Here is a 112650-nt window from a genome sequence, read left to right as displayed (position 1 = left end):
CGCCTACTTCCTCGCGCGGCGGCTGCGCGGACTGGGCTACGGGCTGTACATCCTGTTCCTGCTGGGCATCGTGCTGCCCTTCCAGCTCGGCATGATCCCCCTGTACAAGCTGGTCGACAGCCTCGGCTGGCTCGGCACGTACCAGGGCATGGTGCTCTTCTACACCGGCATCCAGCTCCCGTTCACCGTGTTCCTCTACACCGGGTTCATCCGCGCCCTGCCGCCCGACTACGCGCAGGCGGCCCTCATCGACGGCTGCGACCACCGGCAGGCGTTCACCCGGGTCGTCTTCCCGCTGCTGCGTCCGATCACCGGCACGGTGATCATCCTCAACGCGGTGTTCATCTGGAACGACTTCTTCACACCGCTGCTCTATCTGGGCGGCTCGGGCAAGGAGACCGTCCCGGTCGGGGTGTTCTCCTTCGTCGGCCAGTACGTCTCCGACTACGGTCTCGTCTTCGCCGGTCTCGTCCTGGCGGCCCTGCCGATCCTCCTGGTGTTCCTGCTGCTCCAGCGCTATGTGATCAAGGGCTTCGCGGGCGGCCTCAAGGGCTGAGGCGAAGGGGCCCGCCGCTCCGGGCGGGCGGCGGCCGGGCCCCGCCACCGGGCCCGCGCACCGGAGACCCGCGACAGATAGTCCGCGTAGGCCCGTTCGTAGAAGACGACCCCGGCGGGATCGGGGTCCACCACCGCCTCGGGAGCCGTCCACGCGGCGATGTCCGGCCCGGGGCCCAGAGCCAGTTCCTCGCCCCGGGCCGCGAACGCCGCCAGTACGGCGCCCCGCGCGCCCGGTTCCGGACCGCGCGCCACCCGCAGCGGCCGGCCCAGCACATCGGCGAACAGCCGCAGCCAGGCGAGGCTGCGCATCCCGCCGCCGCACACCGCCAGTTCACCGGTGAGCCCGGCGGCCTCCAGACAGTGCCGGGCCGCGAACGCGATGGCCTCGCACATCGCCCGGACCAGATCGGCACGCGACGCCCGCAGATCGAGCCCGGTGAACTCGGCGCGCGCGGTGGGCGCGACAAACGGCGCGCGCTCCCCGGAGGGCGAGAGATACGGCAGCGCGGCGACGCCCCGGGCGCCCCTCGGGGACTCCTCCAGCATGCCGGAGACCTGGTCGTGGGCGGTGCCGGTGATACCGAGCACCCAGTCCAGCGCCACCGTGCCGGTCATCGCGGGCAGCGCGCGCATATGGCGGTCCCGCCGGGCCGTGGCCAGATGGAACCCGACGGGATCGGCGTCGAACGCGACGCTCTCCACCACGACCTGGCACGCCAGGGTCGTACCGACGATCAGCAGCCCGTCACCCGGCTCGGTCACCCCCGCGCCGATCGCGCTCGCCGGGAGGTCGTACGGGCCCGAGGTGACCGGTGTCCCGTCGGGCAGCCCCGGCAGATGTCCGCGGGCGCGCCCGCAGGGCAGCGACGCCGCGACGGGCGGCAGCAGCCCCGCCCGGTGCCCGACGCCCAGCGCGTCGAGCGCCTCGGGGGAGTAGGCGCGGGTGCGCGGGTCGAGGAAGGGGACGGAGGCGTCGGACAGATCGGTGGAGCGCTCGCCGGTCAGCCGCAGCTGTACGACGTCCTTGCAGCAGGCGGCCGTCGTGGCGGCGTCCAGGGACCGTGGCTCGTTGCGGTCGAGCCAGGCCAGCAGCGGCCCGGGGGAGCCGGGGAAGAGTACGTTCCCGGTACGGCGGTACATCAGCTCCGCGGTGCCGTCGGCCATCCAGTCACCGACCAGCCCCCCGGCCCGGCCGTCCATCCACGACAGCGCGGGGCGCACCGCCCGGCCCGCCGCGTCGACCAGCCACAGGCCGTCGCCCTGCCCGGTGACGGCGACCAGCGCGGGCGTCCGGCCGTCCCCCACCGCCGCGAGGACCTCGGCCGCGGCGCGGACCACCTCCTCGACATCCTGCTCGACGTGGTCACCGCGCCCGCCCAGCGAGATCGGTGTGGAGCGCGTCCCCAGGGCCGAACCGTCCTCGGCGAACGCCACCGCCTTGACGATCGAGGTTCCCATGTCCAGTCCGACGAACACCCTGTCTCCTCCTGCTGTCGAGAGCCGAACCCGCTGTGTGTGACGGAGCGTCAGGCGACCTGGTGGGCGAGTGGTTCGCCGCGCAGGTACCGCCCGACCTCGGCCGCCGCGATCCGGGCCGCGTTGTGCGCGACGGAGGTGTTGGCGCCCGCCAGATGGGGCGTCATGACGAGCCGGGGAGCGGTACGCAGCCGGGAGCCGGGCGGCGGCGGTTCGACGGCGAACACGTCGAGCCCGGCCGCCGCGAGCCGGCCCGACTCCAGCGCGTCGCACAGCGCGTCCTCGTCCAGGAGCGCGCCGCGCGCGCAGTTGACGACGACCGCGCCCTCGGGCAGCAGGGCCAGTTCACGGGCGCCGAGCAGGCCGCGGGTCTCGGGGGTCAGCCGGGCGTGCAGCGAGACGATGTCCGAGCGCCGCAGCAGTTCGTCCAGGTCGGCCACGGGCGTGCCCGCCGCGCGCAGGGTGCCGGGGTCCGCGTAGGGGTCGTACAGACAGACCCGCGCCCCCAGCGCGGTCAGGGCCCGGGCCACCCGGCTGCCGACCGCTCCGCAGCCGATCAGCCCGACGGTCGCCCCGTCCACTCCGGGGCCGCAGTTGTCGTACGTGTAGAACTCGCCCGCCCAGCGGCCCGAGGCGAGCGCGGCCGAGGTCTCGGGGATACGGCGCATCGTGGCCAGAAGCAGCCCGACCGTGTACTCGGCGGTGGCCGCGGCGTTGCGGCCCGGGGTGTTGCACACCCGGACGCCGTGCTCGCGCGCCGCGTCGAGGCTGACATTGACGGGCCCGCCCCGGCCGACGACCACCAGCCGCAGACCGGGGGAGCCTTCGATGACCTTCCGGGTGACGGGGGCCATCTGGGTGACGCAGACCTCCGCTCCGGCGAGCGCTTCGAGGACGGTCCGCTCGTCACCGGACGCCTCGTCCACCTCGGCGACCGGTCCGAACGGCGTCAGTGGCCACGGCAGACAGAGCCGGTCGATCGTATGACCGGCGCCGATCTCGGCCGTCAGCTCGCGGGCGAACAGTCCGGGGGCGACGAAGTGGTCGCCCGCGGCGAGGATTCTCATCGGCGGGGGTCTCCTTGGCGGTGGAGGGGTGTGCCTCGTCAGGTCGGAGCGAGCCGGTAGGGGACACCGCACTCGTCCAGGGAGCGCAGGGTGTCCGGTGGAGTGCGGTCGTCGATCAGTATCAGATCGAAGGCGGACAGCGGGGTCAGACGGTGCAGCGCGGTGCGGTCGAGTTTGGAGTGGTCGATCATCAGGACGCTGCGGTCCGCCGCCTTGAGCATGGCCCGTTTGACCGCGACTATGCGCTGTTCCTGGTGGAAGGCGAAGCCGCCGGACACCGACGACACGGACACGAAGCACAGATCGACCCGCAGCGCCTCGACGGCCTCCACGCAGGGCACCCCGAGGAACGAGTCGTGCAGCGGATCGTAGTCGCCGCCGAGGGCCATCAGATGCAGACCGCGCTCGACCGCGAGCAGATTCAGCGCCTCCAGGAAATTCGTCACCACGGTCAGCGGCTCGATGCCCGGCAGCAGCCGCGCCAGCTCCAGCGCGGTCGTGGAGTCGTCGATCATCACGGACATGCCCGGTTCGATCAGGGTGACCGCCTCGGCGGCGATCGCCTCCTTCTCGCGTCGCATGGAGGTCTTGCGGTAGGCGACGTTGCTCTCGAACACCCCGGAGGGCTGCGCGGTCACCCCACCGCGGAACTTGCGCAGGACGCCTTCGCGTTCGAGCTCGTCGATGTCGCGGTAGATCGTCATCACACTCACGCCGAAGCGCTCCGCCAGATCCGACGCCGACGCCGATCCCTCCGCCAGCACATGATCGGAGATCTCCCGACGCCGTCGCAGCGGGCCTCGCGGGCTCTCGTCCTGGGGCATTCGTCGGTCTGACATTCCTCGGTCCCGTTCCCACCTCAGTAACATCAAGTTCTGAGGATATAACATGGTTTTCTGATGTGCCGTCCGCAGTGTTCACCACCGAGGCGCACCGGTCAACCCTCCGGCCGATGCGCCGAAGGAGCCGGAACCACCTTTCCCACCAGGGGCGACAGGCCGGCCCGCCGCTCCGTGACGGTGGCCGGCGCGCCCGGCCGAACGCGTGGCCGCGGGTGTGAAATGCCGCGCGGGTGAAAGACATGAGGGGACGGGGAACGCGGCGCGTGCCGAGCACGGCGGGGAGCGCCGGACGACGAGAAGGCGGACCAGTGACGGATCTCGGGACCGACCAGGCGACGGCGGACACGCGCCACCAGGACGTGTGGATGGGCGTCGACCTCGGGACCCAGAGCGTGCGCGCCCTGGCCGTCACCGACGACGGCCGGGTCCTCGGACGCGGTTCCGCCCCGCTCACCGGCCACCGCGACGGCGACCGGCACGAACAGCACCCGTCCGACTGGTGGGAGGGCACCGTCACCGCGCTCTCCCGGGCCCTGCGCGGTCTCCCCGCCGGCCGGGTACGCGGCGTGGCGGTGTGCTCGACGTCCGGCACCGTCCTGCTGACCGACCCCGCTGGCGAGCCGCTGACACCCGCCCTGATGTACGACGACGGCCGGGCGGCGGCGCAGGCCCGGCGCGCCCAGGAGGCCGGCGCCGAGGTGTGGCGCGCGCTCGGCCACCGGATCCAGCCGACCTGGGCCCTCGCCAAACTGCTCTGGCTCACCGGCGATCCCGCCGAGGGACACCCGCCGGGCCGGCCCGGCGCCCGCGTCTGCCACCAGGCGGACTTCGTCACCACCCGGCTGGTGGGACACCCCGTGCCGACCGACACCAGCCACGCCCTCAAGACCGGCTACGACCTGATCACCGGCGCCTGGCCCGACGCCGTCCACGACCGGCTGGGACTCTCCGGCCTCGACTTCCCGGCCGTCGTCACGCCGGGCACCGCCCTCGGAACGGTGTGCGGCGCCGCGGCCGACCGCACCGGGCTCGCCGAGGGCACCCCCGTCGTCGCGGGCATGACCGACGGCTGCGCGGCACAACTCGGCTCGGGCGCCTGGGACGTCGGGCAGTGGAACACCGTCCTCGGCACCACCCTCGTCCTCAAGGGCGTCACCGCGACCCCGCTGCACGACCCCGCCGGAGTGCTCTACAACCATCTCTCGCCCGACGGCGACTGGCTCCCCGGCGGCGCCTCCAGCGTGGGCGCGGGCGCGCTGACCCTGGCCTTCCCCGGCGCCGACCTGGGGCACCTCGACCGGCTCGCCGCACACCGCGAGCCGGCGGGCGCCGTGTCCTACCCGCTGGTCTCGCGCGGCGAACGCTTCCCCTTCCTGGCCGCCGACGCGGAAGCCTTCACCCTCGGCAGGCCCGCCGACGACGCCGACCGCTACGCCGCGCTGCTCCAGGGCGTCGCGCTCGTCGAACGGCTCGCGCTGTCCTACGTCCGCCAGTTGGGCGCGCCCGTCGACGGCCCCGTCACCTTCACCGGCGGGGCCACCCGCAGCGGCTACTGGAACCAGCTGCGCGCCGACATCCTGGGCAGGAACGCCAGGGTCCCGGCGCAGACCGACTCCGCCCTGGGCATGGCGGTCCTCGCCGCCCGCGGCGTACGGGGCGAGGCCCCGCCCCGTGGCATGGTACGTATCCGTACGGTCCTGGAACACCGGCCACGGGTCGGGGCGCGGTTCGCCGAGCCCTTCGTCACGCTGGTCGACGCACTGGAACAACGCGGCTGGCTGCCTCCGGAGACGGCCGCCCACGCACGGGAGCACGGATGACACACCCACCACGCACCACGCTCCTCCTGACGCGGCACGGCGAGACCGTCTGGCACGAGGAGAACCGCTACGCGGGTGTCAGCGACATCGACCTGACCCCGCGCGGAGCCCAACAGGCCGAGGATCTCGGCGCGTGGGCGGCCGACGCCGCTCTGGACGCGATCGTGACCTCGCCCCTCGCGCGGGCCCGGCGCACGGCGGCGCCCGCCGTCCTGGCGACGGGGCTGGAGGCCCGCGTGGAGCCGGATCTGGCCGAACTCGGCTTCGGGCTCGCCGAGGGCAGAACCTTCGCCGAGGTCCGGGCGGCGCATCCGGAGCGCTGCGCCGCGTTCCTCCGCGACCCGGCCGCCCACCCGCTGCCGGGCGGGGAGGATCCCGGTGCCGGGGCGGCCCGGGGCGCCGCCGTCCTGCTCCGGCAGGCGGAGCGTCACCCGGGCGGCCGGGTGCTGGTGGTCGCGCACAGCACACTGCTGCGGCTGGTGCTGTGCCGGCTGCTCTCCATCCCGCCGAGCGAGTACCGCAGGGTGTTCCCGCTGATGCTGAACTGCGCCGTCACCGAACTGCGGGTGTCGGGCGGCCAGGTCTCCCTGATGTCCTACAACGTGCCCACCGCCCGGGCCCCGATCGGCGGCAGCACACCCGAACAGGGCCGGCGGCGTGCCCTCGGGCGCTCCCGCTCGTTGTATGAATCATGAACGTGCAACGCATTCTCACCGCCGCCGCTGCCGGCTCCGCGCTCCTCGCCGCCGTCGCCCCCGTCGCCCAGGCCGCCCCGGGCGACCTCGGGTCCACCCTGAACAGCACCGCGCAGACCGCCGTCGCCATCGGCACGGAGGCGAAGCCGGTGATCGACGGGGTCGCCGGGAACAAGGTCAACAAGAAGGTCGGTGCCGTCAAGAGCGCCGTCCAGGCGGGGACCGACGCGGTGAAGGCCGGCAACGACCTCCTCAGCTAGCCCGGCCGTAGCCTGCCCTTCCCGATCTGTTCGACCTTCTCGTACCGCTCGACAGAGCGGGACACCGGGAGCGCGATCCACGCGATCCGCCCCCGGTGTCCCGCTCTTCGTGTGTGCCGAGGCGTGGTTGCCCCCTGACGCACATGAGTCAACAATGCTCAATGCTCATGACAAAACACCGGAAGATCTTCGGTCACAGAGGGGACCCACATTGAGAAAGCCTCTCCTCGGCGCGCTCCTCGCCGTCCTGCTCATCGGAACAGGCGCCGCACCCGCTCTGGCCACCAGCCATGACACGGTCGCGGCCACCAGAACCACCCATTCCGCGACCCCGGCCCAGGAAGCCGTCGCGGCGGTCGACTTCGCCGGAACGGTGGCACTCAGCAACTGTTCCGGCTCCGTCGTCCGTACCCCCGGATCACTGTCCACCGACCCCGCCCTCGTCCTGTCCAACGGCCACTGCCTGGAGACCGGATTCCCCGCCGCCGGCCAGGTCATCGTCAACCGGGCGTCCACCCGTACCTTCACCCTGCTGAACTCCGCCGGCACCGGAGTCGCGACGCTGCGCGCCAGCAAGATCGCGTACGCGACGATGACCGACACGGACGTCTCGCTGTACCAGCTCACCAGCACCTACGCGCAGATACAGAGCGCGTACGGGATATCGGCGCTGGAGCTGAATTCCGTACGTCCCACCCAGGGCTCCGCCATCAAGGTGGTCTCCGGCTACTGGAAGCGCATCTACAGCTGCTCCGTCGACGGCTTCGCCTACCAGCTGAAGGAGGGCAGCTGGACCTGGAAGGACTCGGTCCGCTACACCTCCTCCTGCGACACGATCGGCGGCACCTCGGGCTCGCCCGTGATCGACAACGCCACCGGCAAGGTCGTCGCCGTCAACAACACCGGCAACGAGGACGGCGCGCGCTGCACCGTCAACAACCCCTGCGAGGTGGCCGAGAACGGTACGGTCACGGTGCGCCAGGGGATCAACTACGCCCAGCAGACCTACGGAATCGTGGCCTGCGTCGGCTCGGGCAGTCAGATCGACCTGAGCCGTACGGGATGCACGCTGCCCAAGCCGTGACCTGCTGACGCGGCACACCCGCACGGAGACACGACAGCGCCGCCGGGGTCCCGGCGGCGCTGTCCACGCGTCCCGCACCACTCACGAGGGGTGCGGGTCCACGGGAGGTGCGGCCCCGCTACGTCAGGTCGGTGACTCTCCAGCGCTGGTTCGTACCGGAGTTGGGCTTCCAGACTGAGACCCGGGCGCCCTCCGCCGTCGACTGCCCCGGCACCTCCAGCAGTTCACCGCTCGCGGCATTGACGAAGGTGTACGTGCCGTCGCCGGTGGTGGACAGGATCCACTGGGCGTGACGGCCCGGCTTGCCCTGGTCCCTCTCCAGCACCGCCGTACCGTCGCTGAGCGCCAGCCGGCTGCCGCCCGCCCGGTTGCGCAGCACATAGCGTTCCCGGTCGCCGCTGCCCTTCGAGACCTTCTCGACGCGCCAGCGCTGTCCGGCGTCGGTGGTGTCGCCGGTACGGATCACCGTGGAGGCGGCGTCGTCGGAGACGGCGAGCGACTTGCCGCTGCCCACTCCGGTGAGCCCGTAGGTGTGGCCCCGCCGGATCGGCGCGGCGTCCTTCGCGGCACCCGACACGCCGGTCACCCGCAGGGTGGTCACCGACCCCGCCGGTACGGTGACGGTCGCACCGCGCTTCGACACGGCGACCGGTGCCTTCCTGACGAGCGCGCCCGCCGAATCCGTGACGAACGGTGTCACCTGCGCGCCCTTGGCCACCTCGGCGAAGCCGGAGAGATCGAGGGTGACCTCGCGGGCGCTGTCGGTGTCGTTGACGTGCACGACGGTGGCCTCGCGCCCGGAGGCGGAGACGGCGGCCGCGCTCGCGGTGTCGTCCACCCGTACCAGCCGGTCGCCGGGGCGGATGAAGTGGGTGAAGTTCCGTGCCGTGTCGAACTTGGTGTTCGTCCGGACGGGACAGCTCTTGAGCGTGTCCTTCGCCGTGCAGCTGAACGGCACCTGGACGGCACCCCAGTTGCCGCCCTTCGCGGACTCACCGCCCGGCCTCATGTTGTCGTAGTCCTCCACCGGCTGCCAGAACAGCCAGGCGGTGGGCTCCAGTTCGCGCAGGTCGTCCACGATGTGCCGGGCGAGTCCCAGACCCGGCTTCATGCTGGTGAAGTCCTGGCCGTCGCCCCAGTCGCCGTCGACCTCACTCATCCACAGCGGCTTGTCCGCCGCCTTGGCGATGTCCCGGACGGTGGTCCTGCCGCCCGTTCCGTAGGTGTGCACATTGAGCTGCGCGACCAGATCCCGTACGTCCGGCGGGTACGACTCCCAGTTGCGGGCGAACGTCGTCGGGTTGGTCTCGTCCATGGCGGAGATCACCGCGTCGGTCTTCGACCTGCCCAACTTCCCGGCCAGCGCCTCGATGACCTGCCGCTGTCGCTCGGGACCGATGTGCGCTCCCTCCTGCCGACCGCCCACCGGCTCGCCGTCCGGGCCGAGCGTGGTGCCCCAGTAGGAGGTGTTGGGCTCGTTGAACGGGTCGATGGTGTCGACCTTGATCCGGCTCGACTTCTCCAGCCGCTCCACCGCGCCGGTCAGATAGGCCGCGAAGTCGTCCACCGCGTCGGACCGCAACTGGTCCTCGTCCGCACGGAAGTTCCCCGAGACGTACCCGCTCTCCGTCATGAAGTAGGGCGGCGAGTTGGAGAACGCCTCCCAGTGGGTCACGTCCTTCTTGATCCGGTTCACCCACCAGCGCTGGGTGGCGTCGGCTTCCGTGTTCCAGTGGGCGGGGTCGCGCGCCGACCACCAGTCGCGGTCCTCGCGGGTGGTGCCCTCGGGCGCCTGCCACCAGCCCTCGACCGCGCCGCCCGCGCGCAGGTAGTCCTCGACGTCGGGGGCGTTGCCGCCGCCGATGTTGTACCGGGCGATGTTCAGGGCCAGTCCTTCGTCGCCGAAGACCAGCTCGGCGAGGCGTTCGCGGATCTCCGCCGGATAGCCGCCGGTCGCGTTGGCGAACCAGACGAGGCTGGTGCCCCAGCCCTCGAACGCGTCCCCCCGGTAGGAGGGGTCGGGCCGTACGGTGACGGTGGAGGCGGCCGGGACCGCCGTGGCGGTCCCGGCCTGCGGGCCGCCGGCCAGCACACCACCGGCGGAGAGCACGACGGCCAGGGCCGCCGCCGGATACCGCGAGGTACGTGGTCTCTTCATCGTGAGGTAACCCCTTGTCCGTGTCGCGTCATCGGGACAGAACCACCGACATGTCGGTGCCGGTGTGGTGCCTGGTGCCGAACCTCCCGGGGGAATCTCCCGCGCCGGTCCGGCGCGGATCTCAGCGTCGGACCACCGCCACGCCACGTGGTCCGAGGACGATCGGGCCTTCGGCGCCACGGCGTTCGGATCCGGCCGTGGCGGCGATCAACCCGCCCGTCACGTCCGGGAGTTCCACGGTCTCGTCGGTGCGGTTGACCAGGAACCAGTACGTGGTGTCGCCCGCGCCCCGGACCACCAGCTCCACCCGGCCGCGCGCGGCCCCGGGCAGCTCACCGGCCACCCCGGCCTGTGCCAGCAACTGCCCGAGCACACCCCGCAGTCCCTCGGCGCCGAGCCGGGTGGAGACGTACGCGGCGGACCCGCCGCCCACCGGGCGACGGGTGATCGCGGGCCGGCCCGACTGGTCGCCCGTACGGTACGAGGCGAGCACCTCCACGGCGTCGTCCGTCACGGTGATCCGGTCGGTCCACAGCGTGCCCGTGGTGCCGTCGTCGAGCGCGACCCGCTCCCCGTCCAGCAGCGGCCCGAACTCCTCGATCCTGATACCGAGCAGCTCCCGCAGCGCACCGGGGTAGCCGCCGAGCCACGCGTGGTCGTTCTCGTCCACCACGCCCGAGAAGTACGTGGTGACCAGATGGCCCCCGCCCTCGACATAGCCGGTCAGCTCCTTGGCGAGATCGCGCGGCACCACATGCAGCACCGGCGCCACCACCAGGTCGTAGCCGTCCAGCGGCGCCCCCCGGTGGATCACGTCGGCCCGTACCCCCAGGGCCAGGAAGGCCGAGTACCAGTCCAGTGCCTCCTGGCGGTAGCGCAGCAGGGAGGTCGGGTGGGAGTCCTGCTCACTGGCCCACCACGACTCCCAGTCGAAGAGGACGGCCGCGCGCGCGGGCCGGGAGTGGGAACCGGCGACCTCGGACAGCTCTCCCAGCAGGGCGCCGAGCGAGGCCACCGAGCGGAACACCTCGCTGTCCGGGCCGGCGTGCGGGACCATCGCCGAGTGGTACTTCTCGGCGCCGGCCGCCGACTGGCGCCACTGGAAGAAGCACACGGCGTCCGCGCCGTGCGCCACATGGAGCAGCGCGTCGCGGGCCAGCTCACCCGGTCGTTTGGCCACATTGACCGGCTGCCAGTTGACCGCGCTGGTGGAGTGCTCCATCAGGAACCAGGGGCGCCCGCCGGAGAGCGACCCGGTGAGGTTCGCGGAGAACGACAGCTCGTCGAGCCGCTGCGGACCGGGCAGGGCGTAGTGGTCGTTGGAGACGAAGTCCACCTCCCGGGCCCAGTCCGCGTAGTGCATCCCCTTGGTCTCGCCCATCACCATGAAGTTGGTGGTCACCGGGGTGTCGGGAGTCAGCCGGTACAGCAGGTCGCGCTCGGCCCGCAGATAGTCCTTGAGCGCGTCCGAGGAGAACCGCTTGAAGTCGAGCTGCTGGGTCGGGTTGGGGTGCGAGGCGGCCAGCCGGGGCGGCAGAATCTGGTCCCACTCCGTGTAGCGCTGCGACCAGAAGGCCGTGCCCCAGGCGTGGTTGAGGGATTCGACCGTGCCGTAGCGGTCGCTCAGCCAGCCGCGGAAGGCGCGGGCGGCGTCGTCGGAGTAGTCGTAGATGTTGTGGCAGCCCAGCTCGTTGGAGATGTGCCAGGCCGTGAGCGCGGGGTGGTCGCCGTACCGCTCACCCATTTTCTCCACGAGCCGCAGCGCGTGGGCACGGAAGACCGGAGACGTGGGCCGCCAGTGCTGCCGGGCGCCGGGCCACACCGTCTCGCCGGACCGGGTGACCGGCAGGATCTCCGGGTGGAGCGTGGTCAGCCATGGCGGCGGGGAGGCGGTCGCGGTCGCCAGATCCACCGCGATGCCGCCCTCGTGCAGCAGGTCCATGATCTCGTCCAGCCAGCCGAAGTCCCATACGTCGGGGGCGGGTTGGATGCGGGCCCAGGAGAAGATGGCGAGGGAGACGATGTTCACCCCGGCCTCGCGCATCAGCCGGACGTCCTCGGACCACACCTCGCGCGGCCACTGCTCCGGGTTGTAGTCGGCGCCGTACGCGAACCGCGGTGTGCGGTCGTCGTGGGGCCGGCGCAGCCAGCGGGGCGACGGGACGCGGGTCATCTTGCTCCTCGGGGGATAGGTCGTGCCGGTGGAAACGCGGCCCTGGCGGACCTCGGGCACCGGGCGGTGACGGGCGGCGAGCTCGCCGCCACCCGTCATCGCCCGGACGACCGGCGTCACTTGACGGTGAAGCCCTGCTCCGAGCCGTAGGCGCGGGACTGCTTCTGCCAGGCGGCGAGACCGTCGCTCAGCGTCGTGCCGGAGACGTACGCCTTGCCGACGGTGTCGTTGAAGATCGAGTTGGCGTACACCTGGAAGGGCAGGTACGACCAGTCGGACGCGACCTGCGACGCCGACTGCGCGAAGACCTTGTTGATCTCCTGACCGCCGAAGTAGTCGAACTTCGTGTCCAGGAAAGCCTTGGACGTCATATCGGCGGTGGTCGCGGGGTAGGCGCCTTCCTTCACCCGGGACTTGACCCCCGCGCCGGCCGCGGCGTACTCGGTGAACGCGTAGGCCAGCGCCTTGTTCCTGCCCGCGGCGGGGACGGCCAGGGAGCTGCCGCCGCTCTCCGCGCTCGACTTCCCGCCCGCCGTCCACTGCGGCAGCGGGGCCACCCGCCAGTCGCCGGCCGCGCCGGGGGCGCCGGTCGTCAGGTTGGTGGGCATCCAGGCGCCGGTGGCCAGCGTGGCGATGGTGCCGTCGCCCAGCCCCTTGAACCACTCGTCGGTCCACGAGGTGACGGGCGCCAGCAGCTTGCCGTCCAGCAGCTTCTGCCAGGTCCTGGCGAAGGTGGCGCTTCCGGTGTCGGTGAAGTCGATGCCCACCGTGGTGCCGTCCACCTTGTACGGGCGGCCGCCGGCCTGCCAGATCAGGCTGGTCGCGAAGCCCGCCTCACCCGTGTCGGCGGTGATGTAGGTCTTCGGGTCGGCCTTGTGCAGCTTCTCGGCCGCCGTCACGTACTCGTCCCAGGTGGTCGGGACCGCGATCTTGTGCTGGTCGAAGACCTTCTTGTTGTAGTAGAGCGCCATCGGGCCGGAGTCCACCGGCAGCCCGTAGACCGCGTCGCCGGATGTGACCGCGTTCCAGGGGCCGGGCGAGTAGGTGCCGTCCAGCTTGTCCGCGCCGTACCCGGAGAGGTCGGCGACCGACTTGGCGAGGGAGAACTGGCCCAGCGCGAAGTACTCGATCTGCGCGACGTCGGGCACGCCCTTGCCCGCCGCGATCGCGTTCTGGAGGGCGGTGTACTCCTCCTTCGAGGTGCCCGCGTTGACGACCTTCACCTTCACCTTGGGGTGCGCGGCCTCGAAGTCCTTCGCGACCTTGGTCATGGTGGAGTCCCAGGTCCAGACCGTGAGGCTGCCGCCCTTGTCGAGAGCCGCCTTGACGTCGTCGGCGCTCCCCGAGCCGGTGTCGCTGTCGTCGGAGGACCCGCCGCAGGCCGTCAGGGTGAGGGCGAGGGCGAGTACGGAGGCGAGGCCGGCGCCGCGCACGCCGCGCCGGCGCGCTGTGTTGTACATCAGAGTCATCTCACTTCGTTGTCAGAGAACTACCGAACAGCTGGGAGGTCAGCGGGAGATCATCCGGATCCGGCGGTGCGCCGGCGGTTCACTCCTTGACGCTTCCGGCGGCGAGTCCGGACTGCCAGTACCGCTGGAGCAGCAGGAACGCGACGATCAGAGGAACGATGGTGAGCAGCGAACCGGTGATCACCAGGTTGAAGATGGCCTCGCCGCCGTTGGTCTGTGCCTGGGCGTTCCACGAGTTGAGGCCGAGGGTGAGCGGGTACCAGTCCGGGTTCTTCAGCATGATCAGCGGCAGGAAGTAGTTGTTCCAGGTCGCGACCATGGTGAACAGCAGTACCGTCACGATGCCGGGGGCCAGCAGCGGCAGGCTGACCGTGAAGAAGGTACGGATCTCGCCCGCGCCGTCGATCCTGGCGGCCTCCAGCAGCTCGGCCGGGACCGCCTCGGCGGCGAAGACCCACATCAGATAGAGACCGAACGGCGAGATCAGCGAGGGGATGATCACCGCCCACGGGGTGTCGGTCAGTCCCATCTTGCTGAACATCAGGAAGGTGGGGACCGCCAGCGCCGTACCGGGAACGGCGACGGCGCCGATCACCACCGCGAAGACGCCGCGCTTGCCGGGGAACTGGAATTTGGCGAGCGCGTAGCCGCCGAGCACCGCGAGGAGTGTCGCGCCACCGGCCCCCACCACCACGTAGAGCAGTGTGTTCAGCAGCCAGCGGACGAACACACCGTCGTTGTAGGTGAGGGTGTCCCCGATGTTGCGGAAGAACGCGAAGTCGCTGTCGAACCGGAGTCCGGCGGAACCGAGCAGGCCGCTCTGGGTCTTCGTCGAGTTGATGACGAGCCAGACGAGCGGCACCAGGGCATAGACCAGCACCAGACCGGTCAGCACGGTCAGCAGCACACTGCGGCGGGGGCGGTCGACACTGTGCCGTCGACCGGGTCGCGTCGCGCGCAGCCCGGTGCCGGGGCGTGGCGCGCGCTCCTTGCCCGGGGTGGCGGTGGCCGGGGCGGTGGCTCCCATCGTCACGCTTCCTTTCGCATGCCGCGGAGCTGGACGGCGTAAGCGATGATCATGGTGAAGACGCCCATGATGATCGCGACCGTGGCCGCGTAGTTGTGCTGCTGGCCGGAGAAGGCCAGCGAGTAGGTGTAGAAGTTCGGCGTGAAGTCCGTGGTGATGGTGTTGGGCGCCAGGTTCTTGAGGATGTTCGGCTCGTTGAACAGCTGGAAGCTGCCGATGATCGAGAAGATGGTGGCGATGACCAGCGCGCCCCGGATGGCCGGGAGCTTGATGACGCCGATGACCCGCCACTGCCCGGCGCCGTCGATCTCCGCCGCCTCGTAGAGCGAGCGGGGGACGACCCGGAGCGCCGAGTAGAAGATCAGCATGTTGTAGCCGACGAACTCCCAGGTCACGATGTTGCCGATGGAGGCGAGCACCAGGCCGGAGGAGAGCGGGTCGGGCAGCGACACCCCGAAGGCTCTGTCGATGTCGCCGACGAGGCCGAAGCGGGTGCCGTACATGAAGCCCCACATCAGGGCCGCGACCACGGCGGGCACGGCGTACGGCAGGAAGATCGCGATGCGGAAGAAGTTCCGGCCGTACAGCCGGCCGCTGTCGATGGCCAGCGCGACCAGCAGCGCGATCCCGAGCATCACCGGTACCTGCACGGCCAGGAAGAGCGTCACCCGGCCCAGCGCCGACCAGAAGCTCGGGTCCTCCAGGGCCCGTTGGTAGTTCTCGAACCCGACGAACGAGGTGCCGCCGACCAGTTGGGTCCGGAAGAGGCTCAGATAGACCGAGTAACAGATCGGGGCCAGGAAGACGAGGGCGAAGACTGCCATGAACGGTCCGATGAAGCCCCAGCCGATCAAGGCCCGCCTACGCCGAGGGCCCCGTGGCGGGGCGGGACGTCCCGTGGTGGAGGGCGGTGACAATGCCGTCATGACTGGTTCCTCGCTGGTCGTCCTCGGGGCACCCGGCACCCGGCAGCCGGATGGGAAAAGTACGTGAACAGGCCACGCCCCGATCTGGCCGCGGGCGACATGTTTACGTAAACATCTGTTGACGGGATGCTTACATTGGCTCCCGGAGGGCGTCAAGATTCACGGCGGGGTCAGTTTCGCCCCGCAGTGGCGCCGACTGCGGAGCGTGAGAGTGCGGGTGGAGGACATCATGGACAGCGCGGAGCCGGACCAACGGTCGTCGCAGGCCGGGGCGGCCGGGCCCGGCACCGCCGGGGCCGACCGCCGGGCGGACGCGGCGCCGCGCCGTCGCAGAGTGTCCATGGCGGACGTCGCCCGGCGGGCCGGCGTCTCCTCGCAGACGGTCTCGCGGGTGTCCAACGGCCATCAGGGCGTGGTGGAGACGACCCGTGAGCAGGTTCTGGCCGCGATGAAGGAGTTGGGCTACCGGCCCAACAGCGCGGCCCGCGCGCTCAAACGCGGTGAGTTCCGCACCATCGGCATCATCCTGTTCACGCTCTCGACCACCGGCAACGTCCGCACACTGGAGGCGATCGCCACCTCGGCGGCGCAACAGGGCTACGCCACCACACTGCTGCCGGTCGCCATCCCCACCCAGGACCAAGTACGCGGCGCCTTCACGCGGTTGGGCGAACTGGCCGTCGATGCCATCATTGTGATCATGGAGGTTCATCTGCTGGACGCCGCCACGGTCTCCCTGCCGCCCGACGTCGGCGTCGTGGTCGTCGACTCCAACGCGGGCGACCGCTACAGCGTGGTCGACACCGACCAGGCGGGCGGCGCCCGGGAGGCGGTGCGGCACCTGCTGGAGCTGGGGCACAGCACGGTCTGGCATCTGGCCGGTCCCGAGGAGTCGTTCGCCGCGCAGCACCGCGCCGACGCCTGGCGGGCCACGCTGCGCGCGGCCGGCCGCGAGGTGCCGCCGCCGCTGCGCGGCGACTGGTCGGCCGAGTCGGGATACCGCGCCGGGCTGAGACTGGCGCGGGAGCCGGGCTGCACGGCGGTGTTCGCCGCCAACGACCAGATGGCCCTCGGCCTGCTGCGGGCACTGCACGAGTCGGGCCGTGCGGTCCCCGGTCAGGTCAGTGTGGTCGGCTTCGACGACATCCCGGACGCGGGCTCGTACCTGCCGCCGCTGACCACCGTCCACCAGGACTTCGCCGAGGTGGGACGGCGGTGTGTCGAGGGCGCGCTGCGCCAGATCCGGGAACACACCGAGGAGCGCGGCACCACGCTCGTACCCACCCGGATGGTGATCCGGGAGAGCACGGCGCCGCCGCCCGAACGGACTCAGCCGACCGGCTGAACGGCCCCCGCACGCCGTGCCGGTTGCGTGGCTGCCGGTGCGTGGCTGCCGCCCCCCCCTGACCCCGCCCCCGCTCGCGAGAGGACTCCGCGTGACCGTATCCGTATCACCGCTCGACCCCGAGACCCGGGCGAGGCTGGCCGCGCTCCCCGTCGCCGACCTCGGCGACGCGATGGACCGTCTCAATGTCGTGGAATCCGCGATCGGGCCGGTGTGGACCGGCGCCCGGCTGGTGGGGACCGCCTGCACGGTGCTCACCACCGGCGGCGACAACAAGCTGGTCCGCGACGCCCTCGCCGTCGTCGGCGAGGGCGACGTCCTGGTGGTCAACGGCCAGGGACACACCGAGCACGCCCTCGTCGGCGAGGTGCTCGCGGAGCGGGCGCGCGCCCGGGGCGCGGTCGGGTTCGTGGTCGACGGCGCGGTCCGCGACGTGGACGAGCTGCGCGCCATGGGTTTCCCCGTCTTCGCCCGCGCCGTCACCCCGGCCGGCCCGTCCGCGCACGGACCCGGCAGGCTCGGGGTGCCCGTCGCGATCGGGCGCGTGGTGGTGACCCCCGGGGATGTGCTGGTGGCCGACTCCGACGGGGTGGCGGTGATCCCGCGCGCCGAGGTCGACGCCGTGCTGGCCAGGGCCGAGGACAAGCACGCGCGGGACGCCGAGCTGCGCGCGTCCTTCGCGTAGGGCGCGGGCCGGGTTTCCGGTACGGGGGGCCGGGGAGGGCCAGGAGCGTACGGCATCTCGCGGCAGCGTCCCGAGGCCCGCGCCCCAAGCCCTCCCTCGGGGCTCCCCGGCCGGGACGGGCATCGCGAAGCCGTACCGCCGGACCTGTGCCGGCAGCCCGCTCAAGAAAGCGTGATGGGCCCCCGACGAACTTCTGCGGGCAGCACTAGCATGCGGTGATCGTCGATGTGGTTTCTGCGAGAGGGGCGGGCATGCGCGCGGAGAACTGGACCGGAGTCGTCACCCATCACGGCGAGGGGCCGGGCTGGGATCCCCACACGGGACAGCTGAGAATCGTCGACATGCTGGCCGGGGACCTCCTCGCCTTCGACTCCGAGGGCACTTGTGTACGGCAGCACCTCGGTGACGTAGCCGCCGCCTGGCGGCCCCGAGCGTCGGGCGGTGTCGTGGCGGCCGTCGAGCGGGGCTTCGCCCTGATCGCCGCGGACGGCACGGTGAGCGCCGGGGAGGAGCTGTGGAGCGACGGCTCGATCCGGATGAACGAGGGCGGCTGCGACCCCGCCGGCAACTTCTACTGCGGCACGATGGCCTACGACACCCGGCCCGGCGCCGGCTCCGTGTACCGGCTGACGCCGGGCGGCGCCGTCTCCGTCGTCCACACCGGGGTGACCATCTCCAACGGCCTCGCCTGGGCTCCGGACGGCACCTTCGCGTACTACGTCGACACCCCCACCCAGTCCATCGCCCGCATCACCGTCGACCCGGTGACCGGCCGGTTCTCCACCCCCGAGCCCTGGGTCACCATCGACCCGGCCGACGGCGCCCCGGACGGCATCACCCTCGACGCGCGCGGCGGGGTCTGGGTCGCGCTGTGGGGCGGTTCCGCGGTCCGCAGGTACGCCGAGGACGGCACGCTGGACGAGGTGGTCGAGGTCGGCGCCCGCCAGGTCAGCGCCTGCGCGTTCGGCGGTGACGGCTACCGGCGGCTGTTCATCACGACCTCCCGCCAGGACGTGCCGGACGGCGAGGACCCGGCGGCGGGCGCGGTCTTCACCGTGGAGCCGGGGGTCGGCGGGGTCGCGCCGCTGATGTTCGCCGGCTGAACCCGGCCGTGGGGCGGTCCGGACGGGGGCCCGTGAGGGACCCAGGTCAGAGCCCGGGCGCGCCCCAGACGGGGAACCAGCGGGCGAGGTCGGGTTCGATCCGCAGATCGTCCCCCAGTACCGCCCTGACCTGGAGTTCCCGTGGGCTGTCGCGCTTCTCGGCGCCGCCGGGCACCGGTGCGAAGAGGTAGAAGCTGCCCCGCTTGTACAGGTAGACGAGCGCCAGCGGTCGCGCTTCCGCGTCCTGGAAGCCGAGCAGCGAGCAGAGCAGGTGCGGTCCGAAGCCGCCGTCCTGGAGCAGGGTGTTGACCGCGTGCAGGTCGTTGACCAGGGCCGCCGTGTCGTCCGGTGCCCGCTGGGCGAGCAGCCAGGTGTAGCCGTACGCGTCCTGGCTGAACGTCACAGGCGGCCCCGAGCGGTCCTTGTCCGCGTCGAGCAGCTCTTGCACGTCCTGCTTGATCCGGGCGAATCCGCCGCCCTCGACACCCGCGAAACACACGGACCCCAGACCGGTGGGGGTGTAACCGGCCCCGGCCTGGAGGGTGAGGGCGGCGGAGGGCAGGGAGAACAGCTGGTCGAGGTCGGGACGGACCGGCTTGCTCCGGCCGAGGATGGTGTCGAGAAGGCCCACAGGGCCGGCTCCTCACTGTGCGGGAATGGCGGGATGTGGAGCTGCGGGAGGGGAGGACGTCGCGTAAGGCTATGGGCGGTGACGCGCGGTTTCGGGCGCCGGGCGGGTGCGGGGCGTCAGGGGCGGGCGAGATCGGCGGATATCCGGGCGAGCTGGTCCAGCCGCTGTTCGAGCGTCGGGTGCGAGGAGAGCAGCCGGCCCAGGCTCTCCTTCGAGGAGAAGGCCGGGACGAAGAAGAAGGCGTTGTACGGCTCGGCCTTGCGCAGGTCCTCCGTGGGGATCCGGGACATCTGCCCGCTGACCTTCGTCAGGGCCGAGGCCAGCGCCGAGGGTCGGCCGGTCAGCAGGGCGGCGGCGCGGTCGGCGGACAGCTCGCGGTACCGGGAGAGCAGCCGCGTCAGCAGGAAGCCGACCGCGTACACCACCGCGCTGACCAGCGGTATGAGCATGATCGCGATACCGGCGGGGCCCGCGTTCCTGCTGCCGCGCGCCAGTCCGCTGTAGAGCGCGAACCGGGTGATCAGACCCGCCAGCACGCCCAGGAACGAGGCGATGGTCATCACCGCGACATCGCGGTGCGCGACATGGGACATCTCGTGCGCGAGGACGCCTTCCAGCTCCTCCGGCTCCAGTCGGCGCAGCAGCCCGGTGGTGGCGCAGACGAGAGAGCTGCGCTCGCTCCTGCCGGTGGCGAACGCGTTGGGAATATCGCTCCGGGCGATGGCCACCTTGGGCTTGGGCATGTCGGCCAGGGCGCAGATGCGGTCCACGGCGCCGTGCAGCTCGGGCGCCTCCTCGGGGGTGACCTCCCGCGCGCCCATGCTGAAGGCCGCGATCTTGTCGCTGAACCAGAACTGCGCGATGAACAGACCACCCGCGACGATCAGGATGATCGGCCACGCGTGGTTCAGCACCGCCAGCAGAACCCCGACCAGGACCACGTACAGCAGGCCGATCAGAAACATGGTGGTCACCATGCGCGTGGTCAGACCTCGGTCCGGGGTGTAGCGGTTCTTCGTCGTCATCGTCCGCCTCCTGTCGCTCTCACTGTTGCCATTTTCCTCTCTTTCCGGCGAAACGGAGTAAACGGAGGATATGGAAGGGCGGCCGAGGCCCGGTGAGGTGCCGCTCCCGCCGGTCCCGCCGGGGCGGACGTGAGCCACCTGACACGTCGGCCACGGACTTTCGCGGTGGTCATCGACTGCTCGGCACTGTTCGGCCGGAAGCTTCGGACGCCACGAGGACGCCTCTCGGCCTGCCAGGTCAGGGGGAGGCATGCCAGGTCAGGGGAGGCATGCCAGGTCAGGGGAGGATCTCGACGTACCCCTCGGTTCCGTGCACGCGGATCCGCTGCCCGTCCCGGATCAGCCGGGTGGCCCGCTCCACGCCCACGACGGCGGGCAGGCCGTACTCCCGGGCGATCACCGCGCCATGGGTCATCTGGCCGCCCACCTCTGTCACCAGGCCAGTGATTCCGACGAACAGCGGCGACCAGCTGGGGTCCGTGAAGGTGGTGACCAGGATGTCGCCCGCTTCGAGATCGGCCTCCGCCATGTCGAGGACGACACGGGCCCGTCCCTCGACGGTCCCGGCGGAAACCGGCAGGCCGACCAGGGCGCCGACCGGTGCGTCGTCGCGCCGGTAGGCCCCGGTGACGGCCTCGCCGTCCGAGGTGAGGACCCGGGGCGGTGTGAGCGCGTGGTACGACCGGAACGCCTCCTTGCGCCGCCGGATGAGCCGGTCGTCCACCCGCTGCGAGCGCGCCACGTCGTGGAGTTCCTCGAACGTGAGGTGGAAGATGTCCTCCTTCTCGGAAAGCACATCGGCCCGCACGAGGCGCTCGGCCTCCTCCAGCAGGGCCTGTTTGTAGACGAAATAGCGGCTGACGATGCCGTACTTCGGGTACTCCCGGTACCCGATGAAGGTTCTGACCCGGTCGATCATCCGCGCGGTCTCGTCGGCCTTCCGGTCCCCGTCCGGCAGGGCCCGCAAGCGGGACAGCACGTCCTGTTCCTTCTTCCGCGCCTGCTGCCGCCCTTGCTCGAAGCGTCGCTCCGCGGCGCCCGGCTCGAAGATCCTCACGTTGTCGAGGATCACGGGCAGGAGCGTGGAAGGGCGCTCGCGCCACCGTGGCCTCGTGAGGTCGATCTCGCCGGCGCAGCGCATGCCGTACCGGTCGAGGTAAGCCTCGATGGCGTCGCGTGCCTCGGCCCCGCCCGCGAGCTTCGCCAGCTCGTCCAGGAAACCCTCGTCCTCGACGTCCCGCAGGAACGCCACCACCTCCGGCCACGGCCGGATCACGTCCGCGACGTCGAGCAGCGCCAGACCCATCTCCGACGTGATGTTGCCGGGGGCGGACAGGGTGAGTGTGTCAGCCGCGTTCTTCTCGCCCAGCCACTCCGACAGCTTGTCGTTGAGCCACCACGTGGCCTCCATCCCCGCCATGATCGCCTGAAGGCTCAGCGGATCACCCAGGGCTCGTTTGTGCTCCTCGAAGGCGTCCAGCAGGAAATCGAACAGCTCCGGTCCGCTCTTCGTCCGGATATCGCGCTCCAGGGCGGCGACGGACGCCCGGCTGCGCTCGATCAGCTCGGTGACGACGGCCGGATCGGTCTCGACCGGGGCGGGCGCACCGCCGGCCGGCGGCCCGCCCGGACCCGCGTCCGGGAGCGACGGGACGAAACCGTCGTGGTCGAGGACGGTCTCCAACGCGTCCCTCATCAGCGGATCGCCTCTCCCCATGGTGTCCAGGAGGCCGGCGCGGCTCGCGGGCGAGGCCAGCCGCCGGGTGACATCCACGAACAGCCTCCCGCCGGCCGTGTGCATCGGAGCCATCGCCGTCAGCTGCCACACGGAGAGCCCCAGGGACTTCATGGGGTCGGTCATCATCTGCCCATGGCCGACGGAGACGTAGACGTGATTCTCCTGGTCGTCGCGCTCGGGGACGGGGAACAGCGTCGTGATCGGCCGGCTCTGCACGATCTGGAAGTCCTCGTCGGCCAGGCACCATTCGATGTCCTGCGGGCTGCCGAAGTGCGCTTCGATCCGCCGGCCGAGTTCCACGAGCCGTAGCACCTGCGCGTCCGTCAGCACCGGCTGCTCCCGCCGCCGGCCGGATACCGATTCCCGCGTACCGCCATCCGGCAGGGCCCGCACGGCACGCCGTTCGACGGCGACCGACCTGGCGACGATCTCACCCTGCCGCACCTGGTGGACGTCCGGGTTCACCAGACCGGAGACCAGGGCCTCGCCGAGGCCGAAACCGGCCTCCACAGTGGCGGTCTTCCGGTTGCCCGTGACGGGGTCGGCCGTGAACAGGACGCCGGACGCGTGCGGGAGGACCATCCGCTGCACGACCACGGCCATCCGGACCGTACGGTCGTCGATGCCGTTGCGCCGCCGGTAGGTCACGGCCCGCTCGGTGAACAGCGAGGCCCAGCACCGGCTGATGTGCCGGAGCACCGCCTCCGGCCCCACGACGTTCAGGTACGAGTCCTGCTGGCCGGCGAAGGATGCCGTCGGCAGGTCCTCGGCCGTCGCGCTGGAACGGACGGCGTAGGCGGCCTGCCGGCCGAACCGGGCGAGCGCGCGGGTGATCGCCGCCGCGAGATCGTCCGGCAGGGCGATCCCCTCGATGGTCCGGCGGATCCGCGCGCTGAGCGCGCGGATCGCCTCCCGGTCGTCCGGGGCCAGGCGCGACAGCTGATCGAGCCGATCGCCGATCGACGGCGCTTCCGCCATGATCCGCCGAAAGGCGTCCGTCGTCACACAGAAGCCGCCCGGGACGCGGACGCCCTCGATCCGCGAAAGCCCGCCCAGGTGCGCGCCCTTGCCGCCGACGACCGCGACCTGCGTCTCGTCAGCCTCTTGCAGATCCCACACGTACTGCTCGATCACGGCGTCACCTTCGAGACAGCCGTGCTCCGTCGCACCGCGGTGGCCGGTCCGGTCATCGGTGCTTCCCACTCCGCCGAACCTGCCGGGCTCGACATCACCGCTTCGCCCATACGTCGACACCAACACACACTCGTGCCCTTCATTTCCGCAGGTTGTGGCCTCGGCCGACGATTCTGCGCCCCCACCGGGGCCTTGCCGCAAGCCCCCCGGTGCGCTATATCTTGGTAGTGGCAGGGAGAGATCTCCCTGCCTTTGTCTTTTTTGCGCCCGCCGGAACCGACAGGCTTCTCCCGAAGCGGTGGCGCGCCGGGTACGGGTACGGATGCGGACGCGGGTACCCCGAGTCGGCCCGGGCGGACGCCCATCGGCCACGGACGCGGCCGCGGCGGGAGCCGGGCCGGGAGCCCGGACGGCCGCTCTGCCAGGGGCGCACAGTGGCGCACGGCTGTACGTGGGGGCTCGCGAGGTGGCGCGAAATCCCTCCCGTGCTGCCGATGTTGCCTTCCTCACCTTACGAGTAGGGCATTGTGCTAGGCGCGAGCACAGGTAAATGACCACTATGTCGTGTGGGTAGACGACGGCGATAAGGAGGTGCCGCATGATCAGAGTTCTTGTGGTGCACAGACTGGGTCTGTTGCGTTCGGCCCTGGTGGCGTTACTCCGTTCCGAGACGACGCTCGATGTGGCGTCGGCCTCTGGGCGTACCGCATTTCGCGGGGCCTACGGTGTTCCCCCGCATGTCTATGTAGCCGACATCGACTGTCTCGACTCTCCGGGCTATGGGAAGGAGGCGGTCTTCACCCGCGATGACCTGGGCTACGATCCGGCTCTGCTGGTCCTGGCAAGCTCACGGAAACCGGGAGCTTTGCGCAAAGCTTTTGACGCGGGTGCGCTCGGATACGTCAGCAAGGACGGGGAGCCGGGAAGATTAGTGGAAGGCATCCACAAAGTCGCCCGAGGCGAGCGTTTCGTCGATGAAGCACTCGCTTGCGATTTTCTCCAGGCGGCGCAGATGCCGCTCACCCCGAGAGAACTCAGCGTCCTCGCGCTGGCCGCGGAAGGGGCCCCGATCGATGAAATCGCGAGATCACTGCATCTGTCCAACGGGACGATACGCAACTATCTCGCCGCCGCGATACGGAAGGTCGGCGGCCGAAACCGCTTGGACGCGATACGGATATCGCAGGGTGCGGGCTGGCTGTGACCCGGACGGCGCGGACGACCCCGGCCGGGGCGCGGCCCATGGGCGCTCGCGCGCCCTCCCGGCCGCCGCCCTCTCAGCCGACGGGGTCCGAGGCGCCCCGCGCTCCGGCGTCCTGCCAGTGCCCGACCAGATCACGGTAGAGAGCCGACCGTGTGAGCAGCTCGTCGTGCGTCCCGTACGCGGGCCTGGTTCCGTCCAGGACGAGGACACGGTCCGCCCGGCGCGCCGACGACAGCCGGTGCGCGACGACGATCAGCGTCCCCGGCCGCTCGGCGAGGGCCAGCTCCGCGCGAGCCTCCGCGACCGGGTCCAGATGACAGGTCGCCTCGTCCAGGATCATCAGGGGGGCGGGGGAGAGATGGGCGCGGCACAGCGCCAGTGACTGGCGCTCGCCCTGGGAGAGCCTGGCGGGCTCGACCCGGGCGTCCAGCCCGCCGAGCCGGCCGATCAGCGCGTCGACGCCCAGCGCCTCGACCGCCCTGATCAGAGCCAGCGGTGACGCCTCGGGCGCCAGATGGAGCAGGTTCTCCCGCACCGTGCCCGAGAACACGTACGCCTGCTGCGGGATCAGCACCCGCAGCGCCGCCAGCTCGGACGGCGTCCGGCCGGCCACCGGCTCTCCCGCCAGGAGAACGGTCCCCCGGTCGGGCGCGAGCAGCCCCGCGAGAACACCGGTGAGCGTCGACTTCCCGATGCCGCTCGGCCCCACCACCGCCACATGCTCGCCCGGCGCGACCCGGAGATCGAGCCCGTCCAGGACCGGCGGCGCACCGGGTCCGTACGCCAGGGTGACGGAGCGGATCTCCGCCGCCGGCGGGACGGGCGGGCGGCGGCCCGGTCGCGCCTCGCCCCGCCGCGGCCCGGGCGGCGCGGGTGTCCCCGGCGCCGCCGGCTGCATGAGGGGCGCGTCCGGCGCCGCGTCCTCGAACCGCTCCAGCACCACGAGCAGCCGGGTACCGGCCGCGCCCAGGGCGGTCATCAGGGTGTGCAGCGCGGGCAGCAGGGCCTGTACGAGATAGGTCAGCGCCCCCATCAGCGCCCCGGCCGTGACCCCCTGCCGCAGCAGCCAGGGCGTCGCGACCAGCAGCGTGATCACCGGCAGCTGACCGGCCACACCCAGCGCCAGGGCGCGCACGGCCGCCCAGCGGGCCAGGACGCGCGATGTCCGCTCCCCGGCCGCGAACAGCCGCTCCGTACGGTCGACCGCCTCCGCCCGCGTACCGCAGGCCGCGATGTCGCGCAGTCCGGCGCCGAGCGCGCCCGCCCGGTCGGCGATGGCCTCGTCGGCGTCGAGGAAGGCGCGCTGCGCGGTGGCCATCGGGGCCAGCGTGGCGAGGAACAGCGCCAGCCCCAGCGCCAGCGGACCCACGACCACCAGCAGGAGCTGGGGCGCCAGCGCCAGCAGCCCGGCCAGCGCCCCCACCGCGGTGAAGACGAAGGACCGGGCGGTGAGCACCAGTCCGGCGAAGCTGTCCCGGACGATCTCCGTCTGATGGGTGAGCCGCGAGACCGCGCCGCTGTCGGTTCGCGCCGGGTCGGCCATCGCCCGGCGCAGATAACCGTTCACCGCCCTGCGCACCAGCGCGTCGCGCAACGGCTCGACCAGCGCGGCCAGTTGGGCGAAGACGCCGCGCACCAGCGGTCCGCCGACCAGGATCGCCGCCGCCGCGACGGACAGCCAGATCAGGCCCGTCCTGGTGTCCCCGGCCAGAAAGCCCCGGTCCAGCGCCCGCGCCAGGCAGTAGCCGCCCAGGAAGGTCTGCGCGGACTCCAGCAGCGACCAGCCGCCCAGCCTGATCAGCGCCCCCTTCCGGCGCAGCAGAAAACGACGGCCCTCGGGCAGCATCCGGCGCAGCGTCCCCCGGTTGTCCCGTGCCTCCTTCGCGACGCCCGCCGGGGCCCGGCCGGTCACCGGCCGCCCTCCCCGTGCGGGACGGGGCCGGGGACCGTCGCCGGGGCCGCCGCCCCCGACGACACCGTCCCGGTCTCCGACACCGGGACCGACTCGGGCGCCGGGACCGACTCGGCCGCCGGGACCGACTCGGGCGCCGGGACCGACTCGGGCGCCGTCGGCGGCACGGCGAACACGGCGCGGTACGCCGGGGACCGCCACAGTTCCGCGTGCGGCCCCACCGCCCGTACCCGCCCCTCCTCCAGCCAGACCACCAGATCGGCCCGGACCGCCGAGGAGAGCCGGTGGGCGATGATCAGCCGGGTGCCCGCGCGCACGTCCCGGGCGAGCGCCCGCTCCACCTGCCGCTCGGTGACGGTGTCCAGGCTGGAGGTCGCGTCGTCGAGGATCAGCAGCCGTCCGGCGTGCGCGAAGGCGCGAGCCAGCCCCAGCCGCTGCAACTCCCCACCGGACAGCGGCGCCTCGTCGGTCGGGGTGTCGTATCCGCGCGGCAGCAGCCGTACGAACGTGTCCGCGCCCGCCGCGTGGGCCGCCGCCCGGACACGGCCGGGGGAGGCGTGCTCGGCCCCCGAGGCCAGTGCCTCACCGATCGTGGCACCGAACAGCACCGGACGCTCGAACGCGTAGCCGACCTCACGGCGCAACTCCCCGTACGCCACGGACTCCAGCGGTACGCCGTCGAGCAACACCCTCCCCTCGTCCGGATCGGACAGCCGCCCGGCGACGGCGGCGAGCGTCGACTTCCCGGCGCCGGAACGGCCCACCACGGCAGCCGAGACGCCGCCGGGAATCAGCAGGTCCACCCCGGCGAGCAGGGTCCGGCCGTCCCGTACGACTCCCACGCCGCGTAGTTCGAGCGCGCCCGTCCCCTCGGCCGGAAGCGTTTCGGTGCCGTACGCCATGGGCGGCAGCCCGGCCGGTCCGGCCGTTCTGCGGGCGGCGGAACCGCTCCGGACGAGCGAGCCGACCAGTCCGGCCCCCGCGCCGATCCCGGCGGCCAGTGTCGCGTAGCGGGAGGCGGCCAGCAGCTCGCCGACGCTGATCCGGCCCGCCGCGAGCGCGACGCCGGCCGCGGCCAGCACGCCGGTCGTCAGCAGCGGCATGAGGACACCGCCGCGCGCGACGGCCCGGCCGTGCACCTTCCACATCCGCCGCCCCTGGAAAGCGAGTTCGGGCAGGGGGGCCAGGATCCGGTCGCGTTCCCGCTCCGCCGTGCCGGCGGCCGCCACCGTACGCGCGCCGTCCACCACCTCGACCAGCCGGGAGGCGATGGCGGACTGGACCAGCTGGTAGCGCGCGACGCTGTCGGAGGTGCCCCGGGCGAAGGCGCGCACCACGAGCGCCAGCAGGGGCAGCCCCACCAGGAACGCGACGGCCGTCCACAGGTCGATCAGGAACAGCGCGACGACCGCCCCGGCCGGGGCGAGCAGCGAGGCCGCCAGCGCCGCCGCGCTCACCGGCGCCGTACCGGCCTCCGTGGCGTTCGCCGACAACCGGGTCGCCAGGTCACCGGAGGTCAGCCGCGCCGCGCGCTCCGGCGCGGCGCCCAGCAGGCCGTTCAGCGCGCGGCTCCGCAGCCAGGCGGTCGACCGGGCGCTCGTGACACCGCTCAACAGGGCCTCCAGCGCGTCGAGAAGCACCTCGGCGGTGATCAGCGCGACGCACACGGCCAGCCAGAAGCCGGCCGCGCCGTCCCGGCCGAGCGAGAGATCGAGTGTCCGGCCGAGGACCGCCGGCAGCGCGAGGGAGGCGCCCGCCGAGGCGGCGGAGCAGACGAACACCGCGGCGGTCCGGCCCGCGCTGTGCCGGGCGGCGCCGAGCAGCAGACCGGTGCCGGGGTGTGCCGAGGCGCGCGGTCGGCGGGCGCCACGACGTGAGAACACCATCGGGGAGAAGTCCTCCTCCGGAGCGGGACCGGGACGGGGGGTGTGGAGTGTGCGTGGATCTTCCCCGGTCCCGGACCGGGGAATCCGGCACCGGAGGTCCTGGACCGGATCGGGTTCCGGCACCGTGACCTCGACCGGCTGGTCCGGGACGCGGGGAAGGCCCCGGGCGCGAACACACGCCCGGGGCCCCGCCGTACGTCAGTTACAGGTGGTGACGCTCAGGCTGCTGTCGCCGCACAGGAGCAGGCTCGCGCGGCTTCCGGTCTCGACATCACCAATGGCCTCTTCCTTCGGGGTCTCCAGCGACTGCAGGTCGAGAAGGTTCATGGTCGTTCCTCTCATTCATGGGGACGTGGTACTGCCACGGCTCGTGGTACGAGCCGGCTCATGGGCCCGCCGGAGCGGCGGGAGGAACGGCAGGCATACCCGCCGTTCGGGCGAGGAGGCCGCGGCCAGTGCCAGGAGCGCGCCGGCGGTGCCGGTCGACAGATCCATGGACAGCCGCATCATCTGCTCGCCGGGGAAGGCCAGTTGGCCCTGGTAGGTCATCGCGTGCCAGCTGAGGGCGTCGATCTGACGCCGGACGTCGGCCGGACCGGTGCCGGGCCCCGTCGCGGTGGTGCGGCTGAGATACAGCACCATTCCGGCGGCGCCGCGGAAGAGTCCGGGCTGCGCGTAGAACGTGGCCTGCGCCGCCCGTACGATCTCGCCGCGCGCCCGCTCGAAAGCGTCGTCGGCGCGGTGGGCGAGATAGTCGTCCAGGACCATTCCGATGCCCACGCTGCCGGCGCCCAGGTACGGCATGGTGCGCCAGCCCTCGTCGACCTGGAGCGCCCCGCCGGCCCCCTGCTTGCACCGGGCCAGATCGCGGCGCAGCGCGTCCGCCGCCAGGTCCAGCAGGGCGCCGTCGCCCGTCCGCTCGTACAGCCGGACGAACAGCAGCGCGACGCCGCTCGCCCCGTGCAGCAGACCGGCGCGGGGCAGACCACCGCCGGGCCGGCCGGGGCCGCCGGACCGTGCGCCGCCGCCCGCCAGCGCCGCGGCGGCCAGCTCGGCGCAGCGCAGGGACGCGTCGCGCAGCGCCGTCTCGCCGGAGTCCGCGGCGAGCGCGTCCAGCGCGAGACCCAATCCGGCGCAGCCGCTGTGCAGATCCGGTGGCATCTCCCGCCAGGACTGACTGAGCATCAGTTCGGCCATGTGCAGGGCGGATTGGCGGTGTCCGAGCCGGTGGAGGCTCCAGGCGACGCCCGCCAGACCGTCGTAGAAGCCCAGGGGGGTGCCCGACGCGGGCTCCTTGGTCCTCAGCAGCAGCCACTCCTCGGCCTGGGCGCTGTGCACGCCCGCGCTCGCGTCCAGGGCGTACAGCACGCCCGCGGCTCCGTACCCTAAGGACAGACCGCCGCTCGGCGTGGCGAACTGGGCGATGTCACCGGGGAAGAAACGATCCTCCCGATCCGGTGTGGCGGTGGACAGGATGGCCTTCACCAGGGAGTCCCGGCTGCGCGGCCAGTCGCCGGGCGCCACCGGAAGATACCCGCCGGGCCGTGGCCGGAGCCGCTCGTCCGCCGCACTCCCGGAACCCCGGCGCGTGGGCGCCGCCGCCGCGGCACCCGGCTCGCGCAGGATCTCCGCCACCGCGGCGTCGAGGAACGCGCGCTCCACCGGGAACTGCCGCGCCACCACGTCGGCGAGATGGGCCGCTTTGCCGCGGTCGATGGCGAAGAGACTGGTCAGCGGGATGAAAAGGGCCAGCCGCAGACAGGCGAGCGCATAGCGGTCGACATCGAATCCGCGCCGGTCGGGCGGTGCCACGAATCCCGGATTGGCCACCGTCTGACGCCCGTTGTCCTCGACGCGCGCCGCCGCCTCGAAGTCGAGCAGCACCACCGACGACTCGTCCTCGGAGACCATGATGTTGAACAGATGCAGATCGTTGAAGACCACACCGCGTTCGTGCACCGCGGCCACGGCCTCCTCCACCAGCCGGTGGATGCGCAGCGCCCAGGCGGTGTACTCGGCGAGCCGCTCGGCGTCCGGCGCCGCTTCGATCAGCGGATGGCGGCGGGCGAAGAAGCTGTTGAGGGGCTTGCCCTCGATGAATTCCAGCACCAGGAAGCGATGGCCGCCGACTTCGAGGCTGTCCCGTACCTCCGGGGTGCACTTCAGCCCCGACAGCCTTTCCAGCGCGGCCTGTTCACGCCCCAGGCGCGTCACCGCGTCGGCGCCGTCCGCCGCGAGTCCGGCGTGCGGTCTCGCCTCCTTGAGCACCACCTGCTCGCCGGTCTCCAGATGCCGGCCGACATACACACCGCCACCGTTGGAGAAGTGCAGCGCCCGCTCGACCCGGTAGGGCAGCCCGGCCACGCTCATCGCGTCCCTGGCCGCCAGATGCGGACGCAGGAAGGCGGGCGGTGTGACCCACTCGGGTATCCGGAAGACCGGACCGCGCAGATCCGGTACGAGTCCGCCCTCGGCGTTCTCCACGGCGGGGCGCAGCACTCCGTCGGCGTCGTAGCAGTTCCGCTCGGTGAAGCTGCCGTAGCGCAGATGGACCGGTCCCGCGCCCCAGCGCAGGTCGCTCAGGATGTACGGGCCGTCCTCGCCGGCCAGCAGCGCGTCCAGCTCGGCGGCCGTCACACCGCACTGCGCGTCGTCCGCCGGATAGACGGTGATGAACTTGCCGCTGGCCGCGCGGTCCGCGTACTTGGCGTTGCGGTTGTGCAGCAGATAGCGGCTCGGTACGAACTTGAAGGCCACACGGCGCGGTACGCAGTACTCCATGACCCGGGCGAGCACCGACTCCGCGTTGTCCAGCCGCGCCGACACATGGATCTTCCAGCCCTGGGCGGGCAGCGGGCGGTCGAGCGGACGCCAGGCCAGCCAGTCACCGGCGCGGTGCCGCTGCCAGCCCGCGGGGGCCGGCCGCTCGGCGGCTTCGTACAGCGCGCCGTGCCCGGTGGCGTCGGTGGACGCGCTCCGGTGCGGTGCGTCGTAGAAGTGCCGGTCCGCGTCGCAGAATACGGCGTAGCCCTTGTTCACACGCTCTCCCTCGGCTGATGACAGGCCCAACCGTGTCACCTCCCGGAAACATGGGACAGTCGCCGATGTCACCTCCCGCCCGTGGACTACGCACGGGTAACCCGTGACACGACGGACCGGCGGGCCCCGGTGCGGGGCCCGCCGGTCGTCCTGCCGGTGGGACGGTGGAGCGGTGGAACGGGCGGTTCTACAGCGCCGGGTAGGCGTTCTTCAGCAGCTCCTGGAACTGCGCGGAGAACCAGTCACCCGAGAGCGGCGCGTTGGGCAGCGCCCCGGACATGTGGTTGTTGTTGCGCGGGTTGCCGGTGTACGTCGGGTCGCACATCTGGTCGAAGCCCTTGCCCTGGTCGTTGGGGATGGCCTTGCTCGCGCCGTCGGACTCGCCCGGGGGCTTCATCCAGACGTACGCGTCGATCCCGGCTGCGGGCGCGGCCTTCGGCCGCTCGCCGAGCCCGGCTCCCGACTGGTTGCACCAGTTGCCCTGGTGGATGCGGCGGTCGTAGCGCCCGCCGTCCACATAGGTGTCCACACTGGTCTGGGCGCCCGGTCCGGTGGGCCGCGCCGTGCCGCCCCAGCCGTTGCGGGAGGTGTCGATCAGCATGCCGATGTCCGACTTGAAGCCGACGCTCACCAGCTCCTGCCGGAACCCCTGGGCGAACGACTGCTCGTCGACGTACCGGTTCCAGTCCACCCACGCCGACTCACGGACCGACTTGCCGGCCACGCTGTCGTTGATGGTGAAGTTGTTCTCCTTCGTCGGCCCGTAGTTGGCGGTGTTGACGATGAAGCCGGCGACCTTGTCGATCGTGCTGCCCTCGGCGGTCGCGGCCTGCTTGAAGACCTGCGCGGACGCGTTGAAGTTGTCGTCCCAGCCGATCCAGCCGTGGTGTCCCGCGTCCACGTAGTTGTAGACGTTGGGGACGGCGCCGAGCTTGTTCAGCGCGTAGCCGACGCCCTTGATGTAGTTGCCGTTGGCCTTCATCACGTCGCACTGCGGGGTGGCGGTGGCCCGCGGCGAGACGTTGGTGACCAGGTTGGGCAGCGAGTCGATCTCGACCGTCGTCACGATGCGCAGGCTCGCGTACTTGCTGTCGGCGAGGATGGCCGCGATCGGGTCGATGTACTCGGTCCGGTAGCGGCCGATCTCCGTCGGGCCCAGCTCTCCGTTGGAGGCGAGCGCGGCGCAGTCCCGGCCCGGCAGGTTGTAGATGACGAGCTGGACGACCATCGGGCTGCCGGCCGCCTGGGTCAGCGCCGTGTCGAGGTGGCCGCGCAGCCCCCGGGCGGTGCTGGTGCCCTGGATGGCCGCGATCCGGTCCAGCCAGACGCCCGTCGGCTGGTTGGAGACCTTGCTGCCGCCCGGCTCCGCCGCCGCCTTCGCTGACCAGTCCGGGTTGACGTACACCTTGGCACCGGCGTACGGGTTGTCGACCCTGGCGCTCGGGTCGGTGGAGCCGCCGTCGTCCCCACCGCCCCCGTCGCCGCCCCCGCCGCCCGGGACGTTGCAGGTCACCCCGTTGAGCTTGAAGGTGGTCGGTACCGCGTTGGTCCCGGTGACATTGCCGTTGAAGCCGAAGCTCGCCGAGCCGCCGGTGGCCAGGGTCCCGTTCCAGGCGACGTTGGCGGCGGAGACCGCCGTACCGCTCTGGGTGAGGGTGGAGTTCCAGCCCTGGGTGATCTTCTGGTCCCCGGCGAAGCTCCACTCCAGCTTCCAACTGCTCACCGAATCACCGGTGTTGGTCACGGCGACATCGGCGGAGAAGCCGCCCGACCATGAACTCTGGATCTTGTAGTCGACGGTGCAGCCCGCAGCCGCCGCGCTGGCGGGGGCGCCCAGTGCGGTCGTCGTGCCGGCGACCCCGGCGACCAGCGCGAACGCGGCCAGGACCGCCGTCCTCGCTCGGCGCGGGGGAGAGGTGGTGCGGCTCATGAGAGTCCCTTCAGATGGTCACGGAGTCCTACGCCGAAGCTGGTCGGCGTGCCGTTGTAGTCACTGATCAGGGAGGGGCCCGAGGAACAGTCCCACGTGTTCCAGGTCCATCCGAGGTACGAGGCGCCGCGGCCGTCCAGCCAGGCCATGACCCGGTCGATATAGCCGTGCGCACAGGTGTTCTCGCCGATCTCGCCCGCCACCAGCGGCACCTGTGCCATGACCGGGGCGAGTTGTTCGTTCCAGCAGCTCTCGCTGGAACAGGTGTTGAAGTTGTACGTGTGCCAGGCGGCGGCGAGGTTGCCCGCCGGGTCGTTCGGCCGGTACGCGAGCCACTGGCGCATGTCGTTCGCGTACGCCAGACCGGGGACCAGCACCAGGTTCCCGGCGCCGGTGGCCCGTACCGCGTTCACCAGCGACTGCATTCCGGCGACCTGGAAGTCGATGCCGGGGCAGCTGCCGCCGTCGCGCCAGCAGGTCCAGGCCGCGTCCAGGCTGGAGGTGGCCCGGTCCGGGAAGGGTTCGTTGAACAGATCGAACACCACCGCCGGATCGCTCTTGAACGTCTCGGCGACCGAACTCCAGAACGCCGGGGTGTACTTCGCGTTGGGCATCGGCTTCTGGCAGGTCGCGTACTCGGTGTCCGGGCAGTGGCTGTCGCCGCCCGTGTACTTCCCGTTGGTCCAGTGCAGTTCGACCACGGGGGTGATGCCGTGCGCCTCCAGCCTGGCCACGTACTCCTTCACCGCGCTGATGTAACGCGCCCCGGCGTACTCCGGTTTGACGTGGGCGAGCCCGAGCCAGCACTCCTCGTTGAGGGGTACCCGTACGGTGTTCACCTTCCAGTCCGCGATGGCTTTCACGGACGCGTCGTCGACCGGGCCGTCGAAGAAGCCGTAGCCCTGGATGCACATGAACTCGCCGCCGGAGCGGTTGACTCCGAGCATGCGGCGGGTGGCGCCGTTCTGATCGACCAGCTTGTTGCCCGAGACATGGAGCCTCGGTGGAGCGCCGGCCGGGTCGGTCGGGGGGTCGGTCGGGGTGCCGGGGCCCGAAGGCCCTTCGCACGTCGTGCCGTTGAGCTTGAACGCGGTCGGAGCGGGGTTCGACCCCGACCACGAGGCGGTGAAACCGGCGCTGAGCGAGCCACCGGTCGGAATCCGGGCGTTCCAGCTCTCGTTGACGACGGTCACCGTCCTGCCGGACTGTGACCACTTGCCGCTCCAGCCCTGGGTCACCTGCTGACTTCCGGGGAAGTCGAAGGTGAGTGTCCAGTTCTCGACCGGTGTCGCGTTGTTGGTCAGTGTGACGCCGCCCTGGAAGCCGCCGTTCCACTGACTCGTGGTGCTGTACTCGACCGTGCAGGTGGCCGCGGTTCCCGACGCGGCTGCCTGCGGAACCAAAGCGGTGCCCGCCACGGCCAGAGCCGCGGCGGCCAGCAGTGCGCCGAGGCGCGGTGGTGCTCGCATGGAGCGACTCCTCGGGCCGATACGCCGCCTGACGCGACGTATGACTGATGGAAGCGCTCCCACTGGTTGTGTTCGACGGTAGCGCCGAAGTGGCGTGAGTCAACAGCCCAGTTGAATTCTTTTACCTCCGAACTCGGCTGGACGTGCGTCTTGTTCAAAGTCTTGACAGGTGCACGTACCCGCTCAACGCTTGGGAGCGCTCCCACTGGTTCGTCTCCCCACCCTCACCCGCACCGGACCGCGAGGAGGACCCCTCCATGCTCGGTTTACGAGGCTCCCCACCAGGCGCACCCCCACCGCTCGGCGAACGCCGCCGCCGGCGCGGTACCCGACGGCTGCTCACCGCCCTGGCGGCCGTCCTGTCCCTCCCGCTCGGTATGACCGCGATCGGCTCCACCCCCGCCCGGGCCGCGGCGGTCCAGTGCGGCGTCGACTACAAGACGAACGACTGGGGTTCGGGCTTCACCGCCGACCTCACGATCACCAATCGCGGTACGGACGCCCTCGACGGCTGGACGCTGACCTACGGCTACGCGGGCAACCAGACCCTCACGAGCGGCTGGAACGGTACCTGGACGCAGTCCGGCAAGACCGTCACGGTCAAGAACGCCTCGCACAACGGCTCGATCGCGCCGGGGGCCGCGGCCACCACCGGCGCCAACTTCACCTACAGCGGCGCCAACGCCGCCCCCACCGCCTTCGCCGTCAACGGTGTCACCTGCACGGGCGCGCATCAGCCGCCCATCACCGTACTGAGCAGTCCCGCCCCCGGCGCGGTCTTCACGGCGGGCGGCACCATCCCGATGACCGCCACGGCGGCGGCCGCCGACGGCGCCGGGATCACCAAGGTCGAGTTCTACAGCGACACCAAGCTGCTCGGCACCGACACCACCTCGCCGTACACCTTCGACTACACCGGCGTCCCGGCCGGTGACCTCTCCCTGTACGCCAAGGCGTACGACGGCCAGGGCGCCTCCTCGGAGTCGACCCCGGTCGGTGTGCGCGTCGTCGCGGGCCCCTCGCTGGTCGCGACCCCGGCCCAACTGGGCGTCCAGCAGGGCAAGACGGGCACCTTCGGGGTGAAGCTCTCCACCCAGCCGACGGCCGCGGTGAATGTCACCGTCGCCCGCACCGCCGGCAACACCGCCCTCACCGTCACCGGCGGCGGCAGCCTCACCTTCACCACCGCCAACTGGAACACCCCCCAGCAGGTGACCGTCACCGCGGCGGCCACCGGCACCGGCGCGGCCACCATCACCGCGAGCGCGCCGGGACAGACCAAGGCGGACGTCACCGTCACCCAGCTGGCCGCGGCGAGCACCTACGACGCCCGGTTCCTGGAGCTGTACGGCAAGATCACCGACCCGGCCGCCGGCTACTTCTCGCCGGAGGGCGTCCCGTACCACTCGGTGGAGACCCTGATCGTCGAGGCGCCCGACCAGGGCCACGAGACGACCTCGGAGGCGTACAGCTATCTGATCTGGCTCCAGGCCATGTACGGCAAGGTCACCGGCGACTGGACCAAGTTCAACGGCGCCTGGGACATCATGGAGAAGTACATGATCCCCACCCACGCCGACCAGCCGACCAACAGCTTCTACAACGCGTCGAAACCGGCCACCTACGCGCCCGAATGGGACCAGCCCTCGCAGTACCCCTCCCAGCTCAACAGCAACGTCCCGGTCGGCAACGACCCGATCGCGGCCGAGCTGAAGAGCGCGTACGGCACCGACGACATCTACGGCATGCACTGGATCCAGGACGTCGACAACGTCTACGGCTTCGGCAACTCGCCGGGCAAGTGCGAGGCGGGGCCGGCCGAGAAGGGGCCCTCCTACATCAACACCTTCCAGCGCGGCTCGCAGGAGTCGGTCTGGGAGACCGTGACCCAGCCGACCTGCGACGCCTTCAAGTACGGTGGCAAGAACGGCTATCTGGACCTGTTCACCGGTGACGCCTCCTACGCCAAGCAGTGGAAGTTCACCAACGCCCCCGACGCCGACGCCCGGGTCGTCCAGGCCGCGTACTGGGCCTCGGAATGGGCGAAGGAGCAGGGCAAGGGCAGCCAGGTCGCGGCCAATGTCGCGAAGGCCGCCAAGATGGGCGACTACCTCCGCTACGCCATGTACGACAAGTACTTCAAGAAGGTCGGCGACTGCGTGGGCGAGACCGCCTGCCCGGCGGGCAGCGGCAAGAACAGCTCGCACTATCTGCTCTCGTGGTACTACGCCTGGGGCGGCGCCACCGACACCTCGGCGGGGTGGGCCTGGCGCATCGGATCCAGCTTCAGCCACAGCGGCTACCAGAACCCCATGGCCGCCTGGGCGCTCAGCTCGTACGCCGATCTCAAACCCAAGTCGGCCACCGGCCAGCAGGACTGGACCACCAGCCTCAAGCGGCAGGTGGAGTTCTACCGCTGGCTCCAGTCCGCCGAGGGCGGGATCGCGGGCGGTGCGACCAACAGCTGGCAGGGCCGCTACGCCCAGCCGCCGGCCGGTACCCCGACCTTCTACGGCATGTACTACGACGAGGCCCCCGTCTACCACGACCCGCCGTCCAACCAGTGGTTCGGGTTCCAGGCGTGGTCCATGGAACGGGTCGCGGAGTACTACCAGCGGACCGGTGACAGCGCGGCCAAGGCCGTGCTGGACAAGTGGGTGGGCTGGGCGCTGTCCAAGACCACCATCAACCCGGACGGCACGTACCGCATCCCGTCCACCCTCCAGTGGTCCGGCAAGCCGGACACCTGGAACGCCACGACGCCCGGCGGCAACACCGGACTCCATGTGACCGTCGCTGACTACACCGACGATGTCGGAGTGGCCGCCGCTTACGCCAAGACCCTCTCCTACTACGCGGCCAAGTCGGGCGACACGGCCGCCAGGACGACGGCCAAGGCCCTGCTCGACGGCATGTGGGACCACCACAGGGACGCCCTGGGCATCGCGGTGCCCGAGACCCGCTCCGACTACAGCCGCTTCAACGAGCCGGTGTACGTACCGAGCGGCTGGACCGGCACCATGCCGAACGGCGACACGATCAACTCCGCCTCCACCTTCTCCTCGATCCGCTCCTTCTACAAGAGCGACCCGGCCTGGTCCAAGGTCGAGGCGTATCTGAAGGGCGGCGCCGCGCCGACCTTCACCTATCACCGATTCTGGGCGCAGGCGGACATCGCGCTGGCGCTCGGCTCGTACGGGGATCTCTTCGAATAGCGCCACAGCGCGCGGCAGGCTCGCGCGCCCCCCTGACGCGGAGGGTCCCGGCTGTCGTCCGCCGGGGCTCTCCGCCCTCATGCCGCCGCCCGAACCACCCGGCGATTAAGCCCGATTGATGCATTTTCGGCGCGCGGAATTGACAACACGAGGTCAAATCCTGGTATCCGCTCTGTCCGAACGGGTCGATTCGATGTCACTCTCTGGACGGCTCACCGCGTGTGGATCACGTGGCGAGCTGCTTCATGACATGCGCAGCTCAGAACCATGGGCGGTGGCCGCACCCCTACGGCCCCCGCTTTCCCCACTGAGGGCACGCTCACCGGCGGCCCGACACCCTTGGAGACTGAGTGAGACTCGTAGCTTCCTCCCCCCGCACCACCACCTCCCGCAAGACCTCCGCGCGCGTCGCGGCACTCGTCGCGTCCGCCGCCATGGTGGTCGTCGGCGTGCAGTCGGGCACCGCGAGCGCCCAGCCGGACCCCACCCGTGAGGCCGGCGCCACCGCTCTCGCGCTGACGCCCGGCCAGCGTGTCGAGGCCATCCAGGACGCGCAGGCGGAGACCGCGAGCCAGGCGAAGTCCCTGGGCCTCGGCGCCCAGGAGAAGCTGGTCGTCCGGGATGTCATCAAGGACGCCGACGGCACGGTCCACACCCGCTACGAGCGGACCTATGCCGGTCTGCCCGTTCTCGGCGGCGATCTCGTCGTCCATGAGCCCGCCGCGGGGAAGACCACGGTCACCAAGGCCGTCTCGGCCCGGATAGCCGTGGCCTCCACCACCGCCGAGGTCACCTCCTCGGCCGCGAAGACGACCGCTCTCAGGACCGCCTCGGCCGAGAAGACCGCCAAGGCGGCCGCCGAGGACGCCCCCCGCAAGGTGATCTGGGCGGCCGAGGGCACCCCCGTGCTCGCCTGGGAGACCGTCGTCAAGGGCTTCCAGCCCGACGGCACGCCGAGCGAGCTGCACGTCGTCACCGACGCGGCCACCGGCAAGGAGCTGTTCAAGGACGAGGCCATCGAGACCGGCACCGGAACCGGCAAGTACAACGGCACGGTGACCATCGGCACCACCAAGAGCGGCAGCACGTACAACCTCACCGACAGCGGTCGCGGCGGTCACAAGACGTACGACCTCAACCAGGGCACCTCCGGCACCGGCACCCTCTTCACCAACTCCACCGACACCTGGTCGGGCGGGCGGCTGACCGCCGGTGTCGACGTCCACTACGGCGCCGCCACCACCTGGGACTTCTACAAGAACGTGCTGAGCCGCAACGGCATCAAGAACAACGGTGTCGCGTCCTACTCCCGCGCCCACTACGGCAACAGCTACGTCAACGCGTTCTGGAGCGACAGCTGCTTCTGCATGACGTACGGCGACGGCTCGGGCAACAGCAACGCGCTCACCTCGCTCGACGTGGCCGCGCACGAGATGACCCACGGCGTCACCGCCGCCACGGCCAACCTCAACTACAGCGGTGAGTCCGGTGGCCTCAACGAGGCCACCTCCGACATCTTCGCCGCGGCGGTCGAGTTCTACGCCAACAACACGAGCGCGCCGGGCAACTACCTGGTCGGCGAGCAGATCAACATCAACGGCAACGGCACCCCGCTGCGCTACATGGACAAGCCGAGCAAGGACGGCGCGTCCAAGGACTACTGGTCCTCCACCCTCGGCAACGTGGACGTCCACTACTCCTCCGGCCCCGCCAACCACTTCTTCTACCTGCTGTCCGAGGGCAGCGGCGCGAAGACCGTGAACGGCGTGAGCTACAACAGCCCCACGTACGACGGCTCGACGCTCGCCGGCATCGGCCGGGACAAGGCCATCCAGATCTGGTACAAGGCCCTCACCACGTACATGACGTCCACCACCAAGTACGCCGGCGCGCGCACCGCGACGCTGAGCGCCGCGGGCGCCCTGTACGGGACGAGCAGCACCGAGTACAAGGCGGTCGCCGCCACCTGGACCGCGATCAACGTCAGCTGACCGGGGGGTCCGCCGGCCCCGGTCGGCGGACCGCACACCGGGCACGGGCCCGCGCGTTCACCCCGCGCGGGCCCGTGCGCGTGTGCGCCGCGTCCCGGCCGGGCGCGGGCAGTAGGGTGCGGTCCGCAGCGTCCTCGCCCCCACCCGCGAAGGAGACCGGCGATGAGCCCGTCCACCGAAGGCAATACGGAGTACGGGAAGAAGCCCTTCAAGCGTTCCCGGAGCCACTTCGCGGACCGGATCACGGCCGACGGCCGGGACGGCTGGCCGGTCGAGGCCGGGCGCTACCGCCTGGTGGTCAGCCGCGCCTGCCCGTGGGCGAGCCGCGCCCTCGTCTCCCGGCGCCTCCTCGGGCTGGAGAGCGCCCTGCCGATCGCCGTCGCCGACCCGATCCAGGACGACCGCAGCTGGCGCTTCACCCTCGACCCGGACGGCCGCGACCCCGTCCTCGGCATCCGTTTCCTCGCCGAGGCGTACGACGCGCGCGAGACGGGCTACCCCGGCGGGGTCAGCGTCCCCGCGATCGTGGACGTACCCAGCGGGCAGCTGGTCACCAACGACTTCCAGCGCATCACCCTCGACCTCGCCACCGAGTGGACACGGCTGCACCGGCCGGGAGCCCCCGACCTCTATCCGGAGGCGCTGCGCGAGGAGATCGACGAGGTCATGGAAGGGGTCTTCCGCGATGTCAACAACGGCGTGTACCGGGCCGGCTTCGCGACGGGACAGAGCGACTACGAGGACGCCTACCGAGCCGTCTTCCGCCGGTTCGACCTGCTCACCGAGCGGCTGGCGGAGCGCCGCTATCTGGTGGGGGACACCCTCACCGAGGCGGACATCAGGCTGTTCACCACGCTGGTCCGCTTCGACGCCGTCTACCACGGACACTTCAAGTGCAACCGGTACAAACTGGCGGAGAACCGGGTGCTCTGGGCCTACGTCAGGGATCTCTACCAGACGCCCGGCTTCGGGGACACGGTCGACTTCGACCACATCAAGCGCCACTACTACCGGGTCCACACCGGAATCAACCCGACCGGCATCGTGCCCCTGGGCCCCGACCTGTCCGGCTGGCTGACCCCGCACCACCGCGAGGAGCTGGGCGGCCGGCCGTTCGGGGACGGGACACCGCCCGGCCCGGTGCCGCCGGGGGAGGAGATCCCGGCCGCCGGCCGGCCCTGAGCCGCCGGCCCCGCCATCGGGGCCCAGTGGTTCTCGCCGAAGAAGCAACGCCGAGGATCGAGCCTCGGCGCGGCACGACGCGGTCCCCCTGACCGCCTCCGCGTCTCGGGAGACCTTGGCGATCGCACGCTCGCTGTCCAGCGGAGTGATCTCCAGCGAGACCCCGTCGATCTCCACACCACCGTTCACGGACGTGGTGAAGGGGGTGTCGAACGGGCCGACAGCCACCGTCGCCCGGCCCCCGCTCACATCCGTGATCATGAACTCCTTGGCGCCGGAGCTGTTCCTGACGCCGATCACGTCCCCGATTCTGACCTCGACCCCGCGGGTGCCGTCACCGCGGGCGGCGAGGCCGGTGCCGTGTTCCGGGTCAGGCCGGGCCGGTGGGTGACGCGGACCCGCTCCCGGCGGGCGGGAGCGCTGTCGTGTCGCACAGCTCGTGCGGAGCGAACACCGCGGGAGCCGCGCCGCCGCGTGACCCGTTCAGGAGGTGGCCCCGGTTCATGCGGCTCGCGTAGCCGATGACCCGGCCGTTCAGCACCGGCACCAGCAGGTCCCGGAAGTACGTGCCGTCCCGTGTCTCGACCGCGGATGCCACGACGTGTTCCTGGAGCAGCCAGCCGCGGTACGCCGGGTCCCGGACCAGGCTCGCCCAGGCGTCCGCAGGGGTCTGCGCGCCGACGGTGACGGTTTCACCGCGGCATCCGTAGGGCGCCTTCAGCACCAGGTGTTCGCGGTCGGCGACAGCCTCCGCTTCGCTCAGACCGTCGCCGAGCTTGCGGCCGAACGGTACGAGCGCGTCGAGAGCCGCGCACTGCCGCGGGGTGAACAACCGTCGGAACCGGGGGTCGGACAGGGCCGCCAGACAGAGCTTGTTCTCCGCGACCCAGCGTTCGCCGAGTGCGTTGGGCACCACCAGGTCCGCTGCCACCATGCGGGAGCAGAACGTCTCCCAGCGCCGCACTTCACCGGCGTCGACCGGAATGTACTTGAGGTATCCCAGCCGCAGGGCCTTCGCCCCTTCGACATCGTCCGGGTACAGCTCCACCGGCGCACGTCCGCGCCGCACGAGCTGCGCGTCCACCTGGTCGAGTTCGAACTTGGTGCTCAGCCGCGAATGGAACACTCCGACGCGTAGGGCGTCCTCGTCGCGGACGCCACGCTCGCGCCCGTAGTCGATCAACCAGTCCGCGAACCACTCCGGCCGTTCCATCGGGGCTTCGGTCACCCCCCATCGGGCCAGCACGTCACCGAACGACGACTCGCGCCAGAAGCGGTGGAGCATGCCGGAGGAGATGACACCGCCGGGGCTGCTCGGATTGAACTCCAGCACGCGCACCGAGCCCAGACTCTCCCCCAGCAGGTCCAGGCGGCAGAAGTCCACCCGCAGTTCTTCCGGCTCGACATGCCGAAGAATCCACCGGCGCAACACCGGCGGAACGTCCAGGAACTCCTGGAGCTCGGCGTCACACGGATACCGCCTGACCAGACGCTCCATACACTCCACGACAATGCGCACCCGCTGCCGGAGCAGGGGCTCGGCCGACGCGTCGAGCACCGTGACGGCGGGCAACGTGGGAAAGGGGTCACGGCTCCGACCCGAGGACGGCTTCCCCACCTTCACCAGCCGCTCGGCCACGATCCGCTCCCGCACCTCCTCGAACCCGGCCAGCACCCGTCCCCCCAGCCGGTGCGACCGACCCGGCGCCCCCGGCAGGGCTACCAGGTCACGCTCGGGATCCCAGAGGGAGAGTTCGCTCTCGACACACTCGGCCATGGCCTGTCCAACGAACCGTCCGTCCCGAGGCTACGGCCCACGGCCGGCAAGGCGCTGACCGTCCGGTCGGCCGCCGATGTCCTACTGGACCCGCTCGGCAACCCGGACACGGTCCGGGTCCTGCGGCAGCAGTGGCTGGTGACCCGGCCGCCCGGCGGTTCGTCCGGCCGCGCGCGGCGGTCGGGGCCGGGTCGGCCGGCGGGTCATTCGGCGGCGGCGGGCTCGGCCAGGTGGCCCGGGACATCGGGGACGCCCAGGCGCAGGTGCTCGACGTGATAAAGCGCCTGGTCGAGAAGCTCGGCGACGTGGTTGTCGTACAGGGCGTAGACGATCGAGCGCCCGTGCCGCTCACCGGTGACCAGCCCGAGGTTGCGCAGCAGCCGAAGCTGGTGGGAGCAGGCGGAGGCTTCCATGCCGACGGCCTCGGCGAGCTCGCTCACCGAACAGGCGCCCTCCTGGAGCCGGGCCAGGATGTGCAGCCGCGAGGGTGTGGCGAGGGCCTGGAGGGTGGCGGCACCGTCAACGGCACCGGCGCCCTGCGTGTGCGCGTCGAGCGGGATCCGGCCGACTCGGTGATCGCCCGGATCGTGAAGATGGTCGAGGAAGCGTCCGGGACCAAGGCCCCCACCCATCTGTTCATCGAGAAGATCGAGCAGCGGTACTCGATCGGCATGGTCATCGCGACCCTCGCCGTCTTCGCGGTCCCGCTCGCCTTCGGCTCCGCGCTCCAGCCCGCCTTGCTGCGTGCGATGACGTTCATGATCGTGGCCTCTCCGTGCGCGGTCGTGCTGTCCACGATGCCGCCGCTGCTGTCCGCCATCGCCAACGCCGGCCGCCACGGTGTCCTGGCCAAGTCCGCTGTCGTGATGGAGCTGCTGGGCCAGGTCGACGCGGTCGCCCTGGACAAGACCGGCACCCTGACCGAGGGCACGCCCCGCGTCACCGATCTCCGGCCCCTGCCCGCCTCCGGCCTGGACGAGGACGGTCTGCTCGCGCTGGCGGCCGCGGCCGAGCTCCCCAGCGAGCACCCGCTCGCCCGCGCTGTCGTCGACGCCGCCCGCGCACGCCGCCTGTCGCTTCCCGAGGCGCTCGACTTCACCTCCACCCCCGGCCAGGGCGTGAGCGCCGGCGTCGAGGGCCACACCGTCCAGGTCGGGGCGCCCACCCGCCTTCCGGCCGCTGCGGGGCCCGCGTCCACGGCGGTCGCGGAGGTGGAGGGAGCCGGTCGGACCGCACTCCTCGTCCTGCGCGACGGCGGCCCGGTCGGGGTGATCGGCATCGCCGACCGGCTGCGGCCGGACGCCGCCGCCACCGTGACGGCCCTGACCGAGCTGACCAGCCGCACCCCGGTCCTGCTGACCGGCGACAACGAACGCGCGGCCCGCCATCTGGCCGCCCAGGTCGGCATCACCGACGTCCGCGCCGGACTGCTCCCGCAGGACAAGGTCGCCGCCGTACGGGAGCTCGGCGTCGCCGGACACGAGGGCTCCACCGTCATCGTCGGCCTCAACGGCCTGCGTCTGCTGCGCGAAACCGCCTGGAAGAACCCCGTCGGACGAGGCGCCGCCTGAGCAAACACGCCCGCCGCGCCGCCTCCGCACCGGGCACCGGGGCGGGACCGGCCCGGCCCACGGTCACGGTGTGCCGCGGCCGCTGCTGCGGCACACCGAAGGTCCCCGGCCTCGACCACGCCGCCCATTCGCCGGCCGGCCTCGCCACGCGGATGCCCGCGACATGCGCGACGCGTTCGAGCAAGCACTTTCGGGCCGTGCGAACCGGCATGATCCGCTCCCCGACGAAGACGCCGCTCTCGCAGCGAGCGAAGATCTCCGGCTGTCCGAACGCCAGGAGGGGGACTACGCCTCCCCTGCGGCCCAGGCGGCGGGCGCGAGGGATCGCGACCCGCTGCTCACGTCTTCCGTGGAGGGTCAGTCCTTGCGGATGCTGAGCAAGTCGCCGGGCTGGCAGTTCAGTTCGCGACAGATCGCGGTGAGGGTGGAGAAGCGGATCGCCTTCGCCCGGTCGTTCTTGAGAATGGAAAGGTTCACCACCGTCACTCCGACCCTGGTCGCCAGTTCGGTCAGGGTCATGCCCCGCTCGGCCAGCATTCGGTCCAGGTGGACCTGGACTCGGTGTTCCTCTACTGGCATCAGACCAGCCCCTCGGTATCGGCCCGCAGTTTCGTTCCGCGCCGGAAGACTTCTCCCAGTGCCAGGACAAGGAAGGCCAGCAGCGCGTACTCGCCGGTGAAGGTGACCGAGAACGGGATGTGTTCGGCCATGGGCGTACCGCTCACCAGTATTTCTGTGGTGAACGTCGACAGTGCCGGGGCGAGGATGGCCTGCACCAGTACCGCGAGTCCTATGACGCTCAGGCGTCGGGCGTTCACCGGCACGAAGACGTCGCCGCCGCGCAGGGTCCGGGCCATCTTGAAAAGGAGGGCCAGGATGAGAAGCAGGAACAGGCCGCCGACGATCTCCGGCAGGGCGAGCAGCAGGCGCTGACCCAGGTCGGGGTCGGCGAAGACGAGATCCGCCTGCCGCGTGCCGGTGAGGGTCATGCCGTTACCCGTCACCGCGTCGGTCACGGTTCCCGGTACCCGGGTCGCCGTCTCGGCCTCGACCTCGCGAGTGTCCACCGGATCCCTCAGACCGGCCACCCCGAGGGCCGGAAGCAGCATTCCGTAGACGCCGACCAACAGAACAGCCAGGCCCAGAGCTGCCTCCAGCAACCCGCTGTCGGTCTGGCTCCACCAGGACTTGGCACCCATGACTACCCCTGCTCGATCGACTGCATGCATATCGTTTATCAATACCATCGATAAACGATATGTTTGTCAAGGGAGAGTGCTCGCGCGGCGAGCCTGTCCGCCCTGGCGGGCCCAAGCGCATCGTCGAATCGACGAGGCTCCCGGAGTTCGGGGCATAAGGGGCCGATGCGTAGGTCCCTACGGGAGAAGCGGCAGTGGCCAGAACCTGCTGATCGGGAAACTCCCGCTCCACCGTCACCCCGCCGCAGGGTGAAGGGACACCGGCCACGGCCTCCCGCAACCGCATCGCGCCGAACTCGCCGCTCGGCGTGGCGATCGTTCCCGACAGCCAGTGGGGGCGCAGAGTGTCGACCGTGCCGCGCTTGATGGCGACGAAACGCCTCGTAGCGGCCCTTCCGCTCGCACGGGGCCACGGGTGGGAACCGTTCGAGCAGAGCAGGGGGGGGCCGCGCCGGGCGGCCCCCGCGGGTGGCGCGCTGTCCGCGTCGAAGCCGCCGGGGACGTGTCCCGGTCGACGCCCGCCACCTCCCGGCCCCTCGTGCCGCGGCCCTCGCCGAACTCATTGACAGCGGACCGGCCCCCTGTCACTGTCTCGTCTGGCAGCGGCAGTTCCCGGAGAGAGCCCTGAGGGAAGCGCCGCTCGATCCCCCCCGCCCGCGTCTCCCTCGCAGCTGAGTCACCGCCGATGTGGGAGCGCTCCCAGAGAGGGCTGCACTCATGAGAAAGATGATGCGTACGCTCGTCACTTCGGCACTCGCGTGCCTGCTCCTGCCCTTCGGCACCGGGCAGGCCGACGCCGGCGTCCTGGCCGATCCGATCGGCATGACCAGCGGGTTCTACGTGGACCCGAACTCGTCTCCGGCCGCATGGGCCGCGGCGAACCCCGGCGACGGACGGGCGCCGGCGATCCGGGACAACATCGCCTCGCGCCCCATGGCCCGGTGGTTCGGTTCCTGGAGCGGTGACATCGGGGCCGCGGTGGGCTCCTACGTGGGAGCCGCGGACGCCGCCGACAAGCTTCCCGTCCTGATCGCCTACAACATCCCCGGCCGCGACGCGTGTGGCGGTCACTCCGGCGGCGGGGCGGGCTCTCCGGCGGCGTACCGCACCTGGATCTCCGCCTTCGCCTCGGCCATCGGCGGGCGACCCGCGCTGGTCGTGATCGAGCCCGACTCCCTCGGTGACTTCAGCTGTCTGACGCAGCAGCAGATCGATGAGCGCAACGCCATGCTCAGGGACGCTCTGGCGCAGTTCTCCGCGCACGCGCCCAACACGTGGACGTACCTGGATGCCGGAAACCCCGCCTGGATCGACGCGGCCACCATGGCCCGGCATCTCGACGGCGCCGGGGCCCGGCAGGCGCACGGCTTCTCGTCGAACATCTCGAACTACTACGGCACCAGCCGGAACATCGGCTTCGGCAACGCCGTCAACTCGGCGCTGTCGACGTCCTACGGCTACACGAAGCCCTTCGTCGTCGACACCAGCCGCAACGGCAACGACTCCAACGGCGAGTGGTGCAACCCCGCGGGGCGGAGGATCGGGGCCGCCGCCCAGACGGGCGGCGGAGCCGAGATGCTGCTGTGGCTGAAGACCCCCGGTGAGTCCGACGGCAACTGCGGAGTCGGCGCCGGCTCCGTGGCCGGTCAGTTCCTCCCGGAAGTCGCGTACAAGATGATCTACGGATACTGAGGCCGCCCGGTTCGTCACTGCGGGCTGCTTCCTCCCGGTCGCAGCCCGCAGCCCGTAGGCATCGGTCCCGTCCCGGGCTCTGCCCGAGTCCGCCCGCCCGCCCGCCGGGTGACGGGGCCGAGATTGCTGACTGCCGCTGCGGCGCGGGCCGGTGTGAGCCGGAGAGTTGCTTCGATCAGGAACCAGGGAACACCGGCTACGCCGTGCCGGACGGCCTTCGTCCTGCGGGGCCAATGGGGTCGCCCTCTTCGGGAACGGACCCCACTGGCCCTTCGGCGTCGTCTCGTCGGCGGGGACGAGGGGCAGCGCAGCCGTCCGCCGGGCTGGTCGGGGGTGTGTGGCGCGCTGTCGGTTGCGTCATCGCAGAGACGAGGCGGCTACCTGGAGCAGGTGCCCACGTACTGCATGTACACCCACACTCCCTCCGGGCCGCCCCACAGGTTCCCCTTCCGCCAATTGCCACTTGATCCGGTGATGTTGAACCCGTTGCCATCGGGGGCCGTCCCCATCCGATTCCCGCCAGGAGCGTCGCGGTAGGCCACACCGGTGCCCCTGATACAGGTGAACTGCTCTGTGGGGAGCGCCCTCGCGCTTACCGCCTTCTCGGCCTCCCGGGGCTGGCCGGCCGCGTGCGCCAACTCCGCCGGCGTGAGCCCTCCGAAAGCCAGGACCAGTGCGGTGACCGCCACTGCCTTCTTGATCGGTGCAAACATGGTGGTGTCCTCCTCGCGGGGTGTGCACAGCTTTGTCGTGCCTCTCCCGCTGTCGTGTCCGCAGGTGCTCGGCGGCCGGGTCCGACCGGCCGCCGGCTCAAGGAATACCGGCCCCGCGTTGTTCACGGTCGACGCGCCGCCGTGAACAAACGGATGCTGAACAACGAGGTACGGCAGCCCGCTCGTCGGTTCAGTGGGGAGTGCCGCACGGTGGCGGTCAGGTGGTGGGTCGGGCCCGCTCGCACCTGATCCGGCGCCTACCGGTTGTGCCGGTCGGCAGAGTCGGCAGGGTCGGGGCCGGTGGGAGGCGCGGTGTCCTCGGTGGCGGCCCAGCTGGCGAGGAGTCGCAGGGCGTCGTGCTCGGGCGTGGACGGCGCGGAGCTGTAGGCGGTGAGGGTCAGGCCGGGCTGGGCGGGCAGTTCCATCGCGTCGAAGTCCAGGGTGAGGACGCCGACGGCGGGGTGGCGAAAGGACTTGCGGCCGGTGTGGTGCAGACGCACGTTGTGCTTGGCCCAGGCGTTGCGGAACTCCTCGCTGCGGGTGACGAGTTCGCCGACGAGTCCGGTGAGGTCGCTGTCGTGGGGGGCGCGTCCGGCCTCGGTGCGCAGCAGGGCGACGGTGGTGTTCAGGGACTCGTCCCAGTCGGGGAAGAAGTCGCGGCCGCGCGGGTCGAGGAACTGGAAGCGGGCGATGTTGACGGGGTGCGGTGCGTTCCCGGCGTACAGCGGTGCGTACAGGGCGCGGCCGAGGGGGTTGGCGGCGAGGATGTCCAGGCGCCCGTTGCGGATGAAGGCCGGTGAGTCGGCCATGGACTCCAGGACGCGCAGGACGCTGTCGGGGATCGGTCCGCGGGTGCGTTTGGTGCGGCGGGGGCGCTTGGCGGCGGCGCGGGCCAGGTCGTAGAGGTGGGCGCGTTCGGCGTCGTCGAGTTGGAGGGCGTTCGCGACGGCGTCGAGGACTTCTTCCGAGGCGCCGGCGATGTGGCCGCGCTCCAGGCGGATGTAGTAGTCGATGCTGACGCCGGCGAGCAGGGCGACTTCCTCGCGGCGCAGGCCCGGCACGCGCCGGTTGCCGCCGTAGGCGGGCAGTCCGGCCCGCTGTGGGGTGATCTTGGCGCGACGGGAGGCCAGGAATGCGCGGATGTCGCTCTCGGTGCTCACGCATTCCAGGCTAAGACGGTCGCAGCGCTGGTGGGGGGCCCTGTCAATACCTGGCAGGCCAGGCCCTCCCCAACCTCTTTGATCTGCGGTTTCCTCGATATCGGCAGCAGTCGCGGGCCGCGGCACCGACCCGGTGCGCGGCGCGAAGGCCGCCCGGACGAGCCGTCTCCAGCAGAGAATGGCCTGTATCGATTTATCCAGTTTTGTTCCAGTAGGAGTCTCATGCCGAAGCAGTCCGCACCCCCGGAGCTCGCCGCCATCGCGCCGAAGCTCGTCGAGGTCACCGACGAGGTCCTTTTCGCCGACGTCTGGGAGCGTCCCGGGCTGTCGCCGCGGGACCGCAGCCTGGTCACCGTGAGCGTGCTGGCCGCCCTGTACCGCTCCGAGCAGCTCGGCTATCACCTGGGCGTGGCCCTGGACAACGGCCTGAGCGTCGAGGAGCTGTCCGAGGCCATCACCCACCTCGCCTTCTACGCGGGCTGGCCCAACGCCATGACCGCGATCACCCAGCTCAAGAAGATCGCCGACGACCGCAACGCCGGCTGAACCCGCTTTCCCCCGTCATCACCCGAATGGAGCATCCCACGTGAGCAAGGTCTTCCTGATCACCGGCGCCGGACGCGGTCTCGGCGCGGACCTCGCCCGTCAGGCACTCGAAGCCGGCCACCACGTGGTGGCCACCGCCCGCCGCCCCGAGCATGTCCTCGAAGCGCTCGGCGGCGAACAGGACAACCTGCTGGCCACCGCCCTGGACATCACCGACCCGGCCACCGCCCAGAACGCCGTCCAAGCGGCCGTCGAGCGCTTCGGCCGCATCGACGTCCTGATCAACAACGCCGCCAACTTCTACGCCGGCTACTTCGAGGAGGTCTCCGACGCGCAGATGCGCGCGCAGATCGAGACGAACCTGTTCGGGCCGATGAACGTCACCCGCGCCGTGCTGCCCGTCATGCGGGCCCAGCGCGACGGCCACGTCATCACCGTCTCCTCCCTCGCCGGCGCGGTCGGCCAGGAGTTCTGCGTCGCCTACGCCGCCGCGAAGTTCGGCGTCGAGGGCTTCATGGAGTCCCTGCGCTACGACGTCGAGCCGTTCGGTATCCGCACGACCATCGTCGAGCCGGGCTTCTTCCGCACCGAGCTGCTGGTGGACGCCTCCACCACGTGGGCGGAGCTGTCGATCGACGACTACGCCGAGCGCACCGCCGCCACGAAGAAGCAGTGGCAGTCCATGAACGGGCAGCAGGCCGGCGATCCCGCCAAGCTCGCCGCCGCCCTGCTGACGATCGCGGGCCGGCAGCAGCCCCCGGCCCGCTTCGTCGCCGGTTCCGACGCCATCGAGGCGGTCACGGCCAAGGCCGGGGAACTGCTCGCGCAGGCTGATGCCTCCCGTGAGCTGGGCGCCGACCTCGCCCACGACGACGCCTGACCGCCCTGTCGTCCCAGCACGCCCTCCCACACGATCAAGGAACAGAGCGATGGAACACATCACCTCCACTCCGACCGTGAAGGCACCCGCCGAGCGTTTCACCGGCGATGTCTACCTCAACATGATCGAGGCCCCGACCGAGCCCGCCCGCCTCGCGGCCGGCCTGGTGCGCTTCACTCCCGGCGCCCGCACCAACTGGCACTCCCACGCGCTGGGCCAGGTCCTGTACGTCACCGATGGCGTGGGCCTGGTCGGTACCCGCGACGGCGCTGTCGCGCGTATCAGCGCCGGCGAGACCCTCAAGTGCCCGGCCGGCGAGGAGCACTGGCACGGCGCCACCGACACCACCCTCATGGCGCACATCGCCCTCGTCGTCGGTGACGGCGACGGCGACGGCACCAACTGGCTGGAGCCCGTCACCGACGAGCAGTACGACGCGGCCCTCGCCACCGTCTGATCAGCCGCCCCGCCCGCCCTCTCCCCACGCCGCCGTGCGTGGAGGGAAGAGGGCGGGCAACCCCGTGTCCGGAGGAAGAAGCATGACCGCGACAATGACCGCACTCTTCGGCGGCGCCGCCCCGCAGTGGCAAGCCCGCCACATTCCCGTACCGGAACCCGGCCCCGGCCAGGTCCTCGTCCGCGCCCACGCCGTCTCCCTCAACAACGCGGACGTGCAGCGGCTCGACAGCTCCTTCGACCCGGCCACCGGCAGGAAGACCGAGTACCCGGCCGGATACGAGTTCGCCGGCGACATCGCCGCCACCGGCCCCGGCGTGCGGAACGTCCGCGTCGGCGACAGGGTCATGGGCACCACCCAGGGCGCCTTCGCCCAGTACGTCCTCGCCGACCACCGTCACGTCATGCCCGTCCCCGAAACCCTCGGATACGACGAAGCCTCGGCTCTGCCCACCGCTCTGCTCACCGAACACGGCGCCCTCACCCGCGCCCGCTTCTCCAGCGGGCAGAGCGTGCTCATCACCGGCGCCACCTCCAGCATCGGCCTGACCGGCGTACAGATGGCGAAAGCGCTCGGGGCCTCGCTCGTCATCGCCACCACCCGCTCCAAGGCCAAGGAAGCACTGCTGAAGAAGATTGGAGCCGATACGGTCGTCGTCACGAACGGCCGGGACCTGACCCAGGCGGCCCTCGACGCCACCGGCGGCGACGGCGTGGACGTGGTCCTGGACCACGTCGGCGGACAGACCTTCGCCGACTGCCTGCCCGCCACCCGCGTGGACGGCCACATCGTCAACATCGGACGCCTGGAGGGGCCCCGGTCCACCGTCGACCTCGACGCCCTGTCCTACCGCCACCTCCACGTGCGCGGCGTCTCCTTCGGCTTCAGCCGTCCCGAAGCCCTCGGCCAGGTCGTCGCCGCCGCGATCGACGAGGTGGTGCCCGCCGTGGCGGACGGCCGTATCCGCCCCGTCGTCGACAGCGTCCACGCATTCGACCACGCCCACGAGGCCGCCGACCGCATGCGGAGCCACCAGGCTCACGGCAAGATCATCCTGACCGTGCCCTGACCTCCCCGGGCTCAGCCGACGGGACCCCGGTACCAGGCTTGGCCATCACCCCCCTTGCCCCGGGCGCGCCGCCCGCTCGGGGCGGGCGGCGCACGGCACTCCGCCCGCCCCGCCGCCGGGGGCCGGGTCAGCCGTCGATCACAGTGGTCCGCGCCAGTGACAGCTGCTTGGTCTCCCGGAAGGAGAAGTGCACCACCAGCGCCGAGACGACCGCCAGGGCCATCAGGTAGAAGCCGGGGGCCAGCGGGGTGCCGGCGACGGTGACGAGCCCGGTGGCCACGAACGGGGCGGTGCCGCCGAACAGGACGTAGGCGGCCGTGTAGCCGAGCGCCGAACCGCTCGCGCGGAGCTGTGCCGGGAACATCTCGACCATGGCGGGCACGTTCGACGTCCCGATGACCGCGACGAACACCGCCAGGACGGTGGCGCCCACCAGCGCTCCGGCGAGGGATGTGCCGATCAGCCAGAAGGCCGGCAGGGTACAGACCGCGAACCCCGTACACGCGGTCAGCAGCATGGGTTTCCGGCCCCAGCGGTCGCTGGCCGCCGCCATCAGCGGACAGGCCGCGCTGTAGGCGAGCATCGACACGAACCCGGTGAGCATGGCCTCCGTCTTGCTGTACCCGACCTCCTCCGACATGTACGCGATGAGGTAGCTGCTCATCAGGTAGTAGCCGACGGCGTTGGTGATGCTGTACCCGAACAGGGTCAGGACCTGGCGCCGGCAGAGCCGCCAGGCGTCCCGGATGGGAGCGTGGAGCACGGCCTCGCGCCGCTCCATGGCTCGGAAGACGGGTGTGTCCTCGATCCGGCTGCGCAGGTAGAGGCCGATCAGGCCGAGCGGTCCGGCCAGCAGGAACGGGATGCGCCAGCCCCAGCTGCGCAGCGACGCGTCGTCCATCGACCAGGTGATGAGCAGCCCGGTGAGGGAGCCGGCCACCGAGGCGAGGCCGACGGTGAGGGCGACGACGCTGGCGTAGCGGGCGCGGCGGCCCTCGGGGGCGTACTCCATGATGAACGCCGAGGCGCCGGTGTACTCGCCGCCGGTGGAGAACCCCTGGACGGCGCGGAGCAGGAACAGCAGGACGGGCGCGGCGACACCGATCGTCGCGTAGCTGGGCAGCAGACCGATGAGCAGGGTCGAGCCGCTCATGCACAGGACGCTCAGTGCGAGCATACGGTTGCGGCCGATGCGGTCGCCGTAGCGGCCGAAGAACACGGCGCCGGCCGGCCGGGCGATGAACCCGCCCGCGAAGACCGCCCAGGTCGCCAGGAGGGCGGCGGTCTTGTCGTACTGGGGGAAGAAGAGCCCGGCGATGGTGGCCGACATGATGGCGTAGGCGCCCGAGTCGAACCACTCGACGAAGTTGCCGATCGCGGTGGCGAGGGTCACCTTGCGGCGCACTGCCGGGGACGGGGCCGCGACCGCGGCCGCCTCCGCGGTCCGCGGGATTCTCTCCGCCGTGGGCGTGCTGTCGGTGCTGTGTCCGGTCACCTTGGTCCGTCCTTCCGGGTCGGTGCTCCTCCGGTGGGGGCGGAAGTGTCTGTTTCCAGGTCACGGGTGCGTAGGGCGGCCCGCTGGATCTTGCCGGTGGCCGAGCGCGGCAGTTCGCCGACGAACTCGACGGTCCGCGGGTAGGCGAAGCGGGAGTGTGTGCCGCGGGCGTGTTCCGCTATCTCGCGGGCCAGCTCGTCGGAGGGCTGGTGGCCGGGGGCGAGTTCGATGAATGCCTTGACGGCCTGGCCGCGCAGCGGATCGGGGACGCCGACCACCCCGGCGTCGGCCACGGCGGGATGTTCACGCAAGGTGGCCTCCACTTCGTAGGGACCGACACGGTATCCGGAGGTCTTGATCACGTCGTCGGTGCGGCCCAGGAACCAGAAGTAGCCGTCCTCGTCACGTACCGCCTGGTCCTTGGTGTGGTACCAGGTGCCGCCGAAGGCTTCGGCGGACGACTCGGGGCGCTGCCAGTAGCCGAGGGGGAACTGGGGGTTGGAACGGGCGCGCAGGCAGATCTCGCCCGGTTCGCCCGCCGGGACCTCGTGGCCGTCGTCGTCGAGCAGCCTGACGTCCCAGCCGGGCAGCGGTCGGCCCATGGAGCCGGGCTTGACGGGGACGCCGGGGAAGTTGCCGAGCAGCGGGTAGGACTCGGTGGAGCCGTAGTAGTCGAGGAGGGTGACGCCGAACTGGTCGCGGAACCAGTCGATGAGGTCGGCGGTCAGCGGCTCGTTGGAGCAGCAGACCACACGCAGGTTCTGCGGGTGACGGGCGCCGGCGTCCGGGACGTCCTGGCGTATCTTCCGCAGGAAGGTGGGGTTGACCAGGGCGGTGGTGACCTTGTTGCGGGCCATGGCGGCCAGCAGTCCGTCCGGGTCGAAACCGGCGGCCGGGCGGTACACGAGGTGGGTCGCGCCGGCCCGCAGCGGACCCATCAGCTTGGCCATCGACCAGGCCCAGTCGCCCGCCCCGTAGAACACGTCGCCGGGACGCAGGTCGTGGCAGTGCCGGAACTCGTTGTGCCCGAGGAGGGTGCGGTGGGCGTGGACGATGCCCTTGGCGGGGCCGGTCGTGCCGGAGGTGTAGAAGATGAGCGCGGGGTCGTCGGCCGCGGTGTCCGCGGTGGTGAACTCCGGGGCCCGGGCGGCGATCTCCGGGTCGTCGACGTCGACGACGGTGCCGGTGAAGTCACTGACGCGGTGCAGGGCCCCGGACTCGGTGACCAGCACGTCGGCGCCGGAGTCGGCGAGTCGGTAGCGGATGGGTTCGTCCGCCCACAGCAGGGACATCGTCACCAGGATCGCCCCGGTGCGCAGGACACCGAGGTAGGTGGCCGGGGTGTCCGGGCGCTGCGGGAGCAGTACGGCCACCCGGTCGCCCTTGCGTACCCCGGCGGCGTGCAGCTGGGCGGCGACCTGTCGGGAACGGTCCCTGACCTGCTGCCAGTTCACCTCCTCCCGGTGCCCGGTGTGGTCCTCGAAGATCAGGGCGAGTCGGTCACCGGGGTGGTGGTCGGCGACGTCGGCGGCCATGTTGTACCGCTCGGGGACGGACCACTGGTGCCTTTCGACGAGCCACCGGTAGGCGGCCTCGCCGTCGTGGACCGGGGTGGTGGGGGTGACGCCGGTGGACATGAGTGGGGGCCTCCTGGGAGTGGGTCGGGGTGCTGCCGTCGCGAGCAGCGGATGACGGATGACCGACCGCGGTCGGCGCCGCGGTCGGGAATCGCGGGTGACACTGGCCGGCAGGTCGGCGGGCCCGGTCGGGCGGCGGCGCGATCGACGCGGGGCCGGTCGGAACGGTGGCGCGGCGACGGCGCCGTCAGCGCCGGGCCGGACGGGCGGTGGCGCCGTCAGCGCCGGCGGCCGGCCAGGAAGCGGGCCATCTCCCGCTGCGGCTCCCCGGTCGCGTACGCGGCGACGTGTACCTTCTTGGCCGCTCCGATCGCCTCGTCCAGGCCGGCGTCGTCCAGTTCGCGCAGCCGGCCCTTGGTCAGCGCGACGGCGCCGGGCGGCAGCTGGGCCAGGCGCGCGGCCTCGGCGAGGGCCTCCTCCTTGACACGGTCCGCGTCGACCAGGCGGTTCAGCAGTCCGAGGCGCAGCGCCTCCTCGCCGCCGACCAGCCGGCCGGTGAGGGCGAACTCGGCGGTCTTCGCACGGCCGAGGATGCCGCGCATGGCCCAGATTCCGGTGATGCTGGGGATGCCGGAGAGCACTTCGGGCTGGCCCATGCGCACCCCCGCGTGGCCGATGCGGAGGTCGGCGAGAAGGGCGAACTGGAAGCCGGAGCCGGCGGCGACGCCGTTGACGGCGGCGACGACCGGCTTGTCCAGGCCGCGCACGGTCCGGAACAGCAGTCCGAAGTCATCGATCCACGCCTCGGCGGCGGCGTGGTCGTCGGGGTCGATGGCGGCGGTCTCCGCGAGGTCCTGCCCGGCGCAGAACGCCCGGCCGGCGCCGGTGAGCACGACGCCCCGGCAGCGGTCGTCGGCGCCGGCCTCCGCCAGGGCGGCGACCAGTTCGGCGCGCATCGCGGCGGTCCAGGCGTTGAGCTTGTCCGGCCGGTCGAGGGTCACCTCGGCGAGGTGGAGTACCTCCTCAGCGGTGCCGTCGACGGAGACGGGGTGCCGGGTGACGGTGACGGTACTCGTGGCGGTGTCGGTGCTGGGCCGGGACATGGCGGTGTTCCTTCCTCGGTGTGCTGTGTGTCGCCGTGACGCGTTGCGTCTCGGTGGGCAGTCATGCAAACAGCGAGGGGTATGACCTGGCCAACACCAATGAGGACTGCCCGCGATATCGCAGCGATATGGTGCCTCCCATGGAGCTCCGTCACCTGCGCTATTTCGCCGTGCTCGCCGAAGAACTGCACTTCGGACGGGCAGCGGAACGTCTGCACATGGCGCAGCCGCCGCTGTCCCAGCGCATCCGGGACCTGGAGCGTGAACTGGGGGTGCGACTCTTCGACCGGGCCCGCCCCCGCATCCAACTCACCGAAGCGGGCGCGCTGCTGCTGGAGCACACGCGGCCGGTGCTGGCCGGATTGGACACGGCCCGGGAGGCGATGCGCAGGCTGCGGCCCGGGGAGGCGGGGGTCCTGCGGGTCGGAGTGCCGCCGGACACTCACCCGCCGGTGCTGCGCACGCTGACCGAGATGTTCTCCCGGCGCGTCCCCGACGTCCTGGTCGACCTGCACGAACTGACCACGGACGAGCAGCTGCTGCGGCTGCGGGAAGGCGAGCTGGACGCCGGGGTCGTGCGCCATCCGTGCGACACGGTCGGCCTCGAGTCGGGGCCGGAGGTCCGCCGGGACCTCGGCGTGGTGCTTCGCACGGACCACCCTTGTGCCCGGGACGGCGGTCCGGTCCGGCTGCGGGACCTGGCCGGCGCGTCGCTGGTGATCTTCCCCAGGGCGATGGCTCCGCAGTTGTACGACCACATCCTGCTGACCTGCCGGGACGGCGGATTCCTGCCCGGCGCCATCCGGCACGCGCGCAATCCGTACTTCGTGCACGGGCTGGTGCTCGCGGGTCGCGGTGTCCATCTCAACGAGGAGCCGACCGCGCCGCTCACCGACGGGCTGACCTGGCGTCCGCTCGACGGCACGGACCTGGCCTGGCTGACATCGGTGGTCTGGGTGCCCGCCCGGCACAACGAGACCATCGCCGCGTTCGCCGAGGCCGTGGACGAAGGGCTGGCGAAGACGGGTCACCGCCCGGCCGAGGGCGCGTGACCGGGACACGCGCCGAAGCGACAACGAGATGAACTTGAGTTCCTCGGCCGTCCGCTCGTCGTACTCGTACTCGTACTCCGTACCGGACACGGCCGCCAGTGCGGGGGCGCCGTCGGTGGAACGGATTCACCGGCGCAAACGCTGCTGTGCCTGTTCTTCGGCGGCGTCAAGGGCGGGTTCGAGTGCGGCGAGCGCGGAGCGGAGCAGGTCCGGTAGCGAGCCGGACGGCACGACGAGCCCACCGCTGGCGAGGGGTGCCGCCGGGGGCTGCAGCCACTGCTGGAGCGCGATCCGAACCGCGGCGGCCGCGCTCGCCGCGAGCACGCGGGGGGCGAGCGTGCCGGTGCGGCCGAGGCGCTGGTCGATCGCGGCGGCGAGGGGGAGTTCGATCGCTGCGGCGGCGTCGAGGAACGTGTCACGCAGCGCGGGACTGGCGGTGATCAGCAGCAGCTCGTCGTGGTCACGTGGTTCGGTGTACTGCTCCAGGATCGCTTCGGCCAAGGCGTCGGCGAGACGGAGGTGGGCGGGCCTGGCCGCCACGGCCGCGGCGACCCGGGATTCCCGTTCGGCGGTGACGGCTGCGACGATCGCCTGTTCACGACTGGAGAAGTAGTTGTTGTAGGTCCTCGGCGAGACCCCGGCCGCCTCGGCGATGTCGTCGACGCGGACGTTGTCGGGCCCGTGCTCGAGGGCCAGTCGAAGTGCCGCCTCACGCAATGCCACTCGGGTGGCCTGCTTCTTCTCCTCGCGCAGCCCGGTCCGCCTCATCGTCACCCTCGAAGTGTCCCAGCCTGAGTGCGTGTACGCAAACTTGCGTGCACGCAATATTTGCTTCTACTCTCGGGCTCTCCTACGGAAAGGCCAGACGCATGCGAGCCAAGGGCATCTGCTACGACACCGGCTTCCTCCGCCACGGCGGCAGCTCCCGGGAGCACTTCGACCCCGGCCTGGTCAAGAAGGAGCTGGCCATCATCCGCGACGATCTCCACTGCACCGCCGTCCACATCACCGGCGGCGACCCGGACCGCCTGGAATTCGCCGCCCGTCACGCCGCCGAGCTCGGACTGGAGATCTGGTTCTCGCCCTACCCGCTGGAGCTGACGACCGACGAAATCCTCATCCTGATCGCGGACTGCGCGGAGCGGGCCGAGCGACTCCGGACACAAGGAGCCGAGGTCGTGTTCGTCACCGGCGCCGAACTGAGCGTCATGAACCATGGGTTCCTCGAAGGCGACAGCACGGGGGAGCGACTCGGCCGGCTACTGAGCGACCCGGCCCGTCGACCCGAGAGAATCGCCGCAGTCGGCACCCGCCTCAACGCCTTCCTCCGCGAAGCCGTGGCGGTGGTCCGCGAGCGTTTCCACGGCAAGGTCACCTACGCAGCCATCCAGTTCGAAGCCGTCGACTGGGACGTGTTCGACTTCAGGACCTTCGAACTCATCCGAACCGCGGAGGTGGCCGACCGATTCCGAGACGCCGTGCGCAGCCTCGTCGCACAGCCCGAACCGGTCGCTGTCACCGGCTTCGGCACCGCCACCTGGCGCGGCGCGGGGGACGTCGCGCCCCGCAGCATGGAAATCCTCGAAACCGACGAAGCCACCGGCGCTCCGCTCCGGCTGACCGGAGCGTACGAGCGCGACGAGGCCGGCCAAGCGGCATACCTCAGCGAACTGCTGGAGATCTTCGACAGCGAGGGTGTCGACAGCGCCTTCGTATTCCTCTTCGCGCTGTACAACCTGCCCCACCGCCCCGACGGCGATCCTCGCGACGACCTCGACCTCGCCAGCCTCGGCATCGTCAAGGTCCTCGAAGACCGCCACGGCGACACCTATCCCGATCTGCCCTGGGAGCCCAAGGCCGCCTTCGCCGCGATCGCCGACCACTACCGCGACTGAGTCCGCTCGGGATCAACGCGCGCCCGACGGGTGAGGCCCTGAGTGGAAGGCGCTTGTCCCCGGAGCCGGGTGGGGGGGATTGTCACGGCCTGTCCCTCTCACCCCGGACCCCGGACACCACCGATACCCGGCCCGGAGGCGCGGGCAGCCGAGAACCCCCGAACTGTCCTCTCCGGAAGAAGGGTTGCTCCACTCTCTCGCCGGTGCCCCGCCGCGCCGTGTCAGTTCCCCGCCGGGGGCCGGCGCAGCAGGTACAGACCGACCCCGGCCGCCAGTGCCAGCACCACGACGGTGAAGGTCATCCCCGCTCCCCGCAGCCCCAGCCAGAGGGTCAGCGCCCCGACGCCGACGACCGGCAGCGAGATGCCCAGGTAGGCGACGACGAAGAACGCGGAGACCGTGCCGCCCCGGTGCTCCGGCGGAGCGGCGCCGCTGACCGCCGTCATGGCGGCCCGGAAGGCGAGCCCCTGGCCGAGCCCGCCGCAGAGCGCGCCCGCCACGAGCAGCGGCAGGGACCGTACGGCCAGGGACGCCCCGACCAGCGCCAGCCCGGCCACCAGCACGAGACAGCCGCCGGGCAGCGCCGCCCGCACCCCCACCCGCCCCATCAGGGACTGGCCGACCGTGGAGGCCAGGAAGACGGAGAAGACGACCGCCCCCGAGACCGCGAGGTTGCTCACCCGCAGCGTCTGGGCCATGAAGGACGGCGCCACCGCCGTGAACAGCCCCAGCAGCGCGAACCCGGCGAAGGCGGCCAGGGCCGACGGTGCGAACACCCCGCGCACCTGCGGCGGCACCACCAGCCCCCGCGGCCGTACAGGCAGCCGCCGCCATGTCCCGCGCTCCCGGCCCCCCTCGCCCCGTCCGGCCCGCTCCTCCCGCGCGACGGTCTCCGGCAGGAACCAGGTCAGCAGGCCGGCCACCGCCACCAGCACCAGATCCGCCAGGAACGGCAGCCGCAGCGGCCAGGGCGCGTACTGGGCGAGCAGCCCGGCCAGCAGCGGACCGCACCCCAGACCGCCCATGTTCGCCGCCGTGGCCGCCAGCCCCGCGCGCGCCTCGCGCCCCGGCGGCGCCAGCTCCATCACGGTGACGGTCCCGGCGCCGCTGAGCAGCCCGGCGGCGAAGCCCGACAGCAGCCGGCCCGCGAACAGCGCCGGGAGCCCGCCCTCGAACAGGAAACACAGCGCGCTCGCCGCCGACAGCCCCAGCGCGCACAGCAGCACCGGTCTGCGGCCCACGTGGTCGGAGACGTCGCCCGCCAGCAGCAGCGTGGCGATCACCCCGAGGGCGTAGACGGCGAACACGATCGTCACCATCAGCTCGGAGAAGCCGAGCTGGGCGCGGTAGAGCCCGTACAGCGGGGTGGGCAGGGTCGTCCCGGCCATGCCGACGGCGAAGATCCCGGCGGCCACCGGATATCCCGGGCGCCGGTGGCCGCTGCCATGGTCCAGCTGGCGGTGCATCGGGAACACGTCCCCTCGGCGGAACTCCGCGCGGGTCGGGCGGCCCCGCGCTCATCGGGTCACCGCGCGCCGTGAGGGCGCACGCCTGCCTCCATCAACCCCCACTTCCGCCCCTCGCACCATTCGGAACCGGCGTAAGGGGGAAGGCGCCGAGCGGGCACCGGCGTCCCGGACGGCGCGTGCGCGGTCAGCGCGCGGAACGCTCGGCGCGCCGCCCGGCCGGACCGGTCGCCGGCTCGGCGGACAGCTCCCGCGGCAGCCCGGCGCCCGGCTGGGGGACCTCACCGAAGTCCTCGTCGGCGCTGTCCACCCGCAGCCGGTTGATCACCGCTTCGAGTGAGGCGGGCAGGCTGGGACGGCGGCCGTCGTGGCACTGGCTCAGCAGCTCGTGCCTGACGGCCTCCGGCAGCAGCGCGGAGAGCACGGCGGCCGGCGACGCGGTACGGCCGGCTCCCGGCAGCAGGCGGGACTGCGCGCGCCAGTGGGCGGCGTCCCTGAACTCTGCTCTCTGCTGGTGCGCGAGGAAGAGACAGAAGGCGGCCGTGCGGTTGCCGCCGCCGGCGGCGAACTGCCACCAGAACTGGGCCGCGTCCCGGTGGCCGGTCAGATGCAGGAGCGCGGCGAAGACGACGGCGCCCTCCGGGTCGATACGGTCGTGCTCCACCAGCCGGGTCAGCGCGGTGGCCGCCTCGGGGGCGTTGAGGACGAGGGAGACGGCGAGGCTCAGGTCGTGCGCGGCCTGCTCGTGGGCCGTGGGGAAGCGGGCGGGAGGCGTCACCGGTCCCGCCGCGGGGACGGCGGCCGTGCCGTCCGTACGCCGCGCGGCCAGACGTCTGCGGGTGGCCCCGGCGTCGTACTCGTCGTAGTCGTCGTAGGCGTGGTCGAGGACCTCCGCGTCCTCCAGCAGCAGCTCCACGGCGGCGCCGGGGGCGCCCGGTGTGCTCGGGGTGCCGGGGGCGGCATCGTTCGTGCGGCGCACGGTGTCTACTCTTCCGTTTCCGTCTCGTGTTCCGTATCCGTCCCGGACCCCGGTAAGCCGAGGTCCTTGGCCAGCCGTCGCCGTGCGTGCCGTATCTGGGAGTGGACGGTGGCCAGTTCCACCCCCAGGTACTCGGCGACGACCTCGCCCGGCACCCGCAGGACATAGCGCAGCACGATCACGTCGTACTGCCGCTCGGGGAGCCGGGTGATGGCCGCGTAGAGTTCGATCTCGCCCTGGAGCACGGCGAACCGGTCATGGGCGCCGTGCGGCAGGAGCTTGCGGATCGCGGCCTGGAAGGCGGCGGTGTCGACCAGCGCCGGCCGGCGGCCGCGCGCGTCCAGCCAGCGGGCCACCTCCTCCTTGAGCACGGCCCACGCGTACCGGGCCACCGATTCCTGGAGCAGGACATGGGGCCAGTGTTCCAGCAGCCGGGCACAGGCCGCGTCCACCACGCACTCCGCCGCGGCCCGGTTGCCGACCTGGGTGTGGGCGTACCGCAGCCACAGCCGGTGGTGGTGCGCGTCGAAGGCGTCGAAGGTCAACGCCAGCCGTCGTCCGGGCGGTTCACCGGGGGAGAGGGGAGTGGCGAAGGCGCCGTCGCCCTGGACGCCCCGGGTGGTGCGTCCCCTCACGAGCCGGTCCCGTCGGTGACGCGGACGGCCACGGTGGTCGGATCAACGTGCACTGAGGCCCCGTTCACTGGGCACCACGCCGCTCCACGGCGGAGGGCGTCGGTGCGGGAGATACCTTCTCCCCGATGTCGGCCGACCGGATGTGTGCCGTCGATGTGCGCCACACGACCGGTTTTTTTCGCCGATAGTGATCATAGGGTTACTCAGAGACGCGGGGGTGTGTTCCGGACACTCCTCCACCTCACTCCTCATCGAGCCGTTCTGTAAAGGGGGTTGGTGTACCTCGTACGGTTGTCCGTATACAGAGCTGGGCAGTTACCGGGAGGTCATCCGGTGACGAGAACGGGGGGCGTTCGATGGGCGACGACGGCACGGTGGACCTGGAGCTGGACCGGGCGCATTCGGCCCGGATGTACGACTACTACCTGGGCGGGACCACCAACTTCCCCGCCGACCGGGAGGCCGCGGCGCGCGCGATGACGGCCTTCCCGTCCATCCTGGCCACCGCCCGGATCAACCGCAATTTCATGCACCGCTCCGTACGCTTCCTCGCCCGGGAGGGCATGGAGCAGTTCCTCGACATCGGGACGGGCATCCCCACCTCGCCGAATCTGCACGAGGTCGCCCAGCGCGAAGTCCGCGCCGCCCGTGTCGTCTACACCGACAACGACCCGATCGTGCTGGCCCACGCCCGCGCCCTGCTGCGCAGCACCCCCGAGGGGCGGACCGCCTACGTCCACGGGGATGTCACCGAGCCCGAAGTCCTGCTGGCGGCGCGGGGGTTGCGCGAGACGCTCGACTTCACCCGGCCGATCGCCCTCAGCCTCAACGCGCTGTTGCACTTCGTCACGGACGAGGACGACGCGTACGCCGTGGTCGAGTACCTCAAGAGCGCGCTGCCGTCCGGCTCCACCCTCGCGATAGCCCACGCCACCACCGAGTTCGACCCGGAGGGCATGGCGCGGCTCACCACCGCCTACCAGGCCGCCGGCACCCCCGGCCAGGCGCGTACCCGCGAGGAGATCGTCCGCTTCTTCGACGGATGGCGGCTCCTCGGCCCCGGGATCACGCCGTCGCACGAATGGCGCCCCGATCCCGAGGAGTCGAGTGAGCCGGTCACCCTCAAGGAGGCGGCCTGTTACGCGGGCGTGGCGCGCAAACCCTGACCGCCGGGGCCCCGGCGGTCAGGGGCGCGGACCCACGTCGGCCGGCACCCGGTCGTCACGGCGTGCCGTCAGCCCGGCCTCGATCTCGTCCAGTGCCTGGCGCGCGGCGGCTATCCGGGCCAGCAGCGCCGTCGGCGGCTCGGCACCGCCGGGCGGCGGCGCCGGTACGTCCCCGACCTGCCCGCGTTCGAGTTCCCTGGCCTCCTCAAGGGAGTTGATGACCACCCCGATCAGCAGATTGACGAGGATGAACGATCCGAGCAGCACGAACGAGGCGAAATAGAGGATCGTCCACCGGGACACCTCAAGGCCGCCGCGCACCGCGTCACCGAGACCGTCGAGGGTGATCAGCAGGAAGAGCGTGAGCGCGGCACGCCCCAGGGAGCCGTAGTGCTCGGGGTCGGAGCGGGCGAAGAAGACCCAGCCGACCATGGCGTACACGTACAGCAGCAGCGCGCCCACCAGCACGAAACTCACGGTGCCGGGAAGGCTCTTGCCGACCGCCACGATCACGATGCGCAGCTGCGGCAGAAACCGCGCCGCGCGCAGCACGCGGGCGAGCCGCAGCAGCCGCAGCGCGGTGGCGTTCTCGCGGGCGAACGGCGCGAGCGCCAGCAGGACGACCACCAGATCGAACACGTTCCACGGGTCGCGGAAGAAGTCCTTCGGCCGGTCCGCGCTGGCGGCGGCGCGCAGCAGGATCTCCCCGGTGAAGGCGGCGAGGAACAGATACTCGGCGGTCTTCAGTTCACCGTGCCACTGATGGACCGCGCCGGTGTACGTCTCGACGCCCAGCAGAACGGCGTTGCCGACGATCAGGCAGAACACCGCGATCTGGAAGCCGTCGGACTCCACGACGCGACGGCTGTGGGCGGCGAGGGCGGGTGGCCCTAATCGGCTCGTCCCGTTGGACATCAGCTGAACCTGTTTTCTTGCGGACGTGCGGTTGCGCGTGCGGGTCGGGTGCGGATCGGGTGCGTACGGAGACGGTGCGCGCACCAAGATACGGAGGTCGTGCGACGGCGGAGCGACCGGTGCCCCCACGGGGGCACCGGTCACCTGCCGGTATGTCCTGCCGCCGGCTGTCAGGCCGTGGCGGGCGATCCGGTCGCGGGGCCGACCAGCTCCGCCAGTACGTCCTCCATCGTGACGAAGCCGATGACCGTCCCCTTGTCGCCGGTGACGGCGGCGAGGTGCGTTCCGGCGGCGCGCATGGCCGTCATCGTGTCGTCGAGCGGGGTGTCGATCTCGACCCGGATCACCGTGTGCAGAGCGCCGCGCGGAAAGGGCCGCGTCCGCTCCGTGACGCCGAGGGCGTCCTTGATGTGCAGGTAGCCGAGGATCGTGTCGTCCGGCCCGGTGACCGGCAGCCGGGAGAACCCGGAGGACGCCGCGACCCGCTCCAGCTGCTGCGGAGTGGTCCGGTGGTCGACGGTGACCGTCCGGCCCAGCGGGACCATCACCTCGCCCGCCGGGCGGGTGCCCAGCTCCAGGGCGTCCCGCAGCCGCTCCCCGTCCGCCGGGTCCAGCAGCCCCGCCTCACTGGAGTCCGTGACCAGCCGGACCAGCTCGTCGTCGGTGAACACCGAGGCGACCTCGTCCTTGGGCTCGACCTTCAGCAGCCGCAGGATCGAGTTGGCGAACGCGTTGATCCCGAAGATGACCGGGCGCAGCGCCCGGGTGAGCGCGACCAGCGCGGGGCCGAGCGCCAGCGCCGTGGGGGCGGGCGCGGCCAGCGCGATGTTCTTCGGCACCATCTCGCCGATCAGCATGTGCAGATAGGTCGCCAGGGTCAGCGCGATCACGAACGCGATCGGATGGATGAGCGGCGAGGGCACCCCGATCGCCTCGAAGGGCGGCTCCAGCAGATGGGCGATGGCCGGTTCGGCGACGGCGCCCAGCACCAGTGAGGAGATGGTGATGCCGAGCTGCGCGGTGGCCATCGCCGCGGAGAGATGACGCAGCCCCCACAGGGTGCTGGTCGCCCGCCGGCTGCCCTTGAGCGCCAGCGGCTCGATCTGGCTGCGCCGTACCGAGATCAGGGCGAACTCGGCGCCGACGAAGAAGGCGTTGGTGAGCAGGGTGAACGCGCCGATGGCGAGTTGCAGGGCGGTCATCGGACATCCTCCGGAAGCTGCGCGGCCGAGGCGGGCGCGGTGACACCGACCCGGTCGGCCCGGTGGTGATCGACCCGCAGGACGGCGAACCGCCAGCCGTCGATCTCCAGGGTGTCGTCCGGCACGGGCAGCCGCTCCAGCCGGGTCGCGAGCAGCCCGGCGAGCGTCTCGTACGGTCCTTCCGGCGCGTCGAAGCCGATCTCCCGCAGCTGGTCGAGGCGGAGGGAGCCGTCCGCCTCCCAGACGTCCCGCCCGTCGGGGCCGGGCGGGCAGGCGGCCAGGCCCGGGATCTCGTCCGGGTCGTGCTCGTCGCGCACCTCGCCGACGACCTCCTCGACGATGTCCTCGACGGTGGCGACGCCGGCGGTGCCGCCGTACTCGTCGATCACCACGGCCATCGTCCGCGCCTCCCGCAACCGGCGCAGCAGCCGGTCCACCGGCAGTGAGTCGGGCACCAGCAGCGGGCCGGTGGCCAGCTCGGTGACCGGGGTGCGGTCGCGCCTGGACTCCTCCAGGGCCAGCACGTCGCGGATGTGGACGGTGCCGATGACCTCGTCCAGGCTGTCCCGGTAGACGGGGAAGCGGGACAGCCCGGTGGCCAGCGCCAGCACGGCCGCGTCGGCGGCCGTGGCATGCGCCTCCAGCGCCCGCACGTCGACCCGCGGCGTCATCACGTTCTCCGCGCTCAGCTCGGCCAGGTGCAGGGTCCGTACGAACAGCTCGGCCGAGTCCGCCTCTATGGCGCCCTCCCGCGCGGAGTGGCGCGCGAGGGCGACCAGCTCCTCGGGGGTACGGGCGGAGGCCAGCTCCTCGGCGGGCTCCAGGCCCATACGCCGGACGAGACGGTTCGCGGTGTTGTTGAGATGGTGGATCAGCGGGCCGAAGGCGGCGGTGAAGCCGCGCTGCGGTCCCGCCACGACCTTGGCGACGGCGAGCGGGCTGGAGATCGCCCAGTTCTTGGGGACCAGCTCACCGACCACCATCAGCACCACGGTCGACAGCGCGACCCCGAGCAGGGTCGCCACCGTGGACACCACGCCCCTCGGCAGGCCCACGGCCTCCAGCGGGCCGCGCAGCAGCACGGCGAGGGACGGCTCGGCGAGCATGCCGATGACCAGGGAGGTCACCGTGATGCCCAGCTGAGCGCCGGAGAGCTGGAACGTCAGCCGCTTGGCCGCCTCCAGCGCACCGGCGGCGCCGCGCTCACCGGCCTCGGCGGCCCGTTCCAGCTCGCCGCGCTCGACGGTGGTCAGGGAGAACTCGGCCGCCACGAACACCGCACAGGCGAGGGTGAGCGCGAGGGCGAGCAGCAGCAGAAGCACTTCGGTCACCGTGCCACCTCCGGCCCTGGACTCGACGGGACGGGAATGGCACGGCTCGTACTGGGAGGCTCACCCATTGCGGGACCGCAGCTCCTTCTCGGATCAGATGTTCGGGTCGGGGCGGGCACCCCGTCCGCCAATAGTAAAGGAATCGCAAAGCAGCGCAACGCGGCGGCGGGCCGCCGGCCGGCGCGCGGCCGGCGGGCCCGGGCTCAGCGGACTCCGTCGAAGTCCTTGCCCACGGTCAGCGTGACCACGCCGGGCGTCGCCGTCCCGTCCTGCCGCGCGGTGCTGTCCGGCAACCGGGTGGCCAGCACCTGGGCCGGTTCCGCCTGGTCCTGCGGATAGCCGACCGTGGTCCGCTCCGCGCCCTCGGGCGCGTTGCCGATCTCCGTCACCGTGAAGCCGGCCGACCGCAGCTCTCCCGCGACATCCGCCGCCCGCCCCGAGACCCCGGTCCCGTTCAGGACCCGCACCCGCACGGTGTGCGCGTACACCGGGTTCGCGGCGTCCGCCTCCAGCTTTTTCTTGTCGACCTCCCGGTCCTTCCCGAGCGAGGAGAACAACTCGGCCGCCTGCGGGTACTGCCAGACGATGTTCGCCTTGTCCGTCGGCACATCGGCCTCACGCGCGTAGTTCGGCACCGTCAGGAACGTCAGCCGGTCGCCCGGGATGTCCTTGAGCTCGTCGGCCAGGCCGGTCAGCGGTTTGATCCCCGCCAGGTCCTTGTCCGTGGTCAGCGACTTGGTGGCCGCGTCGAGGAATCCGTACAGCGCGTTGGGGCTGGTCAGCTTCTGCTGCGCCTTGGCGGCCAGCGCCTCCATGAACTCCTGCTGCCGGCCGATGCGTCCCAGGTCGGAGCCGTCGCCGACGCTGTAGCGGGTGCGTACGTAGCCGAGCGCCTTCTCGTCCTTGACCGTCTGGCAGCCGGCCTCCAGGTCGAGATGGGCCTTCGTGTCGTGGATCGGCGCCTCCGGGCAGACCTCGATGCCGTCCAGCGCGTTGACCATGCCCTTGAAGCCCTGGAAGTCGACCGACATGAAGTGGTCGATGCGCAGCCCGGTGTTCCGCTCCACCGTCCGGATGGTGCACGCGGCGGCGTCGGCCACCTCGCCGCCGGTGCCGCCGATGGCGAACGCCTCGTTGATCTTGAAGTGGTGCGGGTCCGACATGCTGCCGTTGCCCCGGTCGCAGGACGGGATGTTCACCCAGGAGTCGCGGGGGAGCGAGACCACCGTGGCCCACTTCCGGTCGGCGGCCAGGTGCAGGACCATCAGGGTGTCCGACTGCATGGTGGTCAGGCCCTTGCCGTACTTGCCGTTGTCGCCGTCGCGCGAGTCGGAGCCGACGACGAGGATGTTCTTGGACCCCGGACTCGCGTTGACCGGCCGGTCGCCGCCGATCTTGTCGTCGACGTCCGCCGCGTGGATGTTCCCGTTCAGGCTCTGGTACATCCAGGTGCCGGCCCCGGTCGCCCCGATGAGCAGCACCGCCAGCGCACCGCCCGACCACAGGGCTATTCGCCCCCGCCGGGTCAGCCTGGTCCGGCCGCCCGCCCGCTCCGCGCGGTGTCCCGTAACGGCACCGCGGCCCCGCCGCCCCCTGGATTGCCTGCCCACGCTGCTCCTCCGTGCCCGTCCCGGCCGGTCCTCGCGTCGGACATGCCGGTCATCGCGGTGTGCGACGCGTGCACTCTACTGGCTCTACAGCCCTGTAGAGGGCGACCGGTGGAGCCGTTCCCTCCCTCGGGTGGTCACAGCGGCGTGGCGGCTTCGAGCACCAGGAACAGGGCGGAGGCCGCGTTCAGCGCGGACACGGTGGACGCGGCCGTTCCGGCGGCGGCGAAGTACGCGGCGATCCCGGCCCGCGTCAGCGCCGGCGGCCAGCTGCGGCGCGGCGGCACCGGCCCGAGCAGCGCGGCCACCCGGCGCGGCACCGGCCCGGCCGCCGCGAACGCGGCCAGTCCCGGTGGCGTGCCGGGCCGCGAGAACAGGGCGGCCTTGCCGACCGCGCGCGCCGTGGTGCGCCGGTCGCCGGTGGCCTGCGCCGCCGCTTCGTCGGCCCAGCGCTCGGTGCTGAACGTCACCGCCGCCCGCAGCGGGCGCAGAAACGGGTTCGCGCACCCCGCCAGCCGGACCGCCAGCAGCAGCCGGTGGTGGCGTCCCGTCAGATGGGCGCGCTCATGGGCGAACAGGGCCGCGCGTTCCCCCTCGTCGAGGCAGGACAGCATGCCGGTGGAGACCACCACCCGGCCCGGGGAGCCGGGCAGCGCGTACGCGTACGGCAGTTCGTCCTCCAGGACGGCCAGTTCGGAGGGCGGCAGCCCGGCCAGCGCGCCATGGGCGCGGGCGCGGAAGCGGACATGCCGCCGTACGGTGAGCGCGCACCCCACGACGACGGCGGTCAGCGCCAGGATGGCCGCCTTGCCCACCACGTCGTCGTACGGCACGGCGTCCCGCACCTCCGGGTCGGACCAGCTGTCCGGCAGCGGGTTGCCCGGCAGCTGCGCGGTGCCGACCACCATCAGCAGACCGAGGCAGAACGTGCTGCACGCGGCCAGCACGACGGTGACGAAGGTCAGTAACAGCGCGGCGCTGCGCGGATGCAGATGCTGTTCGGCGAGGCGGGCGATCGGCAGCGCGGTGAGCGGCAGGATCAGCGGCAGGAAGACGAAGACACCCACGGGTCAACCCTCCGCTTCGCCGGCGGACGCGCGTCCGGGGCGCCCGCCCGCCCGCCGGCCGGAGCCGGAGCCCGGGCCGGGACCCGAGTCCGGGCCGGAGGCGGAATCGGGGCCGGGGCCGGCCTCCTTGAGCAGCGAGCGCAGCACCTGCTCGTCGTGGGGCGAGAGCGCCGACACGAAGCTGGAGAGCACCGCGTCCCGGTCGTCCCGCTCGTCGAGCAGCCGGCGCATCCGCAGCGCGGTCAGCCCGGCCTCGTCCGCGACCGGCGTCCACAGGAAGGAGCGGCCCGACCGGCTGCGGGTCACGGCCTGCTTGCCGAGAAGGCGGGTGAGGATGGTGATGACGGTGGTGTACGCCAACTCCCCGTCCAGCCGCTCCTGCACCCAGGTCGCGGCCACGGGAGCGGTCGCCGAGCCCAGAACCGCCAGTACCTGGGCCTCCAGCTGCCCCTGGCCGCGTCTGCGGGCAGGGGGCGTCCGGTCCCTGTCGTCTCTGTTCCCGACCACGAAGTGGCCTCCTCCCACGCTGCCGCCCCAGCCGCCCTGGCGCCGGGGCATCCTAACCAGTGATCCCACCGCACCTTCGCGACGGTCAATTTCTACAGTGTTGTAGATTTGAGATCGTGTCATGAGGCACGAGGCGCGTCGGGGCGTCCGGCGTGCCCGGTTGCGGGACGGACGGAAGGAAACAACATGGGTGTGAGCCTCGCCAAGGGCGGCAACGTCTCGTTGAGCAAGGAGGCTCCCGGTCTGACCGCCGTGCTGGTGGCTCTCGGCTGGGACGTACGGACCACCACCGGGGCCGATCACGACCTGGATGCCAGCGCCCTGCTGTGCGACGGCTCCGGCAAGGTCGCCTCGGACCAGCACTTCGTCTTCTACAACAACCTCCGCAGCCCGGACGGTTCGGTCGAGCACACCGGGGACAACCTGACCGGCGAGGGAGAGGGCGACGACGAGACCGTCAAGGTCGACCTGTCCGCCGTCCCGGCCGAGATCTCCAAGATCGTCTTCCCGGTGTCGATCCACGACGCGGAGTCGCGCGGCCAGAGCTTCGGCCAGGTCCGCAACGCCTACATCCGCGTGGTCAACCAGGCGGGCGGCGCCGAGCTGGCCCGCTACGACCTGAGCGAGGACGCCTCCACCGAGACCGCGATGGTCTTCGGCGAGCTGTACCGCAACGGGGCGGAGTGGAAGTTCCGCGCCATCGGCCAGGGGTACGCCTCCGGTCTCGCCGGTATCGCGTCCGACTACGGCGTCAACGTCTGAGACGTCTGACCCCCGTATCCGACCCCTGAGTCCGGCAGCGGCGTCGAGGCCGGGCCGGTACCACTTCCAGGAGCGAACGATGAGCGTCAATCTTGCCAAGGGCCAGCAGATCAGCCTGACCAAGTCCGGCGGGGGTGAACTCACCGTCGTCCGCATGGGCCTGGGCTGGCAGGCCGCGCGCAAGGGGTTCTTCGCCCGTATGACCGCCCGCGAGATCGACCTGGACGCCTCGGCGCTGCTCTTCGCCGGCGGGGAAGCCGTCGATGTCGTCTTCTTCCAGCACCTGACCAGCGACGACGGTTCCGTGCAGCACACCGGTGACAACCGGGTCGGCGGCGCGGGCCAGGGCGGTGACGACGAGTCGATCGTCGTGGACCTCCAGCGCGTGCCCGCCCATGTCGACCAGATCGTCTTCACGGTGAACTCGTTCACCGGCCAGACCTTCGAAGAGGTGCAGAACGCCTTCTGCCGTCTGGTGGACGAGACCACCGGTCAGGAGCTGGCCCGCTACACGCTCGACGGCGGTGGCCGCTACACGGCGCAGATCATGGCCAAGGTCTACCGGTCGGGCGGTGGCTGGCAGATGTCCGCCATCGGCAGCCCCGCCGAGGGGCGCACCTTCCAGGACCTGATGCCCGCGGTCGTCCCGCACCTCTGAGCCGCGCGACCGGGGTCATTCCGTACGAACCATCCATCACCGAAACGCTACTCAGGAGAACTCACGTGGCCCTGTGGGACCGCATCAAGGATTCGGCCTCGTCGATGCAGACGCAGCTGAACGCGAAGAAGAACGACCTCAAGAGCGGCGCGTTCCGTGACGCGAGCATGGCCATGTGCGCGCTGGTCGCCGCCGCCGACGGGTCCATCGACGCGTCGGAGCGGCAGCGCGTCGCCGCGCTGATCATGACCAACGATGTGCTCCAGAACTTCCCCGCTGAGGATCTCCGGGCGCGGTTCAACGACTACTGCCAGAAGCTGACCGCCGACTTCGACTTCGGCAAGGTCGGTGTGCTCCAGACCATCGGCAAGGTCGCGAAGAAGCCCACCGAGGCCCGCGCGGTCATCCAGATCGGCATCGTCATCGGCGGCGCGGACGGCGACTTCGACGCGAGCGAGCGCGCGGTCGTGCGCGAGGCGTGCTTCGCGGTCGGTATCGCGCCCAGCGAGTTCGACCTCTGACCGATCCGGTCCCACTCGGGGGGCGTGCCGCACTTCTCGCGGCACGCCCCCCGTCCGTCTACCCGCTCCCGTTCCCCTCGGCGAGCCGCCGCCGAAGGAGCAGCTGTGTGCGGTGGTCGTGGTACAGGCGCCCCACCAGCGCCCCTCCGTACACGACGAACCCCACCCCGACGAGCCAGGACTGGAGCACCAGCACCGTCCCGAAGGGCCCGTACGTGACGGCGTTGGAGGCGATCAGCGGCGAGAAGACGACACGGGAGAAGAACCGCAGGCCGAGCAGGCCCAGCGCGGTCGCCACGGCGCCCGGGATCAGGGCCCGCCAGCGGACCCGCCCCGCGAGCAGCACCTGCTGGGACCACCAGAAGAAGAGGAACGTCCCGATCAGATCGCCCGCGGTGGCGAGCACCAGCTCGAACGGGGAGTCGGAGGTGACCGGCGTGTTGACGAAGATCAGCAGGAAGACGACGAGGACCGCCAGCCACAGCACATGGCGCCACATGGTGTGCCAGCGGGCCGTCGGCAGCTCCCAGACCCGCTCGTAACCCGTCTGCACCGCGCCCCCGAACGTCAGGCCGAACGCGGCGAGCGCGGCGAGACCCAGCGCCGTGGTCCGCTGCAACGCCTGCCCCGGCCTGCCGAACAGCTGCTGGATCTCGTCCTGCGACGCCGCGGACACCCCCAGCCCCTGCCCCAGCCAGCGCGCGAAGCCGTGGCCGCTCGCGGGGTCCGCCGCGGCGACGAGGATCAGCAGCGGCACCAGCGTCAGAAACCCGAGCGCGGCGAAACTCATGGCCCGGTGCATCAGCTCCATTCCACGCCCGCGGTTCCAGGTGAGTACGGCGGGCGCGACCAGGGCCTCGTGGAACAGGATCCGCAACCGCCGCCCGGCCCCCGGCGTACCGAAACGCTTTCGGGTCATGTCTCGTCTACTACCCCATGGGGACGCCGCGTCCGGGAACGGCCCCCGGATGGGCGTGCGCCGAAGGGGCGTCGCCCGCGGTCGCACGGGCTGACGGACCCACCGGCGCACGGCCCACCGGCGCACGTGCCCACCGGCGCGCGGACCCACCGGCGCGCGGACCCACCGGTCCGCGGACCCGCTCGCTCAGGAGCGCGCGGCCAGCTCCCAGACGCGTTCCGCGCGCAGCGGCCCGTCGCGCGCCACCAGACTCCCGTGGTCGACGGCGAGCGGCGCGAGCTGCGAGGCGTAGCAGAGCACCGCGGCGCGCTTGGCCGCCCACTGCCGGTCCGTGAGGACCACGTCGTGGGCGATCCGGGTGCGGTAGTGGGCCGTGATCTTCCGGTACGACACTCCGAAGTCCTCGTCGGCGAGGAGGGCCGTGTCCGTATCGGCGGTGCCCCACTGCGGCAGATGTCCCGTGTAGGGCAGATCGGCGTAGACGAGGGGCAGCGGCCTGCCGAGCTTTTCGAGGACGGCCAGTGCCCGGTCGCGGACCTTGGCGTGATCGGGCTGGTTGGTGGCCAGGGGGATCAGCACGCGAGCCGCCGGGTCGAGGTCCGCCAGGCAGGCGTCCAGCTCGTCCGGCACACCCTCGCTCCCGTACCCGTAGGGGCCGTCGGGGTGGGCCAGCACGATCTGCTCGACACCGAGCAGCGCGCAGGCCCGCGCGTCCTCCGCGAGCCGGGCGAGATGTGCCTCACCGGCTGAGGAGAACCCGCAGGTGCGGTCCCACCAGGAGACCTCGTGCCCCGGCGCCGGCGCGCCGCCGTGGACGGTCACCACGGTGACCGGCGAGTCCAGCGCCGGGATCAGACCCGCCAGCGAGAGCGCGGCGTCGTCGAAGTGCGGCGAGATGATCACGGTCGCGGGCGTGGCCGGCGCGGGGGGTGGCGTGGTCATACGGGGTCGCTCCTGTCGTTGGCGGTCGTACGGGGACGGGGACCGGCGAACCGCACCCCTCGGAACGCGGCGTCCCAGGCGGCGTCGTCGCCCTGCCACCGGCCGGGCAGCGCCGCCACGGTGCCCCAGCTGATCCCGGGCCCCAGCCCGTCGGCGTCCGTCGGCGGGGTGCGGCGCAGCCAGAGCAGGTCGAACCGGTGGCCGGGGTGTGCCGTCTCGATGGTCAGCCGCAGTCGGCGCAGATCGGCGGCGCCCAGCTCGTCGAAGGCGTCGTGGTGGACGTACAGCACCCGCGCGGCCGACCCGGCGAGGGTGCGCCAGCGATCGGCCAGCGCCTCGAACTTGGCCCGGACACCGGCGAGTTGCCGCTCGATGTCCGGTGCGGTGAGTGTGGTGCCCGCGGTGGGGCGGAAGTCGTGGAAGAAACGGATGTCGCTGCCCCGGTCCAGCGCGCAGCGCCCCTCGCTGAAGGGTTCGACCATCCCCGGCCGCAGGACGTGGGCGAAGTCCCCGGCGATCGTCTCCACGACGGACTCGAATTCGAGATCGAGCCAGTCGAAGAAGTGCGCGCGGTCGTTGCCGGTGATCCGCCGGATCTGGTGGGTGGACTCGCAGTGGTAGCCCAGCCCGACACAGCTGTCGTACATCTCTGCCCTCCCGGACGCGATGGCGGTGATGGCGGCAGTGGCCCCCGGCGCGGTGACGGCCGGGGCGGCGACCCGCCCTTCAGTCGGCGATGCGCCGCAGGAGCAGGCCCGTACTGCCGCGCTTGCTCAGATAGGCGCGCCCCGCGCAGACCGCCTCCACCCGGGGCCGTGCCAGCACGACCTCCTCCTCGGCCCGCCACACCGCCGACCGCTCCAGCCACGGGCGTACGCGGGTGCGCAGCGCTTCGGGTTCGAGGGCGACGAAGAGGAGCGAGGTGGGCAGTTCGTCGAGGAGTGCCAGGTCCTGGCCGTAGTAGAGCATCTCGATCAGCAGATGCGCGGCGGCCGGCGCGGCGTTCTCCTTGGTCAGCGCGGCGAGATCCGCGCCGTCCACGGTGACCCCGGGGTTCCCGGCGAGCGCCGCGGTCAGCCGGGGCAGGAAGACCGGATTGGGCTCGGTGGCCCGTACGGTGAGGCCCGCCGCCGCGAGCCGGCCGGTCAGGGCGCCCTCGCAGGCGCCCACCTCCACGAGCCCGTGACCGGTGTCGTCACCGCCCCCGTCACCGGCCACGACCGGGCACCGCTCCCGTATCCACCGGGCCGTGGCGTCCAGCCGCCGGGCCTCGTACGGCGAACTGCCGAACTCCCAGGGGTCCACGACGGAAGCCGCCTCCTCGTCCAGGCTGGCGAGCAGGGCGTACAGCCGCTCGCGCTGGTCGGGATCGGCGTCGAAGAAACGCTCCGTGGCCGGAATCCGCGACGTCTCCATGACGAACTCGGGGTCGGGCTCGGTCAGCAGACCCGCGCACGCGCTGTTGACGAACCCCAGCTTCGCCGCGATCCGCTCCCGGTCCAGCGGCCGGTCGAGATCGCTGAGGAACTGGAGGTACGGCGAGTGGCCGACGGCGTGGTGGACCTCGACCCCGGCCCCGGCGCAGACGGTGGCGGCGATGGCGGTGTCGCGCCCGAGCCGCCCGCGTCCGCGCCGGTTGTCCGCCGGGGAGTGCGTCCAGATCCGCAGCGGACGCCCGTCCGCCGCGCGGCGCAGCAGCGAGGCGATGGCCGCGGGGCCCGGCGAGGCGATGTCCGGTGTCACGGGCCTGACATGGGGCGCGAGAAGGGCGAGGCGCTGGGCGGCGTCCGTCCCCGGCGCGAGGGTGAGCGTCTCGGCGCGGTCGCCCAGGATCACCTGGATCTCGCCACCGCGCTCGTCGGTGAGTACGGACAGGAAGTCGAGGACGGCGTCCTCGGCCCGGAGCACGACAACGATATCCATCACGGCGGTTCGGTCCTCGGTACGCGGCTGGCGGAAGGGAGCGGACATGTCACCGGGCGTCGGCATGGAGGGACCTTAGCGGTCGCACGAGATGTGGTCCAGACCAATCGCGTCGGCGATGGCTCTGTTTTCGGCCATCCCGGCACGGGGAGGGGCGCCGTGCCGGTAGGAAAAGGCCATGACGGAGGATCACATGACGGATACGAAGGACCCGGTGGAACGGCTCCTGACCGAGCGCGCCTGTGAGCGCCTGATCATCGAGTTCGTCCGCAGGCTCGATCTCGGTGAACCCGGCACCGTGGCGGAGCTGTTCACGCCCGACGGCGTCTGGGAGTGGCCCGGCGGGGACCGCCGGGTGACCGGCCGGGACGCGCTGCGCGACTACTTCGGCTCCCGGCCCAGGGACCGGCTGTCGCGCCGGGTCTGTACGAACATCCTGGTCACCCTGGACTCCCCGACGACGGCCTCGGCCACCACGTACTTCGCCACGTACCGGGTGGACGGCTGGACGGGCGGCATGGTGCCCGTCCGGCCGCCGGTCAACGTCGGCCACTACGAGGACACCTTCCGCAAGGAGGGCGAGCGCTGGCTTCTTGCCACCCGGACGACGTTCCTGGCGTTCGGGGGAGACACGCACCGGCTCGCCGCGCCCTCCTCCTGACCGTGCCTCCCCGGACGCCTTTCGGCCGGGGAGGCGGCGGACCGGTTCCGGTCAGCGGCGGCCGAGCCGCCGTTCGCCGTTCGCGCCCGTCGCGTAGGGCAGCCCGTAGTGCGCGAAGACCGCCGGCTCGTCCGTCGCGAGCAGCTCGCCGTCGAGATCGATCGACGGCGCCTCCTTGGCCAGTCTCTTGTCCCAGGCGACCTTCAGATACCCCGGCCCGACCGTGGCATCGGCCAGCGGGACGAAGATCAGACGCCGCTGGGTGGGCAGGCCGACCGTGACCGTCGCGAACGAGGGGGTGTCGGTCGCCGTGTCGACGTACACGGCCTCCAGTGAACCGATCTTCTTCTTCTCCGCGTCGACCACATCGTGGCCCCGCCATTCCCGGATGTCTTCGGCCTCGAACATGCGTTTCCTGCCTCTTGTGTGCTGAAATCCGCCGGGCGGTACGGCCGGGTGGGGGCGACGATGCCGCCGGTCGCCGGGTACCCGATTTCCCGGAGAGTACCCGGCCCGGCGCCTGCCCCTCCGGAACCGGGCCGCTGCGCCCGTACGGCCTGTCGCGGCGGTGCGGCCGGCGAAACCACTGGTCACGGGGGAGCGGGGGCGTGCATCCTGGGGCCCATGCTGATCAGGGAAGCCACCCCCGAGGACTGGCCCGCCATCTGGCCCTTCTTCCACCGGATCGTCGCCGAGGGCGAGACCTTCACCTATCCGGCCGACCTGACCGAAACGGCGGGCCGCGACCTGTGGGCCCAGACCGCGCCGAACCGCACCGTCGTCGCGGTCGACGACGCCGGAACGATCCTGGGCACGGCCACGATGAACGCCAACCACCAGGGCAACAGCTCGCACATAGCGGGCGCCGGCTACATGGTCGACCCGGCGCACGCGGGCCGCGGCGTGGGCCGGGCCCTGTGCGCGTACTCGATCGAGTGGGCCCGGGCGGCGGGTTTCCGGGCGATGCAGTTCAACGCCGTGGTGGAGACCAACACCCACGCGCTGAAGCTGTACGAGTCGCTCGGCTTCGAGGTGATCGGCGTACTGCCGGAGGGCTTCCGTCATCCGACGGAGGGCTATGTGGATCTGCGCATCCTGCATCTCCGGCTCTGAGGACCGGACCCCGGCCCACCGACGGGCCGAGCGGGCACCGGGCACCGGCCGGCCGCCGACCCGTCACCGGCCACCGCCAGGACCGCCGCCCCGGTCACCGGTCCTGGAGCACGGACAGCACGTTCCCCGCCGGGTCGGTGAACCAGGCGATGTACGGCCCGCCGCCCCGGAAGATCCCCTTCTCGTCCGCGTCCATGCCGGGGTAGCGCTCGAAGCGCACACCCCTGCCGCGCAGTTCCCCGACCGCCGCCTCGATGTCGTCCACCGGGAAGTTGAGGACGGTGAACGACGCCGGGGTGTGATCGGGCTTCGGGTAGACGAGCACGGCGGCGCCGCTGCCGAGGTGCAGGCTCAGCAAGCCGTACTCCTCGGACACCTCGAGCCCGAGTGTCTCGCCGTAGAACCGCCGGGCCTTCTCGATGTCGTCCACCGCGAATCCGCTGAACGCCTTGGTTTTGCCGAACATGTCAGATCCTTCCTTCCCTCGCTCGGAGCGGGCACTCGCGCGGGGCACTCGCACAGAGGTAGACGCCCGCCGGACCGGGGACTCATCGGTCACCCGGCGGTCGCTCACGATCCGGGTCCGCGACGGCCGCCGCGGACCCGGCCGCCGCCTCGGGCGCACCACCCGCGCGCCCGAGGGATCACCGTCTGGCGACCAGGGGGCGCAGAGGGGTCTCCCGCAGCCGTCCCGCCAGCGGTGCGGTGCGGCGGGCGGCGATCATCAGCGGCCAGGACACCAATGCCCCCACCAGCAGCCCCACGACGACATCATGCGGATAGTGCGCCCCCACCCACACTCGTGACGCCGCCATCAGCAGCGCGGCGGGTACGGCCAGCGCCGCCAGCCGGCGGTCGGTGAAGAACAGGACCGTCGCGGCGGACGCCGCGATGACGGCGTGGTTGCTCGGCAGCGACCAGTCGCCGGGCGCGGGACACGCCTCCACCGTGACCAGGTGCAGCGTCCGGCAGGGGCGCTGCTCCCGCAGCAGTGACTTGAGCGCGCTGTTGACGGCGAAGGCGGCGAGCACCACCACGGGCGCCGTCAGCGCCAGCAGGGCCCGTGCCGGGCCCTCGGCGTCCCGTGACCCCGAGGCCGGTGGCCGGGCGCGCCACCACACGGCCGCCAGCAGCAGACCGAACAGGGCGAGCCCGTAGGCCGACCAGACGGAGACCGCGGTGTTCAGCGGGCCGGGGGAGCGGTGCGCCAGCTCCGTGACCGAGGTGTACAGGCCGTCGTCGAACCAGCGGTCGTCACCGAGGAGCGCCGCCGCGCCACGCGCCGTCATCGGACGCTCCCTCGGCCGGCCCGGCGCGAGCGCAGCAGCTCAAGTGCGAGGGGGAGCAGCGATACGGCCACCACGAGGGCGACGACGGGCAGCAGATAACGGTCGACGTTCGGTACGGACGAGCCGAGCGCGCAGCCGGCGAGCACGAGCCCGACCGTCCAGAGGGTGCCGCCGAGGACCTGCCAGAGGGCGAAGACACGCGCCGGTACGTTCAGGGCGCCGGCCAGCGGGTTGAGCACGGTGCGCACGACGGGGACGAAGCGCGCCAGCACGATGGCCTTGGCATGGCCGTACCGTTCGAGGAGTTCCTCGGCACGCACCGCGCCCTCGCGCAGTTTGCGGGCCCGGCCGCCCGCCAGCAGCGCCCGGCCGCCGCGCCGCCCGATCCAGAAGCCGGTCTGCGCCCCCAGCAGGGCACCGGCCATGGCCGCGAGGAGCACCCGCGGCAGCGAGAGGTGAACCGCGCCCCCGATGCCCGGGGCGCAGAGGAGCCCGGCGGTGAACAGCAGCGAGTCGCCGGGAAGGAAGAAGCCGATCAGCAGGCCGGTCTCGGCGAAGAGGACGACGGCGACGCCGAGGGTGCCGAAGGCGGCGAGCAGTGAGCCCGCGTCGAGGGGGTTCACGGCCTGCGGCATCGCCGTGAGCGCGGATACGGCCATAAGAGGGGCTGCTCCCATAATGGTGGGCAGGGGGAACCTGCGGGACGATGCGAGTGACTACAATTCTGTAGACGGTCTACTCCACTGTAGACGAAGGAAACGGGAGGGGCGTTCCCATGGGCGACCGGAGTGCGGAGCGGCGGCCGGCGGGGGAGTTGGAAGCCGGTGTGCTGGCGGCCCTGTGGGCGGCGGGCGAGCCGCTGACACCGGTCCAGGTGCGGCGGGTGCTCGGTGTGTCGCTCGCTCGCACCACGGTCACCACGATCCTTTCGCGGCTGTACGAGAAAGGCAGCGTCAGCCGGGTGAGCGCGGGCCGGGGCTACGCGTACACCCCGACCGAGGACGCTCCGGGACTCACCGCCCGCCGTATGCACACGGAGCTGGCGAAGGACGAGGACCGGGGCGCGGTCCTGGCCCGGTTCGTCTCCCAGCTCAACACCGAGGACGAGGCGCTGCTGCGCTCCCTGCTGGACGGCGGGGAGGCCCCGTGACCCTCCTCGTCTGGGTGCCCCTCCTGACGCCGTTTCTCGCGGTCCCCGCCGCCCGCCGGGTCGCCGCCGCGCTCGCGCCCCGCCACGCGGCCCGGCTGCTCACCGCCGCCGCGCTCACGCTGGCCGCCGGCAGTTCTGCCGCCCTGGCGGTGCTCGTCGTCCCGGGCGCGTCGTACCTGCCCCTCGTCGCCGTCCTCGGTGACCTGGCCGAGCCGCTGACGGCGGGACCGCCCCCGGTGGCCGTGGCGCTCGCGCTGACCGCCGGGGGCCTGCTGCTGTGGCGCGCGACGCTGGTGGCGGCCGCCGCGCTGCGCGAGCGGGCCGAGCTGCGACGGGCGAGGGCCGCCGTCGCCGGGACCGGGGACGAACTGGCCGTCCTGCGGGACGACAGGCCCGACGCGTACGCGCTGCCGGGCCGCCCCGGCCGTATCGTCGTCACCACTGGCATGCTGCGCGCGCTGGAGCCCGCCGAGCGCGAGGCGCTGTTCGCCCACGAGCGCGCCCACCTGCGCGGTCGTCACCACCTCCTGCTGGTCCTGGTGGAGCTCGCCGCCCTCTGCCATCCCGCGCTGCGCGCCCTGCGCGAACCCCTCGGCTACGCGCTGGAGCGCACCGCCGACGAAGCCGCGGCGGCGGTCGTGGGCGACCGCCGGCTCGCCGCCCGCGCCATCGGCAGGGCCGCGCTCGCCACCCGTACGCCCCCGCCCGCCAGGCCGGGCGCGGTCCTCGCTGCGACCGCGGGGCCCGTGCCGCGCCGGGTCGCCGCGCTGCTCGACACCGCCACGGCCGGGCGACCGGTCCCGCCCCGCACCGGCCGGCTCGTCGCGGGCGGGCTGCTGGTGTGTCTGGCGGTCTCCGGTGCCACGGCGATCGGCGCGGCGGACGATCTGCACACCCATATCGAGATCGCCCAGGGGGAATGGGCGGCGGACTCCGCCCGCTGACCGCTCGCGTCCGCTCGCGCCGGATCCGGGCCACCCTCCGGGCCGGCTCCACCGCGGGATCAGCCGTACAGCGGACCGAACGGCAGCGGCTCCCCGGGGCGCGCGTGCCCCTCGTCGTACGTGAGCGGTGCCGGGGCGGTGAGAGAGGGCTCCCGCGGGGATCTCTCGGGCAGCGCCGCGGGCGTGATCAGGACGGGCAGCGCCCGGTCCATGCGCAGCGCGTCCACGGATTCGGCGAGCAGTTCGTACTCGGTGGTGTCGTCGCGGGTGGCGACACGGACGAGATGCCCCGCGGCCAACCGCTCCGCGATCATGTCCTGGTGGGCCACGTCGTCCCGCCAGGCCCGCAGCGTGGCCGGTACGTCCGGCACGCTCTCCCCGACCGGAGTCAGCGCACCGGCCGGAAAGGGGTCTCTTTCCGGGCTGGGATCGAGCCGTTCGGCTATCCAGGTCGCCCGGTCCCGTAACCACCACAGTGCGAGAGGCAGCGTGGGGGCGCGATAGGTGCCCAGGGGTACGCCGACGCGCTGTCCGCCGCAGATTCCGTACGCGGTGACATGGCACAGGAATTCGTCATGCACGGCCGCTCTCCTTGCGCCGTTCTGTCGTGCCTGGTGGCCTGGGCCACAGTGCTGTTTCAGTGACGTCGCGCGGTCTCGCGGGGCGAATGCGCAGATCGATTCCGCCGTTTGGCGGAGATCGGCCTCCCAATGCCCGAACCTACAACTATGGGGGAATTACTGACGGGCTGTCACCAGGAGTTTCCGGCCAGAGTTCGCGGCGCTGTCCGTGCCGCCACACTCGGGGCGCGCACTGAATGACTGGATGGTTATATAGCCGACGAGGTATATTGGAAGTATGTCCATACCGTTCGACGTACTCGCGGAGCCGAACCGGCGGAAGATCCTCGATCTGCTCCTGGAGAGCCCCCGCACCGTCGGCGAGCTGACGGAGACCCTCGCGATCAGCCAGCCCGGCACCTCGAAGCACCTGCGGGTGCTGCGCGACGCCGGACTGGTGCGGGTGCGGCGGGAGGCCCAGCGCCGCTGGTACGAGCTGACGCCCGAGCCCCTCGCGGAGCTGGACGCCTGGCTCGCCCACTACCGGCACCTGTGGTCCGGCGCGCTCGACGCGCTCGAACGGCATCTCGATGCGACGGAGGACGACACCCCATGAACACCAACCCCGATCCGCGCCGGACCCCGGGCCCCGGCCGGGACCCGCTGGACAACGCCACCCTGACCACGAAGGACGGCCGCACCGCGCTGCGCATGGAGCGCGGGCTCGCGCATCCGCCCGAGCGGGTCTGGGCCGCCCTCACCGATCCCGCCGCGCTGCGGAAGTGGTTTCCCGCCGAGGTCACGCTGGACCTCGCCCCGGGCGGCAGCGTGGAATTCCGCTTCCCCGGCGCCGACGCGGACACCGCGATGGCGGGCACCGTCACCGACGCCGAGGAGCCCCGGCTGTTCGCCTTCACCTGGGGCACCGATCACCTGAGCTGGTCCATCGCTCCCGACGGCGACGGGTCGCTGCTCACCCTCGTCCACACCTTCGGCGATCTGCCCGGCGCCGCGAGCTTCGCCTCCGGCTGGCACCTCTGCCTCACCGCGCTCGCCCAGCTGCTCGACGGCGTGACCGTGGCGCCCGGCCGCGACACGGGCGCGCTGCACGAGTCGTACCTCCACGGCTTCGGTCTCGACCAAGGCACCGTGACCGTGGCCGAGGAGGAGACCGCGGAGGCGGGCGGTACGGGCGGGGCCGTGAAGCGGGTCCGCTTCGAACGCCAGCTGGTCCGGCCGGCCGAGACCGTCTGGCAGGTCCTGTCGGCGGGGATCGTGCCGGTCGCCGGACTGCCCGTCCCGGAGGGATTCACCGCCGGGAGCGTCCCGGCGGGGCCGGTCACCGAGGTCCGGCCGCCGAGATCCCTCACGTACCGGTGGGGACCCGACGCCACGGTCACCTGGGAGCTGAGCGAGGGCACCGGCCACGGCGCCCGGCTCGTGCTCACGCAGACCGGTCCGGAGAGCTTCGACACGGACACCGCCCTGGCCGTCTGGCGCGCCAGGATCGACCGCCTCGCGGCGGCGCTCCTGGACCGCTGAGCGGTACGGTCAGTCGCCGATCTCGGCCTCCAGCGACGACACACTCAGCACTTCGTCGAACTCCGCCACCTCGGCGACCAGTTGATGAACACTGCCGGTGCCCTCGACATCGACGTACACGAGGGCGGTCCCGGCGTGCAGGTCTTCCTGTTCGTCCTGTTCGTCCTGGTCGGCGGGGCGGGCGGCCGCCCGGTCCACCCGGATCCGCGCCACCTCGAAGCCCCTGCCGGTGATGTGCTCCAGCACCCGCGTCAGCACTCCCGTGCCGACGCGGTAGGACAGGTGCAGCCGCGTCTGCTCGGTGGTGGCGAGCGCCGGGACGCGCCGGGTCAGCCACGGGTACCCCTGGATGACGAGGAAGTGCACCAGGGTGGCCCCGATCGCCAGCAGCGGCAGCCCGCCGCCGCACGCCATGCCGATGGCACAGGTGAGCCAGACCGTGGCGGCGGTGGTCAGCCCCCGCACGGCGTCCCGGCGTACGAAGATCAGGCCGCCGCCGATGAAGCCGATCCCGGAGACGATCTGCGCGGCGACGCGCGACGGGTCGAAGGAGACGTTCTCCAGGCCGAGTACCGCGTTGAAGCCGTGCTGCGACACCACCATGAACAGCGCGCTGCCCACGCCGACCAGAGTGTGGGTACGCAGCCCCGCGCTCTTCTGCTGGGTGGCCCGCTCGGCTCCGATCAGGCTCGACAGCAGCAGCGCCAGTCCCAGCTCGGCGAACTGGCGCGCTCCTTGTCCCGCGTTCGGATCGAACAGGGGAACGGCCAGAGCGGGCTGCGCGACGGATGCGCCCGACGCGACGGCTACGACGGATGCGACAGATGCGATGGGCAAAGAATCCTCCTCACCGTGGAGTGTGACGACGGTGCCGGGGCACTCGGCACCTGCCCTGTCCCCGCCACCCGAGTGGAGAGCGGGCGGTGGACCTCGTTAGGGTGCCTTGAATGTTTGCTTCGCAGTTTTCCCCCACGAACTTGCTAAGAGACCCTGATCATCTCCCGCGTTCCCTCCGGGAAGCAGTATGACGCAGACCACAGAGCAACACGCCGTCCGGCCGGAGACTCCGGCGGCCGCCCCCGTGACCGGTGCGGCGGCCGGGGCGCCGGGCAAGAAGCGGGACGCGTTCTTCGACAACGCGAAGTATCTGGCGATCGTCCTGGTCGCCGTCGGGCACTCCTGGGAGCCGCTGCGGGACGGCAGCCGCGCGGTCTCCGCGCTCTACATCGTCGTCTACGCCTTCCACATGCCGGCGTTCATCATCATCTCCGGCTATTTCTCGCGCAGTTTCGACTTCCGCCCCGACCGGGTGCGCCGGCTGATCACCGGCGTGGCCGTCCCGTACATCGTCTTCGAAGTCGCCTACAGCCTCTTCCACCGGTGGACCGACAACGATCCGTCCATGGAGGTCAGCCTGCTGGACCCCTGGTATCTGACCTGGTTCCTGGCCGCTCTCTTCATCTGGCGCATGACGGCACCCCTCTGGCGTCTGGTCCGCTGGCCCCTCCCGCTCGCGCTGCTGATCGCCGCGCTCGCCGTCGTCTCACCGGACATCGGCGACGACCTCGACCTCCAGCGGGTCCTGCAGTTCCTGCCGTTCTTCGTGCTCGGACTCCAACTGAAGCCCGAGCACTTCCAGTTGGTACGCCGCAAGAACGTGCGCCTGCTGGCCGTTCCGGTCTTCGCCGCCACCGTCGTCTTCGCCTACTGGGCGGTCACCCGGATGAACATGGACTGGTTCTTCCACCGTGACAGCGCCCAGGAGCTGGGCGAGCCCTGGTGGGTCGGCGTCCTGATGTCGCTCGGCCTCTTCTGCTGCTCGCTGATCCTGACGGCCTGTTTCTACGCCTGGGTACCCGGTCGACGCATGTGGTTCACGGTCCTGGGCGCGGGCACACTCTGCGGCTATCTGCTGCACGGGTTCCTCGTCAAGTCCGCCTCCACCTGGCACTGGTACGACCCGCGGTGGCTGCACGAGCCCATGGGCGCCGTGTTCGTGACCGTCCTCGCCGCCGCGGTGGTCACCCTGCTCTGCACGCCTCCGGTCCAGCGGATCTTCCGCTTCGCCCTGGAGCCCGAGATGGCCTGGGCCTTCAGGCGCGACCCCGCCGAACGCGCGGACCGGGGCGCGAAGCCCCGGACATAGCTCCTCCCGGGGGACACGGCCGCCCGGGAGTCCGATGATCCGGTCGCGTCCGTGACGAAGACGCGCGGGGCGGTGGCTCACCGCCACCGCCCCGCGCCCGTCGCCCGTCCGTGCGATCAGAGGTCGAACTCGTGCGGCGGCAGGTCCAGCGCGTAGCACGCCTCACGGACCACGGCCTGCTCGGTCTTGTCGAAGTCGCCGTCCGCGCCACCGATGACGATGCCGATCTGGACGACGGCCCGCGCCTCCGCCGGCTTCTTCTTCGCCTTGGCGACCTCCTGGAGCAGAGCGACCTTGCCGAAGGCGAAGTCGGCGGCCAGCTTGTTCAGGGAGTCGTCGAAGCGCCGCTGGAGGTCCTCCGCCGGGAAGTTCTGCAACACCTCATTGTTGGCGATGAGCGCGGCGACACGCTGCCGCTCCGACGGGTCGACCGAACCGTCCGCCGCGGCGACCAGGGCGCACATCGCCATGCTCGCGTCGCGGAAGGCACCGCTCTTGAGGTCGTTCTTCTTCGCCACGAGCTGCGTCTGCATCGTCGCGGCTGATTCCTTGAACCGGTCCCACAGGGCCATTCCGTCATCTCTCCTCTGGTGTCACACGAACCAACCCGCTCAACGCGCGAGCCACCCGCCGCGTGCCCGTACCGGAGAGTTCGGCGCGATCCGGCGGGTGACCTGCGACACCCGGAGGGGCGCGCGCCGACCGCGCGGACGTTTCCGTACGATCCTGATGTCACCCCTCAACAGCTGGGAGCTGCCCCCGTGTCCACCGAGCCGAATCTGCAGAACGTCTCCTTCCCGAGCGCCGGGACCACCGCGTACGGCTATCTCGCCGTACCCCCGGCAGGGCACGGCCCCGGCGTCATCGTCATCCAGGAGTGGTGGGGCCTGACCTCCCACATCAAGGACATCGCCGACCGCCTGGCCCAGGCCGGGTTCGTCGCGCTGGCCCCGGATCTCTACGGGGGCGAGGTCGCGCACGACGCCGACGAGGCGCTGCGCATGATGCGGGAACTGCCCACCGTACGCGGGGTGGAGCTGCTCGAAGGGGCCGTCGGCTATCTGCTCGCCCGGCAGGAGACGGACGGCGACACCGTCGGGACCGTCGGCTTCTGCATGGGCGGCGGGTTCGTCCTCAGCCTCGCCGCCGTCGACCGGCGGGTCTCCGCCGCCGTCCCGTTCTACGGGGTCAACAAGGACGGCGTACCCGACTTCAGCCACCTCAAGGCGGAGATCCTCGGCCACTACGGCGAGTTGGACGAGAGCGTGCCGCTCGCGGCCCTGGAAGAACTCCGCACCACGATTCAGGACCAGTCGGGCATCGTCCCCGTCCTCCACGTCTACCAGGGCGCCGGCCACGCCTTCTTCAACGACGGCCGTCCCGAGGCGTACCACGCCCCGTCCGCCACCCTGGCCTGGGAGCGCACCCTCGACTTCCTGCGCGACCGGCTGATCCCGAACGGCTGACCGGACCGGTTCCCGACGCGGCGGGCCCGGCGCGGCCGTACGGCGTGAGCGGCGCGGGCGCCGCCGGGCAGGCGCGTGCGCCGGGTCAGCGCCGCCGGCCGCGCGCCGCCCAGCCGGTGCCGACGCCCGCCACATGGAGGGCGAGCAGGGCCAGCCCGAGGAGCGTGAGACTGGTCGGCGCGAAGAGGGCGTCCACCGAGGTACCGGTGGCGTTGATGAGGAACGCGACGCCGAAGAGCACTGCCGCTACGAAGCCCAACATGGTCCACTCCTGAGGAATCGAAGGCCGGTCCGCGGCTGAGCGCCGTGGCCGTGCCGCTGGCCTGCCGAGTGCCCCCGGACGCCCGGGTCATACGTCCGCACCGGTACGGAAAGCGGGGGCACGCCCCCTCGGAGCCGCGCCCCACGGATCCGCGCCCACCCGGAAGCCGCGCCCACTCTCGAAGCCGTGCCCTCGTCCGCGGCCGGGCCCCGCCCGGAGCCCGAGCCCCGGCGCCCATGCCCTCAGCCGGTCCCGCCGCCCCGCCACAGCAGCAGCCCCACGTCCACGCCGGCCACCACGATCGCCGCGAGGAACGCCAGCCGCGGCCGGTGACGGCCCAGCAGCGAACCGCCGGTCGCGACGGCCAGGGCCACTCCCACGGCGGCCGCACCGAGCGGGTCCGGCCGGTCGAGCGCGAGCAGCAGTGTGGCGGCCACCAGCGGGACCGGCAGCAGCAGCCGGACACCGGCCGGCCCCACGCGCTGCGGCCAGCCGCGCACCCCCAGGGCCAGATCGGACTCGATGTCCGGCAGGACGTTCCCCAGATGCGCGCCCACCCCCACCAGGGCGGCGGCGGTGACGACCCACCAGGACGGCCGGGGCTGCCCCGGCAGTCCGAGCGTGACGAAGGCGGGCAGGGACGCGAAACCCACGGCGTACGGCAGCCAGGACAGGACGGTCCGCTTGAGCCGGAGGTTGTACGCCCACGCCGCGCCCACGCCCACCAGATGCACCGCTCCGCCGAGCGCCCCGTACCCCAGGGACAGCGGCACGCAGAGCGCCAGCGCGACCAGGGCGGCGGTCCGCACCGTCCGCGCCCGCACGGCTCCGCCGACCACCGGCTTGGCCCCGCGCCCCGCCGCGCTGTCGCGCGCCGCGTCCACCGCGTCGTTGCTCCAGCCGACGGACAGCTGCCCGGCCAGCACGGCGGCGGTGACCAGGACACAGCCGTGGGCGTCCTGCCCGGCCGCCACGGCGAGCCCAGCGACCAGCAGCGTCACCGCGACGGTGGGCCCCGGATGGCAGGCAGCCGCCAGAGCCGCGGCGCGGCGCGGCCACGCGGACCGGGGCGGCCGGAGCGGCGCGCCGGCCGCGAGCGGGGGACCCGCCGCGCCGCCCGGCTGCTCGTCGGCGTCCACAGCGTCCACGCGCTCATCGTAGGCGCGGCCGGGTTCGCCGCCCGCGGGTCACGGCCGTCCCGGCGCGCCCCGGCACCGAGCGCGCTCACCCGAACCGCGGACGAGGGCCGTCCAGGCGACTTCGCGTGTGGCGCGGTGACGTAAGGGCACAGATGGCACGTCAGTCGCCCCCGACCCCGGACCGCAGATGACCCGCATCACAGCCGTCCACGGAGCCCTGGCTCCCCACCGGTACAGCCAACACGACATCACGGACATAGTCGCCAGGACCTGTCTGCCCGAGGGCGCCGACCGCCGGGTGCTCGACCGCCTGCACGGCAGCGCGCGCGTGACGGCCCGCCATACGGCCCTGCCGCTCGACGCGTACGCCGGTCTCACGGACTTCGGCGCGGTCAACGACGCCTTCATCGCCGCCGCCCTGCCGCTGGGCGCCGAGGCTCTCGCCGGCGCGCTGGACACGGCGGGGCTCTCGCCCCGTGACGTCGACTTCCTGATGTTCACCTCGGTGACGGGCATCGCCGCCCCCTCCGTGGACGCCCGGCTCGTGGGCCTGCTCGGTCTGCGCCCCGACGTCAGAAGGGTGCCGGTCTTCGGGCTGGGGTGTGTCGCGGGAGCGGCCGGAATCGCCCGGCTGCACGACTACCTGCTGGGACGGCCCGACGACGTCGCGGTCCTGCTCTCCGTCGAACTGTGCTCGCTCACCTTCCAGCGCGACGACCTCTCGCCCGCCAACCTCGTCGCCACCGCGCTCTTCGGCGACGGCGCCGCCGCCGTCGTGGCCTGCGGCGCCCGCCGGCGCACACCGGCCGGCGGCCCGCCCACCGGGCCCGCCGTCGTCGACAGCCGCAGCCACCTCTATCCGGACACCGAACAGGTGATGGGGTGGGACATCACCGGCTCGGGCTTCCGGATCGTCCTGGACGCGAGCGTTCCCGACCTCGTGCGCAAGAACCTCGGCGCGGACGTGGACGGATTCCTCGCCGACCACGGGCTCACCCGGAGGGACATCACGACCTGGGTCTGCCATCCGGGCGGGCCGAAGGTCCTGGAAGCCGTCGAGGAGGTGCTCGATCTGCCCGGCGGAGCCCTCGATGTCACCTGGCGCTCCCTGGCGGCGGTGGGGAACCTGTCGTCCTCCTCCGTCCTGCACGTCCTGCGCGACACGCTCGCCGAGCGGCCGCCGCCTCCGGGGAGCGCGGGCCTGCTGCTCGCCATGGGGCCCGGCTTCTGCTCGGAACTCGTGCTGCTCCGCTGGTAGCGGCACCCGTCGGTCGGACCCATCGGTCACAGAGCCAGGGGAGAGAGATGATCTGGTACACCGCGCTGGTCCTCGCGATCGGCGCCGAGCGCGTCGCCGAACTCGTCGTGGCCCGGCGCAACGCGCGCCGCGGCCGGGAGCGCGGCGCCGTCGAGTACGGACGGGGGCACTATCCGGCGATGGTCGCCCTGCACACCGCGCTGCTGCTGGGCTGTCTGCTGGAAGTGCGGCTGGCGGACCGGCCGTTCACCCCGCCGGTCGGCTGGGCCATGCTCGCCGTCGTGGTCGCGGCGCAGGCCCTGCGCTGGTGGTGTGTCCGTACGCTGGGACCGCGCTGGAACACCAGAGTGCTGGTCGTACCGGGACTGCCGCTGGTGACCGGCGGTCCGTACCGGCTGCTGCGGCACCCCAACTACGTGGCGGTGGTCGCGGAGGGCGTGGCGCTGCCGCTGGTGCACGGCGCCTGGATCACGGCGCTGGTGTTCACGGTCCTCGACGCGGCGCTGCTGACCGTACGCCTGCGCTGCGAGAACGACGCGCTCGCCGTCGCGGCGCCGGGCCCCCGGCCGGGCGATCCCGTCGGACAGGGCTCGGGTGCCCGGCCGTGATCGACCTGCTGGTGGTGGGCGGCGGGCCCGCCGGGCTGGCCACGGCGGTGCACGCCGCGCTGGCCGGGATGGAGACGGTGGTGATCGAACCGCGCGCCACCCCGGTGGACAAGGCGTGCGGTGAGGGCGTGATGCCCAGCGGTGTGCGCGCCCTGCGCGCGCTCGGCCTCGACCTCCCCACCGGCCATGAGCTGCGCGGCATCCGCTACGTACGCGGATCGCGCCGGGCGCAGGCGCCGTTCGACAACGGCACCGGGCTCGGCGTACGGCGCACCGAACTGCACGCGGCGCTGGCGCTGCGGGCCGAGGAGGCCGGGGTGCGGACGGTGACCGGCCGGGTCGGCGCGGTCGAGCAGAGCGCCGACTCGGTCACCGCTGGCGGACTACGGGCGCGCTGGCTGGTCGCTGCGGACGGGCTGCACTCGCCGGTACGGCGCGGACTCGGCCTGGAGCTGCCCGAGCGCGGGCCCCGGCGGTACGGCCAGCGGCGCCACTACCGGGTGCGCCCGTGGACGGACTTCGTGGAGGTGCACTGGTCGCGGGCCGGGAGCGGCGCGGCCGGTGAGGCGTATGTGACGCCGGTCGCCGACGACCTGGTCGGAGTGGCCGTCCTGAGCACGGTCAGGCGCGGATACGACGACCACCTCGCCGGCTTCCCCGAGCTGCTGGCCAGGCTGGACGGCGAAGCCGCGACGGCGGTACGCGGCGCCGGACCGCTGCACCGCCGGGTACGCCGCAGAACGGCGGGGCGGGTGCTCCTGGTGGGCGATGCGGCGGGGTACGTCGACGCCCTCACCGGCGAGGGAGTCGCGCTCGCGCTCGCTTCCGCCGAGGCGGCCGTACGGTCGCTGCGCGCGGGCCGGCCGCGGGAGTACGAGGCCCGGTGGCGCGCCCTGTCACGGCGCCACCGGCTGCTCACGGAGGCGCTGGTACGGATCGGCGGCCACCCCGCGGGCGCGCGGCTGATCGTCCCGGCGGCGGCCCGGATGCCCTCGGTCTTCGCCGCCGCGGTCCGCGCTCTCCAGTGAAGCCGCCGAGCGCGACCCGGCTCAGGGGGACAGGCCCGCCGGGTCAGTACCCCGCGGCTTCATCGCGCCGACCGTGTGCGGCAGGACGTTCACCAGGTAGTCCGCGATCGTCGCCTCCATGCCCACGTCGCGCCCCGCGGCCTCCGACAGGTACCAGCGGTGCTCCAGCACCTCGTGGTAGATCTGCGCCGTGTCCATCTCGCCGCGCAGTTCCAGCGGCACGGCCCGTACGGTCGGCCGGAACACGTCGCGCACCCAGCGGTGCGCCAGCACCTCGGGCCTGGCCCCCAGCGGATCGCCCGGCGCGTAGTCGTCCTCCCCGGCCATCCAGCTCTCCAGGTCGTTGAGCAGCCGCCTGGCCTGGTTCTCCTCGGCGTCCAGGCCGGTCAGCCGCAACAGCTGGCGCTGGTGGTGACCCGCGTCCACCACCTTCGGCAGAAACGTGACGGTGTCGCCCTGCGGCGACCGCTTGATCTGCATCTCCGCCACGTCGAAGCCCAGGTCGTTGAGGCGGCGGATGCGCCGGTCGATGTAGTGCCGCTTGCCCACCGGGTACACCGACTCGCGCGTCACCTCGTGCCAGAGGTCCTCGTAGCGCCGCACGATCGCCGCGCCGAAGGGCACCGGATCGACGGACGGGTGCAGCGCGCCCGACGCCTCCAGGTCCATCAGCTCCCCGGCGATGTTCACCCGGGCCAGCTCGATGTCGTAGTCGCGCTGGCCCCGGCTCAGGTTCTGCTGGATCTGGCCGGTCTCGGCGTCGACCAGATAGGCGGCGTACGCCCCGGCGTCCCGCCGGAACAGGACGTTGGAGAGCGAGCAGTCGCCCCAGGCGAATCCGGTGAGATGCAGCCGTACCAGCAGCACGGCCAGGGCGTCCATGAGCCGCTTGACCGTGGTGGGACGCATCGTCGACTCGAACATGGCGCGGTACGGCAGCGACCCCTTGAGGTGGCGGGTGATCAGCGCCGGCTCCAGCGGCTCGCCGTCGGGGCCCAGCCGCCCGGTCACCACCGCCACCGGGTCGACGGCCGGGATCCCCAGCCGGTGCAGATCGCGCAGCAGCCCGAACTCGCGCACCGCGCCCCGCTCGGATATCTCCTTGACCGCGACCACTTCGGGCCCCGCCGAGGCGAAGCGCACCACATGGCGTGAGATGCCGCGCGGCAGCGCGACGAGGCACTCCTCGGGCCACCGGTCGAGCGGGATGTTCCAGGGCAGGTCCAGGAGCACGGCGGGCTGCTCGGGATTGGTCGCGCTGATCTGGAGCGCCATCGTGCCTCCCACGGCGGTCGTCGGGCGGCGCGGAGCGCTGCCGCCGAGGACCCAGTGTGCCGGGTCGTCCGGACCGGTCCGGGACCGGGATACGGGCGGGGGAGGGGTGAACATGCGTGCACCCCGCCCTGTCGGTTGGGGTGCACACGCGTTTACCCTGGGGTGAACGCGTGTGCACCCCAGGGCCGACGGGCCCGTGCCGCGCCTCCCGTCCCCCCGCCGTTCGCAGACCGTACGGAGCGAGATGCCCCCAGCGATACCCGAGCCCGCCGCCGCCGACACGACCCCCGGACAGACCCCGCACCCCCGTCCTCTGGTCGCCGTGCTGGCGTTCTGCGGGGTGGTCGTGGCCGTCATGCAGACGCTGGTCGTCCCCCTGCTGCCGCACGTCCCCGCCCTCACCGGGGCCAGTCCGACCGGCGCGAGCTGGCTGGTCACCGTCACCCTTCTGACCGGCGCCATCTGCACCCCCGTACTCGGACGGGTCGGGGACATGTACGGCAAGCGCCGTGTGCTGCTCGCCTCCCTGGGGGTGCTGGTCGCCGGGTCCGTGCTGTGCGCCGTCAGCTCCCACATCGGTGTGCTGATCACGGGCCGCGCGCTCCAGGGCGCGGCGCTCGCCGTCGTCCCGCTCGGCATCAGCATCATGCGCGACGAGCTGGCGCCCGAACGCGTCCTGCCGTCCGTCGCGCTGATGAGTTCGACGCTGGGGATCGGCGCGGCCGTCGGGCTGCCCGTCGCCGCGCTGGTCGTCGAGCACTACGACTGGCACACGATGTTCTGGGCCTCGGCCGGGCTCGGACTCCTCGACATCGTGCTGGTGCTGCTCTGCGTACCGGAGTCACCGGTGCGCACGCGCGGCCGGTTCGACGCCGTGGGCGCGCTCGGGCTGTCGGCGGCGCTGGTCAGCCTGCTGCTGGCGGTCACCCAGGGCGGACAGTGGGGGTGGACATCGCCCCGTACCCTCGGACTGCTCGTGCTCGCCGTGCTGATCGGACTGCTCTGGGGCCGCTACGAACTGCGGGTCGCCTCCCCGATGGTCGACCTGCGGGTGTCCGCGCGTCCTGCCGTCCTGCTGAGCAACCTCGCCGCCCTCCTCATCGGCTTCGCCTTCTACGCCAACTCGCTGTCCACCGCGCAGATGGTCCAGGAACCGACCAGCACCGGTTACGGTCTGGGCGCCTCCATCGTCGTCAGCGGGCTCTGCCTGCTGCCCGGCGGGCTGACGATGGTCGCGCTGTCGCCGGTCTCCGCCAGGATCTCCGCCGCCCACGGGCCCAAGACCACCCTCGCGCTCGCCTCGGCGACACTCGCCGTCGGCTATGCGGTGCGCTTCTTCACCAGCCATCAGCTGTGGACCATCATCCTCGGTGCCACCGTGGTCGCCGCGGGAACCGCCGTCGCCTACTCCGCGCTGCCCGCGCTCGTGATGCGCGCCGTGCCGGTGAGCGAGACGGGCGCGGCCAACGGCCTCAACACGCTGATGCGCTCGGTCGGGCAGGCGTTCTGCAGCGCCGCCGTCGCCGCCGTGCTCGCCAATGTCACCTTCGAGGCGGGCGGCCGCACCGCCCCCACCCTCCACGCGTATCTGCTGGTCTTCCTCATGGCGGGCGGCGCCGCGCTCCTCGCACTGGCCGTCACGCTGTGTCTGCCGCGTCAGCGGCCCGCCGCCACGGGTAGCGTCGGGCGGGACCGTACGACATCGCTCGTCCAGGAGGGCGCGTGAAGGCGCAGGAAACAGAACCGACGGCCGGCACGGCCGCCACCGGCGACGCCGGGACGGGCCGCGCCGCGATCCTGCGGGCCGCGCGGCGCGCCTTCGCCTTCCGGCCCTACGCCGAGGTGACGCTGCGCGGCATCGCCGCGGACGCCGGGGTGAGCGCCTCGCTGATCGTGAAGCACTTCGCCACCAAGGAGCGGCTGTTCAACAGCGTGGCGGACTTCGGCCCGGCGGCCGACCAGCTGTTCGCCGTACCGCCGGACGCGCTCGGCCGCCATCTGGTGCTGACCGTGGTGCGCAGCCGCCGCGACCAGCAGGGCGACCCGCTGCTGCGCGTCGTCTTCTCGCTGGGCAACGACGACGAGCGCACTCTCCTGCGGGACCGCTTCGACCAGCAGATCACCGCACGGCTCACCGCGCTGCTCACCGGGCGGGACCGCGCGCTGCGCGCCGAACTGATCGTCGGTCAGCTCCTGGGCCTCGGAGCCACCCTGAGCCTGCACCGTACCGGCGCCAACGCGCGGGCCACCCCGGAGCGGCTCGCCGATCTCTACGCGCCCGCTCTCCAGCGCCTGGTCACCGGCTGAGCAGCAGCTCGGCGTTTCGGTCCACGGGCTTGCCCGCGGGAGCGGTGGTGGAGCCCGGCGCGTTGTGGGACAGCTCCCGGTAGAGCGCCGCGAGACCCGTCTGCGAGAGATCCGCGAAGTCGGTGCGGTGCGGCGCCGCCGACTCGATCAGTGTGGTGAACAGCGACAGGGTGCCGTCGTGGTTGTCGGCGATCTCGATGACCCGGGCGAGCTGCGGGAAGTCGATGTGCGAGGCGGTCGAGATCTCCCAGAAACTGCCGTGCGGCAGGATCGAGTTGCGGTGGCTGTGCCCGTTGACCCAGGCCAGCACGTGCGGGTTGCGGCGCAGCAGCGCCACCACCTCGTCGCCGTTGTGCCGGGCCCCGCCGGGGTGCGCCGGATCGGGGTGCGTGTTGGTCATCGTCCAGCTGTTGTGGTGGCTGAAGACGACGACGTATCCGTCCCGGTGCTCCTTGAGTGTGCGCTTCAGCCAGTTCAGCTGCGCGGTGTCGAGCGAGCCGGTGAAGTGGCCGCCCTGGTCGGTGGTGTCCAGGCTGATACCGGTGACGTTCCCGCCCATGGGGAACGTGTAGTAGAGGGTGTCGCCGCCGAGGTGGGCCGCCGTATAGCCGTGGCCCACGGGTCCCGCGCCCGCGTGCGCCGGATCCAGGTGCGCGCGCAGATAGTCGTGCGGGGTGAACGGGGCCCGGCGCGGGTCGGGGGTGACCGAGCGCATCAGGCGCCTGGAGCGGCGCAGCAGCTCGATCAGGTGTGCGCCGGCCGGGTCGCCGCCCTTCGACAGGAGCCGCAGCATCTCCTTGGCCTCGGCGTCGGGGACCCCGTAGAGCTTCTTCGAACCGACGGCGAACTCCGCGAGGAAACCGCTCCGGTCGGCCATGGCGCCGCTGGCCAGTCCGTCGTGGTTGCCGACCGTCGAGTACCACGGGATGCGCAGCCCCGGGCTGTTGACCGCCCTGGTCGCTGCGGCGAGGAAGCCGTCGATGCGCGGGTATCCGAGCCGCTTGTCGGTGTCGCGCAGAGCGTCCTCCGGATGCCAGTACAGCCGCTCCGCCGAGTTCTGCACACCTTCGTAGCGGCGCCGGTCACCCGTGTTGGGGACGACACGTCCCCCGCTCATCACGGTCAGGAACCAGTCGAGTTCCGCCCGCGAGTTGTTGTCGGTGTTGTCGCCGGTCGTCACGGCGAACGACAGCGGGGCCCCGGTCGCCGGCCCCTCCCGCACGGCGTTGACCTGCTCGATCAGCGCCACCGCCCCCGGCACGGTGAGCGCCTCCTGCGGCCGCCACCCGGACAGCTTCTGCGAGCGCAGGTACTCGGTGCGCACCGGGTGCTGGACATCGACCAGATGCAGATCGGTGAGCTGTACGAAGGAGCTGAGTACGGTGCGCCGGTCGGCGCGCCCGGACCGGGGTGCCGCGAGCTGTTCCCGTACGACCCGGCGCCAGCCGGGGCCGTCGTCGAGCCGCCGGAAGGCCGCCGAGGTGTCACGCGGCGCGGCGACCGACTCCAGCGTCGTACGGGCGGGGCCGGTACGGGTGGGCGTGGCGGAGGAGCCGGTACGGGGCGTCGGCAGGGCCGGTGGGGCGGTCGAACCGGGCGCGGCTGCGGCCTCGCCCGAACCGCTGCCCGCGCCGAGCGCCAGCCCGATGCCCGCCGAGACGGCGACCGCCCCGGTCGCGGTGAGGAGGGAGCGGCGGTCGACGGCGGTGACCGCGGAGCGTATGCGTGTCATGGTGCGCTCTCCCGAGTTCCGGCACATCTGCGAGGACACCGGGGGAGGGCCCTCCCGGCTGCCCTTCGATGGTCGGCACCCGGCGTGGCCCGCGTATGAACGACGTTCCAACGCTCCGCGCCCATCACCGCACAGGGATCACCGAGGCAGGGGAACCGTCGTCCGCTCCACGGCCCCGGGATGTGATCCGGTCACGCACCGTTCACCGCAGAGGGGAAGGCGGCCAGCCGCGCGATGTGCCCGTCCGGCCGCCGCGCGGGACGGCTCCCCCGCCGTCCGCCGCCCTCCGCGCGTGCGTCCGCCGGGACGGCCGGCGAAACTCGGTTGTGTCCGGCGCGCATACGTCGCCGAAGAGGGGGCAGACGCCTCTTCGAGTCAAGCTCACGGCCTTCCCCCCCCCGGCCGCATGAGCGCTCCTGGCCCCACCGGCGCACCCCCTCGCCGGTGGGGCCACCCCCTTTTCCCTGCCCGGGCCCGCCCGGCGCGCCGTCCGGTCGCTCCCCGTCACCCGGTTGCCCTTGGCACAGGCCAGTGTGTGCGTCCGCAACGAGACCTGCCGGACGGCGCTCGGAGCGTGCCGGAACAGGGCCGTGTGCGCTGCGTACTTGATAGATCCCAGTTAGGTCACATTCCGCGCGCCCGGCGCGCCGCTCCGGCCTGCCGGGTGGAGCGCGGTGCAGGGATCGGGCCACAAAGCCGGGTGTTTTGCGGCGACTTGACCGGGCTTCCGGGAAATCTGTTCGTCACACACGCCGACCGGTCGGCAACCCCCCTTGATCGACAGAGAGTTGCGAAAGGTCAGCAAAGTGTTTGAGCCACCCGATTCGACCCCTACACTGATCGCCGCAGCGTGAGGATGCCTTTGATCAGGCTTCCGCCTGTGGGCATGGCAGGTCCATGTTCCTGCCACCAACGCCGGACCGCACCCCCCCCCGTCACCAGAGGATCTATGACGATCACCACTACATCCGGGCGCGTCCTCGGTCGTGCGTGCCCGGCCACGCCAGGCTCGCGCGCCGCCCGGGGCCGGGGGACACGGCGGCTCCGGAGCACGGGACGCCGGGAACGCGCCGTCGCGCCCTCCGGGCGGACGGCGCCACCTCGCGTACAGGACCCGGCCGCCCGGCCGTGCGCGCCCGTGCGAGAGGAGTCGATCTGATGGCGAACGACAACTTCCGCCCCGTCTACCACCCGGCCGGTCACGACAACGACCTGCGCGCCGCCGTGCAGGAGGTGCGCACCGGCCGCTGGGTCGCGATGCGCGACCTGCTGGACCGGACGCCGGACTGGACGCTGTGGACCCAGCGCACCCAGGTACTGGCCGCCGTGGCCGCTGGCTCCGACACCGTGCAGACCTGGCTGGCCGAGGAGCCCCGCAGCGTCGCGGCGACCGTGATGCAGACCCGGGTCGGCGTGGAGCGCGCCATCCGGGCCCATCGCGAGGGGCACCCCCGCACCCAGGAGCTGTGGCAGCAGGCGTGGGAGGCGTGCGGCACCGCCGCGCGCCGCGCCCCGGCCGACCCGGTGCCCTGGGTCTGTCTGCTGGCGCTGTCCCAGCTCGACGCCGGGCAGCGGCTGGAGGAGCACCGGCTGCCGCCGCCCGGACCGATGCTGTTCCCCGGCCCCTGGGCGCTGCTCGCCGAGGCCGACAAGCGCGATCCGTACAACCGCGAGGCGTACCACCGCATGCTCCAGTTCGTGTACGCGCGGCGTGCCGACGGATCGCTGTCGGAGGCCGTCAACTTCGTCCAGTGGGCGGCCTCCTCGGCGCCCGAGGGCTCCCCCCTGCACGCGCTGCCCCTCTTCGTCAGGGTGGAGCGCTACCGCCGCGAGAACGGCCACGAGAAGGCGCTGGACCTGCACTGGGTCACGGAGGACGCCACCAGGGACGCCCTGCGCGCGCTCAACCTCTGGTTCGACCACGCGACCCTGGCCGAGGCGTCTCTGCTCGACCTCAACCACCTCGCGCACGCTCTGTGGGGCTCGCTGCAATTCGAGGAGGGCGCCCGGGTCTTCGACGCGCTGGGCCCGTACTACGCCGTTCTGCCGTGGGCGTACCGTACGAGGAACCAGGGCGACGGGGGCCAGGCCGAGGAGGTCTTCCTCCGCGCCCGCGGCCGCTGCCTGGCCGCGGCCCGTGACGTGCGCAACGGCCCGTCCGGCTGAGCCGGGCCCGTCGCGCCGTACGCCACGGGGACGCGGTGGACTCCACCGCACTCCGCACTCCGCACTCCGCACTTCCGCAATCCCGCATTTCCTCCCGCCCCGTCCCCGTCCCACCTGCATTTGCGCACCGGAGGTATTTCCATGTCCGCGTCCCCTCCGACCTGGTCGAAGGCCGCGCCGTCCGTACAGGCGCCACCGATGGACGAAGAACAGCGGCTGCGCGAGCTGGGCTATCAGCCTGTCCTCGCCCGCCGCATGGGCGGCTTCGGCAACTTCGCCATCAGCTTCTCCGTCATCTCCGTCCTCTCCGGCTGCATGACGCTGTACGGCTTCGGCATGGGCACCGGCGGCCCCGCCGTGATGCTCTGGGGCTGGGCGGGCGTGGGCCTGTTCGTGCTCTGCGTCGGCATGGCGCTGGCGGAGGTCACCAGCGCGTACCCCACCTCCGGCGCGCTCTACTACATGGCGGACCGGCTGGGCGGCCGGAAATGGGGCTGGTACACCGGCTGGCTCAACCTGCTGGGACTGCTGGGCGCGATAGCCGGCATCGACTACGGCGCCGCCCTCTTCACCGGCGCCTTCCTGAACCTCCAGTTCGGCTTCAGCCCCAGCCCCACCTCGACGTTCGTCATCTTCCTGTGCATCCTGCTGCTGCACGCCGTACTGAACCTCTTCGGCGTCAAGCTCGTCAGTGTGCTCAACTCGATCAGCGTCTGGTGGCACCTGATCGGTGTCGCGGTCATCGTCGGCGCCCTGGCGATCGTCCCGGACCAGCACCAGTCGGCCTCGTACGTCTTCACCGAGTTCGTCAATGACACCGGCTGGCAGAACCCGCTCTACGTGGCCGCCATCGGTCTGCTGCTCGCGCAGTACACCTTCTGCGGGTACGACGCCTCCGCGCACCTGTCCGAGGAGACCTCGAACGCGTCCGTCACCGCCGCCCGCGGGATCGTCCGCGCCATCTGGGTCTCCTGGATAGCCGGCTTCGCGCTGCTCGCCGGGCTCACCTTCGCGATCCAGGACTACGCGGGCGCCCAGAACAGCGCCACCGGCGTACCGCCCGCCCAGATCTTGATCGACGCGCTCGGTACGAGCGGCGCCACGGCGCTGCTGCTGCTCGTGATCGTCGCCCAGCTGTTCTGCGGCAACGCGGAGGTCGCTGCGGCCAGCCGGATGGTGTTCGCCTTCAGCCGTGACAACGCCCTGCCGGCCTCGGCGGTGTGGCGGCGCGTCAGCGGCCGGACCCAGACCCCCGTCCCCGCCGTCTGGCTCTCGGTCGTCGTGGCGGGTCTGCTCGCCGTGCCGTCGCTCTACTCCGCGACCGCGTACGGCGCGGTGACGGCCATCAACGTCATCGGCATCACCCCCGCCTACGCCATTCCGATCTTCCTGAAGCTGCGTGCCAAGGGCCGCTTCGAGCCCGGCCCCTGGAGCCTGGGCCGCTGGAGCAGGCCGATCGGCTGGATCGCCGTGGTCTGGGTGGCGCTGGTGACGGTGCTCTTCTGCCTGCCGCAGACGAACCCGGTGACCCCCGACACCATGAACTACGCCGTGATCGCCCTGGCCGTCGTGCTGATCCTGGCGACCGTGTGGTGGTACGTGGCCCGCGGCTCGTACAGCACGCCGCAGGCGTACGGCAACGCCCGCGAGCAGTCGGAGATCTCCGAGGGCATCGTCTGATCCGGCCGCGCGCCCGAGGGCGTCGCGCGGCGATGCGGCGGCGGGCGCCGGTCCTCGGACCGGCCCCCGCCGCCGCGTTCTTTCTCCCCATCCGGGGGCGCACGCGCGCTCAGTTCTCCCTGACGAACTTCCGCGCCATCCCGTCCCCGAGCCGGACGGCGGCGTCGTGATCCTCCAGGGAGGGGATCTTGGCGTCCTTGAACACGATGTACGTCACGCCCGAGGAGACGCCGCCACCGGCCGGGTCCGGCGTGATCCCCAGCGCGCGGGCCGTGGCGTACGACGCCTCCCCGATGATCCCGGGCGGTCCCGCGTCGCCGACGACGGCGTACTGGACCTTGTTGCCGTGGATGACCGCCGCGACCGAGCCGCCCCCGATGCCCGACGAGCGGTGGTTCCAGATTCCGCTCGGGGTCGGCACGACGATGTACGGGAGCTTCTCCGCGTTCAGCGGCCGACCGTCGGACTGGGTGTAGGCCGTCGCGTTCTGGAAATAGGGATCGGTGCCGAGGCCGCACCGGTCGGTGATCTGACCGTCGCAGTCGATGTCCATGTCCGCCTTGAAGAACACCGCGCCCTTCGCGTCACAGACGGGGATGTCGGCCGGGGTGCTGTCACGTGCGCGGTAGAGGCCCTTGGAGACCTGGTCGCACCTGCCCGCCCTGGCCAGCAGGGCAGCGGCGCTGACGGTGCCCTGCGGGGTGATCCCGCCGGGGAGGACGGCGTGCTTCCCGGCGGGCGCCCCCGCCGCGCCGTGCCGAGGGGGCGGCGCGGCGGCGGGTGACCCGGGGGTGGGTTCGGCCAGGGCGGGCAGCACGGTGGCGGGAACGATCGCCGCCGCCAGCAGGGCCGTGCCGACGGCGATGGAGGCTTGGGTGCGAGGGTGCACGGAGAAGATCCCTTTCCGGTGGGGGACGGGTCGGAAGAGGTGAGAGCGACGAACGGGGCCGGGCGTACCCGCGGTTCGGCGGCCCCGCGCCCCGCGCGCTCCTGAAGGGCACGCCCCGGGGACAGGGGGCGCGAGCGCGCGAGGCGGGGCCGCCGGGCCGGCCGGCGGCGGGGGGACTGCCGCCGCGGTGGGGCGGGGACGGCCGGGAGGGGACCGGATCGCCGGATTCAGACCGGCGGCGTACGGCGGCCGGTGGCTATGAACTCCTCCAGCCGTTCGAGGAACACCCGCTGCCCCGCCACCAGCGGCTCCACCGCGTCCTTCGCCGGAAACCAGGCGACGCGGTCCAGCTCGGGGAACTCGCGCGGGACGCCCGATCCCCTCGGCCACTCCATGGTGAAGACGCCGGGCACGACACGCCCGGGGTCGAGATCCCCCTCGACGGCCCAGACGGTGACGGTCTTGCCGCCACGCTGCCGGGACTCGCCGAGCGGTGTCCAGGGCGCCTCGGGCGGCTCCAGCCCCAGTTCCTCCCGGAACTCCCGGCGCGCGGCGGCCTCCGGCGTCTCCCCGGGCCCGTACTCCCCCTTGGGGATCGACCAGGCAGCGGTGGTCCGGCCGGACCAGAAGGGTCCGCCCATATGGCCGAGAAGCACCTCGAAGCCCGGGTGCTCGACCCGGTACACGAGAAGTCCCGCGCTGCGTTTGCCCGACATGCCGTCAGTCTGTGCACGGGCAAACCGTGTCGCCATTCGAATGCCGGTGCGGAACATCGCTCAGGGCGCCGCGCCGGTCCGGCGCGGCGCAGCCACGGAGCGGGCACCGGTGGGGTGGGGCACGGCGGGCGGCCCGGGAGGCGTCACCGGGCCGATCGTATGAATCGTTGCGCCGTACGGGCGGTATGCCGTCCGTACGGCAGGTGCGCGACGGAGCCCGGCCTCGTCGTGAGGCCGGGCTCCGTCAGGCCCGGTGGGCCTACGGGAAGGAGGTCACCGTCGACGGAATCGTCGAGGTCCCGGAGGTCGGCGAGCCGGTGCTGTTGATCACGTGGTTGTACTGGCCCATGCCGCCCAGCGACACGACCAGCAGATCGTGGAACCGGACCCCCGGCTTGACCGGTGCCTGGAAGCCGTGGTCCTGACGGATGTTCGTGTCGGAGGTGTAGTTGCAGTAGCTGCCCAGGCCCCAGCCCTCGTGGGTGTTGACGGAGTCGGCGACCTTGTAGGCCGCGTAGCCCTTGATGGAGCCGTTCTGGATGGCGGCCTGGTTCGGGGCGTCGTACGCCTTCTCGTTCTGGAAGAAGATCGTCCGGCCCCGCTCGCCGTTCCACTCGACGTCGTACTTGTTGAAGTGTTCGACGAACAGCCCGGTGGCCAGTACGTCGTCACCGTTGACCCGCAGGCCGTAATCGGCGCGGTTGGTCTCCCAGCCCACGCCGGCGCCGTGGTCGGCGCGCCAGATCCAGGTGTGGTCGATGATGGTGTCGTCGCTGTTGATCACCATGCTGGTGGTGGCCTTGCCGGGGCCCGCGCCGCCGATCCTGACGAAGACGTCCTGGACCGTGGTCGGGTTGGCGGAGTGGTCCGCCGCCGAGCCCGCGGGACCGACCTCCAGCAGCGTGGGGGAGTTGACGGGGCCCGCGTCGATCAGGAAGCCGGCCAGTCTCACCCCGTCCACATCGGCGACCTTCATCGCGGTGACCCCGTTGTCCGGCACGATCGTGGCGAGGCCGAGGCCCAGCACGACGGTGTTGGCGCGGTTCACGTTGATCGGCTGGTCGATGTGGTAGACGCCCGGAGTGAAGAGCAGGTTGAGTCCCTGGGCCAGCGCCGCGTTGATGGTGGCGGCGTTCGCCCCCGGCTTGACCACGTAGAACTGTTCGAGCGGCAGGGACTGGCCCTGCGGGGCGCCGTTGCCCCAGGTGGTGCCGCGCGCGTTGGTGCGCTTCGCGGGGACGAACACCTTGTACGCGGCCCCGTCGAGATACAGGAAGGGCTTCTCCCGCGAGACCGGGGTGGTCTCCAGGGTGGTGTAGGCCGGGTCGGGGAAGCTCTGCGCCGGGGCGCCCTGGACCCCGGAGAACGCCATGTTCCAGACGGAGTTGGTCCAGCCGCCGACCGAGCTGTCGCGGGTGTACCACTGCTGCTGGGAGTACGGGCCGACCGTACCGTCGATCTTGCTGTCGGCGATGAAGCCGCCGCTGGCCCAGCCGTAGCCGTCGGGCGCCAGGTTGAGACCGCCCTTGACGTGCATACGGCGGAAGGGCGCGGCCTGCGCGACCGCCCAGCGGTTGGTGCCGTTGACCGGCTTGAGGGCGAGGTTCTCGGCGGAACGCCAGAAGTTCTGGGTGGCGTTGCCGTTGAACCAGCCCGCGTCGACGGTCACATCACCGTTGATGGTGGTGTCGTCGGGCGAGAGCCCGAGACCCGAGATGGAGGTGTAGAAGCCGAGTTGGGCGTTGAGGTTGTTGTACGTGCCCGGCTTGAACAGCAGTTGGTAGCGGCCGCTGCCGAACTGCGCCTTCTCCTGCTGCTGGAAGATCCGGTCGAGCGTGCCCTGGATGTCGGGCGTCGACGGGTCGAAGACCAGTACGTTCGGCCCGAGGTCGCCGCCGCCCTGGATCGGACCCCCGCCGCCCTGGCCCTCGCCGTAGACCTGGAACTCCCAGAGGGAGTAGCCGTACTGGGTGGCGCGGGTGGTGCCGTACATCCGTACGTAACGGGCGTTGCCCGTGACGTTGAGGGTCTCCGTACCGCCGGGTCCCGTGGTGGTGGAGTAGGCGGTGGTCCAGTTGGTGCCGTCGGTGGAGAACTCGATCCGGTACGCCTTGGCGTACGCGGTCTCCCAGCGCAGCACGACCTGGCTGACCGCGACGGTGGAGCCGAGGTCGACCCGGATCCACTGCGGGTCGGAGGCGGCGCTCGACCAGCGGGTCCCGTTGTCACCGTCGACCGCGTCGGCGGCGGGGGTGCCGACGTTCTCCTGGCTGGAGGCGGTCACCGGCTTTCCCTGGGAGAGCAGAGTGGGCGCCGCCTGGGCGGGGGCGCCGGGGACGAGGAGGAGGAGCGAGGCGATCAGCGTGGCGGCGAGGGCGGCGGCGAGCCCTCGTCCACGGGCCGCGGCTGGTCTGCGGAACACCGGCGAGTGGGGCGGAGGAGCGTGCATGGGCAGGTCTCCTGAGTCGTCGGACAGGCGGGTGGGTGAGGTGGTGAGGTGGGAACAAGAGAGCGGGAGAGCGCTCTCTCGGCGGGAGAGATGCTTCTCCCGTGTTTCGTACACGTCAAGAGTTGTGCACGAGACCGCCCTGCCCGTTCGGCTGGGAACAAGAAATCACGGCCGGGACGCGATGATTGCGGGTATTTGTTCCGTGTCTCGGAGAGGGATCGATTCAGGATTCGACGGCGGAGCGGAGTACGGGGGGCCCTCCGGGGCTTGCGCGCAAGGGAAGTGATTGCCGATCGCCCAACCGGGGCACGAGAAGGCAGAGACGGACGGGCCAGCGCACAAGGGCCCCGGCGGCCGTATCCGACCGGGGTGGGCCGGTCCCCCGACGGAGGGAGTGATCTCCATGCGTGCGCACCGGTATGCCCTGCGGCGCACGGCACGCGCCTCGTACATCCTGCCGCCCTCGGAGACATCCGCCCGCTGGGCGCGGCATCTGACAGCCGCTTATCTCACCCGGGGCTGTGGTCAGCGGGTCTCCGCCGATCAGGTGGACGACGCGCGGCTCGTGGTCTCCGAGTTGGTCACCAATGCCACCCGGCACGGCCGGGGCAACTGCCGGCTGCGCCTGAGTGTGGACCGCGGGCGGGTGACGGTCGAGGTGCACGACCACAGCCCCCGCCTGCCCTGCCTGTGCGCGACCGGCGCCGCCGCCTCGGACGACGCGACCGGGGCGCCCGGTGCGGCGGCCCCGGGCACGAGCGGTGACGTGGGCGCGCTGCGGGAGGGCGGGCGGGGCATCGCCATGGTCCGTGAGCTGTCCCGCCGGTTCTCCGTGCTCGGGGCGCCCGGCGGCGGCAAGACCGTACAGGCCGTTCTGGCCTGCTGAGACGCGGCGGCGATGCGGGTCCGGCCGTATGCGATCCGCGGACCGGGGTGTACGACGCGACCACCGTCTCCCGCCGCCGGGTCACCGGGGGCGCGACGCCCGGTGGTTCCCCGGCCGGCTATCCGAGCGCGATGTCTCCCGATCGCGTCGGGACGGCGTCCAGCGCGGCGAGCGTCGCGTCGTCGAACACGATCGATCCCGCCGCGACGTTCGCCGCCAGGTGCTCGGCGTCGGAAGTCCCGGGGATGAGGAGGACGTTCGGCGCCCGGTGCAGCAACCAGGCGAGGCCGATCTGCGCGGGGGTCCTGCCCAGCGAACGCGCCGCCGTCGCGACGGCCGGCTCGTCGGTCACCTTCGGCATGCCGGGGAAGCCGCTGCCGAGCGGGAAGTACGGCACCCAGGCGATGCCCTCGGCGGCGCAGAGGTCCAGCAGCGGATCGTCGTCGCGGGCCACGAGGCTGTAGGCGTTCTGCACGCAGGCGATGCCCGCCGGAAGCGCCCGGCTCAGACTGTCCAGGGACACGCTGCTGAGCCCGATCGCGCCGATCTTGCCCTCGTCGCGCATCGCGACCATGACCGCGAGCTGGTCGTCGAGATCGACCACCTGGTCGCCCTCGGCCCGCAGACCGGGCCCGATGTCCGTCCGGCGCAGATTCACCAGCGGAATCCGGTCGAGGCCGAGGCTCGTCAGGTTGTCCTCGACACCGGCCCGCAACTCCTCGGGGCGCTGCGCCAGCCGCAGCGAGTGGACGCCGCCCGGGTCGGAGGCGGCGCCGACCTTGCTGGCGACCAGGACACCGTCCGCGGGCCCGATCGCCTCGCGGATGAGGCCGTTGACGAAACCGTCGCCGTAGAACTGGGCGGTGTCGATGTGGTCGATGCCGAACTCGACCGCGCGCCGCAGGAGCGCGACGGCCGCGGCGCGGTCACCCGGACGCAGCTGCATCGCCCCGTAGCCGATGCGGGAGACGGTGCGGCCGGCCAGCGGCGCGTCCCCGCCGGGACGCGGGGCGCCGGAGGCCGTGGGCTCGTGGGAAGAGGTACCGGTGGAGGCCATGGACATCCCGTCCTCGTGCGACGATGGGTTAAACGGAGGATCATCCGTTATTCGACTGTAGCACTACCGGAGGTGCCTCCGCTTTGACTGCGCCCGAACCGACGCCACACGGCGTCCCGGCCGGCCCCGCCGCCGACACCGCCCGCCCGGCCCGCTCCGACGCGCGGCGCAACCGGGAGAAGCTGCTCGCCGCGGCCCGGGCCGCCTTCTCGACCGCCGAGGGCACGGTCGTGCTCGAAGCCATCGCCCGCGACGCCGGGGTCGGCATCGGCACGCTCTACCGGCACTTCCCCACGCGTGAGGCGCTCGTCGAAGCCGTCTACGCCGCCGAACTCGACGACCTCACCGCGAGCGCTCCCGCCCTGCTCGCCGAGTTCCCTCCCGAAGCCGCCCTTCGCGCGTGGATGGACCGCTACGCCTCGTTCGTCGCGACCAAGCGCGGAATGATCGACACGCTGCGCGCCGGCTGGGCGTCCGGGAGCGTGGCGACACCGACCACGCGGGAGCGCTTCACCGCCGTGATCGCGACGATCCTCGCGGAGGGGGCGCGGGCGGGCTCGCTCCGCACCGATGTCGAGCCCGACGACGTCACCGCCATGCTCCTCGGGGTCTTCCTCTCCACGGCCGCCGACGACACCCCGCAGCGGGCCGGCCGGCTCTGCGACCTGCTCGTCGACGCGCTGCGCCCGCCCGCCGGCGGCGGGAGCGGCGACGCGGCACGCTCGTGAACGACGAGGCGCGGTCCGGCCGGGCCGCGCCTCGTCACACCTCGCGCGGAACCGACCCGACGCCCGGCCGAGCGAGAACCGCCTTCCGCCCGCCGGGCTCCCGGCGGCTGCCGAGGGTGTCCTACGGGCGGTTCGCCGTGACCGCCTCCAGGGCGTCGGAGACCGTGTCGAGGAACCGGGCGTGCGCCCGGTGGCTGCCCGGTGCCTCCGGATTCCACGGCACGGTCCGCGCGCTCTCCTCCAGCGCGCGCCAGTGCGCGTTGCCCTGGAGGCGGTCGCGCGGCGCGGCGTTCGCGCGTACGTCGGTGAGCACGATGTCGGCGGCCAGCGCGGCGGCCTCGGACCACTCGGCCGTACGCCAGTTGGCGCCGCCCTCCTGCGCCGGCTCGATCAGCCCGACCCCCAGCTCGGTCAGGGCACGCAGATCGGGCCAGGTCAGCGGCCGGGCCAGATAGGCGGTGTCCGGTCCGGCGGGGGACAGGGCCAGTACCCGGGGGCGGTCCGGCCGCTCCGCCACCGCGCGCAGCCGCCGCTCCGCGCGCTCCAGGTCCGCCTCCGCGGGCCGCAGCGGAGCGTCCAACGAGCGCGCCAGCGCGGTGAACCGGTCCCTGACGCCGTCGAGCGAGCGGTCCTTGCCCACCTCGATGACGACCACCGGAACGCGCTCCTCCAGATGTTTGGCCGCCTCCGGGTCGATGCCGTACACCTGCCCGCCGCCGTAGCTGACGGCGACCACCAGATCCGGCTCGGCCGCGTGCAGGGCGTCCAGGTCGAGGGCGCTGCCCGCGCCGAAGTGGGGCAGTTCCGCGAGGGGCAGGTCGCCGGCCTTCGCCGGGTCCGGGGTGTCTCCGTCATGGTGGGAACCGAAGATCCCCCACGGGCGCAGACCGTGGTCCCACAGGGTCGCGCCCGCCTGTATATAGGTCACCACCCGCGCCGGACGGTGGTCCGACACGGTCAGATGGCCACGGTCGTCCGTGAACTCCCAACTGATGCCAGGGTTCATGCCTCGCCTCGTTCCGCTTGTGTTGGTGCGGTGTTGAGCGCGTGTCCGTACGTGGGTTCGTACGGGCGCCACCCACTCTCTGCCCAACACGAGGCGCGCGGACGCTTTTTCGCGCGCCGGGAAAACGCCCGCCAAACCTCATGGCTCGATGAGACCGGCCCGGATCGCGTAACGGGTCAGTTCCAGCCGGTCCCGCAGCCCCAGTTTCTGCAGGAGGTTGGCGCGGTGCCGTTCGACGGTCTTGGCGCTGATCAGCAACATTCCGGCGATCTCCTTGGAGGTGTGCCCCTCGGCCACCAGCTTGAGGATCTCCTCCTCGCGTGGCGTGATGGCGCTGTCCGGCAGGCTGTCCCCCTGCCGTACCCGGTCCAGATAGTTGCGGATGAGGGCCGTCACCGCCCCGGGATAGAGGAACGGTTCGTCCCGCATGGCCGACCGGCACGCCTCCACCAGATCGCGGTCGGCGACGGACTTCAGGACGTAGCCGCTGGCCCCGGCTTTCAGCGCCTCGAAGAAATACTGTTCGTTGTCGTACATCGTCAGCATCAGAATGCGGGTCTCCGGTTGCAGCCGGGAGAGTTCCCTGGCCGCCTGGAGCCCGGTCAGCCGGGGCATCGCGATGTCGAGGATCGCCAGGTCGGGGCGGTCGGCGCGGGCCATCTCGATGGCCTCGGCGCCGTCGCCCGCCTCCGCGATCACCGTCAGGTCCGGTTCGTTGTCGAGGATGAGCCGCACGCCCCGGCGGACCAGCGCGTGATCGTCGGCGAGGAGGATGCGGGTCTGCGTCGTCTCGTTCATGGTCGGTTGTCCCCGTTTCCTGTGCTGTTTCCGTTCGTGTCCCGGCCGAGCGGGTCGCGTCCGCCGAGGGGGGCCGGCCCGAGTGCGCCGTAAGGGCCCTCGGGCGGGAGGGGGCCGGTGGCCGTGGCGCTGATCGGCACGCACAGCCGGACGTCCGTGCCGTGTTCGCGCCCCGGGCCGCGTTCCACCGAGACATCGGCGCCGATGAGCAGGGCCCGTTCGCGCATCCCGCGGATGCCCGCGCCCTCCGCCGCCGTACCGAGGCCCCGGCCGTCGTCCCTGAGCAGCAGTTCCACCCCCGAGGGCGTGCGGCGGAGCGTCAACTCGACCTGACGCGCCTCGGCGTGCCGTACGACATTGGTCAGGCCCTCCTGGGCGACCCGGTAGACGACCAGCTCCACGTCCTGGCCCAGCGGCGGCAGCGCGCTGTCGAAGCCGTGCCGGACCGTCAGCCGGCTGTGCGTGGTGATCTCGTTGGTCAGCGCCTTGAGCGCGCTGATCAGACCCAGTTCCTCCAGCACCCCCGGACGCAGCCGCCGGGCGATCCGGCGGATCTCGTCCAGACTGCCCCGTGTGGTCTCCTGCACATGGTGCAGCTCGGCCCGCAGCGGCGCGGGCGCCCGGTCCGCGACGCGCTTGAGTTCGAGCAGCACCGCCGTGAGGGTCTGGCCGATCTCGTCGTGCAACTCCTGGGCGATCCTGCGCCGCTCGGCCTCCTGCGCGGAGAGCGCGAGGCCACTGCTGGCCGCCCTCTCGGCCTCCAGCCGGTCCAGCATGGTGTTGAACGTCATGATCAGTTCGGCGATCTCGCCGTGCCCCGACACCACGGGACGGCGTCCGGGGCGCAGCAGATCGGTGGTGGTCATGGCCCGGGTGAGCCGTTGCAGCGGAGTGAGCCCGATCCGCAGCAGCGCGGCGTTGGCGACCAGCATCGCCACCAGCCCCAGCGACATGATCAGCGCCTCGGTCAGCAGGACGGGCGCGGAGATGGTGACCGGGCCGAGCAGCAGCAGGGCGGTCGCCGCGAACAGCACCGCGGCGTTGAGCAGAAAGATCCGCCAGAACAGGGACACGGGACACGGCCTCCTCACAGGGGGTGGCCCCCCACTATCGCCCGCCCGGAGCGGCGGTCCCGACAGGAGGCCCCCTCGGCCGGTCCGCCACGCCGCCGCGATGGGGGTCGCACCCTCCTCGTCTACATGTCGGGCACCCCCGTAGGTGGGTGTCGATGCGGATGGTGCCCGGACGCCCCGGTGAGCGACCGTGTAGGGGCGGAGTTCCGGAGACGGAACGACGGGTGTACGGGAGCGAGGGGCGGCCGGGATGCGGGCCACGCGACGTACCACCGGGCGATGCGGCACGCCGCAGGGCGACGCGGGACGGGAAACAGGGCGGCAACGGGGCGGACGGGGGAGGGCCACCGGACGGTACGGACGACGACAGGCGGAGACAGGACGGGACGAGCAGGGGAGGACGGTCATGGCGACCTACGAGGACCAGCGGCTGGACGGTCTGGCCGAGCGGCTGCGCCGGGACGACCCCCGCTTCGCGCGCGCCCTGCGCACCGGGGCCCCGTGCGTGCCGCGCGAATACCGGCGCGGCGCGGCCTGGAGCACGCTGGGTGTCGCGCTCTGCGGATTCGCCCTCGGTGTCGCCCTCGGCCATGGACTGCTCATCGCGGCCGGCCTCGTCCTGGCGGGAGCCGCCGGACACCTCTTCGATCCCGACCGCCATCTGGTCCGGCAGGGCGTCGCGCCACCTCCGGACGCCGAGAGATGAGCGCCGATCCACCGGACGCGCCATGAACCACCGTGAGGGCCTCGACATCGGGGCCCTTTTCGCCGTACAGCCGACTAATACGTACAAATAATTTTACGTTAAAATGGCGTCTGGCTGACCAACGCCTCCTTGAGCGATGGTCACCCCATTACTCGGATCGCCGAGCTGACGGTCGACTCAACGCGGGGGCGGAGGGGCGGTTCCACATGCGCGCACCCCTGCTGCGACGCCGTACCAGGTCGGCCCGTGCCGCGTCGATCCCGTCGAGGGTGCCCTTACCGGTGCTTCACCACGACGCATGATGGAGAATCCCTCTCCGGCGGCGGGCAACGCATCCAGCCCCGCCGCCTGCCCGCCGCACCGGGGGCCGTCATGCCCGTACACCGTCACGCCCACGCCCGCATGGAGCATTTCCTATGGAGCCCACAGCTCACGTCAGCAAGACCGCCCTGCCCGGGGTCGGTACCCGCTACGACCTGAACACCGAAGCGGGTAAGCACTTGTCGGTCGTCGTGCACCAGGACGGGCGTCGCATCCTCGCCTTCCACGACCCCGAGGACGACGACAACTGCCGGGACGCCGCGCCGCTCGCCCCGCACGAGTCGAGCGCGCTCTCCAAGCTGCTGGCACCCGACCCCGTCGCGCATCTGCACCAGCAATTCGAGATCGACCTGCTCACCGAGCACATCCCGGTCACCAAGCGGTCCCCCTATGTGGGCCGGACCCTCGGTGCCACCCAGGTGCGCAGCCGCACCGGCGCCTCCATCGTCGCCGTACTGCGCCGCACCGACGCCTTCCCCTCGCCCACCCCGGACTTCCGCTTCGCTCTGGGGGACACGCTCGTCGTGGTCGGCACCAGGGAAGGCGTGGACGCCGTCGCCGAACTGATCACCGGAGGATAAGCGCCCGTGCACGAAACCACCGCACTGCTCATCGAACTCGGGGCCATCATCCTGGGCCTGGGAATCCTGGGGCGGCTCGCCGGCCGCGTGGGCTTCTCGGCCATCCCGCTCTATCTCCTCGCCGGACTCGCCTTCGGACACGGCGGCCTGCTCCCGCTCAACGCCAGCGAGGAGTTCGTCGCCACCGGCGCCGAGATAGGCGTGATCCTGCTGCTGCTCCTGCTGGGTCTGGAGTACAGCGCGTCCGAACTGGTCTCCAATCTCAAGACCCAGTACCCCTCGGGCATCGTCGACTTCGTACTCAACGCCGTACCGGGCGCCGCCGCCGCGCTGATCCTGGGCTGGGGCCCGGTCGCGGCGGTGGCCCTGGCGGGTGTCACCTGGATCTCCTCGTCGGGGGTGATCGCCAAGGTCCTCGGCGATCTCGGCCGGCTGGGCAACAGGGAAACCCCCGTCATCCTCGGTGTCCTGGTCATAGAAGACCTCGCGATGGCCGTCTACCTGCCGCTGCTCACCGCCCTGCTGGCCGGACTCAGCCTCGCGGGCGGCAGCCTCACCCTGCTGATCTCGCTCGGTACGGTCGGCGCGGTCCTCTATCTGGCGCTGCGGCACGGCCGGCTGATCAGCCGGGCCGTGTCCTCCGACAACCCGGAGATGCTGCTCCTGGTCGTCCTCGGCCTGACCGTGCTGGTCGCCGGGGTCGCCCAGCAGCTCCAGGTCTCGGCGGCGGTCGGCGCGTTCCTCGTCGGCATCGCCCTCTCGGGCGAGGTCGCGGAAGGCGCGCACAATCTGCTCGCGCCGCTGCGCGACCTGTTCGCGGCCGTCTTCTTCGTCTTCTTCGGCCTCAACACGGACCCGGCCGCCATTCCGCCGGTCCTGGTCCCGGCGCTCATCCTGGCCACCGTCACCACACTGACGAAGATCGGCACCGGCTGGTACGCGGCCAAGCGCGCCGGAGTCAGAACGGCGGGCCGCTGGCGCACCGGCGGCACGCTCGTGGCACGCGGCGAGTTCTCCATCGTCATCGCGGGCCTCGCCGTGGGGGTGGAGCCGCGCATCGGGCCGCTGGCCACCGCCTATGTGCTGATCCTGGTGATCCTCGGCCCGCTGGCCGCCCGCTGGACGGAGCCGCTGGCCCGCCGCCTGACCCGTACGCCCGCGCCCGCGACGCCCGCGTCTCCCGTGGCCGCGCCCGCCGAGCCGGTGCTGCTGGAGAAGTCCGTGCCGGACTCCGGGGGAGCGGAGAGCACCGCGCCGGAGCCGAACGGCACGGCGCCCAGCCAC

Annotated in this window: 101 protein-coding genes and 1 pseudogene (2 of these 102 running past the window's edge); 44 read left to right on the top strand and 58 right to left on the bottom strand. The window is 71.8% G+C overall.

Annotated features, from left to right (window positions below):
• Positions 1-556, top strand: partial view of a carbohydrate ABC transporter permease gene (locus ACFY6S_RS19685; protein WP_388819184.1) — the 3' portion only. Its footprint begins 269 nt before the window's first position; only the last 556 of its 825 coding nucleotides appear in the window; its start codon lies beyond the left edge, outside the window; the stop codon is at positions 554-556.
• Here ACFY6S_RS19685 and ACFY6S_RS19680 read toward each other — a convergent pair.
• From ACFY6S_RS19680 to ACFY6S_RS19670, 3 genes are read right to left on the bottom strand one after another with little or no spacing between them, the layout of a single operon-like run.
• Complete coding sequence (locus ACFY6S_RS19680) at positions 517-2034, bottom strand: FGGY family carbohydrate kinase (RefSeq protein ID WP_388819181.1); 1518 nt, start codon at positions 2032-2034, stop codon at positions 517-519. The two genes, ACFY6S_RS19685 and ACFY6S_RS19680, sit on opposite strands and share 40 nt — an antisense overlap.
• A gap of 50 nt (positions 2035-2084) precedes the next feature.
• Positions 2085-3101 (bottom strand): 2-hydroxyacid dehydrogenase, encoded by a 1017-nt coding sequence (locus ACFY6S_RS19675; RefSeq protein ID WP_388819178.1) that lies wholly within the window; start codon positions 3099-3101, stop codon positions 2085-2087.
• Between the two features lie 38 nt (positions 3102-3139).
• The gene (locus ACFY6S_RS19670; RefSeq protein WP_388819175.1) at positions 3140-3940 is read right to left on the bottom strand and encodes a DeoR/GlpR family DNA-binding transcription regulator; all 801 of its coding nucleotides are present in this window, start codon (positions 3938-3940) and stop codon (positions 3140-3142) included.
• A gap of 368 nt (positions 3941-4308) precedes the next feature.
• Between ACFY6S_RS19670 and ACFY6S_RS19665 the strand changes: the two genes are divergently transcribed.
• From ACFY6S_RS19665 to ACFY6S_RS19650, 4 genes are all read left to right on the top strand, one after another.
• Positions 4309-5763 (top strand): FGGY-family carbohydrate kinase, encoded by a 1455-nt coding sequence (locus tag ACFY6S_RS19665; RefSeq protein WP_388819830.1) that lies wholly within the window; start codon positions 4309-4311, stop codon positions 5761-5763.
• Positions 5760-6458: a histidine phosphatase family protein gene (locus ACFY6S_RS19660; RefSeq protein ID WP_388819172.1), complete on the top strand. Its 699-nt coding sequence runs from the start codon at positions 5760-5762 to the stop codon at positions 6456-6458. The genes ACFY6S_RS19665 and ACFY6S_RS19660 overlap by 4 nt, the downstream gene beginning before the upstream one ends.
• Before the next feature lie 2 nt (positions 6459-6460).
• A complete protein-coding gene (locus tag ACFY6S_RS19655; RefSeq protein ID WP_388819170.1) occupies positions 6461-6718 on the top strand; it encodes a hypothetical protein in 258 nt (85 codons plus the stop codon).
• A gap of 211 nt (positions 6719-6929) precedes the next feature.
• Positions 6930-7802, top strand: coding sequence for a trypsin-like serine peptidase (locus tag ACFY6S_RS19650; protein WP_388819167.1), 873 nt, complete (start codon positions 6930-6932; stop codon positions 7800-7802).
• Between the two features lie 118 nt (positions 7803-7920).
• Here ACFY6S_RS19650 and ACFY6S_RS19645 read toward each other — a convergent pair whose 3' ends face one another.
• The 5 genes from ACFY6S_RS19645 to ACFY6S_RS19625 all read right to left on the bottom strand — a co-directional run bounded on the left by ACFY6S_RS19645 (position 7921) and on the right by ACFY6S_RS19625 (position 15555).
• Positions 7921-9960 carry an RICIN domain-containing protein gene (locus ACFY6S_RS19645; RefSeq protein ID WP_388819164.1) on the bottom strand — a complete coding sequence of 680 codons (2040 nt, stop codon included), beginning with the start codon at positions 9958-9960 and terminating at the stop codon, positions 7921-7923.
• Between the two features lie 121 nt (positions 9961-10081).
• On the bottom strand, positions 10082-12133 hold the full coding sequence (locus tag ACFY6S_RS19640; RefSeq protein WP_388819162.1) for a beta-galactosidase: 2052 nt from the start codon (positions 12131-12133) through the stop codon (positions 10082-10084).
• Between the two features lie 116 nt (positions 12134-12249).
• Positions 12250-13593, bottom strand: coding sequence for an ABC transporter substrate-binding protein (locus ACFY6S_RS19635; RefSeq protein WP_388819160.1), 1344 nt, complete (start codon positions 13591-13593; stop codon positions 12250-12252).
• Between the two features lie 88 nt (positions 13594-13681).
• On the bottom strand, positions 13682-14629 hold the full coding sequence (locus ACFY6S_RS19630; protein WP_388819157.1) for a carbohydrate ABC transporter permease: 948 nt from the start codon (positions 14627-14629) through the stop codon (positions 13682-13684).
• Positions 14630-14631: 2 nt separating this feature from the next.
• Positions 14632-15555, bottom strand: a complete 924-nt coding sequence (locus ACFY6S_RS19625) for a carbohydrate ABC transporter permease (protein WP_388819154.1) — start codon at positions 15553-15555, stop codon at positions 14632-14634.
• A gap of 229 nt (positions 15556-15784) precedes the next feature.
• On the opposite strand from ACFY6S_RS19625, the gene ACFY6S_RS19620 reads away from it, so the two are divergent.
• The 3 genes from ACFY6S_RS19620 (at position 15785) to ACFY6S_RS19610 (ending at position 18688) form a co-directional block, all read left to right on the top strand.
• On the top strand, positions 15785-16900 hold the full coding sequence (locus ACFY6S_RS19620) for a LacI family DNA-binding transcriptional regulator (RefSeq protein WP_388819151.1): 1116 nt from the start codon (positions 15785-15787) through the stop codon (positions 16898-16900).
• A 91-nt stretch (positions 16901-16991) separates the two neighbouring features.
• A complete protein-coding gene (locus ACFY6S_RS19615; protein WP_388819148.1) occupies positions 16992-17585 on the top strand; it encodes an RraA family protein in 594 nt (197 codons plus the stop codon).
• A 251-nt stretch (positions 17586-17836) separates the two neighbouring features.
• Entirely contained in the window at positions 17837-18688 is an 852-nt protein-coding gene (locus ACFY6S_RS19610) for an SMP-30/gluconolactonase/LRE family protein (protein WP_388819145.1), read from the top strand.
• 46 nt (positions 18689-18734) lie between these two features.
• Here ACFY6S_RS19610 and ACFY6S_RS19605 read toward each other — a convergent pair whose 3' ends face one another.
• The 3 genes from ACFY6S_RS19605 to rph form a co-directional block, all read right to left on the bottom strand.
• The gene (locus ACFY6S_RS19605) at positions 18735-19319 is read right to left on the bottom strand and encodes a hypothetical protein (protein WP_388819142.1); all 585 of its coding nucleotides are present in this window, start codon (positions 19317-19319) and stop codon (positions 18735-18737) included.
• A gap of 116 nt (positions 19320-19435) precedes the next feature.
• Entirely contained in the window at positions 19436-20344 is a 909-nt protein-coding gene (htpX, locus tag ACFY6S_RS19600) for a zinc metalloprotease HtpX (protein ID WP_388819139.1), read from the bottom strand.
• A gap of 277 nt (positions 20345-20621) precedes the next feature.
• Positions 20622-23216, bottom strand: a complete 2595-nt coding sequence (rph, locus tag ACFY6S_RS19595; protein WP_388819828.1) for a rifamycin-inactivating phosphotransferase — start codon at positions 23214-23216, stop codon at positions 20622-20624.
• Between the two features lie 598 nt (positions 23217-23814).
• On the opposite strand from rph, the gene ACFY6S_RS19590 reads away from it, so the two are divergent.
• Entirely contained in the window at positions 23815-24420 is a 606-nt protein-coding gene (locus ACFY6S_RS19590; protein WP_388819136.1) for a LuxR C-terminal-related transcriptional regulator, read from the top strand.
• 73 nt (positions 24421-24493) lie between these two features.
• Here the strand turns inward: ACFY6S_RS19590 and ACFY6S_RS19585 are convergent, their stop codons facing one another.
• From ACFY6S_RS19585 to ACFY6S_RS19560, 6 genes are all read right to left on the bottom strand, one after another.
• Positions 24494-26266 (bottom strand): ATP-binding cassette domain-containing protein, encoded by a 1773-nt coding sequence (locus ACFY6S_RS19585; protein WP_388819825.1) that lies wholly within the window; start codon positions 26264-26266, stop codon positions 24494-24496.
• Positions 26267-26328: 62 nt separating this feature from the next.
• On the bottom strand, positions 26329-28218 hold the full coding sequence (locus ACFY6S_RS19580) for an ABC transporter ATP-binding protein (RefSeq protein WP_388819133.1): 1890 nt from the start codon (positions 28216-28218) through the stop codon (positions 26329-26331).
• A gap of 198 nt (positions 28219-28416) precedes the next feature.
• The gene (locus ACFY6S_RS19575; protein ID WP_388819130.1) at positions 28417-28545 is read right to left on the bottom strand and encodes a SapB/AmfS family lanthipeptide; all 129 of its coding nucleotides are present in this window, start codon (positions 28543-28545) and stop codon (positions 28417-28419) included.
• A 15-nt stretch (positions 28546-28560) separates the two neighbouring features.
• Positions 28561-31257 carry a class III lanthionine synthetase LanKC gene (gene lanKC / locus ACFY6S_RS19570; protein ID WP_388819127.1) on the bottom strand — a complete coding sequence of 899 codons (2697 nt, stop codon included), beginning with the start codon at positions 31255-31257 and terminating at the stop codon, positions 28561-28563.
• A gap of 187 nt (positions 31258-31444) precedes the next feature.
• The gene (locus ACFY6S_RS19565) at positions 31445-33187 is read right to left on the bottom strand and encodes a glycoside hydrolase family 6 protein (RefSeq protein WP_388819125.1); all 1743 of its coding nucleotides are present in this window, start codon (positions 33185-33187) and stop codon (positions 31445-31447) included.
• A complete protein-coding gene (locus ACFY6S_RS19560) occupies positions 33184-34656 on the bottom strand; it encodes a cellulose binding domain-containing protein (protein WP_388819122.1) in 1473 nt (490 codons plus the stop codon). Before ACFY6S_RS19560 ends, ACFY6S_RS19565 begins: the two co-directional genes overlap by 4 nt.
• Before the next feature lie 257 nt (positions 34657-34913).
• Between ACFY6S_RS19560 and ACFY6S_RS19555 the strand changes: the two genes are divergently transcribed.
• The 3 genes from ACFY6S_RS19555 (at position 34914) to ACFY6S_RS19545 (ending at position 41044) form a co-directional block, all read left to right on the top strand.
• On the top strand, positions 34914-37871 hold the full coding sequence (locus ACFY6S_RS19555; RefSeq protein WP_388819119.1) for a glycoside hydrolase family 48 protein: 2958 nt from the start codon (positions 34914-34916) through the stop codon (positions 37869-37871).
• 434 nt (positions 37872-38305) lie between these two features.
• Positions 38306-39862, top strand: a complete 1557-nt coding sequence (locus ACFY6S_RS19550) for a M4 family metallopeptidase (RefSeq protein WP_388819822.1) — start codon at positions 38306-38308, stop codon at positions 39860-39862.
• A gap of 162 nt (positions 39863-40024) precedes the next feature.
• Positions 40025-41044 (top strand): glutathione S-transferase family protein, encoded by a 1020-nt coding sequence (locus tag ACFY6S_RS19545; protein WP_388819115.1) that lies wholly within the window; start codon positions 40025-40027, stop codon positions 41042-41044.
• Positions 41045-41414: 370 nt separating this feature from the next.
• On the opposite strand, the gene ACFY6S_RS19540 is transcribed toward ACFY6S_RS19545, so the two are convergent.
• The gene (locus ACFY6S_RS19540) at positions 41415-42821 is read right to left on the bottom strand and encodes a hypothetical protein (protein WP_388819112.1); all 1407 of its coding nucleotides are present in this window, start codon (positions 42819-42821) and stop codon (positions 41415-41417) included.
• 203 nt (positions 42822-43024) lie between these two features.
• On the bottom strand, positions 43025-43381 hold the full coding sequence (locus ACFY6S_RS19535) for an ArsR/SmtB family transcription factor (RefSeq protein WP_388819819.1): 357 nt from the start codon (positions 43379-43381) through the stop codon (positions 43025-43027).
• Here ACFY6S_RS19535 and ACFY6S_RS19530 point away from each other — a divergent pair.
• Entirely contained in the window at positions 43295-44392 is a 1098-nt protein-coding gene (locus tag ACFY6S_RS19530; protein WP_388819109.1) for an HAD-IC family P-type ATPase, read from the top strand. The genes ACFY6S_RS19535 and ACFY6S_RS19530 overlap by 87 nt on opposite strands.
• Before the next feature lie 357 nt (positions 44393-44749).
• On the opposite strand, the gene ACFY6S_RS19525 is transcribed toward ACFY6S_RS19530, so the two are convergent.
• Both ACFY6S_RS19525 and ACFY6S_RS19520 read right to left on the bottom strand, forming a co-directional pair.
• Positions 44750-44971: a helix-turn-helix domain-containing protein gene (locus ACFY6S_RS19525; protein ID WP_388819107.1), complete on the bottom strand. Its 222-nt coding sequence runs from the start codon at positions 44969-44971 to the stop codon at positions 44750-44752.
• The gene (locus tag ACFY6S_RS19520) at positions 44971-45639 is read right to left on the bottom strand and encodes a DUF2975 domain-containing protein (RefSeq protein WP_388819105.1); all 669 of its coding nucleotides are present in this window, start codon (positions 45637-45639) and stop codon (positions 44971-44973) included. The genes ACFY6S_RS19525 and ACFY6S_RS19520 overlap by 1 nt, the downstream gene beginning before the upstream one ends.
• A gap of 669 nt (positions 45640-46308) precedes the next feature.
• Between ACFY6S_RS19520 and ACFY6S_RS19515 the strand changes: the two genes are divergently transcribed.
• Positions 46309-47283: a glycoside hydrolase family 6 protein gene (locus ACFY6S_RS19515; RefSeq protein ID WP_388819102.1), complete on the top strand. Its 975-nt coding sequence runs from the start codon at positions 46309-46311 to the stop codon at positions 47281-47283.
• A 377-nt stretch (positions 47284-47660) separates the two neighbouring features.
• Here ACFY6S_RS19515 and ACFY6S_RS19510 read toward each other — a convergent pair whose 3' ends face one another.
• A complete protein-coding gene (locus ACFY6S_RS19510; RefSeq protein WP_388819099.1) occupies positions 47661-47996 on the bottom strand; it encodes a hypothetical protein in 336 nt (111 codons plus the stop codon).
• Between the two features lie 257 nt (positions 47997-48253).
• Positions 48254-49156, bottom strand: coding sequence for a helix-turn-helix transcriptional regulator (locus ACFY6S_RS19505; RefSeq protein ID WP_388819096.1), 903 nt, complete (start codon positions 49154-49156; stop codon positions 48254-48256).
• 222 nt (positions 49157-49378) lie between these two features.
• On the opposite strand from ACFY6S_RS19505, the gene ACFY6S_RS19500 reads away from it, so the two are divergent.
• From ACFY6S_RS19500 to ACFY6S_RS19485, 4 genes are all read left to right on the top strand, one after another.
• On the top strand, positions 49379-49702 hold the full coding sequence (locus ACFY6S_RS19500; RefSeq protein ID WP_388819093.1) for a carboxymuconolactone decarboxylase family protein: 324 nt from the start codon (positions 49379-49381) through the stop codon (positions 49700-49702).
• Between the two features lie 40 nt (positions 49703-49742).
• Positions 49743-50582, top strand: a complete 840-nt coding sequence (locus ACFY6S_RS19495) for an SDR family NAD(P)-dependent oxidoreductase (protein ID WP_388819090.1) — start codon at positions 49743-49745, stop codon at positions 50580-50582.
• A 49-nt stretch (positions 50583-50631) separates the two neighbouring features.
• The gene (locus tag ACFY6S_RS19490; RefSeq protein ID WP_388819087.1) at positions 50632-51039 is read left to right on the top strand and encodes a cupin domain-containing protein; all 408 of its coding nucleotides are present in this window, start codon (positions 50632-50634) and stop codon (positions 51037-51039) included.
• An 82-nt stretch (positions 51040-51121) separates the two neighbouring features.
• Positions 51122-52108: a zinc-binding alcohol dehydrogenase family protein gene (locus ACFY6S_RS19485; RefSeq protein ID WP_388819085.1), complete on the top strand. Its 987-nt coding sequence runs from the start codon at positions 51122-51124 to the stop codon at positions 52106-52108.
• A gap of 127 nt (positions 52109-52235) precedes the next feature.
• Here the strand turns inward: ACFY6S_RS19485 and ACFY6S_RS19480 are convergent, their stop codons facing one another.
• From ACFY6S_RS19480 to ACFY6S_RS19470, 3 genes are all read right to left on the bottom strand, one after another.
• Positions 52236-53603, bottom strand: a complete 1368-nt coding sequence (locus tag ACFY6S_RS19480) for an MFS transporter (RefSeq protein ID WP_388819082.1) — start codon at positions 53601-53603, stop codon at positions 52236-52238.
• Positions 53600-55240, bottom strand: a complete 1641-nt coding sequence (locus ACFY6S_RS19475; RefSeq protein WP_388819079.1) for an acyl-CoA synthetase — start codon at positions 55238-55240, stop codon at positions 53600-53602. Before ACFY6S_RS19475 ends, ACFY6S_RS19480 begins: the two co-directional genes overlap by 4 nt.
• 218 nt (positions 55241-55458) lie before the next feature.
• Entirely contained in the window at positions 55459-56283 is an 825-nt protein-coding gene (locus ACFY6S_RS19470) for an enoyl-CoA hydratase/isomerase family protein (protein WP_388819077.1), read from the bottom strand.
• Between the two features lie 140 nt (positions 56284-56423).
• Here ACFY6S_RS19470 and ACFY6S_RS19465 point away from each other — a divergent pair, with 140 nt between their 5' ends.
• The gene (locus ACFY6S_RS19465) at positions 56424-57335 is read left to right on the top strand and encodes a LysR family transcriptional regulator (RefSeq protein WP_388819074.1); all 912 of its coding nucleotides are present in this window, start codon (positions 56424-56426) and stop codon (positions 57333-57335) included.
• A gap of 126 nt (positions 57336-57461) precedes the next feature.
• Here the strand turns inward: ACFY6S_RS19465 and ACFY6S_RS19460 are convergent, their stop codons facing one another.
• Positions 57462-58109 (bottom strand): TetR/AcrR family transcriptional regulator, encoded by a 648-nt coding sequence (locus tag ACFY6S_RS19460; RefSeq protein ID WP_388819071.1) that lies wholly within the window; start codon positions 58107-58109, stop codon positions 57462-57464.
• 95 nt (positions 58110-58204) lie between these two features.
• Here ACFY6S_RS19460 and ACFY6S_RS19455 point away from each other — a divergent pair, with 95 nt between their 5' ends.
• On the top strand, positions 58205-59230 hold the full coding sequence (locus tag ACFY6S_RS19455) for a hypothetical protein (protein ID WP_388819068.1): 1026 nt from the start codon (positions 58205-58207) through the stop codon (positions 59228-59230).
• 221 nt (positions 59231-59451) lie between these two features.
• Here the strand turns inward: ACFY6S_RS19455 and ACFY6S_RS19450 are convergent, their stop codons facing one another.
• The 3 genes from ACFY6S_RS19450 to ACFY6S_RS19440 all read right to left on the bottom strand — a co-directional run bounded on the left by ACFY6S_RS19450 (position 59452) and on the right by ACFY6S_RS19440 (position 62310).
• Positions 59452-60696 carry an MFS transporter gene (locus ACFY6S_RS19450; protein WP_388819066.1) on the bottom strand — a complete coding sequence of 415 codons (1245 nt, stop codon included), beginning with the start codon at positions 60694-60696 and terminating at the stop codon, positions 59452-59454.
• Positions 60697-60883: 187 nt separating this feature from the next.
• Positions 60884-61675, bottom strand: coding sequence for a hypothetical protein (locus ACFY6S_RS19445; RefSeq protein WP_388819063.1), 792 nt, complete (start codon positions 61673-61675; stop codon positions 60884-60886).
• A gap of 5 nt (positions 61676-61680) precedes the next feature.
• Positions 61681-62310 carry an RNA polymerase sigma factor gene (locus ACFY6S_RS19440; protein ID WP_388819060.1) on the bottom strand — a complete coding sequence of 210 codons (630 nt, stop codon included), beginning with the start codon at positions 62308-62310 and terminating at the stop codon, positions 61681-61683.
• Between the two features lie 356 nt (positions 62311-62666).
• Here ACFY6S_RS19440 and ACFY6S_RS19435 point away from each other — a divergent pair, with 356 nt between their 5' ends.
• Positions 62667-63476: an SAM-dependent methyltransferase gene (locus ACFY6S_RS19435; RefSeq protein WP_388819058.1), complete on the top strand. Its 810-nt coding sequence runs from the start codon at positions 62667-62669 to the stop codon at positions 63474-63476.
• A gap of 18 nt (positions 63477-63494) precedes the next feature.
• Here the strand turns inward: ACFY6S_RS19435 and ACFY6S_RS19430 are convergent, their stop codons facing one another.
• From ACFY6S_RS19430 to ACFY6S_RS19405, 6 genes are all read right to left on the bottom strand, one after another.
• A complete protein-coding gene (locus ACFY6S_RS19430) occupies positions 63495-64391 on the bottom strand; it encodes an ion transporter (RefSeq protein ID WP_388819055.1) in 897 nt (298 codons plus the stop codon).
• Positions 64392-64561: 170 nt separating this feature from the next.
• Positions 64562-65593 carry a hemolysin family protein gene (locus ACFY6S_RS19425; protein WP_388819052.1) on the bottom strand — a complete coding sequence of 344 codons (1032 nt, stop codon included), beginning with the start codon at positions 65591-65593 and terminating at the stop codon, positions 64562-64564.
• On the bottom strand, positions 65590-66924 hold the full coding sequence (locus tag ACFY6S_RS19420; protein WP_388819049.1) for a hemolysin family protein: 1335 nt from the start codon (positions 66922-66924) through the stop codon (positions 65590-65592). Before ACFY6S_RS19420 ends, ACFY6S_RS19425 begins: the two co-directional genes overlap by 4 nt.
• A gap of 203 nt (positions 66925-67127) precedes the next feature.
• Positions 67128-68369, bottom strand: a complete 1242-nt coding sequence (locus ACFY6S_RS19415) for an LCP family protein (RefSeq protein WP_388819816.1) — start codon at positions 68367-68369, stop codon at positions 67128-67130.
• 299 nt (positions 68370-68668) lie between these two features.
• A complete protein-coding gene (locus tag ACFY6S_RS19410; RefSeq protein WP_388819046.1) occupies positions 68669-69598 on the bottom strand; it encodes a M56 family metallopeptidase in 930 nt (309 codons plus the stop codon).
• A gap of 3 nt (positions 69599-69601) precedes the next feature.
• Positions 69602-70105 carry a BlaI/MecI/CopY family transcriptional regulator gene (locus tag ACFY6S_RS19405; protein ID WP_388819043.1) on the bottom strand — a complete coding sequence of 168 codons (504 nt, stop codon included), beginning with the start codon at positions 70103-70105 and terminating at the stop codon, positions 69602-69604.
• 186 nt (positions 70106-70291) lie between these two features.
• Between ACFY6S_RS19405 and ACFY6S_RS19400 the strand changes: the two genes are divergently transcribed.
• The 3 genes from ACFY6S_RS19400 (at position 70292) to ACFY6S_RS19390 (ending at position 72046) form a co-directional block, all read left to right on the top strand.
• Positions 70292-70867 carry a TerD family protein gene (locus tag ACFY6S_RS19400; protein WP_388819040.1) on the top strand — a complete coding sequence of 192 codons (576 nt, stop codon included), beginning with the start codon at positions 70292-70294 and terminating at the stop codon, positions 70865-70867.
• Between the two features lie 79 nt (positions 70868-70946).
• Positions 70947-71525 (top strand): TerD family protein, encoded by a 579-nt coding sequence (locus tag ACFY6S_RS19395; protein WP_388819037.1) that lies wholly within the window; start codon positions 70947-70949, stop codon positions 71523-71525.
• A 65-nt stretch (positions 71526-71590) separates the two neighbouring features.
• Positions 71591-72046: a tellurite resistance TerB family protein gene (locus tag ACFY6S_RS19390; protein ID WP_388819034.1), complete on the top strand. Its 456-nt coding sequence runs from the start codon at positions 71591-71593 to the stop codon at positions 72044-72046.
• A 58-nt stretch (positions 72047-72104) separates the two neighbouring features.
• Here the strand turns inward: ACFY6S_RS19390 and ACFY6S_RS19385 are convergent, their stop codons facing one another.
• The 4 genes from ACFY6S_RS19385 to ACFY6S_RS19370 form a co-directional block, all read right to left on the bottom strand.
• A complete protein-coding gene (locus tag ACFY6S_RS19385; RefSeq protein ID WP_388819032.1) occupies positions 72105-72965 on the bottom strand; it encodes a YhjD/YihY/BrkB family envelope integrity protein in 861 nt (286 codons plus the stop codon).
• 186 nt (positions 72966-73151) lie between these two features.
• Positions 73152-73907 carry a PIG-L deacetylase family protein gene (locus ACFY6S_RS19380; RefSeq protein WP_388819030.1) on the bottom strand — a complete coding sequence of 252 codons (756 nt, stop codon included), beginning with the start codon at positions 73905-73907 and terminating at the stop codon, positions 73152-73154.
• Positions 73904-74554, bottom strand: coding sequence for a papain-like cysteine peptidase (locus tag ACFY6S_RS19375; protein ID WP_388819029.1), 651 nt, complete (start codon positions 74552-74554; stop codon positions 73904-73906). Before ACFY6S_RS19375 ends, ACFY6S_RS19380 begins: the two co-directional genes overlap by 4 nt.
• A gap of 79 nt (positions 74555-74633) precedes the next feature.
• Positions 74634-75833, bottom strand: coding sequence for a hypothetical protein (locus ACFY6S_RS19370; RefSeq protein WP_388819813.1), 1200 nt, complete (start codon positions 75831-75833; stop codon positions 74634-74636).
• A 190-nt stretch (positions 75834-76023) separates the two neighbouring features.
• Here ACFY6S_RS19370 and ACFY6S_RS19365 point away from each other — a divergent pair, with 190 nt between their 5' ends.
• Positions 76024-76491, top strand: coding sequence for a nuclear transport factor 2 family protein (locus tag ACFY6S_RS19365; RefSeq protein WP_388819027.1), 468 nt, complete (start codon positions 76024-76026; stop codon positions 76489-76491).
• 51 nt (positions 76492-76542) lie between these two features.
• On the opposite strand, the gene ACFY6S_RS19360 is transcribed toward ACFY6S_RS19365, so the two are convergent.
• Positions 76543-76899, bottom strand: a complete 357-nt coding sequence (locus tag ACFY6S_RS19360) for a PRC-barrel domain-containing protein (protein ID WP_388819025.1) — start codon at positions 76897-76899, stop codon at positions 76543-76545.
• A gap of 216 nt (positions 76900-77115) precedes the next feature.
• On the opposite strand from ACFY6S_RS19360, the gene ACFY6S_RS19355 reads away from it, so the two are divergent.
• Positions 77116-77604 (top strand): GNAT family N-acetyltransferase, encoded by a 489-nt coding sequence (locus tag ACFY6S_RS19355; RefSeq protein ID WP_388819023.1) that lies wholly within the window; start codon positions 77116-77118, stop codon positions 77602-77604.
• A gap of 94 nt (positions 77605-77698) precedes the next feature.
• Here ACFY6S_RS19355 and ACFY6S_RS19350 read toward each other — a convergent pair whose 3' ends face one another.
• The 3 genes from ACFY6S_RS19350 to ACFY6S_RS19340 form a co-directional block, all read right to left on the bottom strand.
• A complete protein-coding gene (locus ACFY6S_RS19350; RefSeq protein WP_388819021.1) occupies positions 77699-78070 on the bottom strand; it encodes a VOC family protein in 372 nt (123 codons plus the stop codon).
• A 178-nt stretch (positions 78071-78248) separates the two neighbouring features.
• On the bottom strand, positions 78249-78893 hold the full coding sequence (locus ACFY6S_RS19345) for a phosphatase PAP2 family protein (protein ID WP_388819019.1): 645 nt from the start codon (positions 78891-78893) through the stop codon (positions 78249-78251).
• Positions 78890-79552, bottom strand: a complete 663-nt coding sequence (locus tag ACFY6S_RS19340) for a DedA family protein (RefSeq protein WP_388819016.1) — start codon at positions 79550-79552, stop codon at positions 78890-78892. The genes ACFY6S_RS19345 and ACFY6S_RS19340 overlap by 4 nt, the downstream gene beginning before the upstream one ends.
• 116 nt (positions 79553-79668) lie before the next feature.
• Between ACFY6S_RS19340 and ACFY6S_RS19335 the strand changes: the two genes are divergently transcribed.
• The gene (locus ACFY6S_RS19335) at positions 79669-80043 is read left to right on the top strand and encodes a BlaI/MecI/CopY family transcriptional regulator (RefSeq protein WP_388819013.1); all 375 of its coding nucleotides are present in this window, start codon (positions 79669-79671) and stop codon (positions 80041-80043) included.
• Positions 80040-80987, top strand: coding sequence for a M56 family metallopeptidase (locus tag ACFY6S_RS19330; RefSeq protein ID WP_388819010.1), 948 nt, complete (start codon positions 80040-80042; stop codon positions 80985-80987). Before ACFY6S_RS19335 ends, ACFY6S_RS19330 begins: the two co-directional genes overlap by 4 nt.
• 173 nt (positions 80988-81160) lie before the next feature.
• Here ACFY6S_RS19330 and ACFY6S_RS19325 read toward each other — a convergent pair.
• Positions 81161-81568: pseudogene (locus ACFY6S_RS19325) on the bottom strand (hypothetical protein); the annotation flags it as partial.
• Between the two features lie 277 nt (positions 81569-81845).
• Between ACFY6S_RS19325 and ACFY6S_RS19320 the strand changes: the two are divergent.
• Complete coding sequence (locus ACFY6S_RS19320) at positions 81846-82163, top strand: ArsR/SmtB family transcription factor (protein ID WP_388819007.1); 318 nt, start codon at positions 81846-81848, stop codon at positions 82161-82163.
• A complete protein-coding gene (locus ACFY6S_RS19315; RefSeq protein WP_388819004.1) occupies positions 82160-83089 on the top strand; it encodes an SRPBCC family protein in 930 nt (309 codons plus the stop codon). Before ACFY6S_RS19320 ends, ACFY6S_RS19315 begins: the two co-directional genes overlap by 4 nt.
• 9 nt (positions 83090-83098) lie before the next feature.
• On the opposite strand, the gene ACFY6S_RS19310 is transcribed toward ACFY6S_RS19315, so the two are convergent.
• A complete protein-coding gene (locus tag ACFY6S_RS19310) occupies positions 83099-83860 on the bottom strand; it encodes an MgtC/SapB family protein (RefSeq protein ID WP_388819810.1) in 762 nt (253 codons plus the stop codon).
• Positions 83861-84113: 253 nt separating this feature from the next.
• Here ACFY6S_RS19310 and ACFY6S_RS19305 point away from each other — a divergent pair, with 253 nt between their 5' ends.
• Entirely contained in the window at positions 84114-85235 is a 1122-nt protein-coding gene (locus tag ACFY6S_RS19305; protein WP_388819001.1) for an acyltransferase family protein, read from the top strand.
• Between the two features lie 116 nt (positions 85236-85351).
• Here ACFY6S_RS19305 and ACFY6S_RS19300 read toward each other — a convergent pair whose 3' ends face one another.
• The gene (locus ACFY6S_RS19300) at positions 85352-85807 is read right to left on the bottom strand and encodes a tellurite resistance TerB family protein (protein ID WP_388818998.1); all 456 of its coding nucleotides are present in this window, start codon (positions 85805-85807) and stop codon (positions 85352-85354) included.
• A gap of 174 nt (positions 85808-85981) precedes the next feature.
• Between ACFY6S_RS19300 and ACFY6S_RS19295 the strand changes: the two genes are divergently transcribed.
• A complete protein-coding gene (locus tag ACFY6S_RS19295; RefSeq protein WP_388819807.1) occupies positions 85982-86701 on the top strand; it encodes a dienelactone hydrolase family protein in 720 nt (239 codons plus the stop codon).
• 85 nt (positions 86702-86786) lie between these two features.
• On the opposite strand, the gene ACFY6S_RS19290 is transcribed toward ACFY6S_RS19295, so the two are convergent.
• Positions 86787-86963 carry a hypothetical protein gene (locus ACFY6S_RS19290; protein WP_388818995.1) on the bottom strand — a complete coding sequence of 59 codons (177 nt, stop codon included), beginning with the start codon at positions 86961-86963 and terminating at the stop codon, positions 86787-86789.
• Between the two features lie 242 nt (positions 86964-87205).
• Positions 87206-88111, bottom strand: coding sequence for a UbiA family prenyltransferase (locus ACFY6S_RS19285; protein ID WP_388818992.1), 906 nt, complete (start codon positions 88109-88111; stop codon positions 87206-87208).
• A 178-nt stretch (positions 88112-88289) separates the two neighbouring features.
• Here ACFY6S_RS19285 and ACFY6S_RS19280 point away from each other — a divergent pair, with 178 nt between their 5' ends.
• From ACFY6S_RS19280 to ACFY6S_RS19270, 3 genes are read left to right on the top strand one after another with little or no spacing between them, the layout of a single operon-like run.
• Entirely contained in the window at positions 88290-89360 is a 1071-nt protein-coding gene (locus ACFY6S_RS19280) for a type III polyketide synthase (RefSeq protein WP_388818989.1), read from the top strand.
• A gap of 47 nt (positions 89361-89407) precedes the next feature.
• A complete protein-coding gene (locus ACFY6S_RS19275; protein ID WP_388818986.1) occupies positions 89408-89968 on the top strand; it encodes an isoprenylcysteine carboxyl methyltransferase family protein in 561 nt (186 codons plus the stop codon).
• The gene (locus ACFY6S_RS19270) at positions 89965-90996 is read left to right on the top strand and encodes an NAD(P)/FAD-dependent oxidoreductase (protein WP_388818983.1); all 1032 of its coding nucleotides are present in this window, start codon (positions 89965-89967) and stop codon (positions 90994-90996) included. Before ACFY6S_RS19275 ends, ACFY6S_RS19270 begins: the two co-directional genes overlap by 4 nt.
• Before the next feature lie 21 nt (positions 90997-91017).
• Here ACFY6S_RS19270 and ACFY6S_RS19265 read toward each other — a convergent pair whose 3' ends face one another.
• On the bottom strand, positions 91018-92271 hold the full coding sequence (locus tag ACFY6S_RS19265; protein ID WP_388819804.1) for a DUF4032 domain-containing protein: 1254 nt from the start codon (positions 92269-92271) through the stop codon (positions 91018-91020).
• Between the two features lie 244 nt (positions 92272-92515).
• On the opposite strand from ACFY6S_RS19265, the gene ACFY6S_RS19260 reads away from it, so the two are divergent.
• Positions 92516-93997 carry an MFS transporter gene (locus tag ACFY6S_RS19260; protein WP_388818980.1) on the top strand — a complete coding sequence of 494 codons (1482 nt, stop codon included), beginning with the start codon at positions 92516-92518 and terminating at the stop codon, positions 93995-93997.
• Complete coding sequence (locus ACFY6S_RS19255; RefSeq protein ID WP_388818977.1) at positions 93994-94578, top strand: TetR family transcriptional regulator; 585 nt, start codon at positions 93994-93996, stop codon at positions 94576-94578. Before ACFY6S_RS19260 ends, ACFY6S_RS19255 begins: the two co-directional genes overlap by 4 nt.
• Here the strand turns inward: ACFY6S_RS19255 and ACFY6S_RS19250 are convergent.
• Positions 94568-96310, bottom strand: a complete 1743-nt coding sequence (locus tag ACFY6S_RS19250) for a TIGR03767 family metallophosphoesterase (protein WP_388818974.1) — start codon at positions 96308-96310, stop codon at positions 94568-94570. The genes ACFY6S_RS19255 and ACFY6S_RS19250 overlap by 11 nt on opposite strands.
• A gap of 1158 nt (positions 96311-97468) precedes the next feature.
• Between ACFY6S_RS19250 and ACFY6S_RS19245 the strand changes: the two genes are divergently transcribed.
• Positions 97469-98476, top strand: a complete 1008-nt coding sequence (locus ACFY6S_RS19245; RefSeq protein WP_388818971.1) for a hypothetical protein — start codon at positions 97469-97471, stop codon at positions 98474-98476.
• 141 nt (positions 98477-98617) lie between these two features.
• Positions 98618-100156 carry an amino acid permease gene (locus ACFY6S_RS19240; protein ID WP_388818968.1) on the top strand — a complete coding sequence of 513 codons (1539 nt, stop codon included), beginning with the start codon at positions 98618-98620 and terminating at the stop codon, positions 100154-100156.
• A 109-nt stretch (positions 100157-100265) separates the two neighbouring features.
• On the opposite strand, the gene ACFY6S_RS19235 is transcribed toward ACFY6S_RS19240, so the two are convergent.
• From ACFY6S_RS19235 to ACFY6S_RS19225, 3 genes are all read right to left on the bottom strand, one after another.
• Entirely contained in the window at positions 100266-101045 is a 780-nt protein-coding gene (locus tag ACFY6S_RS19235; protein WP_388818964.1) for a glycoside hydrolase family 75 protein, read from the bottom strand.
• A 227-nt stretch (positions 101046-101272) separates the two neighbouring features.
• The gene (locus tag ACFY6S_RS19230; RefSeq protein WP_388818961.1) at positions 101273-101761 is read right to left on the bottom strand and encodes an NUDIX domain-containing protein; all 489 of its coding nucleotides are present in this window, start codon (positions 101759-101761) and stop codon (positions 101273-101275) included.
• Between the two features lie 259 nt (positions 101762-102020).
• Entirely contained in the window at positions 102021-104210 is a 2190-nt protein-coding gene (locus ACFY6S_RS19225; protein ID WP_388818958.1) for a discoidin domain-containing protein, read from the bottom strand.
• 403 nt (positions 104211-104613) lie between these two features.
• Between ACFY6S_RS19225 and ACFY6S_RS19220 the strand changes: the two genes are divergently transcribed.
• The gene (locus ACFY6S_RS19220) at positions 104614-105096 is read left to right on the top strand and encodes an ATP-binding protein (RefSeq protein WP_388818955.1); all 483 of its coding nucleotides are present in this window, start codon (positions 104614-104616) and stop codon (positions 105094-105096) included.
• 118 nt (positions 105097-105214) lie between these two features.
• On the opposite strand, the gene ACFY6S_RS19215 is transcribed toward ACFY6S_RS19220, so the two are convergent.
• On the bottom strand, positions 105215-106153 hold the full coding sequence (locus ACFY6S_RS19215; protein ID WP_388818952.1) for an aldo/keto reductase: 939 nt from the start codon (positions 106151-106153) through the stop codon (positions 105215-105217).
• Positions 106154-106236: 83 nt separating this feature from the next.
• Between ACFY6S_RS19215 and ACFY6S_RS19210 the strand changes: the two genes are divergently transcribed.
• On the top strand, positions 106237-106881 hold the full coding sequence (locus ACFY6S_RS19210; protein WP_388818949.1) for a TetR/AcrR family transcriptional regulator: 645 nt from the start codon (positions 106237-106239) through the stop codon (positions 106879-106881).
• A gap of 121 nt (positions 106882-107002) precedes the next feature.
• Here ACFY6S_RS19210 and ACFY6S_RS19205 read toward each other — a convergent pair whose 3' ends face one another.
• The 3 genes from ACFY6S_RS19205 to ACFY6S_RS19195 form a co-directional block, all read right to left on the bottom strand.
• The gene (locus tag ACFY6S_RS19205) at positions 107003-107887 is read right to left on the bottom strand and encodes an ABC transporter substrate-binding protein (RefSeq protein WP_388818946.1); all 885 of its coding nucleotides are present in this window, start codon (positions 107885-107887) and stop codon (positions 107003-107005) included.
• Positions 107888-108025: 138 nt separating this feature from the next.
• Complete coding sequence (locus ACFY6S_RS19200) at positions 108026-108685, bottom strand: response regulator (RefSeq protein ID WP_388818943.1); 660 nt, start codon at positions 108683-108685, stop codon at positions 108026-108028.
• Positions 108682-109758: a HAMP domain-containing sensor histidine kinase gene (locus ACFY6S_RS19195; RefSeq protein ID WP_388818940.1), complete on the bottom strand. Its 1077-nt coding sequence runs from the start codon at positions 109756-109758 to the stop codon at positions 108682-108684. Before ACFY6S_RS19195 ends, ACFY6S_RS19200 begins: the two co-directional genes overlap by 4 nt.
• A 406-nt stretch (positions 109759-110164) precedes the next feature.
• Between ACFY6S_RS19195 and ACFY6S_RS19190 the strand changes: the two genes are divergently transcribed.
• From ACFY6S_RS19190 to ACFY6S_RS19180, 3 genes are all read left to right on the top strand, one after another.
• On the top strand, positions 110165-110464 hold the full coding sequence (locus ACFY6S_RS19190) for a DUF3040 domain-containing protein (RefSeq protein WP_388818937.1): 300 nt from the start codon (positions 110165-110167) through the stop codon (positions 110462-110464).
• 416 nt (positions 110465-110880) lie between these two features.
• Positions 110881-111366: a cation:proton antiporter regulatory subunit gene (locus ACFY6S_RS19185; protein ID WP_114625400.1), complete on the top strand. Its 486-nt coding sequence runs from the start codon at positions 110881-110883 to the stop codon at positions 111364-111366.
• Positions 111367-111372: 6 nt separating this feature from the next.
• Positions 111373-112650, top strand: partial view of a cation:proton antiporter gene (locus tag ACFY6S_RS19180; RefSeq protein ID WP_388818933.1) — the 5' portion only. 6 nt of this gene lie beyond the right edge of the window; the window shows 1278 of its 1284 coding nt (coding positions 1-1278); the start codon lies at positions 111373-111375; the stop codon falls past the right edge of the window.

The sequence above is a fragment of the Streptomyces sp. NPDC012835 genome (assembly GCF_042900885.1).
Lineage (GTDB): Bacteria > Actinomycetota > Actinomycetes > Streptomycetales > Streptomycetaceae > Streptomyces.
The sequence above is the reverse complement of the archived record's forward strand: the minus strand, read 5'-3'. Positions and strand labels throughout refer to the sequence as shown.

Coding starts and splice junctions, on each gene's coding strand:
- ACFY6S_RS19345 (WP_388819019.1), bottom strand. CDS start 78,893: ATGACGGCGCGTGGCGCGGCGGCGCTCCTCGGTGACGACCGCTGGTTC.
- ACFY6S_RS19490 (WP_388819087.1), top strand. CDS start 50,632: ATGGAACACATCACCTCCACTCCGACCGTGAAGGCACCCGCCGAGCGT.
- ACFY6S_RS19415 (WP_388819816.1), bottom strand. CDS start 68,369: ATGTACCAGAGCCTGAACGGGAACATCCACGCGGCGGACGTCGACGAC.
- ACFY6S_RS19385 (WP_388819032.1), bottom strand. CDS start 72,965: ATGACCCGAAAGCGTTTCGGTACGCCGGGGGCCGGGCGGCGGTTGCGG.
- ACFY6S_RS19515 (WP_388819102.1), top strand. CDS start 46,309: ATGAGAAAGATGATGCGTACGCTCGTCACTTCGGCACTCGCGTGCCTG.
- ACFY6S_RS19220 (WP_388818955.1), top strand. CDS start 104,614: ATGCGTGCGCACCGGTATGCCCTGCGGCGCACGGCACGCGCCTCGTAC.
- ACFY6S_RS19585 (WP_388819825.1), bottom strand. CDS start 26,266: ATGCTGCCCGAGGGCCGTCGTTTTCTGCTGCGCCGGAAGGGGGCGCTG.
- ACFY6S_RS19675 (WP_388819178.1), bottom strand. CDS start 3,101: ATGAGAATCCTCGCCGCGGGCGACCACTTCGTCGCCCCCGGACTGTTC.
- ACFY6S_RS19565 (WP_388819125.1), bottom strand. CDS start 33,187: ATGAGCCGCACCACCTCTCCCCCGCGCCGAGCGAGGACGGCGGTCCTG.
- ACFY6S_RS19520 (WP_388819105.1), bottom strand. CDS start 45,639: ATGGTATTGATAAACGATATGCATGCAGTCGATCGAGCAGGGGTAGTC.
- ACFY6S_RS19190 (WP_388818937.1), top strand. CDS start 110,165: ATGGCGACCTACGAGGACCAGCGGCTGGACGGTCTGGCCGAGCGGCTG.
- ACFY6S_RS19240 (WP_388818968.1), top strand. CDS start 98,618: ATGTCCGCGTCCCCTCCGACCTGGTCGAAGGCCGCGCCGTCCGTACAG.
- ACFY6S_RS19365 (WP_388819027.1), top strand. CDS start 76,024: ATGACGGATACGAAGGACCCGGTGGAACGGCTCCTGACCGAGCGCGCC.
- htpX (WP_388819139.1), bottom strand. CDS start 20,344: ATGACGACGAAGAACCGCTACACCCCGGACCGAGGTCTGACCACGCGC.
- ACFY6S_RS19290 (WP_388818995.1), bottom strand. CDS start 86,963: ATGTTGGGCTTCGTAGCGGCAGTGCTCTTCGGCGTCGCGTTCCTCATC.
- ACFY6S_RS19350 (WP_388819021.1), bottom strand. CDS start 78,070: ATGTTCGGCAAAACCAAGGCGTTCAGCGGATTCGCGGTGGACGACATC.
- ACFY6S_RS19205 (WP_388818946.1), bottom strand. CDS start 107,887: ATGAACCCTGGCATCAGTTGGGAGTTCACGGACGACCGTGGCCATCTG.
- ACFY6S_RS19485 (WP_388819085.1), top strand. CDS start 51,122: ATGACCGCGACAATGACCGCACTCTTCGGCGGCGCCGCCCCGCAGTGG.
- ACFY6S_RS19645 (WP_388819164.1), bottom strand. CDS start 9,960: ATGAAGAGACCACGTACCTCGCGGTATCCGGCGGCGGCCCTGGCCGTC.
- ACFY6S_RS19590 (WP_388819136.1), top strand. CDS start 23,815: ATGATCAGAGTTCTTGTGGTGCACAGACTGGGTCTGTTGCGTTCGGCC.
- ACFY6S_RS19435 (WP_388819058.1), top strand. CDS start 62,667: ATGGGCGACGACGGCACGGTGGACCTGGAGCTGGACCGGGCGCATTCG.
- ACFY6S_RS19395 (WP_388819037.1), top strand. CDS start 70,947: ATGAGCGTCAATCTTGCCAAGGGCCAGCAGATCAGCCTGACCAAGTCC.
- ACFY6S_RS19275 (WP_388818986.1), top strand. CDS start 89,408: ATGATCTGGTACACCGCGCTGGTCCTCGCGATCGGCGCCGAGCGCGTC.
- ACFY6S_RS19230 (WP_388818961.1), bottom strand. CDS start 101,761: ATGTCGGGCAAACGCAGCGCGGGACTTCTCGTGTACCGGGTCGAGCAC.
- ACFY6S_RS19320 (WP_388819007.1), top strand. CDS start 81,846: ATGTCCATACCGTTCGACGTACTCGCGGAGCCGAACCGGCGGAAGATC.
- ACFY6S_RS19355 (WP_388819023.1), top strand. CDS start 77,116: ATGCTGATCAGGGAAGCCACCCCCGAGGACTGGCCCGCCATCTGGCCC.
- ACFY6S_RS19265 (WP_388819804.1), bottom strand. CDS start 92,271: ATGGCGCTCCAGATCAGCGCGACCAATCCCGAGCAGCCCGCCGTGCTC.
- ACFY6S_RS19340 (WP_388819016.1), bottom strand. CDS start 79,552: ATGGCCGTATCCGCGCTCACGGCGATGCCGCAGGCCGTGAACCCCCTC.
- ACFY6S_RS19550 (WP_388819822.1), top strand. CDS start 38,306: ATGGTGGTCGTCGGCGTGCAGTCGGGCACCGCGAGCGCCCAGCCGGAC.
- ACFY6S_RS19380 (WP_388819030.1), bottom strand. CDS start 73,907: ATGACCACGCCACCCCCCGCGCCGGCCACGCCCGCGACCGTGATCATC.
- ACFY6S_RS19670 (WP_388819175.1), bottom strand. CDS start 3,940: ATGTCAGACCGACGAATGCCCCAGGACGAGAGCCCGCGAGGCCCGCTG.
- ACFY6S_RS19455 (WP_388819068.1), top strand. CDS start 58,205: ATGCGAGCCAAGGGCATCTGCTACGACACCGGCTTCCTCCGCCACGGC.
- ACFY6S_RS19225 (WP_388818958.1), bottom strand. CDS start 104,210: ATGCACGCTCCTCCGCCCCACTCGCCGGTGTTCCGCAGACCAGCCGCG.
- ACFY6S_RS19250 (WP_388818974.1), bottom strand. CDS start 96,310: ATGACACGCATACGCTCCGCGGTCACCGCCGTCGACCGCCGCTCCCTC.
- ACFY6S_RS19500 (WP_388819093.1), top strand. CDS start 49,379: ATGCCGAAGCAGTCCGCACCCCCGGAGCTCGCCGCCATCGCGCCGAAG.
- ACFY6S_RS19300 (WP_388818998.1), bottom strand. CDS start 85,807: ATGGCCCTGTGGGACCGGTTCAAGGAATCAGCCGCGACGATGCAGACG.
- ACFY6S_RS19610 (WP_388819145.1), top strand. CDS start 17,837: ATGCGCGCGGAGAACTGGACCGGAGTCGTCACCCATCACGGCGAGGGG.
- ACFY6S_RS19660 (WP_388819172.1), top strand. CDS start 5,760: ATGACACACCCACCACGCACCACGCTCCTCCTGACGCGGCACGGCGAG.
- ACFY6S_RS19510 (WP_388819099.1), bottom strand. CDS start 47,996: ATGTTTGCACCGATCAAGAAGGCAGTGGCGGTCACCGCACTGGTCCTG.
- ACFY6S_RS19470 (WP_388819077.1), bottom strand. CDS start 56,283: ATGTCCCGGCCCAGCACCGACACCGCCACGAGTACCGTCACCGTCACC.
- ACFY6S_RS19575 (WP_388819130.1), bottom strand. CDS start 28,545: ATGAACCTTCTCGACCTGCAGTCGCTGGAGACCCCGAAGGAAGAGGCC.
- ACFY6S_RS19375 (WP_388819029.1), bottom strand. CDS start 74,554: ATGTACGACAGCTGTGTCGGGCTGGGCTACCACTGCGAGTCCACCCAC.
- ACFY6S_RS19360 (WP_388819025.1), bottom strand. CDS start 76,899: ATGTTCGAGGCCGAAGACATCCGGGAATGGCGGGGCCACGATGTGGTC.
- ACFY6S_RS19580 (WP_388819133.1), bottom strand. CDS start 28,218: ATGGTGTTCTCACGTCGTGGCGCCCGCCGACCGCGCGCCTCGGCACAC.
- ACFY6S_RS19425 (WP_388819052.1), bottom strand. CDS start 65,593: ATGACCGCCCTGCAACTCGCCATCGGCGCGTTCACCCTGCTCACCAAC.
- ACFY6S_RS19450 (WP_388819066.1), bottom strand. CDS start 60,696: ATGCACCGCCAGCTGGACCATGGCAGCGGCCACCGGCGCCCGGGATAT.
- ACFY6S_RS19315 (WP_388819004.1), top strand. CDS start 82,160: ATGAACACCAACCCCGATCCGCGCCGGACCCCGGGCCCCGGCCGGGAC.
- ACFY6S_RS19430 (WP_388819055.1), bottom strand. CDS start 64,391: ATGTCCAACGGGACGAGCCGATTAGGGCCACCCGCCCTCGCCGCCCAC.
- ACFY6S_RS19335 (WP_388819013.1), top strand. CDS start 79,669: ATGGGCGACCGGAGTGCGGAGCGGCGGCCGGCGGGGGAGTTGGAAGCC.
- ACFY6S_RS19305 (WP_388819001.1), top strand. CDS start 84,114: ATGACGCAGACCACAGAGCAACACGCCGTCCGGCCGGAGACTCCGGCG.
- ACFY6S_RS19260 (WP_388818980.1), top strand. CDS start 92,516: ATGCCCCCAGCGATACCCGAGCCCGCCGCCGCCGACACGACCCCCGGA.
- ACFY6S_RS19635 (WP_388819160.1), bottom strand. CDS start 13,593: ATGTACAACACAGCGCGCCGGCGCGGCGTGCGCGGCGCCGGCCTCGCC.
- ACFY6S_RS19560 (WP_388819122.1), bottom strand. CDS start 34,656: ATGCGAGCACCACCGCGCCTCGGCGCACTGCTGGCCGCCGCGGCTCTG.
- ACFY6S_RS19545 (WP_388819115.1), top strand. CDS start 40,025: ATGAGCCCGTCCACCGAAGGCAATACGGAGTACGGGAAGAAGCCCTTC.
- ACFY6S_RS19665 (WP_388819830.1), top strand. CDS start 4,309: ATGGGCGTCGACCTCGGGACCCAGAGCGTGCGCGCCCTGGCCGTCACC.
- ACFY6S_RS19620 (WP_388819151.1), top strand. CDS start 15,785: ATGGACAGCGCGGAGCCGGACCAACGGTCGTCGCAGGCCGGGGCGGCC.
- ACFY6S_RS19625 (WP_388819154.1), bottom strand. CDS start 15,555: ATGACGGCATTGTCACCGCCCTCCACCACGGGACGTCCCGCCCCGCCA.
- ACFY6S_RS19540 (WP_388819112.1), bottom strand. CDS start 42,821: ATGGCCGAGTGTGTCGAGAGCGAACTCTCCCTCTGGGATCCCGAGCGT.
- ACFY6S_RS19555 (WP_388819119.1), top strand. CDS start 34,914: ATGCTCGGTTTACGAGGCTCCCCACCAGGCGCACCCCCACCGCTCGGC.
- ACFY6S_RS19245 (WP_388818971.1), top strand. CDS start 97,469: ATGGCGAACGACAACTTCCGCCCCGTCTACCACCCGGCCGGTCACGAC.
- ACFY6S_RS19215 (WP_388818952.1), bottom strand. CDS start 106,153: ATGGCCTCCACCGGTACCTCTTCCCACGAGCCCACGGCCTCCGGCGCC.
- ACFY6S_RS19200 (WP_388818943.1), bottom strand. CDS start 108,685: ATGAACGAGACGACGCAGACCCGCATCCTCCTCGCCGACGATCACGCG.
- ACFY6S_RS19400 (WP_388819040.1), top strand. CDS start 70,292: ATGGGTGTGAGCCTCGCCAAGGGCGGCAACGTCTCGTTGAGCAAGGAG.
- ACFY6S_RS19280 (WP_388818989.1), top strand. CDS start 88,290: ATGACCCGCATCACAGCCGTCCACGGAGCCCTGGCTCCCCACCGGTAC.
- ACFY6S_RS19630 (WP_388819157.1), bottom strand. CDS start 14,629: ATGGGAGCCACCGCCCCGGCCACCGCCACCCCGGGCAAGGAGCGCGCG.
- ACFY6S_RS19465 (WP_388819074.1), top strand. CDS start 56,424: ATGGAGCTCCGTCACCTGCGCTATTTCGCCGTGCTCGCCGAAGAACTG.
- ACFY6S_RS19475 (WP_388819079.1), bottom strand. CDS start 55,240: ATGTCCACCGGCGTCACCCCCACCACCCCGGTCCACGACGGCGAGGCC.
- ACFY6S_RS19185 (WP_114625400.1), top strand. CDS start 110,881: ATGGAGCCCACAGCTCACGTCAGCAAGACCGCCCTGCCCGGGGTCGGT.
- ACFY6S_RS19640 (WP_388819162.1), bottom strand. CDS start 12,133: ATGACCCGCGTCCCGTCGCCCCGCTGGCTGCGCCGGCCCCACGACGAC.
- ACFY6S_RS19525 (WP_388819107.1), bottom strand. CDS start 44,971: ATGCCAGTAGAGGAACACCGAGTCCAGGTCCACCTGGACCGAATGCTG.